Annotated in this window: 94 protein-coding genes, 1 tRNA gene and 1 other RNA gene (2 of these 96 cut by a window edge); 12 read left to right on the top strand and 84 right to left on the bottom strand. The window is 41.2% G+C overall.

Features of this window, described 5'->3' with window-relative positions; translation table 11 throughout:
• The 13 genes from I7804_RS09495 to cls all read right to left on the bottom strand — a co-directional run.
• Positions 1-1076: the start of a carbohydrate-binding domain-containing protein gene (locus I7804_RS09495; RefSeq protein WP_248403122.1), read on the bottom strand. 1528 nt of this gene lie to the left of the window's left edge; the window shows 1076 of its 2604 coding nt (coding positions 1-1076); the start codon lies at positions 1074-1076; the stop codon falls past the left edge of the window.
• 116 nt (positions 1077-1192) lie between these two features.
• Entirely contained in the window at positions 1193-1861 is a 669-nt protein-coding gene (locus I7804_RS09490) for a DUF4956 domain-containing protein (protein ID WP_022752926.1), read from the bottom strand.
• An 80-nt stretch (positions 1862-1941) separates the two neighbouring features.
• On the bottom strand, positions 1942-2616 hold the full coding sequence (locus tag I7804_RS09485) for a polyphosphate polymerase domain-containing protein (protein ID WP_022752925.1): 675 nt from the start codon (positions 2614-2616) through the stop codon (positions 1942-1944).
• Between the two features lie 228 nt (positions 2617-2844).
• Positions 2845-3453 carry a regulatory protein RecX gene (locus I7804_RS09480; RefSeq protein ID WP_248403120.1) on the bottom strand — a complete coding sequence of 203 codons (609 nt, stop codon included), beginning with the start codon at positions 3451-3453 and terminating at the stop codon, positions 2845-2847.
• An 80-nt stretch (positions 3454-3533) separates the two neighbouring features.
• Positions 3534-4622, bottom strand: coding sequence for a recombinase RecA (gene recA, locus I7804_RS09475; protein WP_022752923.1), 1089 nt, complete (start codon positions 4620-4622; stop codon positions 3534-3536).
• 497 nt (positions 4623-5119) lie between these two features.
• Positions 5120-5467, bottom strand: coding sequence for a type II toxin-antitoxin system HicB family antitoxin (locus I7804_RS09470; protein ID WP_248403119.1), 348 nt, complete (start codon positions 5465-5467; stop codon positions 5120-5122).
• Positions 5464-5694 (bottom strand): type II toxin-antitoxin system HicA family toxin, encoded by a 231-nt coding sequence (locus I7804_RS09465; protein WP_248403117.1) that lies wholly within the window; start codon positions 5692-5694, stop codon positions 5464-5466. The genes I7804_RS09470 and I7804_RS09465 overlap by 4 nt, the downstream gene beginning before the upstream one ends.
• 218 nt (positions 5695-5912) lie before the next feature.
• Positions 5913-6332, bottom strand: coding sequence for a hypothetical protein (locus tag I7804_RS09460; protein ID WP_027215457.1), 420 nt, complete (start codon positions 6330-6332; stop codon positions 5913-5915).
• Between the two features lie 96 nt (positions 6333-6428).
• Entirely contained in the window at positions 6429-7913 is a 1485-nt protein-coding gene (locus I7804_RS09455) for a DUF1846 domain-containing protein (RefSeq protein WP_110073762.1), read from the bottom strand.
• Between the two features lie 179 nt (positions 7914-8092).
• A complete protein-coding gene (locus I7804_RS09450) occupies positions 8093-8788 on the bottom strand; it encodes a FadR/GntR family transcriptional regulator (protein ID WP_051216920.1) in 696 nt (231 codons plus the stop codon).
• Between the two features lie 84 nt (positions 8789-8872).
• Positions 8873-9937, bottom strand: a complete 1065-nt coding sequence (locus I7804_RS09445; protein WP_248403115.1) for a DUF4349 domain-containing protein — start codon at positions 9935-9937, stop codon at positions 8873-8875.
• Positions 9938-10503: 566 nt separating this feature from the next.
• Positions 10504-11874: an MATE family efflux transporter gene (locus I7804_RS09440; RefSeq protein ID WP_027206219.1), complete on the bottom strand. Its 1371-nt coding sequence runs from the start codon at positions 11872-11874 to the stop codon at positions 10504-10506.
• 37 nt (positions 11875-11911) lie between these two features.
• Positions 11912-13612, bottom strand: a complete 1701-nt coding sequence (cls, locus tag I7804_RS09435; protein ID WP_248403113.1) for a cardiolipin synthase — start codon at positions 13610-13612, stop codon at positions 11912-11914.
• A 418-nt stretch (positions 13613-14030) separates the two neighbouring features.
• Here cls and trxA point away from each other — a divergent pair, with 418 nt between their 5' ends.
• Together trxA and I7804_RS09425 are read left to right on the top strand one after the other, a co-directional pair.
• Positions 14031-14342 carry a thioredoxin gene (gene trxA, locus I7804_RS09430; RefSeq protein ID WP_022752915.1) on the top strand — a complete coding sequence of 104 codons (312 nt, stop codon included), beginning with the start codon at positions 14031-14033 and terminating at the stop codon, positions 14340-14342.
• Between the two features lie 365 nt (positions 14343-14707).
• Positions 14708-15313, top strand: a complete 606-nt coding sequence (locus tag I7804_RS09425) for a manganese efflux pump MntP family protein (RefSeq protein ID WP_248403111.1) — start codon at positions 14708-14710, stop codon at positions 15311-15313.
• A gap of 45 nt (positions 15314-15358) precedes the next feature.
• Here I7804_RS09425 and I7804_RS09420 read toward each other — a convergent pair whose 3' ends face one another.
• The 9 genes from I7804_RS09420 to argH all read right to left on the bottom strand — a co-directional run bounded on the left by I7804_RS09420 (position 15359) and on the right by argH (position 27299).
• Positions 15359-16249, bottom strand: coding sequence for a YitT family protein (locus tag I7804_RS09420; RefSeq protein WP_248403109.1), 891 nt, complete (start codon positions 16247-16249; stop codon positions 15359-15361).
• 416 nt (positions 16250-16665) lie between these two features.
• Complete coding sequence (locus I7804_RS09415; protein ID WP_248403108.1) at positions 16666-17688, bottom strand: hypothetical protein; 1023 nt, start codon at positions 17686-17688, stop codon at positions 16666-16668.
• Positions 17689-17980: 292 nt separating this feature from the next.
• Positions 17981-19000, bottom strand: coding sequence for a GGGtGRT protein (locus I7804_RS09410; protein ID WP_022752911.1), 1020 nt, complete (start codon positions 18998-19000; stop codon positions 17981-17983).
• Positions 19001-19024: 24 nt separating this feature from the next.
• Complete coding sequence (locus I7804_RS09405; protein ID WP_022757072.1) at positions 19025-19717, bottom strand: iron-sulfur cluster assembly scaffold protein; 693 nt, start codon at positions 19715-19717, stop codon at positions 19025-19027.
• A gap of 215 nt (positions 19718-19932) precedes the next feature.
• Entirely contained in the window at positions 19933-20610 is a 678-nt protein-coding gene (locus tag I7804_RS09400) for a UDP-N-acetylglucosamine pyrophosphorylase (RefSeq protein ID WP_022752909.1), read from the bottom strand.
• Between the two features lie 117 nt (positions 20611-20727).
• A complete protein-coding gene (locus I7804_RS09395) occupies positions 20728-22881 on the bottom strand; it encodes a DNA topoisomerase (RefSeq protein WP_248403107.1) in 2154 nt (717 codons plus the stop codon).
• Between the two features lie 88 nt (positions 22882-22969).
• On the bottom strand, positions 22970-24370 hold the full coding sequence (locus I7804_RS09390; RefSeq protein ID WP_110073769.1) for a hypothetical protein: 1401 nt from the start codon (positions 24368-24370) through the stop codon (positions 22970-22972).
• Between the two features lie 226 nt (positions 24371-24596).
• Entirely contained in the window at positions 24597-25682 is a 1086-nt protein-coding gene (gene asd, locus I7804_RS09385; protein WP_022752906.1) for an aspartate-semialdehyde dehydrogenase, read from the bottom strand.
• Between the two features lie 231 nt (positions 25683-25913).
• On the bottom strand, positions 25914-27299 hold the full coding sequence (gene argH, locus I7804_RS09380; RefSeq protein ID WP_248403105.1) for an argininosuccinate lyase: 1386 nt from the start codon (positions 27297-27299) through the stop codon (positions 25914-25916).
• Positions 27300-27583: 284 nt separating this feature from the next.
• On the opposite strand from argH, the gene I7804_RS09375 reads away from it, so the two are divergent.
• A complete protein-coding gene (locus I7804_RS09375; protein ID WP_248403103.1) occupies positions 27584-28243 on the top strand; it encodes a hypothetical protein in 660 nt (219 codons plus the stop codon).
• The gene (locus tag I7804_RS09370; RefSeq protein ID WP_248403101.1) at positions 28243-29226 is read left to right on the top strand and encodes a hypothetical protein; all 984 of its coding nucleotides are present in this window, start codon (positions 28243-28245) and stop codon (positions 29224-29226) included. Before I7804_RS09375 ends, I7804_RS09370 begins: the two co-directional genes overlap by 1 nt.
• Here the strand turns inward: I7804_RS09370 and I7804_RS09365 are convergent.
• The 6 genes from I7804_RS09365 to I7804_RS09340 form a co-directional block, all read right to left on the bottom strand.
• The gene (locus I7804_RS09365; RefSeq protein WP_248403100.1) at positions 29207-29692 is read right to left on the bottom strand and encodes a hypothetical protein; all 486 of its coding nucleotides are present in this window, start codon (positions 29690-29692) and stop codon (positions 29207-29209) included. The genes I7804_RS09370 and I7804_RS09365 overlap by 20 nt on opposite strands.
• Positions 29693-29790: 98 nt before the next feature.
• A tRNA-Thr gene (locus I7804_RS09360) sits at positions 29791-29863 on the bottom strand.
• Between the two features lie 153 nt (positions 29864-30016).
• Positions 30017-31039, bottom strand: a complete 1023-nt coding sequence (locus I7804_RS09355) for a mechanosensitive ion channel family protein (RefSeq protein WP_248403098.1) — start codon at positions 31037-31039, stop codon at positions 30017-30019.
• 190 nt (positions 31040-31229) lie between these two features.
• On the bottom strand, positions 31230-33833 hold the full coding sequence (gene glgB / locus I7804_RS09350) for a 1,4-alpha-glucan branching enzyme (protein WP_248403096.1): 2604 nt from the start codon (positions 33831-33833) through the stop codon (positions 31230-31232).
• Between the two features lie 151 nt (positions 33834-33984).
• Positions 33985-35484: a L,D-transpeptidase gene (locus tag I7804_RS09345; RefSeq protein ID WP_248403094.1), complete on the bottom strand. Its 1500-nt coding sequence runs from the start codon at positions 35482-35484 to the stop codon at positions 33985-33987.
• 140 nt (positions 35485-35624) lie between these two features.
• The gene (locus I7804_RS09340) at positions 35625-38990 is read right to left on the bottom strand and encodes a DUF5107 domain-containing protein (RefSeq protein ID WP_248403092.1); all 3366 of its coding nucleotides are present in this window, start codon (positions 38988-38990) and stop codon (positions 35625-35627) included.
• A 136-nt stretch (positions 38991-39126) separates the two neighbouring features.
• Between I7804_RS09340 and I7804_RS09335 the strand changes: the two genes are divergently transcribed.
• Positions 39127-40053 (top strand): AraC family transcriptional regulator, encoded by a 927-nt coding sequence (locus tag I7804_RS09335; RefSeq protein WP_248403090.1) that lies wholly within the window; start codon positions 39127-39129, stop codon positions 40051-40053.
• On the opposite strand, the gene pgmB is transcribed toward I7804_RS09335, so the two are convergent.
• Both pgmB and I7804_RS09325 read right to left on the bottom strand, forming a co-directional pair.
• Positions 40013-40645, bottom strand: coding sequence for a beta-phosphoglucomutase (gene pgmB, locus I7804_RS09330; protein WP_027219085.1), 633 nt, complete (start codon positions 40643-40645; stop codon positions 40013-40015). The genes I7804_RS09335 and pgmB overlap by 41 nt on opposite strands.
• Positions 40646-40815: 170 nt before the next feature.
• Entirely contained in the window at positions 40816-42504 is a 1689-nt protein-coding gene (locus tag I7804_RS09325; RefSeq protein WP_248403088.1) for a glycoside hydrolase family 3 protein, read from the bottom strand.
• Between the two features lie 895 nt (positions 42505-43399).
• Here I7804_RS09325 and I7804_RS09320 point away from each other — a divergent pair.
• Entirely contained in the window at positions 43400-44542 is a 1143-nt protein-coding gene (locus I7804_RS09320) for an AraC family transcriptional regulator (protein ID WP_248403086.1), read from the top strand.
• A 228-nt stretch (positions 44543-44770) separates the two neighbouring features.
• On the opposite strand, the gene I7804_RS09315 is transcribed toward I7804_RS09320, so the two are convergent.
• The 11 genes from I7804_RS09315 to I7804_RS09265 form a co-directional block, all read right to left on the bottom strand.
• A complete protein-coding gene (locus tag I7804_RS09315; RefSeq protein WP_248403084.1) occupies positions 44771-46168 on the bottom strand; it encodes an MFS transporter in 1398 nt (465 codons plus the stop codon).
• A 285-nt stretch (positions 46169-46453) separates the two neighbouring features.
• Complete coding sequence (locus tag I7804_RS09310; protein ID WP_248403082.1) at positions 46454-49177, bottom strand: glycoside hydrolase family 2 TIM barrel-domain containing protein; 2724 nt, start codon at positions 49175-49177, stop codon at positions 46454-46456.
• A 30-nt stretch (positions 49178-49207) separates the two neighbouring features.
• Positions 49208-51028: a family 43 glycosylhydrolase gene (locus I7804_RS09305; RefSeq protein ID WP_248403080.1), complete on the bottom strand. Its 1821-nt coding sequence runs from the start codon at positions 51026-51028 to the stop codon at positions 49208-49210.
• A 228-nt stretch (positions 51029-51256) separates the two neighbouring features.
• Positions 51257-52930: a biosynthetic-type acetolactate synthase large subunit gene (gene ilvB, locus I7804_RS09300; protein ID WP_022752888.1), complete on the bottom strand. Its 1674-nt coding sequence runs from the start codon at positions 52928-52930 to the stop codon at positions 51257-51259.
• Between the two features lie 121 nt (positions 52931-53051).
• Positions 53052-54725 carry a dihydroxy-acid dehydratase gene (gene ilvD / locus I7804_RS09295; RefSeq protein ID WP_248403078.1) on the bottom strand — a complete coding sequence of 558 codons (1674 nt, stop codon included), beginning with the start codon at positions 54723-54725 and terminating at the stop codon, positions 53052-53054.
• A gap of 16 nt (positions 54726-54741) precedes the next feature.
• Positions 54742-56337: a glycosyltransferase family 39 protein gene (locus tag I7804_RS09290; protein WP_248403077.1), complete on the bottom strand. Its 1596-nt coding sequence runs from the start codon at positions 56335-56337 to the stop codon at positions 54742-54744.
• Positions 56338-56361: 24 nt separating this feature from the next.
• Positions 56362-57456, bottom strand: a complete 1095-nt coding sequence (gene leuB, locus I7804_RS09285) for a 3-isopropylmalate dehydrogenase (protein WP_022752885.1) — start codon at positions 57454-57456, stop codon at positions 56362-56364.
• Between the two features lie 260 nt (positions 57457-57716).
• A complete protein-coding gene (locus tag I7804_RS09280; protein WP_092042152.1) occupies positions 57717-58967 on the bottom strand; it encodes an RNA-guided endonuclease InsQ/TnpB family protein in 1251 nt (416 codons plus the stop codon).
• Between the two features lie 214 nt (positions 58968-59181).
• Positions 59182-59529, bottom strand: a complete 348-nt coding sequence (gene yajC, locus I7804_RS09275; protein WP_034453778.1) for a preprotein translocase subunit YajC — start codon at positions 59527-59529, stop codon at positions 59182-59184.
• 190 nt (positions 59530-59719) lie between these two features.
• Positions 59720-60901 (bottom strand): tRNA guanosine(34) transglycosylase Tgt, encoded by a 1182-nt coding sequence (gene tgt / locus I7804_RS09270; protein WP_110073783.1) that lies wholly within the window; start codon positions 60899-60901, stop codon positions 59720-59722.
• A gap of 218 nt (positions 60902-61119) precedes the next feature.
• Complete coding sequence (locus I7804_RS09265; protein WP_248403076.1) at positions 61120-62259, bottom strand: M15 family metallopeptidase; 1140 nt, start codon at positions 62257-62259, stop codon at positions 61120-61122.
• A gap of 952 nt (positions 62260-63211) precedes the next feature.
• On the opposite strand from I7804_RS09265, the gene aroC reads away from it, so the two are divergent.
• From aroC to I7804_RS09250, 3 genes are all read left to right on the top strand, one after another.
• Positions 63212-64318 carry a chorismate synthase gene (gene aroC / locus I7804_RS09260; RefSeq protein ID WP_248403074.1) on the top strand — a complete coding sequence of 369 codons (1107 nt, stop codon included), beginning with the start codon at positions 63212-63214 and terminating at the stop codon, positions 64316-64318.
• A 198-nt stretch (positions 64319-64516) separates the two neighbouring features.
• Positions 64517-65917, top strand: a complete 1401-nt coding sequence (locus I7804_RS09255) for an FIST N-terminal domain-containing protein (protein WP_248403072.1) — start codon at positions 64517-64519, stop codon at positions 65915-65917.
• Positions 65893-66285: a GGDEF domain-containing protein gene (locus I7804_RS09250; RefSeq protein ID WP_331477887.1), complete on the top strand. Its 393-nt coding sequence runs from the start codon at positions 65893-65895 to the stop codon at positions 66283-66285. The genes I7804_RS09255 and I7804_RS09250 overlap by 25 nt, the downstream gene beginning before the upstream one ends.
• A gap of 7 nt (positions 66286-66292) precedes the next feature.
• On the opposite strand, the gene I7804_RS09245 is transcribed toward I7804_RS09250, so the two are convergent.
• From I7804_RS09245 to I7804_RS09170, 16 genes are all read right to left on the bottom strand, one after another.
• Positions 66293-67438, bottom strand: coding sequence for a lactonase family protein (locus I7804_RS09245; protein WP_248403070.1), 1146 nt, complete (start codon positions 67436-67438; stop codon positions 66293-66295).
• 70 nt (positions 67439-67508) lie between these two features.
• Positions 67509-68576, bottom strand: coding sequence for a class II aldolase/adducin family protein (locus I7804_RS09240; RefSeq protein WP_248403068.1), 1068 nt, complete (start codon positions 68574-68576; stop codon positions 67509-67511).
• Between the two features lie 110 nt (positions 68577-68686).
• Entirely contained in the window at positions 68687-69352 is a 666-nt protein-coding gene (locus I7804_RS09235; protein WP_248403066.1) for a 5-formyltetrahydrofolate cyclo-ligase, read from the bottom strand.
• A gap of 133 nt (positions 69353-69485) precedes the next feature.
• Positions 69486-71153 carry an NAD(P)/FAD-dependent oxidoreductase gene (locus I7804_RS09230; RefSeq protein ID WP_248403064.1) on the bottom strand — a complete coding sequence of 556 codons (1668 nt, stop codon included), beginning with the start codon at positions 71151-71153 and terminating at the stop codon, positions 69486-69488.
• Between the two features lie 54 nt (positions 71154-71207).
• Positions 71208-72428: an aminoacetone oxidase family FAD-binding enzyme gene (locus I7804_RS09225; RefSeq protein ID WP_248403062.1), complete on the bottom strand. Its 1221-nt coding sequence runs from the start codon at positions 72426-72428 to the stop codon at positions 71208-71210.
• Complete coding sequence (locus I7804_RS09220) at positions 72425-74029, bottom strand: polysaccharide biosynthesis C-terminal domain-containing protein (RefSeq protein WP_248403060.1); 1605 nt, start codon at positions 74027-74029, stop codon at positions 72425-72427. Before I7804_RS09220 ends, I7804_RS09225 begins: the two co-directional genes overlap by 4 nt.
• Positions 74019-74528 carry an rRNA maturation RNase YbeY gene (gene ybeY / locus I7804_RS09215; protein ID WP_022757040.1) on the bottom strand — a complete coding sequence of 170 codons (510 nt, stop codon included), beginning with the start codon at positions 74526-74528 and terminating at the stop codon, positions 74019-74021. The genes I7804_RS09220 and ybeY overlap by 11 nt, the downstream gene beginning before the upstream one ends.
• Entirely contained in the window at positions 74512-75771 is a 1260-nt protein-coding gene (locus I7804_RS09210) for a hypothetical protein (RefSeq protein WP_027204719.1), read from the bottom strand. The genes ybeY and I7804_RS09210 overlap by 17 nt, the downstream gene beginning before the upstream one ends.
• A gap of 191 nt (positions 75772-75962) precedes the next feature.
• On the bottom strand, positions 75963-77018 hold the full coding sequence (locus I7804_RS09205; RefSeq protein WP_092042119.1) for a PhoH family protein: 1056 nt from the start codon (positions 77016-77018) through the stop codon (positions 75963-75965).
• Positions 77015-77494 (bottom strand): 23S rRNA (pseudouridine(1915)-N(3))-methyltransferase RlmH, encoded by a 480-nt coding sequence (rlmH, locus tag I7804_RS09200; RefSeq protein WP_027204717.1) that lies wholly within the window; start codon positions 77492-77494, stop codon positions 77015-77017. Before rlmH ends, I7804_RS09205 begins: the two co-directional genes overlap by 4 nt.
• A gap of 23 nt (positions 77495-77517) precedes the next feature.
• The gene (locus tag I7804_RS09195) at positions 77518-77994 is read right to left on the bottom strand and encodes a hypothetical protein (protein WP_248403058.1); all 477 of its coding nucleotides are present in this window, start codon (positions 77992-77994) and stop codon (positions 77518-77520) included.
• A gap of 302 nt (positions 77995-78296) precedes the next feature.
• A complete protein-coding gene (gene gltA / locus I7804_RS09190) occupies positions 78297-79697 on the bottom strand; it encodes an NADPH-dependent glutamate synthase (RefSeq protein WP_022754862.1) in 1401 nt (466 codons plus the stop codon).
• A gap of 16 nt (positions 79698-79713) precedes the next feature.
• Entirely contained in the window at positions 79714-80589 is an 876-nt protein-coding gene (locus I7804_RS09185) for a sulfide/dihydroorotate dehydrogenase-like FAD/NAD-binding protein (protein ID WP_110073794.1), read from the bottom strand.
• A 168-nt stretch (positions 80590-80757) separates the two neighbouring features.
• Entirely contained in the window at positions 80758-81984 is a 1227-nt protein-coding gene (locus I7804_RS09180) for a chitobiase/beta-hexosaminidase C-terminal domain-containing protein (RefSeq protein WP_248403057.1), read from the bottom strand.
• Positions 81985-82005: 21 nt separating this feature from the next.
• Positions 82006-83676, bottom strand: a complete 1671-nt coding sequence (locus I7804_RS09175) for a formate--tetrahydrofolate ligase (RefSeq protein ID WP_110073796.1) — start codon at positions 83674-83676, stop codon at positions 82006-82008.
• A gap of 275 nt (positions 83677-83951) precedes the next feature.
• Positions 83952-87101, bottom strand: a complete 3150-nt coding sequence (locus I7804_RS09170; protein ID WP_248403056.1) for an FtsK/SpoIIIE family DNA translocase — start codon at positions 87099-87101, stop codon at positions 83952-83954.
• A 174-nt stretch (positions 87102-87275) separates the two neighbouring features.
• Between I7804_RS09170 and I7804_RS09165 the strand changes: the two genes are divergently transcribed.
• Entirely contained in the window at positions 87276-87851 is a 576-nt protein-coding gene (locus tag I7804_RS09165) for a hypothetical protein (RefSeq protein WP_022754857.1), read from the top strand.
• Between the two features lie 557 nt (positions 87852-88408).
• On the opposite strand, the gene proB is transcribed toward I7804_RS09165, so the two are convergent.
• The 14 genes from proB to I7804_RS09095 form a co-directional block, all read right to left on the bottom strand.
• Positions 88409-89209 carry a glutamate 5-kinase gene (proB, locus tag I7804_RS09160; RefSeq protein ID WP_027219099.1) on the bottom strand — a complete coding sequence of 267 codons (801 nt, stop codon included), beginning with the start codon at positions 89207-89209 and terminating at the stop codon, positions 88409-88411.
• Positions 89210-89423: 214 nt separating this feature from the next.
• Positions 89424-90593, bottom strand: a complete 1170-nt coding sequence (locus I7804_RS09155) for an NUDIX domain-containing protein (protein WP_248403054.1) — start codon at positions 90591-90593, stop codon at positions 89424-89426.
• 503 nt (positions 90594-91096) lie between these two features.
• On the bottom strand, positions 91097-91429 hold the full coding sequence (locus I7804_RS09150; RefSeq protein WP_248403053.1) for a helix-turn-helix domain-containing protein: 333 nt from the start codon (positions 91427-91429) through the stop codon (positions 91097-91099).
• A gap of 162 nt (positions 91430-91591) precedes the next feature.
• Positions 91592-91834: a hypothetical protein gene (locus tag I7804_RS09145; RefSeq protein ID WP_248403051.1), complete on the bottom strand. Its 243-nt coding sequence runs from the start codon at positions 91832-91834 to the stop codon at positions 91592-91594.
• A 108-nt stretch (positions 91835-91942) separates the two neighbouring features.
• Positions 91943-93259, bottom strand: coding sequence for a flagellar hook protein FlgE (locus tag I7804_RS09140; RefSeq protein WP_248403049.1), 1317 nt, complete (start codon positions 93257-93259; stop codon positions 91943-91945).
• Positions 93260-93506: 247 nt separating this feature from the next.
• On the bottom strand, positions 93507-94625 hold the full coding sequence (gene glgD / locus I7804_RS09135) for a glucose-1-phosphate adenylyltransferase subunit GlgD (RefSeq protein ID WP_092042101.1): 1119 nt from the start codon (positions 94623-94625) through the stop codon (positions 93507-93509).
• The gene (locus I7804_RS09130) at positions 94618-95769 is read right to left on the bottom strand and encodes a glucose-1-phosphate adenylyltransferase (protein WP_248403047.1); all 1152 of its coding nucleotides are present in this window, start codon (positions 95767-95769) and stop codon (positions 94618-94620) included. The genes glgD and I7804_RS09130 overlap by 8 nt, the downstream gene beginning before the upstream one ends.
• An 87-nt stretch (positions 95770-95856) precedes the next feature.
• Entirely contained in the window at positions 95857-96123 is a 267-nt protein-coding gene (locus I7804_RS09125; protein ID WP_022754849.1) for a hypothetical protein, read from the bottom strand.
• Between the two features lie 121 nt (positions 96124-96244).
• Positions 96245-96490 carry a DUF6171 family protein gene (locus I7804_RS09120; protein ID WP_027215420.1) on the bottom strand — a complete coding sequence of 82 codons (246 nt, stop codon included), beginning with the start codon at positions 96488-96490 and terminating at the stop codon, positions 96245-96247.
• Positions 96487-97974, bottom strand: coding sequence for an alpha-N-arabinofuranosidase (locus I7804_RS09115; RefSeq protein WP_248403045.1), 1488 nt, complete (start codon positions 97972-97974; stop codon positions 96487-96489). Before I7804_RS09115 ends, I7804_RS09120 begins: the two co-directional genes overlap by 4 nt.
• A gap of 846 nt (positions 97975-98820) precedes the next feature.
• A complete protein-coding gene (locus I7804_RS09110) occupies positions 98821-99651 on the bottom strand; it encodes an MYG1 family protein (protein ID WP_110073801.1) in 831 nt (276 codons plus the stop codon).
• A 170-nt stretch (positions 99652-99821) separates the two neighbouring features.
• On the bottom strand, positions 99822-100649 hold the full coding sequence (locus tag I7804_RS09105; RefSeq protein ID WP_248403044.1) for an energy-coupling factor transporter transmembrane component T family protein: 828 nt from the start codon (positions 100647-100649) through the stop codon (positions 99822-99824).
• Positions 100642-102360 (bottom strand): ABC transporter ATP-binding protein, encoded by a 1719-nt coding sequence (locus I7804_RS09100; protein ID WP_248403042.1) that lies wholly within the window; start codon positions 102358-102360, stop codon positions 100642-100644. The genes I7804_RS09105 and I7804_RS09100 overlap by 8 nt, the downstream gene beginning before the upstream one ends.
• A gap of 8 nt (positions 102361-102368) precedes the next feature.
• Complete coding sequence (locus I7804_RS09095; RefSeq protein ID WP_022754843.1) at positions 102369-102923, bottom strand: ECF-type riboflavin transporter substrate-binding protein; 555 nt, start codon at positions 102921-102923, stop codon at positions 102369-102371.
• 217 nt (positions 102924-103140) lie between these two features.
• Here I7804_RS09095 and ssrA point away from each other — a divergent pair.
• Positions 103141-103496, top strand: a transfer-messenger RNA (tmRNA) gene (gene ssrA / locus I7804_RS09090).
• Positions 103497-103646: 150 nt separating this feature from the next.
• Here the strand turns inward: ssrA and I7804_RS09085 are convergent.
• From I7804_RS09085 to I7804_RS09045, 9 genes are all read right to left on the bottom strand, one after another.
• Positions 103647-103994 (bottom strand): hypothetical protein, encoded by a 348-nt coding sequence (locus I7804_RS09085; protein ID WP_022754842.1) that lies wholly within the window; start codon positions 103992-103994, stop codon positions 103647-103649.
• A gap of 17 nt (positions 103995-104011) precedes the next feature.
• Positions 104012-104155, bottom strand: a complete 144-nt coding sequence (locus I7804_RS09080; RefSeq protein ID WP_248403040.1) for a hypothetical protein — start codon at positions 104153-104155, stop codon at positions 104012-104014.
• A 75-nt stretch (positions 104156-104230) separates the two neighbouring features.
• On the bottom strand, positions 104231-104377 hold the full coding sequence (locus I7804_RS09075) for a hypothetical protein (protein ID WP_248403038.1): 147 nt from the start codon (positions 104375-104377) through the stop codon (positions 104231-104233).
• A 186-nt stretch (positions 104378-104563) separates the two neighbouring features.
• A complete protein-coding gene (locus tag I7804_RS09070; protein ID WP_248403037.1) occupies positions 104564-105109 on the bottom strand; it encodes a GNAT family N-acetyltransferase in 546 nt (181 codons plus the stop codon).
• A 199-nt stretch (positions 105110-105308) separates the two neighbouring features.
• Positions 105309-106244: a glycoside hydrolase family 43 protein gene (locus tag I7804_RS09065; protein WP_022754839.1), complete on the bottom strand. Its 936-nt coding sequence runs from the start codon at positions 106242-106244 to the stop codon at positions 105309-105311.
• Between the two features lie 39 nt (positions 106245-106283).
• Positions 106284-107105: a PHP domain-containing protein gene (locus I7804_RS09060; protein ID WP_248403036.1), complete on the bottom strand. Its 822-nt coding sequence runs from the start codon at positions 107103-107105 to the stop codon at positions 106284-106286.
• A 162-nt stretch (positions 107106-107267) separates the two neighbouring features.
• Positions 107268-108866: an alpha-L-arabinofuranosidase C-terminal domain-containing protein gene (locus tag I7804_RS09055; protein ID WP_248403035.1), complete on the bottom strand. Its 1599-nt coding sequence runs from the start codon at positions 108864-108866 to the stop codon at positions 107268-107270.
• Positions 108867-109294: 428 nt separating this feature from the next.
• Positions 109295-109855 carry a chromate transporter gene (locus tag I7804_RS09050; RefSeq protein ID WP_242829866.1) on the bottom strand — a complete coding sequence of 187 codons (561 nt, stop codon included), beginning with the start codon at positions 109853-109855 and terminating at the stop codon, positions 109295-109297.
• Positions 109852-110418, bottom strand: coding sequence for a chromate transporter (locus I7804_RS09045; protein WP_248403033.1), 567 nt, complete (start codon positions 110416-110418; stop codon positions 109852-109854). Before I7804_RS09045 ends, I7804_RS09050 begins: the two co-directional genes overlap by 4 nt.
• A gap of 269 nt (positions 110419-110687) precedes the next feature.
• Between I7804_RS09045 and I7804_RS09040 the strand changes: the two genes are divergently transcribed.
• A complete protein-coding gene (locus I7804_RS09040; RefSeq protein WP_248403031.1) occupies positions 110688-110981 on the top strand; it encodes a hypothetical protein in 294 nt (97 codons plus the stop codon).
• A 165-nt stretch (positions 110982-111146) separates the two neighbouring features.
• Here I7804_RS09040 and I7804_RS09035 read toward each other — a convergent pair whose 3' ends face one another.
• The 4 genes from I7804_RS09035 to I7804_RS09020 all read right to left on the bottom strand — a co-directional run.
• A complete protein-coding gene (locus I7804_RS09035; RefSeq protein WP_248403029.1) occupies positions 111147-112550 on the bottom strand; it encodes an ATP-binding protein in 1404 nt (467 codons plus the stop codon).
• A gap of 352 nt (positions 112551-112902) precedes the next feature.
• The gene (locus I7804_RS09030; protein ID WP_248403027.1) at positions 112903-113841 is read right to left on the bottom strand and encodes a hypothetical protein; all 939 of its coding nucleotides are present in this window, start codon (positions 113839-113841) and stop codon (positions 112903-112905) included.
• A complete protein-coding gene (locus tag I7804_RS09025) occupies positions 113822-114475 on the bottom strand; it encodes a hypothetical protein (protein WP_248403025.1) in 654 nt (217 codons plus the stop codon). Before I7804_RS09025 ends, I7804_RS09030 begins: the two co-directional genes overlap by 20 nt.
• On the bottom strand, positions 114475-115343 hold the 3' portion of the coding sequence (locus I7804_RS09020; protein WP_248403023.1) for a hypothetical protein. Its footprint extends 223 nt past the window's final position; 869 of the gene's 1092 nt are visible here — the last part of the coding sequence; its start codon lies beyond the right edge, outside the window; its stop codon occupies positions 114475-114477. The genes I7804_RS09025 and I7804_RS09020 overlap by 1 nt, the downstream gene beginning before the upstream one ends.

Below are 115343 nucleotides of genomic sequence, written 5' to 3'. Positions count from 1 at the left end.
CCGCCTGCCTGCGGCATCTCACCGCTCATATCAGGTGTTTCTCCGCCTTCCTGTGGCATCTCGTCTTCTGTTACTTCACTATCTGCATCTTCAGTATCTTCATCAGATGACCAACTTCCGGCATCCGGCATCTGCCCATCTGTACTGCCCATACCTTGCATCTGGCCTCTCATGCCGCCCATAGCCATCTCATCAGTATGCGAAGCCCCATTTTCATATCCACCACCTGTTGTGATATCGAAGCTTCCACCAGATATATTAACATCCGTAACTGCAGATATTCCGTCATGATCAGCTACTATCGTGAAATCGCCGCCTGTTATAGTCACATATCCCTTGTCTTCATCCGAAGTGTTATTGGCTTTAATGCCATCATTACCCGATGTCAGATTGAAGGTACCATCACATATACGAACCGAGTCTTTGCCAAGAAGTGCATTGTCATCTGCTGTAACAGTGATCGATCCTCCTGTTATTACCAGATCATCCTTACTCTTTATACCATGTCCGCCTTCTGCTGCTACAGTAAGAGAACCTGATCCATTTATTGTAAGATCACAAGAAGCGAATATCGCCGCATCAACGTCCGCTGCTATTGCAGCTTCTGAGCTAAGATCATACGATGACACTACATTATCTGATCCTTCTTCAAGTGTTATGAATACCTTGTCAGCTGCCGCTACGTATATTCCAGGAAGAGACTCATTGGTTATAGTAGCGCCGTCAAGAACGATCTGAACCTTGGCATCTGATGCATTTACGATCACCTGCTGATTCTCAAGTTCTCCGCTAAGTACATAGGTACCAGCTGTAACTATATACAGATCTCCATCAAGCTCATATGCACCGCCACTTGTATATCCATCAATATCACTAAGATCTATATATACAGCTGTCGCTTCCGTATAGGACGGATCAAGATCTCTATCTGAAAAAATACCCTCTTCATCTGCCGACACATCAGAAGTAACTACACTTACGCCCAGTCTCTCGGCATTCATAAATAAGGCAGTCAGAAGAACAGTCAGGATAGTAATTATGATACAAATCAAATTTGTATGTTTACTAAAAGACATAATTTTCCAGCTCCTATCTGTTTTGATTCTAAACTTATGTTTCAATTAATATCGGCAATAGAGGCATCTCTAAATCGGATATAACAACTCTATTGCCGCTATATTTTGATTTTTTATTACTGATACTCGCCGTTATAGCTTACAAGTACTGCGCTTTCTACATGAGGCTTATCGCTAAGAGCTGTTACAAAAGCTGTATCCTCAGAATTGAGCCTTACCTCATATGTAAGTTCGATATTGCCTTTACGAGCTGTCTTACCCTTTAAGATAAGCTTATCTGCATTAGACTTGATATATTCCATAACATTTTTTTCGGCGATAGCATCATCAAGAGTAACCACTATGATATAAGGTTTTACATAAGTCTTACGATTTACAAAAAGTACAAGGATAAGACCGATGATAAGACTTCCGAATACTGCAAGCGGGATCATTCCTGCTGCAAGTACGATACCTACTGCTATAGACCAGAACAAAAATGCTATATCAAGCGGATCCTTGATCGCAGTCCTGAAACGAACGATAGATAACGCACCGACCATACCTAGTGAAAGAACTACATTAGATGTTACTGCCAGAATTACAAGTGTCGAGATCATTGTAAGTGCTATAAGAGTTACGCCAAAGCTTGGAGAGTACATAACTCCCTGGAATGTCTTTTTGTAGATAAAAAAGATAAATACGCCAATTCCAAATGCCAGAACCAGGGCAATTACCATGTCCAAGATACTAACCGATGTTACATTTTCCAAAAAGCTTGATTTAAAGATATCACTGAATGTCATTTTACTATCTCCTTTGATTCATGAATTATTCGATGTTATTACACACTACAAAAAATATACTTTCAGACTTTCAAGCTGCATTATTCAAAAATCCTGCATATAGCATATTTTGAAAATGCTGTAGCTCTTGTATCTTCAACCTGAACTATCTGCCTTACTATGTCAGGAAGAAAATTGTCCCATTTTACTTCCAGTATTATCACATCAGGTGCAACAGGGATTGTCACACAATCCGGATTTAGAAAATCCGTACAGCGAAGGCCGCTCCTAATATGATGATCAAGTGTCACCCGAACGTTACCTGCCGGATATGTGAATGGATCTCTTGTATAATCAACTATTGTCTTGGGTCTTAATCCGTCATTTTTCATACCGCGATATAGTTCTCTTACAAGCGGATGATCATGATCTTTCATCCATTCAAAATCGTTATTGACAATCCTTTGGCATTCATTGGAAGTAAGTGATGCCGATTGCTTAAATCCGATATCTACGCGTTTGCTTTTTTTCTCAAGATGAATGACTGATGTATTGTTATTGTAGAAACGGATACGATATTTATCTCTGTCTCTAACGCCATCGAGCTTCTCTTTCAAAGCTCTGTCATCATATGAGTCAAAGTACAGACTCCTTATCATATAGCAGCCCGTAGGCCCTACATGTTTGTCCTGTTTTAAAACGGCTCTGAGTCTTTGCCTTAGGACGTAGTAATCAGTCAAGCTGATACTGTGTTTGATTTCATGTCTACCTTGCATATACTCGCTCTCCTTTGAACACGATTATATAGACCTTTCCTAAATCGAACTTAAATCAAATCTTAAACAATAATTATTAATCAGCTATTCACCATAGCGGTACAGCATCATCAAAGCGGGATGTTTACATTACCTGCACCAGCACAAGATTGCAAAAAGCCCCTTGGCTTGATGCCAAGAGGCTCTTTGCAAAAAATTATTTGCAAGTGATAAGTTTACATATCTATCTTAATCCATATCCATGGCTTTATATATCAGTTCTGTGCTGTATCCTTTGCGGTACAAGAAAGCCATGATCTTTTGTTTGTCTTTGTAATCCATCGAAGGAGAATAGTGCTTCTTGGTAAGAAGATGGCGGATCTGGTCAAGTTCTATATCTTCATCATCCGATTCGTATTCTTCTTCCATTACTTCTGTTATCAGATCTTTATTTATACCTTTTTGAATAAGATCCTGCTCTATACGTTTACGGCTTCGGGATTCCTTATAATATCTTGCATAGTCAGAGGCATATCTTCTATCATCCAGATACTTGTAGCTCTTGACATAGTCTATCGCATCATCAATACAGCTTTGTGGATAGCCTCCGTCACCCAGTTTCTCTCTTAGCTTATATTCAGTATAGTCGCGCTTTTGCAAAAGATTCATAGCTCTAAGGATTGCCCTTTTTCCAAGGACTTCCCTTACAATAACGTCATAAGTTATCTGGTCTATCTCCTTATCCTGCTCAAGCTTATACTTACGGATTTCTCCTTTATACAGGAGAAAGGCTTTCTCTCCGTCTATATATATCTGGCTTCTTTTCTTGTCATATTCTTTGATAGAAGTGATGATCATAATAACCTCATGCCTCGAATTTAAAAGTAGCGACCCGGATCTATGTCACGGACCGCCACTGTAAATTTTGAATACTCTGTTTAAGCTTCTGCCTTCTTCTTAGAACTCTTCTTGGCAGTCTCATCAGCTTCAGCTTCTGTAGCCTTAGCAGCCTGTGCCTTAGAGAACTCATCTAAAGGAAGGTTATAGAACTCGCGAACCCTGCCTTCGATCTCAGCCATGATCTCAGGATGCTCTTCAAGGTAAGCCTTGGCATTCTCACGGCCCTGACCTATCTTCTCGCCATTGTACTGATACCATGCACCTGACTTGTTGACAATATCGATATTAGCAGCAAGATCAAGGATATCACCGGACTGAGATATTCCCTTACCAAACATGATATCGAACTCAGCTGTCTTGAATGGCGGAGCGATCTTGTTCTTAACGACCTTGACCTTAGTGTGGTTACCTACAACTTCACCGCCAACTTTGATAGAATCTGTACGGCGTACATCAAGACGTACTGATGAATAGAACTTAAGAGCTCTACCACCTGTAGTAGTCTCAGGATTACCAAACATGATACCAACCTTCTCACGAAGCTGGTTGATGAATACTACTGTACAGTTAGACTTGCTGATAACAGCTGTAAGCTTACGAAGAGCCTGAGACATAAGCCTTGCCTGAAGACCTACATGCGAATCACCCATCTCACCGTCAATCTCCGCCTTAGGTACAAGTGCTGCAACAGAGTCAACTACTACAATATCAATAGCTCCGGAACGAACCATAGTCTCTGTGATCTCAAGAGCCTGCTCACCACTGTCAGGCTGAGAGATATAAAGATTGTCTATATCTACTCCGATATTCCTTGCATATACAGGATCAAGAGCGTGCTCGGCATCGATGAAGCCTGCAATACCGCCTCTCTTCTGAATCTCTGCGATCATATGAAGTGTAACTGTTGTCTTACCTGAAGATTCCGGTCCGTATATCTCAACGATACGTCCTTTAGGAATTCCTCCAAGTCCAAGTGCAATATCAAGACTAAGGGAACCTGTAGGTGTTGTCTCAACACTCATCTGATTAGTAGGGTCACCCAGTTTCATAACTGCGCCTTTACCATATTGCTTTTCAATCTGTCCAAGGGCAGCCTCAAGTGCTTTTTGTTTTTCTTCTCTTTCCATGTTTTCCTTTCCTGCGCAGATGCGCACGACCCCTCGTAAAAAGAGATCTCTCCTCTCCGGCAGATATTTTAATATTTTGAAAAAATATAGGATGTACTTCTATGTACAGGATCAAAAAACGCATCCTATACATATTTAGAATTGCATGACTGTAATTCTATGTACTAATGATATAACTAATGAAATCCAGTGATAATGCGATAAAATCATCTCCTGCCACATTGATCACATGATTTATTTTAGGGTATATCCTGCCGGTTGTCAATAATTTTAGCATTTCTTATGCTAGATTTTTAATCTTAAATGCTGAAATGTCTGGCAGATATGCCTCAGATATTTTCAGAACTTTAAGAACATTAAAATGTTAGCATGAAAGAGACTTGTTTGCAACTTCTAAAAAGCGGCAATCAAATATCGTTTTTGCGCTATCTGATTGCCGCTTTTATTTATATTAATCATCATACTTTTGATGTTTTATTATAACATCGCCAAATCGTTTAGCCTTCAAGAACTTTCAGCTCATCATCAATAGCTCTTGAAACAAACTGATTTATAGTGATTCCTTCATTAGCAGCATACAATGCAATTTTCTTATGCTGCTCTGGTTTAATTCTTACATTGAAAGTCCCTTTATATTCACGTTCAGGTTCTTTTCCAATCTTTTGACAGTAATCAAGATAATTATCTATACAGTCATGCATGGACTGAGTAAGCTCTTTTACTGACTCTCCATGAAAATTTAAAGAGTCATTTATTCCAAGAACGTGTCCAATAAAAATCTGATCTTCCTGATCAAATTCTACCTTTGCGTGATATCCATTATATTCCATCAACGAACTTATCATCCAATCTCACCTACTTCCTTTAAAAACGCTATAATCATCTTTACATGATACCTGTATAGCTCATTGCCTGGGTGTGGTCCATCAAATTGAATGATGCGTTTGGTTTCAATATGATAGTAACCTATTCCAGATCCTCTTCCACCCTCAAACTTTTCACAACCGCACTGTTTCATGAGTGTATCAAGTTCCCTGATTGTAAAACTTGTTGGTGCAGGTTTTGATAACAATTTTTCTAGTAATTAGGATTTTTTTGGCACAGCAATTCCTCTTGCAACTATTTTATAGTTACAATATAGCATTTTGCAGTACACCTGTCAATTGGATTAGCTGTATAAGTTTTAGCATATCTTAATCAAAAAGAAACTTCATCCGACATAGCTTCCACTACATCAAACAAAGTTTCATTATCCTATTACTATCACCAGTTTATAATATTGCAAAAGCTTTACACCTGGAACATCAAAAGGGACAGCTTACCAATTATAAGTTCTCTTATCACCAGCCCCTTATCCATCTTATCCTGTGAAGATAACTTCACAAGCTTATCTATAGGATATATTTTTTCAGTATACTTATCTTCTACGCCGTCCACATGAGGGCTTGCAAGAACTGAGCAGCGAAGTCTTAGTCGAAGCTGTCTGCATACTCTATAATCAAAGCCTTCATCTGTCATAAAATAAAAATGGCTTTCAAGCGTAGCACTCTTATCAATATCCTTAGCTATATACTTTTCAATGATGGTTTTAAGCTTAAATGGCACAAAATTCGAAGACATAAGCTCATCATAGCTATATCTAGCTCCAATATAATATTTTTCAAAATCCTGCATTATATACTTAAAATCTTCTTCATTATGTACCAGCATATTCCAACCTCAACTAAATCTAAATCATGCAAATTCCTGGGGCTGGCAGTTTATAAACTGCCAGTCCCAGGAATCCCCCAAGACTAGCTATTTCATTTATTTATGATAGAGCTTCTGGCTCTCGTAATGCGCTTCGCATGTAAGGTTCACACCAAGCTTCTTGAATACAGTCTCATCAACCTGTGACAGGATAACTGAGCTGTGTGCTTCGCATCCCTTAAGATCCGGGATATGCTCAAGAGCTTTTCTTGCATTCTCATTATTAACAGCTGTCACTGACAGCGCGATAAGGATCTCATTAAGGTGAAGAAGTGAAGAATGATCTCCAAGGCAGTCACTCTTGAGCTTCATGATAGGCTCGATGAAATCCGGAGGGATCAGTTCTACACTGTCTTCTATTCCTGCCAGCTCTTTAAGTGCATTGATAAGAAGAGCTGAAGATGCTCCAAGTAGAACAGATGTCTTACCTGTAAGGATCTTGCCATCAGGAAGTTCCATAGCTGCTGCCGGGCCGCCGGTCTGCTCTGCTTTAAGATTAGCTGCTGCAACAACAGGTCTGTCAGCAGGTGAGATTCCTGCCTTATTCATAAGAAGCTCTATGATGCGGACAGGTTCCATTCCGGCATTACCTTTACGATATTCGCAAAGAGCCTGATAGTATCTTCTGATGATCTCCTGATTAGCAGCTGCTGATACAGCCTCATCATCAAAGATGCAATTGCCGGCCATGTTAACTCCCATGTCTGTAGGAGACTTGTATGGTGAGCTTCCGGAGATCTTCTCAAACATAGCATTAAGTACAGGGAATACCTCTATGTCACGATTGTAGTTAACTGTAGTCTCACCATAAGCTTCAAGATGGAAAGGATCTATCATGTTAACATCATCAAGGTCAGCTGTTGCTGCCTCATATGCAAGGTTTACAGGGTGATTAAGAGCAAGGTTCCAGATAGGGAATGTCTCGAACTTGGCATATCCGGCCTTCACACCTCTCTTATTCTCATGATAGAGCTGTGACAGGCATGTAGCCATCTTGCCGCTTCCTGGTCCCGGAGCTGTGATGACAACAAGTGGATGAGTTGTTTCGATATAATCGTTTCTACCAAAACCTTCGTCACTAACGATAAGTGATATATCAGAAGGATAATTCTCAATAGGATAGTGTCTGTATACTTTAAGACCAAGTGCTTTGAGTTTTTTCTCATAAGCTATGGCAGAAGGCTGCTCTGCAAATCTTGTAAGAACAACAGATCCAACATACAGACCTTCCTCGCGGAATGCATCAGCAAGTCTTAAAAGGTCCATATCATAAGTGATACCAAGATCGCCTCTTACTTTGTTCTTCTCGATATCTGCAGCGTTGATAGCAATAACGATCTCAGCCTGATCCTTAAGTTCTTTTAACATAGTGATCTTACTGTCAGGATGGAAGCCGGGAAGTACTCTGGAAGCGTGGAAATCATCAAAAAGCTTACCACCAAATTCCATATAAAGCTTGCCGCCAAACTCGCTTATACGCTTGCGAATCTGCTCACTCTGCATTTTAAGATACTTGTCATTGTCAAAACCTATCTTGTTCATATAAGAATCTCCTACCTGTTTAGTTGTACCAATACCTACGGAATAACTTTTTATACACATATGATGTGTTATGAAAAAAAGAAGTCAGCTATTACATAACTATGCAATACAAGAACACATTTTAACGCTAAAATAAAAGGCATTTCAAGTACTTTTTTACGTCACTTTATGCATGATCGTCACAGATCTTTATAGATACTGTAATCTCCGCTAATAGTCTCAGTTGTGGATTTTGATAGCTGTTTAAAGACTCCCTCAAAATCCCTTTGTCTGATATGAAAATAGACCTGGGCAAGGCTCTTATAAAGCTGTGATATGCCAAAATTATTAACATACCTTTGCCAAAGCTTAATCGTAGATGTTTTAAAACCAAGTGTAGTCATGGGGATTATTGAATTGCCGCTTAGAACTGCCAGCTTGTGATAATACTCGTAGGTACATAAAGCCGCTTCCTCTGCAGAACCTGAATCCAGCACTTTATCAAGCATATGGCCAAGGTCTGCTATCTCTTGGTCACTGGCAGTCTCGATGACACGCTTACAGGCAAGTAGTTCCATAGCCCATCTGAATTCAAGAAGCGATCGGATCTCTTGGGGCTGAAGTTCGAGCTGCACATTCATAAGAGCCTCAAGGGTATAGATATTGCCATTATGTCTAAAATCATTGACAAAGACTCCCTGCCGCGGCACTACGACAAGAAGTCCTCTTCTTTCAAGTTCTTTTATTATATCCGAACAAAGCTTTCTACTGATGCCCATACTTTGAGCCAGCTCCCTTTCCGGAGGGAGCTGGTCATCAGGCTTGAGCTGGCCTGTTAATATCATTTCGGTAATGCGAGCTGTAACAATGTCACGGGACGATCTTTTCTCTTCCATCTGTCGCCTTTCCTCTGTATCAATCTGCATTCCAAATCATGAATATCTTTCTACTAAGAACAACTAAATCGCTTATTCTTATCTTTATTTCTTATCCTTCTGACCATCGCTGTCATTCTGGTAATTGTCACCTTCCTGACTATTAACCGCGTCAATAGGATCGATTATATCTTTGCGACTAAAAACTCCCGATCTCTTCTTGGACTTATTCTCTTCTGATGACTTCATACTTTTTTTAGCGATAAGTACTATAACAATGATTATAGCTGCAAGAAGTATAAGCTGTGGGATGTTGACAACGATGATTATGAACAGCTCAACAAGGAAGTTACCTGTCCCCTTAAGGCTTGACATAAATCCATCGCCTATCCTCTGGAATACAGTCTTCTTCTCAGTAATAGTGAGATTATCAGGCTCAACTTCTTTAATGCTTATATTGATAGTGCTGTAATCGATCTTGTTATCATATACGCGAAGCTGTGATTTGATGGAATCAATCTGGTACTGAACATCTGTTAGCTCAGTCTGGATAGTGATGATATCTTCCATGTTCTCAGCCTTCTCCATAAGCTTTTCAAGAGCTTCTTTTTCTGCCTCAAGAGCATCCTGATGAGCTACGATATCAGTATATGTAAGAGTTACATCTTCTACGTTCTTGCTCTTATATGTGATATTGGTCTTAGAATCAACATCTGTTAGGAATCCTTCAAGCTTCTGCTCAGGTATACGGATTACATAGTCTGCAGTATGAAGATCCACATATCTGTCACTATAGTAATAACTGCCACTTACAGATATACTGCTGCTCTCAACGTATCCACCAAGCTCCAGAGTCCTTGCTTCTATCCAGGATATAGTCTCATCAAAGCTTAATGTCTCAGAATTGATATTGACTGTAGTGATAAGCTTCCTGTCAGTAGCCTGCGATGACTCATCTACTTCTACATCAGTCTCCGTTTCTACATCGCCTTCAGCATAGTCTTCTGACATTGCAACTTCATCATTAGCATTCTCCATCGCATAGTTGGCATCGCCCCCTGCGGACTTTGCATTATAGGACGAGCTGTCTGATGTACCTCCACATCCTGATAGAATCATAGAAAAAGATAAAATTAGTGCTCCTAAAAAACCTGTTCTTATTTTCCTCATAATAATCCTCCTCACCCCCATGTTGGGGAATTGTACTTTTTTGTTTCATCGCCTGCACTACTGACGCATTCATAACAGATCATTAAAACGTCAGCAAACTGCGAATATGTTATTCCGGCTTTTTGCCCTTCTAAACTATAAGACGGATCATTAGAAGCACACGTCACATCTTTTTTTCGAGATCTTTTTTCGAGATCTTCTTCGAAATTATTTTACCTTTTATTTCATTTATTCAAACTTCGCACTTGCCAAACATACACCACCCTCTGAGGCAGAGACAATGCAGCCCGTTTATAATACATTTTCGTATCTTTTGAAGGTGTTATTAAATTCAGGAGCAAGATATCTGGATCTTTATATTCTTCTTAGGGTCCACCTGTCTGAGCGAAGCGAGTTTGGACCCTAGAATATAAAGATCCAGATATCTTGCCCTGAATTATAACACATTCAAGATACGAAAATGTATTATAAACGGGCTGCATTGGCTCTGCCTCAGAGGGTGGCGTATGTTTGGCAAGTGCGAAGTTTGAGTCATTTATTTTTACGCTTTATATCATTATATCAGTTTATTTGGCCTTGATAACGTCTTTTTTCCAAAGTCCTGTCAGATATAGGACAAAGAGGATAACTGCCGAGCTTGCATTGGATACAACTACAGAGTACCATACAGACTCAACGCCCATGTCAAACACATGTTGACAGATGAAAAGTGTTGCAAATCTAAATATCCACAACCTTGATGCATCTACTATCATAGTCACAAGAGTATGACCACTTCCCTGGAAAAGTCCCATAGTCACATTATAAAAAGCATTGGTAAAACACCAGAAAGCCATCAGACACAAAAAGTCTGTAGCAAGAGCTACAACCTGATCATCTGATGTAAGAGTTCTGACCATAAACTCAGCTATAGGGCGTCTTGACAGGATAAGTCCTGCAATAAGCAGATATACAAAAGCCATCTTAAGAGCTATCCTAAAGCCTCTGTCAGCCCTCTTTTTGTCACCTGCTCCTATATTGAGACCTACTATGGTACTGATAGCTGAGCCTATTCCGTTATTAGGAAGAGTTATGATGGAGTTGATCTTATTGCCTATACCATAAGCCGTCGTTGCGATCATGCCATAAGCCTGTACACTTCTACTCATAAGAAGGAAGCCAAACTGCATAGTACTGTGGCCTATCGCTGTAGGAAGACCTATTCTTACTATGCTAAGGAGCTTTTCTTTTTGGAATCTAAATCCCTTGAAATGAAGAGTTATGACCTGACCTTCTCTTGTAAGAGTATATAGAGCTATAAGTGCTCCCGGAAGCTTTGCAAACAATGTGGCAAAAGCTGCTCCTGCTATTCCAAAATGAAGTACTACCATAAGAAGCGGATCCATTATAAGATTGACCACCGCTCCTATGAGATTCAAAAGCATAGGGCGCACAGAATCGCCCTGGGCCTGATGCACCGACGAATAGATATTGATCATGTACAAAAGAGGCATATCCAGAATGACGATCCTGATATAAATAAGTGAATAGTCATACTGAAGTCCTGTAGCACCAAGCCACCCCACAAGAGGCGGAGATATGATAAAACATAATATCGCGCATATTACAGAGAAAATAAGTGTCGAGATGCAGACATGATCCGCCATATTCGAAGCTTCCCTGTCATTGTGCGCACCAAGGTACTGAGCTATAAGTATAGAACCTGCCACGGTGATACCGGATCCAAAATTCTGTAATATAGACTGAAAAGGCGATACAAGCGTGATCGCAGACTGGTACTCTGTTCCCAGAACTCCCAGCCAGTATGTATCTGTCAGATTATAAAGAGACTGAATAAAACTATTGATCATTACAGGCACTGCCAGCATCAGCACAGCCTGATATATATTACCGTTTAAAACTATATTTCTTTTGTCTTCACTTAACTTTTTTGCCAAAACTATCTTTCCCTACCTAAGCCTGTATTTTCCATTATCACACAAGCGGTGCGACGATCCTCAGCGCACACTGACTTATACGAAGCGGCACACTTCTGTGCGAATGATACTTGTCTGTAACTTCGGTGCTGACTTTAAACATCTCCTTAAAGTCCTCTTCTATATCTTTTATAGCTTTACAATTGTATAGATATACGCCATCTTCAAAGTGCAGATACAAGGATCTAAAGTCAAGATTAAGCGTCCCGACAGTCGCGCACTGTCCATCAGCTATGCACATCTTGGCATGACAGAATCCCGGCGTGTATTCGAAGATCCTGACACCATTTCTTGCAAGCTCATTGTAATAAGACCTTGTGATCGCGTATACAACTTTTTTATCAGGAATGCCTGGGGTTATGATCCTGACATCAACGCCCCTCTTAACCGCAATCTCGAATTCGCGGCACAGCTCATCAGTTATGACAAGGTACGGGGTCACAAACCAGCAATACTTCCTTGCAGTTTGGAGCATCCCCATGTAGACATTCTCTCCAAGAAGCTCCTCATCCAGCGGCGTATCTGCAAAAGGCTGCACGAAGCAATCCTTCTCCATAGCTGTGTAAGACACCCTTGGAAAAAAGATTGAAAGATCATTGTCATCAATATCGTTGGCCTTAACTGCATTCCACATCTCAAGGAAAAGAGCTGTAAGCGTCACCACCCCGTCTCCTGTGAGTCTGACACCTGTGTCCTTCCAGAATCCATGCGGTTCGATCCTATGTGTATAAAGATCTGCAATATTATATCCGCCAGTATATCCAACTCTTCCATCTATGACGGTTATCTTCCTGTGATCACGATTGTTCATAATGACCTGGAAAAAAGGACTTACATGATTGAACACTCGGCACTTGATGCCAAGATCTTCCATCCTCTTTATAAATCCGCTATTAATAAAGCCTCCGCTTCCTATATCATCATAGATAACGCGAACTTCAAGACCCTCAGCAGCTTTTCTTGCCAAGACTTCCTTGATCGGCTCAAAGGTGTCTGTATCCTGAATCGCATAATACTCCATAAAGATAAAGCTTCTGGCCTTCTCCAGTTCTCTTACCTGATCTTCAATTCCCTTCCTCGCATCATCAAAATAGACTAAGTCAGTATTCTTATATACCGGGAAGTGACCATAGTCTTCCACATATTTGACTCTTGAAGCTATATTAGGATCACTTATTTCAAGAGAATTAAGAATACTCCTTCTAGGCTTGAGATAAGGAAGGATCTTGGAGTCAATCTCTTCAAAACGCTTTCTGGCCTTAGCTGTTACGCCTGGTCGCCCCATAAGAAGATACAGAAGTATGCCAAACACAGGAACGAACATTATGAATATCATCCAGGGCATCTTGTTGGCAGAATTGGTATGTCTCCCGTATATAGTCAGAACGATTATGATCGAGAGAACGCCAAATCCAATCTGAAAATAGATACTGTAATTACTAAATTCATACAGCATAAGTCCCAGTACCACAATCTGAAGCAGGGTAAAAATAGCAATTGCGGCTATTCTGTTCACACTGTTCTGGGCGTTTCTGTTTGCCTTTCCTTTGGGATTGATCTTTACCTTTAAAGACTCATCCAGTGACTTTTTATGAGCCTTGTTTTTATTATTTATATCGCTTTTATTATTGGTATCATTTTTATTATTTAGATTATCTTGATTCTTTATTATTGGTTCTTTTTCCTTATCTTTATACATAGCCCTCCTTACATATAACTTCACTTACCACTCTTCTTGACCTTTTGAGAAGTCTTGTTCATCTAAAATGAAATAAGTGCATGGCATAATAGTAAGTACAATAGTCTTACTATGATATTCATGGCGTTACAGGATAATAATAGACAGCATGATGAATTTTTAGCTCTTACGCTAAACGTTTGAAAAATGTTTCATTTTCAAACCCCAAATCACAAATCCAAGATATGTAATATACTAATTATATCACGCTAGCATTATAACACAGTACTTTATTAAATATTGCTATTTTTCATCAAGAGAGTTATTAAAATTGTGTAAAATTTAATTTTGCTGTATCTTTTTTCCGTTTTTTTCAGTTTATAATATGATTGTGTGAAACCAATAATATTATTTTTTCTATTCAAAAAGGAGAATTTTTATGGCAATAATACAGCTTACATCTGATAACTTCGAAGCAGAAGTACTTAATTCTGACAAGCCTGTTCTTGTAGACTTCTACGCAGACTGGTGCGGACCTTGCAAGATGATGGCTCCTGTTGTAGATCAGATTGCAGAAGAGAACGACGATATCAAGGTTGGTAAGATCAATGTTGATGATGAGCAGGATCTTGCTGCTAAGTACGGCGTAATGTCTATCCCTACAATCGGATTCTTCAAAGGTGGCGACATCGTAGACAAGAGTGTTGGTGCTAAACCAAAGTCAGAGCTCCTCAAGATGATCGGCAAGTAATCTATCGAAATAACACTTGTCATAACCTAATAACTATGTTAAAGTAAACAAGACTTAGATGAAAATTTAAGTCTTGTTTTTATTTGCTCCATGAGGGAGTAGCAAGCGTGATTTTGATACGTAATAAGTCAACATACTGGTTTTGGCAAGAACCTGGCTTATTTTAAATTGCGAGACTCATGTAAAACTTTCATATAAACTATGGGGGTTTTACATGTGTCTCGTTTTTTATGTGCATCAAAGTTACATCAGCACACATTGCAGCAATGTAATAAGGACATGTAGATGTATCATCACTATCAGATATGTATGAACGCATTTATATGTTCCAACATCAAAAATCAAATAACAGGCAGGTACAGACTATGATAATCGAATTCTTAATCCTTAGTATAGGCCTTGGCATCGGTCTTGCTATGGACGCTTTTTCTGTGAGCATTGCAAACGGGCTTAAAGAGCCATGCATGTCAAGTTCAAGGCATGCCAAGATGGCCGGCATATATGCCTTCTTCCAGTTCGCAATGCCAATGATCGGATGGCTGTGTGTACACACAATCCAGGAAGCCTTCGTATCATTCCAGAAATTCATCCCGTGGATTGCTCTTCTACTCCTTCTATACATCGGAATCCAGATGATAGTAGATGGAATCAAAGGCGAAGATAATGCCAAAGAGCAAAAGGAAGAAGCCATTGCAAAAGGGGAAAAGAAAATAAGCACTAAGACACTGATAATCCAGGGAATCGCAACCTCTATAGATGCTCTCTCTGTTGGATTTGCAATAGCAAACTATAGCACTATAAGAGCATTTGCAAGTTCACTTGTCATAGCAGTTGTAACCTTCATAATCTGCATGATAGGTGTAAAGCTTGGAAAGATCTTCGGATGCAAGCTCCACAAATATGCCAACTTCCTTGGAGGCGGAATACTTATTGCAATCGGATTGGAAATATTCATAAAATCATTTATTTGATAAAAAACACCACATTCCCGTGATGATTGGGAGTGTGGTGTTTTTTTAATCATTAGGATGAAGATGGAACTTACCGCTAAGCTGTTCTGTCTTAATAACATTAAGGAAAGCATCGGGATCTATGTCAAGTATCTCTGACACTACTGTTCTAAGCTCGTCACTTGATACAACCGAATAGACTATCGTCCTGTCCGCATTCTGATAGGATCCGTAAGCTTCAATATCTGTAGCACCGTGGCCTGTAAGCTCATAGATCATATCAGCGATCTCTTTGGGCTTCTGGGTGACGATAAGGAGCGTATTCTTCTTATACCTTTTGTATAAGATATGTATTACCTGTGTAGATGAGAACTGGAAGATGATCGAATACAGCGCTTTGTCCCATCCAAAGATATAACCATCTATTGTAAGGATTATTGCATTAAAGAACAGAATATAGTTAAAAGAATCAATACCGAATCTTTCAGATATCGCTATAGCTATAAAATCTGTTCCACCTGTTGTCGCATCAGCCTTAAGACACAAGGTGATTGCAAATCCGTTGATGAGTCCTCCAAAGATACTGATAAGAAGCACATCATAGGTTATGGCATAGACAGGTATTATATCAGTTAAGAACGTCACTAAAAGTATTGTAATACATGAATAGAGAGTGAACTTCTTGCCTATAAATTTAAAAGCTATCACTATCGGTACTGAGTTCATGAGGAAATAAATAACGCCGTATGGAACTGTTATTCCAAGGAACTTATGGAAGATAGCCTGTAGAAGGAGTGTAAGTCCTGCAAAACCTCCCGGAAGAAGATCTCCTGTATAAACGAATGTACGAAGGTTGACTGACATAAGTATTCCGGCGCAGATACATAGAATTATCCTCCATATATCACTACGCTTAAACTGAAGAACTTCTCTTGATGCTAATTTTTTACGCAACATAGTATGTATACCTCTTAAATGATAATCTTGGCTGACCGGATAATAAATGCCATGTATACCAGCATTAATAATACTAATTGCTACAATATATAACATGTTCTCATATCTATATCGGTCAAATGCCAGATTTATTCTACACCTACATTGTTTTTAATGTATATAGGTAAATGCAATATTTATGTATGTTTTTGTGTATACAAATATGCATTAAGTTTTCATGAAATCAGCTTCTTCCTGTAGGATTTTCAATTATGTCATAATTAACCTCATGTTGCGAGTGAAACGAGTGACTAATGGTTCAAATTGATGGAGCTCGCGTCATCAATTTGGGTTTGAAAGTGGAACACTTTCAAACTTGCACTTTTCTTCCTAACTCAAACGTCCAAGTGAAAAGTTTGAGTTCCTAAAAAAACAGTTCAATCGTTGTCAACAGCCATAACTATACAAAGGATATACTGATCAAATACTACAAAATACAAATGCTCAACTTCGTCATATAAGAGTTCCTCTCCCAAAATCTTTCCGGCATATTGACTTAAGGGTTCAGCATTTTCATACATTCCAACCGGCTCTCCAAGATTTTGTAAAAGGTAATAATACAGCCCCTCAGCATGTTCCTGAACATCTCTTTTTTTCTTTCTTGCCTTTGGCGACTCATAGCTGATCATCTCAGGAAAGCCACCATTTACAGGACGGATATTAAAATTCACCTCTCTTAGCTGTCTTGCCAGATCTTCATCCCACTCGTCGAAACGTGAACAAAGATAAGTAAAGAATGACTCCTGAAGAGTTCTGCCATTCTGCCTGTATAACAAGGCTGTAGCCTTATGATGATCAGGTCTGAATCCTATAAAAGCACAGTCAGTTACATAAGTTATGTTAAAATCATAAGTTTTTGCAGGATCGAGCTGTTTTACAAGACAATCTATAGCACTGTCAGGACTTAGTTTGCTCTCATCTATTGGTGCTCCCTGAGCCTGATTTCCTGCAAGCCTTTTAAGGGAATTGACCATTCTTGCATAATTATCAAAATAATATGGGATTTTGACCTTCCTACCTCCATACCTGATGGTAATACAATCGGTGGTCTTAAAACCGCCTTTTGATAAATATGTTATTACATCGGCATACCAGGCAGTAATCTCATTGGCATATACTGTTTCAGGCGCTCCTAAAGTCCTTTGGATGATAAAATACCTATCCCTTTCATTAACAGTCACTGCCACTCTCTTATCGGAAAGAGATTGATACAAACAATATGCAATAAACGCCAAAAAGGCGATGCTGATTCCTGTAAATATCGCATATTCCATAGCTGATTCCAATACTAGGTATTTTAAAATAAAACCGTATCCTCCAATAGAAAAGCCTCCGATGATCATCATTCCTACAATATCAAAAATCTTAAATCCAGCTGATTCTCTTACCTGATAAGTCAATGCGTATCTCCTCCAAACAAATATAATAATAAACCATTTACTGCAACAGTAATACTTATCTATGTCCTCTGAGTCTTTTAGTTTTCCCCAGTCGCAACAAAGCCATAATTATTATACAAGTAAATCAAATTTCTTAATTACCAGATACGACAGAATGCATCTTTGATACGACGAAATGCACATCAAACCGTAAATTGCATTTTGAAATGTTTAAAGCCTGGTTATTTAGCAAAAAAAGCCGCCACACCAAAACAGTGTGACGGCCTTCATTACTTACACTTATGTTTGATAATTAGAACTTACCAGCCTTTGCAGCCTCTTCGATAGATACAGCTGTAGAAACAGTCATACCAACCATAGGGTTGTTACCAGCGCCGATAAGACCCATCATCTCAACGTGAGCAGGAACTGAAGATGAACCTGCGAACTGAGCGTCTGAGTGCATACGACCCATAGTATCTGTCATACCATAGGAAGCAGGACCTGCAGCCATGTTATCTGGGTGAAGTGTACGACCTGTACCACCACCTGAAGCAACTGAGAAGTACTTCTTACCAGCTTCAATACGCTCTTTCTTGTATGTACCTGCAACTGGGTGCTGGAATCTTGTAGGGTTAGTTGAGTTACCTGTGATAGATACGTCAACGTTCTCCTTCCACATGATAGCAACGCCTTCCTGTACGTCGTTAGCGCCGTAGCAGTTAACCTTTGCACGAGGAGAGTTAGCATCCTTAGAGTAGCACTTTCTGAATACTTCCTTAACCTCACCTGTGTAGTAATCGTACTCAGTCTCTACATATGTGAAACCGTTGATACGAGAAATGATCTGTGCAGCGTCTTTTCCAAGACCGTTAAGGATAACGCGAAGAGGCTTTTTACGAACCTTGTTAGCCTTCTCAGCGATACCGATAGCACCCTCAGCTGCTGCGAATGACTCGTGACCAGCAAGGAATGCGAAGCACTCTGTGTCCTCTTCAAGGAGCATCTTACCAAGGTTACCATGGCCAAGACCTACCTTACGACGATCAGCAACTGATCCAGGGATACAGAAAGCCTGAAGACCGATACCGATTGCTGCAGCAGCATCAGCAGCCTTACGGCAGTTCTTCTTGATAGCGATAGCAGCACCTACTGTGTAAGCCCACTTAGCGTTCTCAAAACAAATTGGCTGAATGCCTTCGATGAGCTTGTAAACATCGATACCAGCATTCATGCAAATATCTCTACATTCTTCTATTGAAGAGATTCCATACTCCTTAAGGCAAGCCAGGATCTGGGGCTCTCTTCTTTCATATGATTCAAATAAAGCCATTATTATATTCCTCCTTACCTATAATTACTCGTGTCTAGGATCAATGCAACGAACTGCATCAGCAACACGTCCATACTGTCCTTTAGCCTTCTCAAGAGCTGTGTTGGCATCATCACCAGCTTTGATGAAGTCCATCATCTTACCAAAGTTAACATACTTGTATCCGATGATCTCATCGTTCTCATCAAGAGCGATATCTGTAATGTAACCATCTGTGAGCTCAAGGTAACGAGGTCCCTTCTCAAGAGTACCGTATGTTGTACCAACCATTGAACGGTTACCCTTACCAAGGTCTTCAAGACCTGCACCGATCTGAAGTCCGTCTTCAGAGAATGCAGACTGTGATCTACCATAAACGATCTGAAGGAAGAGCTCTCTCATAGCTGTATTAATAGCATCACAAACAAGGTCTGTGTTAAGAGCTTCAAGAACTGTAAGGCCAGGAAGAATTTCTGAAGCCATAGCTGCAGAATGTGTCATACCTGAACATCCGATAGTCTCTACAAGTGCCTCCTGAATGATACCTTCCTTAACGTTAAGGGAAAGCTTACAGCAGCCCTGCTGAGGAGCACACCAGCCGATACCATGTGTATAGCCTGAGATGTCCTTTATTTCTTTTGACTTAACCCACTTAGCCTCTTCCGGAATGGGAGCTGCGCCATGGTGTACCCCTTGAGTTACAGGGCACATGTTTTTTACCTCTGTTGAGTAAATCATGTAAAATCTCCTTTCGTATTGTAAAGTAACTTTCATTACTTACTACCGAATAAAAAAATAGATTGGTGTCTGCCAAGCACCAATCCTATTTTTGCATATAATCTCTTTAATTTCAATGGGGAATGATATTTTTTTAACAGCTTTTTATACATTACAAATATAAGCTATGCATAAATACTGCCTAATATCTCATATCGTCACCAAGGCAGATAGTATTAGTCATGCTTGGGCACGATGTTGTCCTGATTCTTGTAGATATGATGATCCGGAATGCATCCACGCACGCAGCTTGTAGGATAGATATTGGACCATCTTCCGATGCAGGTACCTGGGTTAAGTACGCTGTTACAGCCAACTTCTACATGATCGCCTAGCATAGCACCAAACTTCTTAAGACCTGTCTCGCACTTATCATCAGATGCTGTATCCTTGACTACAACAAGCTTCTTGTCACTCTTAACATTGGATGTGATAGAACCTGCGCCCATATGTGCGTAGTTTCCAAGGACAGAGTCTCCAACATAGTTGTAATGAGGAACCTGAACCTTGTTAAAAAGGACTACGTTCTTAAGCTCAGTAGAGTTGCCTACTACAGCTCCCTTGCCCACGATAGCATTACCTCTAATGAAAGCGCACTGGCGGACTTCAGCATCTTCATCGATGATACAATAGTCTCCAAGATATGCTGAGTCAAATACTGTAGCACTCTTAGCTACCCATACATGCTCTCCTCTTTGCTCGAACTTGTCCTTAGGAAGCTTTGGACCAAGCTCAGCTATGAAGTCCTTGATCTTAGAGAGAACTTCCCAAGGATATGTAGCTCCCTCAAAAAGATCTGCTGCTATAGTTTCATTTAAATCGTACATATTTTTAATAGTATATGCTTCTAACATAATAGTTCCTCCTGCATTGATAAAAACAAATTTATTATTTTATATTCAATATTAAGTATTCAATGCCTTTTCTAATTTTTTATTGCTGTTTAATGTTATTGCTTTTTTAGAACCATTTCAACTGTTTTTCCCAGATGATGTCTTAGCTTTATCACCAGATCCTTTAGCACCTGATGCTTTCGAACCCGATGACTTCTTAGCTTCAGGATAGTACTGATCTATCGTCCTGAACCTTTGCATCAGCTGGTTCTTGTAATTGTTCTCTTTGACCTGATTGGTTCTTCTTGATACGAAGTCGTCCAGCTTGTCCATGTATTCTTTTTCAGAAATAGCACCTTCTGCAACTCCTGTAAGTCCTTTCTCCCAGGACGCGGTAAGTGCAGGATTGAGCATAGGCTTCATTGATATAGCTACTGTCTCATATACCATCTCGCCCAGCTGCGTAGGTGTTATGATCTGCGTCTTCTTGTTAAGATTCAGATACTTGATGGCAAAAAGCTTGGTAAGGATACCGGCACGTGTTGCTGATGTTCCGATTCCGCTTCCCTTGATCTGGGATCTTAATTCTTCATCTTCTATAAACTGTCCTGCATTCTCCATTGTAAGGATCATGGTTCCTGAATTATAGCGCTTAGGCGGAGCTGTCTCACCTTCCTTTACAGACATTCCGGATACAGGGATCTTACTTCCCTTTCTGATCTTCTGAAGTTCTTCAAAGAAAGCTTCATCCGTCATCTGCTCTTCATTTTCAGCACTGTTTTCACCCTCACTGTCTTTTTCTTTTTTCTTAAAGAAAGAATAATCCATCACATGAAGATAGCCCTTTGAAGATAGAACCTTGAAGTTACTGTAGAAGTGCTCTTTGTATGGAACGCTCTCACCTCCGGGCAATTCCTTGGACTGACTGAGCTGAAGTTCAAGATCAAGCGCAACCTTCTGATACTGAGCAGCCGGGAAGAATATAGCAAGGAATCTTCTTACAATGATCTCGTATACCTTTTGTGTAGTAGCAGAGCATCCGGAAAGTGCAGATAAGCCCTGGCCTGTAGGTATGATAGCATAGTGATCGGTTATCGCCTTATCATCGCAGTACCTGGTCTTGGCTATACCTTTATATGACTCGTGCTGCAGGATCGACTTAGCATACACACCTGCCTGAGGATAATTGGTAAGACCTGATATATTCTTATCTATTACCTTACAGATAGCAGATGATAATACTCTGGCATCTGTTCTTGGATAAGTTGTAAGCTTCTTCTCATATAGTTCCTGAGCTACAGCAAGTGTCTCATCAGGATTGATCTTGAAGAATCTGGAACAGTCATTCTGAAGTTCCGCAAGGTTATAAAGAAGCGGTGCATTCTTGGTTTCTTTCTTTTTCTCAGCTTTTGCTACAGTAAGTTCAAGAGGATCGGCAGATTGTTTGCACAGTTCTATGAGAGCATCAGCATCTTCTTTTTTCTTAAAGCCCTTTTCAGAATAAAGAGCCGGGGACTGATCATACTTACTCTCAGGCTGAACTTTCCACTCAGCATCCGGATTCCTGTCACCTATAGCAAGGGCAGCATTGACTTTATAGAAAGATGTCTTGACGAAGTTCCTGATCTCACGCTCTCTGTCAACAACTATGCCCAGAACACAGGTCATAACTCGTCCTACAGATACAACTCCCTTATCAGCGCCCAGATATGTCTTGATATTATAGCCATATCTAAGTGTCAGAGCTCTTGAGAAGTTGATACCCATAAGATAATCTTCCTTGGCGCGAAGATAAGCTGCCGATCCAAGATTATCATATGCTGAGTCATCCTTGGCTTCTCTGATACCTCTGATGATCTCCTCTTCTGTCTGAGAGTCGATCCAGACACGCTTCCTGGTCTTATCCTTTACACCGGCCTGGCGGTCAACAAGTCTGTATATATACTCACCCTCTCGTCCCGAGTCAGTGCAGATGTATATAGTATCAACATCAGCACGGTTAAGTATGCCGCTTACAATATTGAACTGCTTGCGTACGCTTGGTATAACTTCGTATTTGAATTCTTCCGGAATGAAAGGAAGTGTATCCATCTGCCACTTCTTGTACTTCTCATCATAGACTTCCGGATAACTCATTGTGACAAGATGTCCTACGCACCAGGTTATGATAGAATTGTCTGATTCCCAGTATCCGTCTGCTTTTCTGTATTTTTCGTTATCAGCGTGCTCAAGAGCAGCTCCAAAAGCCTGAGCTACACTTGGTTTCTCCGCTATATAAACGCTTTTTGACATTAGACCTCCTAAAAAAGCGGTTTTTTCGTTTAAAAAAGGTCATGCCGCCGGGCATGACCTTTACATTGCAGGTTAGGCAAATCCCTTATCAGGCATTTTTCTTAGCCTTAGTCTCTTCTTCGACATCTTTTTTCTTAGAAGCTGCTTCTTCTGCACGTTTTTTATCTCTTTCAGCTTTTCTCTTCTTAGCAAGTTTTTCTCTTTCTTCGTGCTTTTGTCTTGCCTCTTTTTCAATCTTATTTCTTTCTTTGGAAAGCTCTCTTTCTGCTGATTTCTTTTCCTTTTCAGCAAGCTTCTTGGCTTTCTTAGCTTCCTTTCTTTCAGGAGCTGTTCTCTTCTTTTCTTCTCTCTGAGCTGCCTTCTGTGCTCTGCGAGCTTCAAGCTCTTCTTTCTTCTGAGCAGGAGTCTTAGGTGTATATCTCTCGATAGCTGTCTCTTCTACGATGTAGTTCTTGAGCGTAGATACATTGTCATATGCGCCATCGAAACGGATCATTTTGTTATTGTTGTCATTGAAATATGTAAGTGCAATAGAGTTTGCATTCTTGCCTGATATCTCGTAGTCAACCATATCCTTCTCATCTACAACTTCACCAAAGCTGAAGATCTTGTGGATACCAAAGCGGTTCTTGTTAACAATAAGACGAAGGCTAAGTCTCTCCTGTAAGAGATAAGCTGCAAGTACAGCAAGTACAGAGATAAGGAACGGGATACCTACTGTATGTGAGAATGCCTCATTCAGGTCATTATGAATTCTGTCATAGTACAGACCGTCAAGGCAGAATGCTGCATAGAGTACTACTACCTTACAGATTGTAAAGAGTCTGTAGTTCTTAGCAGAAAGCTTAACTTCAAAACGGGACTCTGTCTCGTTCTCAACGTGATCTGAATATGGATCCTTAACTGTCTCGATCACAGCTTCAGGGTGCTTCTTGTAATCTCTTGCTACAAGATAAAGGAATGCAGCTACCCATACAACATTGGCAAGTACAAGACCTGCAATAGCCTTAGGGCTGAAGTGTCCTGCAAATCCATACCATACGAAAGCTACAAATATTGTCATAGGAAGGAGCTGGATAACTCCGCATACAGCGCGAAGAACTACGCTGTTCTCAAAATATGGAATAAAGTTCATAGCAACATATGAACCGTCAACCTTAGTATAGTACCAAGGATTGATAAGTCTCCAGAAAAGGAGCCAGATGATACCGCACAGGATCAGCATCCATACGTTAGAAGCTGTAGAATACTCTGCTCCATTAGCTGCATGCCACCAGATATAATGGATCATCGGCACTGATGCTGTGATAAGTGAAAGGTTAAAAGAAATTGCATTCGCAAGGCCATGAACCTTGAGAAGTTTAGTACATAACAATCTGCCTATTATGGTAATAAGTCCGATAAGGGCTATATCCCAAACACTGAAAGTATTACCTGAAAAAGGCAATTCTGCAACCAAGGCTGCAATTAGGATCTGTAAAGTAATCATTATAAGATTCCTCCCAATAGAATAAGCGTCAGTGAAGTCATCTATCCCTAGTCGCCCCCTCATCCCAAGGCATCAGGAAAGTGTCAACACCAACGCTTATTATAAAACAAATCTCAGTAGAATTCTATAATAGTTTTTATAATAAATTAAGAATTCTTCTTTTATCTATATCAGAGGCTTTCAGACTACAATCAGCCGCAAAATCCCGCGATAGAAACTCTTTCAATTACTTGGCCTGAATATATCCAAGAGCCTTCATAAGCTCAGCGCACTCTACAGCGCCGCCTGCTGCTCCTCTGAGAGTGTTATGTGAAAGACCTACGAACTTCCAGTCATATACGCTGTCCTTACGAAGTCTTCCGATAGACACACCCATACCGCCTTCATAATTAACATCAAGCGCAACCTGAGGACGATTGTCATCTTCAAGGTACTGGATGAACTGCTTAGGAGCAGATGGAAGGCCAAGTTCCTGAGGCTTACCTGTAAATGAAACAAGCTTCTCAATAAGTTCTTCCTTAGTAGCTTCCTTCTTGAATCTTACAAAAGCAGCTGCTGTGTGACCATAAAGAACAGGAACACGGATGCACTGTGTTGTGATAACAGGGCTCTCAGCAGGAACTATCACACCATTTTCGATATGACCGAAGATTCTAAGAGGCTCAAGCTCTGACTTCTCTTCTTCTCCTGAGATGAATGGAATGATGTTGCCAACCATTTCAGGCCACTCTTTGAAGTTCTTACCTGCACCTGAGATAGCCTGGTATGTTGTAGCTACAACTTCATAAGGGCCATACTCTTTCCATGCAGCAAGAGCAGGTGTATAGCTCTGGATAGAACAGTTGGGCTTAACTGCGATGAAGCCTCTTGTAGTACCAAGACGCTTTTTCTGATATTCGATGACATCGCTGTGCTGAGGGTTGATCTCAGGTACGATCATAGGAACATCAGGTGTCCAGCGGTGAGCTGAATTGTTAGAGATAACAGGAGTCTCAGTTTTAGCATACTCCTCTTCTATAGCCTTGATCTCATCCTTGCTCATGTTAACAGCTGACAGAACGAAATCAACATCAGATGCAACGCCCTTAACGTCTGTTACATCCTTAATTACAAGATTCTTAACTGCTTCCGGCATCGGATCATCCATCTTCCATCTGTCTCCGACGCTCTCTTCATAAGTCTTACCTGCACTTCTGGGGCTGGCTGCAACTGTAGTAACTTCAAACCATGGATGATCTGAAAGAATAGAGATGAATCTCTGACCTACCATACCTGTTGCACCAAGGACTGCCACTTTCAACTTTTCACTCATAATAATGCTCCTCTTCCAATGCTTTTACGCGTCCCGTACTTTAGCGCGTTAATTTGCTGTTTATTATAATCTTATTTTTTTCTCTGTGAAAAGAGATAAAATATACATTTTTTACCATATAGTCAAAAACTTTTATATATCTTTGCATAAAAACAGTGTTCTTACATATAGTTCTTGTATATATTTTTCTTGTATATATTTCTCTTATATATTTTTAGCCACAAACTTATTTCAAATCTTATAGTCTTCAATGAACTTCTCATTGACTGCAATGACTTTCTCCATAGCACTTATACCGGGAGCTCCGATGGTAAGTCTCTTTTCAACACAGGTCTTAAGAGATATTGCTTCGTATATATCATTATCGAAATGTTCATCAAAAGACTTAAGCGTATCTATATCAAGATCATCAATAGCACATCCCTTATCTATACAGTGAAGTACGATCCTACCTATAACAGAATGTGCATCCCTGAAAGGAACACCCTTAACAACCAGATAATCTGCTGCATCAGTTGCATTTGTAAATCCGTTCATCGCACTCTTTTGCATGACCTCTTTGTTGAACTTAAGGGTTCTAAGCATATCTGTAAAAAGAATCAGGCAGTTTAAGGCATTGTCCATCGCATCAAATGCTACCTCTTTGTCTTCCTGCATATCCTTGTTGTATGCAAGAGGTATACCCTTCATGGTAGTAAGAAGACTCATGAGATCTCCGTAGATCCTGCCTGTCTTACCGCGTACAAGCTCAGCTATATCAGGGTTCTTCTTTTGAGGCATGATACTGCTGCCTGTAGAGTAGGCATCATCTATAGTCACGAACTGATACTCATTAGAGTTCCAGATGATAACTTCCTCTGAGAATCTTGAAAGGTGCATCTGCATGATAGCAAGCGCAGACATATACTCAAGAAGATAATCTCTGTCTGCTACAGAGTCCATACTGTTAAGAGTAGGGCCATCAAAGTCAAGGAGCTTTGCTGTATACTCTCTGTCCAGATCATAAGTAGTACCTGCAAGAGCGCCTGATCCTAAAGGACAATAATTCATTCTCTTATAGATATCCTTCATACGGAGGGCATCACGCTTGAACATCTCAAAATACGCACCAAGATGATGGGCAAGTGTAAGAGGCTGCGCCTTCTGAAGGTGTGTAAAGCCTGGCATGTAGGTATCAATATGCTCTTTTTGAAGATCAAGAAGAGTTTTGAGCATATCGATAATAAGTTCCTGCGTCTCTTTAACCTTATCTCTTGTATAAAGTCTCATATCAAGCGCAACCTGGTCGTTACGGCTACGCCCTGTATGCATCTTCTTGCCGGCATCGCCTATCCTGTCTATGAGATTAGCTTCTATAAAGCTGTGTACATCTTCATATTCAGTAGTTATAGAAAGCTTACCGCTCTCAACATCTGCCATGATAGAGTCAAGCCCCTTGAAGATAGCCTCTTTATCTTCATCTGTGATGATTCCCTGTTTGGCAAGCATTGTTACATGAGCTCTGGAGCCTCGTACATCTGCCTCCAAGAGCCTTTTATCAAAAGATATAGATGCATTAAAATCCCAGGCAAGCTGGTCTGTTTTACCTTGAAAACGGCCACCCCAAAGTTGTGCCATATGAATTCCTCCTGTATATTTATACATGTTATGAATGCTACTTTACCACATTAACTATAGCAATGCAAGTTCTAAAATGTATATTTCTGAATGTATTATGCATTTTTATTCGTGCAATATTCATTTTATCTTATAAAGCCATTATATTATTAAGTATAATAAAATAATAGCAGGGTCAAACTGAATTGTCCCTATTATGACTATTATCCTTTATATACTTTTGATAAAATATGTTAGGTATACAATTATCGTTTTTTCAAAATCCAAAACCATACGAGGCAGCAATGATAAAAGGAAAAAGTTCTGAATCCATCTTCTTAAATGAAAATATGATGGCGGTCGCATGCTTGTTAGCTGTACTTACAAGCATAGCTTCTTTTGCTTTGTTATGTCTTCAGGGCGGAAGTTATCTGACTATATTTGAGATTACGATAAAGCTCGTAACGACCATTGCCATGTTCTTTGCGTTCCGTCATTACAACTGGGACGTTGCCAAAGGGCTTATGGGCGGCGTTCTCTTTTGCTTTATGTATCAGGAAGCTTATCTTGTTCTGGGGAAGCTTTGGAGTGAGCAGGATTTTGACGTATACCTGGTTGTTGGTGTTCAGGGAAGCCTGTATCTGGCAGCCGCCGGTATGTCTTTTCTCATGACTATTATAATCACTATCAATCATTTTCTAATCAATTATGCACTTCATGGTAATCCGGAGAATGTTATATTCAACCGAATGGCTATCATTTTTAAAATTATTATTTACATCATCCTCATAGTAACCAACAGCATGCTGGGCTTTTCTGCTTTGATTTTGTGGGCCAATGCACTTTTGTATATATCTGACATGTCTATACTATTCATGCTGATCTGCATAGAATCGCAGTTTGATTCATTTAAGCTCCTGCATCATGAACTTCTAAAAGAAAAACGTGAAAGGAAAAACCGCTAATGACTCTGCGTAAACGTATATCCGGGATCTGGCTTATGACAATGGCGCTTTTATCTCTATGCGCCTTTACCTGCTTTTTTGTAGCACAGATGTGGCTTAACCTTTTATTTATGGTCTACTTTTCACTTGCTCTTGTTCAGGTCATCACCCTTATAATATATCTGTGGGGACCAGAAAAACTTTCGTTCAAGCCCTTTAAAGCTATATACCGCTTTTTTTACCTGTCATCTATTCTTGTAATTCCATCATTCGCTTTTATATTTATGGGGCTTATATCCCAATATCATATTAATATTCCTGAAAGTATAGATGCTTCCAGCATGCCTGTCGATAAGATCATCCCAGGGAATGAGACAACAATATACAACACAGGCAAGGTCTATATCTTCTTCCCTGAATATTCCAATGTAGAACTTGTATGCAAAGATCGTCCTTCCAAGTCTGATGATTCCATCACATGGTGCAGCGGGGCTGCCTTTCAGCATACGGTAAGTCTTGACTTTAGTCAGGAGAATGTTGAAGGGGACCATGCTGTAAACGGAGCCTACTATACAAGTCCCTATAATAAAGATGCTTTTGCTGCTTTTACATTTGCAGATGGCGAGTTTTCTTTTGAATTCAATGATCCGGAAGGCGCAATAAAAAAAGCCGCCGATGCAGGCGGCAATGGCTTCATGCAATTTGGCCTTATCAAAGATCACGAAGTTGTCATGAACTTCGACAGGCCACGAGCAAGATGCTATAGAACTCTGGCTGAACTTAATGGTAATCTGTGCATAATCGATTCTGTCAATATGATGCACTTCACCCAGTTTATGGAAGAACTCCAAAGACTTGGTGTCACCAACGCTCTGTACATGGACATGGGCGCCGGCTGGAACTATTCCTGGTACCAAAACGCAGCCGGCCAAGTAATAACCCTATTCGGTCTTCCGGTACCCTGGTCACATAACTGGGTCGTTTTCAGGCAAACTTCTCCTTAATTCCTAATACGATAAATCTAATAAGCAAGACATGCTCGACTATCGCATCAATAACAATAATCGCAGCCAAGACTACAGCCACTGTATTGTTGATCTCTGCCAATAGCCCAAATGCCGCAGCAAAGACAAACATAAAAATCAGTGCAGTAACCAGTCTTTTGATAATACCCTGCTCTTCTACAAGGACAGTCTCTCCCATAACGTATGCTCTGCCGGTGCGAAGGCAAAAGCCAACTCCGCCAACAACAACCGTAACAAAAAAGACACTATAGACAATAACCGCGATCATCGGAACGCTAATTCCTGTCAAAAGCTTCTCCGTAAGGCCTCCTGCCTGGGCTTTTTCAAGCATCCCCTCTAAACTCTCTCCCATGCCATCCTTCATAATAAGGACTGTTGCTGCAATAGCCAGAACTATAGCAACTATCCTGACTATCATTTTGTGTGTTTTGTCAATTTTAAACATTTTCCTCTCCCTCCAAAAAACAAATACACAAACGAGTAATTACCAAATACTCATTCCAAAAAATGCCGGTTACATCATAAAGATGTACCCGGCACCCGAGCTGGAAAAGGGACTCGAACCCTCGACCTACTGATTACGAATCAGTTGCGCTACCAACTGCGCCATTCCAGCATCTTATATATGTCGATGCGCCTTTATTTGCGCACCGACAAAGTTCATTATACTAGCAACAATCCCCTTTTTCAAGCCTAGATTGTACTTAATGCATGAGCTTTTTTGCAAACTTTTTGCAATCGTACTTAAATTCAACAAACTACGATATACTCAGCCCTGCTTCATATGCACATCAACCTGATTAAATGGAATCTCAATTCCGGCTTCATCAAGTGCATTCTTGACTCTCTCATTGAGATCCCACTTGGATGCAAGGAATTCATAAGACTTAACCCAGCATCTAAGCTGCATCTCAATATAGCTATCCTTGAAGTCATTGACTACAACCAGCATCTCGCGGTCCTTGAGTGCGTACTTGCTTGAATTCATAGCGCCTTCAAGTACGCTTCTAACCTTATTAGTACTCTCACTGTAAGGAACTCCTACGAATACCTGAAGGAGCCTTACTTTATTGCCTGTCGAGTTGGTAAGTGATGTATTGGACAGATCGCCGTTAGGAATCACGATCACTCTGTTATCAGGTGTTATAAGTTTGGTTGTAAAGAGGGATATCTCCTTAACAGTTCCTTCATGCCCATGTGAATCTTCTATGATATAGTCTCCAAGCTTGAAGGGCTTTACAAGCAGTATCATCACACCACCTGCAAGATTGGAAAGTGTACCCTGAACAGCAAGACCTATAGCAACACCGGCAGAACCAAGAAGAGCAACTATACTTGCAGAATTAAATCCAAGTGAAGCTGCCACAAGGACTATGCTCAGGAACTTAAGTCCCACTTCGATGAACTTACATACAAAGTGGATGATGCTCTCATCCGACCTTGCCTTCTCCATAGACTTACGGATTGCCTTGACTATCAGGTTAGACAACTTCCAGCATATAAGAAGGAATACCAGTGCTATAAGAACTTTAATTCCAAAGTTAAGTGCCTTATCAGGAAGCTCAGTCATGAATTTCTCCAAAGCCGAAGGATCAACCTCTGTTCCGGAGATCTTGGTAAGTGTCTCAGCCGCTGCTTCTGTAGAAGGAAGTACATCTATGGTCTCCTGCAGAGCTGTTGAAGCAGTAGCAGCTGAATTCGCTGCCGCATCTGAATTTACAGTCGCAGCAGAAGCTGCACTACCTGAAAGTGCAGCTCCTGCGAAAGTGTTTATCAAAAAATTGTAAAGCATATAAAACTAATTCCTTTTACTTCCGTTAAAAACTATTCGAGCTATTTACTTCTGATCACTCTATCTGCATATAACTATATCTATTAGATTCGATGTATAGAGCTTTGATTATATCACGTACCTATTTGTGATACAAACCGATCTATTATCATCTCGTTATTTATTATTTCATTATTTCAAATAGACCTATTCAGTTTTTATCACCTGTGTCTTTCTTCTTGCTACCCTTTGAAGATGATGTCTTCTTGGAAGTGCTCTTCTTTGCTGCAGGCTTCTTTACATCTTTTCCTTCAGGGAACTTGGTGATAGTGCTCTTCTTAGTTACCTTCTTAACAGCTTTCTTTGGAGCCTTCTTATCAGAAGTTCCCTTATTGGAGCCATCTTCATTGGTACCTGTCTCAGCGAGCTTCTCTATAGCAGCATCAGATACTATAGCAAAGATCCTTTCCTCTTCGATCTTGTCATACTTTTCTTCTATTGCCTTCTGCTGCTGGGCAAGTTCCTTCTCGTATTTGGCCTTAAGCTCAGCAAGCATCCTTGCCTCTTCCTTCTCATGCTTACTAAGAAGAAGTGAGCGGCTCTTCTCCTGCTCTGCTATCTTCTTCTCATGAGCCTCTTCTCTGATCTTACGGATCTTCTTCTCCTTATCTGTATAAGGAATGTAAGAAAATACTGCAAGTGAAAGAGGTGCAAGCTTAACAGGCACGCTATACTTGCGGCCATCAGCTTCTATAAGCTCAGCCTCGATCTTCCTGTCATTGACTACGCCGCTTCCGCCAAAATCCTTGGCATCTGTATTAAGAATTTCTTCATAGCGTCCATCGTGGTTGACGCCTACTCTGAACTCTCTCTCAACACCAGCCATGTTCATGACTACAAGAAGCTCTTCCTCGTCCTTGCTGCTCTTTCTGACAAAAGCAAGCATGCACAGATCTGCTGCCATCGAGTTGATCCATTCAAAGCCATCAGTCACATCATCAAGCTCATAAAGTGCCGGATGATCGAAATACATCATATTGAGCTTGTATATGAAGTTCTCCATCTGAAGGCCGCGCTCCATAGATACAGCATTTCTGCCATGATAGAGCATCTTCTTGCCGGGATGAACCATCATATAAGCAAGTATCAGTCTGACATTGGACTCCTTCTGGTCATCATCACCAGGCATCATCTCTTTAAGGAAAGGATATCCGCCGACATCTTCATGTGACAGAGCCAGTATGAACTTCTCTGTATATGAATACATCATAGAGAATGTAAGCTCATTGTGATGCTGACCCCTGAAGATAGGATCATACTTCATATACTCAAGACAGTCATGTGACCATCCATTGTTCCACTTGTAGTCAAATCCCAGTCCGCCCTCTTCAACAGTATCTGTAAGATGCGGCCAGCATGCTGTCTCCTTGGTGATAAGAAGGATTCCCTGATCCAGCTGATTGACCTTTTGTGTGAGTTCTCTCATAAACTCTACAGCTTCAAGGTTCTCATATCCGCCGTAGATATTAGGAGTCCACTCGCCGGGCTTTCTGTCATAATCCAGATACAATACTTTTGATATATCTGTGATACGTAAACCATCAATATGGAATTCTTTTAATAAGTATAAAGCATTAGCATACAGGAAATTGGTTACCTGCTTGCGTCCGTAGTCGAATATCAGACGATGAGTTCCAGGCTGGGTTCCCTTGCCGGGATCCTCATACTCGTAGAGAGCATGGCCATCGAAGTAGGACAGTCCATAATCTCTTTTGGGAAAATAAGTAGCTGTCCAGTCAAGGATAACACGTATACCTTCCTTGTGGCAGGCATCTATAAATCCCATGAAATCCTCTGCTGTTCCGTACTCACCTTTTATCGCATAGAAACTGTTAACATCGAATTTGTGAATTTCATCATGCTCACATACAGGAAGAAGCTCTATAGCATTAAAACCATTGGCCTTAACATAATGGATCACACGAGCTGCCAAAGCTGCATATGTAACATCTTCATTATCTTCAAATGCAGTCTGTGCAAATCCGTCAAGAGATAGCTCTACTATAGAAAGGGCGCTGCCTGTTTTGTCATAAGTCTTCCTCTGAGTCATCCATGCCTTGTCATCCCACTTATATGAAGGAGCCGCAGCAACTACAGACACCTCAGCTTTATAATCTTTGGTTCTTGTAGCATACGGATCGGGACGAAGGAATATCTCTCCGCCTCTTGTCTTACACTCAAACTGATACTCATGACCTTCAGTTACATCAGGAATAAAAAGTTCATAGATACCGCTCTCATCTACTCTCCTCATCTGATGTATACGGCCATCCCAGTTATTAAAGTCTCCTATTACCGATACTCTGGCAGCATCGGGCGCCCACACTGCAAAGTTTACACCCTCTACTCCATCTCTTTTCATCATATGAGCACCAAGCTTGTCATAGATCGTATCATGCATACCGCTTGAAAACTTGATACAATCCTCCCTTGTTATAAGAGGCTCATACACATATGGATCATGAGATACAGTCTCCTTACCGGTCTGATCTACCAATACGTAATGATAGGAGAATCCTGCCTTGTATGGCAGCAAAGCTGCATAGAATCCCGCATCATCCTCAAGATCCATCTTGTAAGTCTTGCCATCAGATGATACTACTTTGACCTCTGCATAATCAGGACGAAATGTCTGAATCAGAACAGAATTCCCAACCTTATGTGCTCCAAGAATACGATGCGGATCGTGTCCGTCCGAATAAATTATCTCCTCAATTTCCGGCCAATTCATCAACTTATAAAGTCTGTTGTTCACGTGGTTTTCCTCCGTTTCAACTTCTTTTTTATTGTGGTGCTGAAAAAACTAAAGAACATAAATAATACAGAACGCTTTAAAGATTCAGTAATATATTATCACATAACTTGCACACTTACATCGAAAAAAACAAGAATCATTAATGTAATGATCAGTATATCACAACCGGAGTACCTATTTCGACATAACCATAAAGTTCTTCTGCCTTATCTGTAGGAAGATTGATGCAGCCATGAGAACCTTCGTTTTGGTATATATCTCCTCCGAACTCATCCCGCCAGGACGCATCGTGCATTCCAACGCCCTTGTAAACAGGCATCCAGAATTTGACAAAAGACACATAGCCTCTGCCTCTTAGATATCTGTTTCTAGCCTTGCCATATACATAGAATACACCTGTGGGAGTATCTCTTCCTCTTGCCACATTGCCTGTAACAATATCGCAGCTAAGCATCAGGATCCCATCTTTATAATAATACAGATGCTGATCCTCTATACTGATCTCCACATAGGTATTGCCTATATCATCAGAGCCTTTACTTGCAGCCACCTGTTTATAGGTAGGTTCGTGAGTCTCTTTGATCCCTTTTATGATAGAACTTATCAGATATTCAAACTCATTATTACTATCTATCTTATTGCCATAAGTTCCGCCGTCAATTGTTATAGTCTTACCTCTACTGGTGTAAAAAGACCTGCTGCCGCCCACAGTACTATACTGACCGCATAGTTCCTGCACACCTTCATATAGCGCAGATTCGCTTACGATGATGTTGCCCGCATTATCTACTGCAAATCCATTCTCTATATAATATTCTTTGGGAAAAGATGTTTCCTTGCCGCCAACAATAAAGTTGCCACTCCCCGGCTGATTCTTCTTGGGCTTTTGAGACTTTAGATCCGGCGCCATATCTTCTGTAACTATGGCACTGCTCATAAAAGATCCGCTAAGCTCTATTTCATCATCTCCAAATTTATATACTATTCCTATATCCTGGATCTTACTTATCTTTTCAAAAGTCTTCCTGACAGACTTCATTTCATCAGTAAGCTCAAGCTCTTTGTAACATGAATCCAGCAAGCCAAGATCAAGATTGCTGCTTCCGCTTCTTAATGCTATTTCGACCTGCTTGAGTATCTCGTCATATACAGGTACGTCTCCTGTAGTATCAATAAGCTGATAACCTTCATCAACTATGTTTACTATTTCTATAGTTCTGTCCTCTTCTTTAAGATCGAACATAGACCAGGAGGATACTATGTTCCGGAGCTTCTCTTTGTCATATGTTATATCAGCGGCCATAGTAAGCTCCTTGCCATTAACAAGATGATAGATCCAGCTGATCACATTCTGATTGTCAAAAGCCGCCTGCAGGGACTTGGTATAATCTGCTTTAATATTAACATCAGAAGCTCTGACTATGTACTCCTGACCCTCTAAATCTGTAACCGTGATGTCACAGGGTTCATACTCGTTGTTTAGAAGCTCTGCTGCCTTACTAACAGACAGGCCTGTAATATAATGTCCCTGAGCCCATGTCCCAAAAACAAAACGGTCGTGATAATAGACTGCCAGAGCCATATAAACGGCTGCAGCCACTATCACGATCCCTATTAAAATACCACTTGACCATTTAATTATAGTTTTCATATACTCATGATACCACAATTAAAAAGTTTTTATTATCTATTTTTCGATTATTTACCGATATTTAGTTATGCCGTTTTCATCTCAGCTCAAAATCTTTACTAACCGAGAAAGCCATATGTAAAATGCTGCAGCTCTATCACTTAGCACATCTCAAGATACAAGGATGCAAGCTGATGGTTTACGTCAAGTTGCAGAGCTTTATTAAACCATTTTGCAGCTTCCGGAATGTGTCCAAGACCCATGTTGCCAAGGCCCATGAGGTAGTAACAATGGACTTTGTTCTTTAGATCCATATCTGCATCAAACACAGACATATCCGGCATTGATACTGCGAAGTAATCCATTACGAACTTATCGCCCTCGTGATGTTCACCGTAATCAAGGAGTTTATAGAATCTGGTATTAGCATTGCCAATGTCATCAAGTTCTCCATAAGCAAGTCCCTGATAGAGTATCATATCTGCCGGCTGGTCATAGTAGTACATCATGCCGGCAGGCTCGCTTTCGCCAAGTGTAGCTTTTCTAAAGCATTCGGCAGCTTTCTCAATCTCACCCATAGCTTTATAACATTTTCCAAGAAGGTAATATAGATTATTGTCTTTGGTTCCTTCGAGTCTTCCTTCGCCAAGGTTGTCAGGATATGAGAGTGCCTTGTTAATAAGGCTTGCAGCTTCTTCCGGCTTATCATCACGCAACTTACCTCTTGCCATCATATATAGTGATAATTTGTACTGGGTTGTTATCTTGCCTTCGGCGCCTTCCCAGGTCTGGAAATCATGCCGCATTATCATGTCGTAGGCCTTTTCATACTGCCTGCACATATTAAGAAGGGTCACATACTCGGTATATAAATCGTCTCTTTTTTCTATAAGAGATATATTATCTTCAAATAGCTCGAGGCGCTTTGCAGCGTCTACTCCAAGTCTTTGATATAACTGATCAAGCTCTAAGAAAACTCTTGCATCGCTCTTATTAAGTTCAAAAGCTCTCTCCATGCACTCTCTGGCCTTATCCTTGTCGCCTTTTTTGTTGTAATAAGCTATAGACAGGTTCCTATAGAGCGTTGGGAAGCTGTCATCAAGATTTCCTGACTTCTCCCACAGATCCACTGCTTTGTTATATCCAAGCTTGTCATAATACAGGCATCCCAGATAATAGTAAGCTTTTGAGCCTTGAGGATACAGTTCTATACACCTTTCCAATACCAGGATATCTTCAAGTTTGTTAGGGAAGCAGTATTTGAAGGATGCTTCCTGCGCAAGGAGCAGTTCCTTATGTGCCTCATCATGTCCGGCAAGTTTATCAAGATAGTATGCTCTGTAATAGTGCTTCAAAGGGCTATCCTGCTTGCATAATGAAAGGACCCTTGCGGCATATTCATAAAGACCATATTCGGCAAAATCTCGGGCTGTCTGGAGGAAGTTCTCTATATCCCCTGTGACTACTTCTTTATATTCTTCTTTATGATCTTTTATATATTCTTCTACATGCTCTTCTTTATAATTCTTGCACTTCTCCTTCTTATCTGTTTCTAAAACATTCTCATCTGCTGCCGCCGCTTCCCGAAGCTCAGTCGCCATCTTCAGGAATCTGGAAACAAAGTCAAAGGCATCAACCTTAAGGTTTTCATCTATATACTCAATAGATTCTTTATTTCTATTTAGTATACTAAGAAGCGTAGCTTTAAGGCCTCTTGCCTTTATATTATGAGCATTCTTAACAAGCCCTTTTTCGATCAGGTCAAGCGCCCTGTCGTACTCACCTCTTCTGCAATCAATGACTGCAAGATAGTAATAAGCCATCTCCTGCTGGGCACTGGTCCAGGTTGCCTTATAGAAGGCATCGTAAGCTTCATTCTCTTTTCCTTGGTAAAAGAGTGACAGACCGAGGTTGTAATATGCTTCGCTATCATAAGGATTGGGATTTAATAAAGTCAGTCTGTCAATTGCCTTCCTGAAGTGCTTCTCAGACTTGGCAAATTCACCTCTTCTTAATAAAAGAAGTCCATATGCATTGTTGATACGTATATCTCCTTCATCCCTTTTAAGTCCCTCAAGATAGTATCCATCAGGAAGCCAGGTCGCATGACGGTACTGCTCGATATGTCTTCCCGTAAGGTACAATTCCTCATTAGTCATGATATCCTCAGGCTTTTTGGCAGGTCTTGCAGGCTCGGCCAGTTTAGGTATCCCATAGTCTTTCTCCTGATAAGAGACAAGTTCTTTGCCTTCATTATAGACAGTTATCTTAACCTTATATCTGTCAGCATTTTTAGCAGGTATATTTTTGGTATATACATTTTCAGGAGATATTGAGGTCTTTTCATCCAGTATGATTTTATTATTATTGGTAATAATAACTCTTGCATCTTCAAGTTCACTGCTTGCATAGACGATAGCTTCTATATTATCATCAGATACTTCCAGATTAACTGCCGCATCTATACTTGCATTCTTGATATATCCCGCTTTCTTGTATGGTATGAAGTACTGCCTGAACTTCTTCTCCTCATAGGGCATAAGCCAGGCAAAATCAGGCTGGTTGTCACAGTATACACCTGTCATCAGTTCTATATAAGGGCCGTCTGCATCAGTAAGGTTCCTGTCCCAGGCCTTGCCAAAGTCTCCGCACCCCCATGTCCACTGCTTCTTGCCGGGAGATATGTGATGATCAGCTACATGCAAAAGTCCTGCCTCCCTGCCATAATCATAGCCGCCTACAAAGTCAAAATCAGAACGCTCTGCCATATAGGAAGTCGGCACAGGTATATTCTTATATCTTGAGATATCAACGCCCTGGCTGTAATCATGCTTATAATATACGCCGGTAGCAATTGGGAATCTTGATACAGCTCTTTTGCCATGGTCATAGACAGAGTGTACATCAGGCGGGAACACTGACTGGGTGTTGTCATTGACAGACACAGCAGGGTTGGCCCACCACAGGAAAGTCTGCGGAAGTGGCGTTCTGTTATAGAGCTGGCCTTCAATCTCAATATATGCCTTGTCAGGATATAGTGTTATAGCTGTAATGACCCTTGTGCCATACATCCTGTCTACATCTCCAAGAAGAAGCGATTTAGAGCCGTCAGCGTTGTCCCTTATCTTGTGCTCGACCTTCATATATGTTGTGGGTCTGTGATGCTGAGGCCAGTTGAACTCTATGCCGCCTGATATCCAGGGGCCTGTAAGTCCCACAAGCGCAGGCTTTATCACATGATTGTAATATACGAAGTCATAGCCATTGGTCTTGTCATAGGCTCTTTGGATTCTGCCGCCAAGCTGCGGCATGACCATGACTTTAAGATATTTATTTTCAAGGAAAACAACGTTCCAGATCTTATTTTTCTTTTCTCTTTTGATCTCAGATGTTGCAGGATAGGGATAGATCTTGCCGCTGCTGCCCTGATACACTCTCTTTTCAAGAAACATTGGATTGATGTCAGGCTCTCCAATGTCATACGTTGGAATCTCAACCTTCTCTTCCCAAATATTTACTGTATCCATGATGCCTCCTTTTTTAGTCGCGACATGCGGTTAAGTTTAAGTTCTTAATAAATCATACTTACCATATAGATATTTAACAATTAAGAATATTGCCTTATAATGTAAAAAAATTGCTCTATATAAAAGGAGAGCTTCGATGTATTCTACAGAACAAAATATCACGAAGGATTCTCAATACTTTTTGTATACTCCGACAGCCTTGGCGCGCAAATTATTCCTGTATCCTACTGTAATAGGGCGTTTTGAATATATGCCTTCATATACCCTTACAAGAAGCCGTTACGACAGCTATCTTATTATTCTTATAGAAAGCGGCTCTATGGAAATATTGCTCGAGGAAAGGTACCAGACTGCTAGAAAAGGAGATGTAGTTATCATAGACTGTTATAAGCCTCATGCTTATAAGAGCGGTTCCGGATGCAAGGCATTGTGGATGCATTTTGACGGCGCTATGGCAGGAAGTTATTTTGAATACTTGCTCATGGGAAGGGCTAATGAAGAGCTCGAAGATAGAATATTGGTAAGTGATTCATCAAGTGCTATATCTGTCCCAGGCTCAGCTATCATTTCTATGCCAAATTGCAGCATGATACGCAGAGAGCTATTAAAGCTGTATGATTCTTTTGAAAAGCATGAGTTAGTAAGCGAAGCATCCATGAGTCTTATAATAAACAACATCCTTCTTGAACTGATGTCTTTTCATGATCATACGGTTACTTCCGTTCAGGATGGCATCAAGAAAGTCACTGCGTATCTTTCAGATAACTTTTCAAAAGATATATCTCTTGATCAGATGGCAGAGATTGCGGGTTTTTCTCCATACTATTTTGCCAGAAAATTCAAAAAAGAAACCGGTGTAAGTCCGCACCAGTTTCTCATATCAACACGCATCTTAGCTGCCAAATATAATCTTCTTAATACAAGCATGACAATATCAGAGATTGCCTATGCCTGCGGATTTGAGGATGAGAGTGCCTTCTGCTACTGCTTCAGGCAAAGAGAAGGCATTACTCCCAATCAGTTCAGGAAAGGCTCAGGATATCAGAAAACTTTTGAATCTTGATGTCTGTCTTGTCATAGCCTGCTGCATCGCCGATGCCTACAGATGTCATGCCACCAGCTTCTGCAGCATCGATTCCTGAATATGCATCCTCAACTACGTAGCAGTCTTTGGGGCTTTCACCGATATACTCGGCAGCCTTTAAGAAGACCTCCGGATCAGGTTTTGACTTTGTGATATTGGTGCCGTCAGAGATTGCATCAAATGCGTCCATAAGTCCTACTCTTTCAAGTATGAATTTGGTATTCTTACTTGATGATCCTATGGCAAGCTTATATCCCCTATGCCTTAACTCTTTGAGAGTATTCCTTACGTCTGTGCTTACATCATCAGGTGTCATGGTCTCAAGAAGTTTTCTATAGTTATCATTTTTTTCAGCCGCAAGTAGGTCTTTTTCCCTCTGTCCAAGTTTATGGCCTTTATAATTCTCAAGTATGATCTCAAGAGAATCCATGCGGCTTACTCCGCGAAGTCTGTTATTAATAGTCTCGTCAAAATATATATCCATCCTGTCAGCCATCTTCTTCCATGCCTGATAATGGAACTTATCTGTAAAGACGATCACGCCGTCTAGGTCAAAAATAAAAGCTTTCAAAATATACTACTCCTATATCCAAATCGTTTATGCTTTGGATTCTTTTGTATCTTAAATTCTTTTGTACTTTAAATTCTTTTGTGTTTCAAATTTTTCTATACTTTAAATTCTTCTGTTCTTTAAATTCTTTTGTGTTTTAAATTCTTCTGTTCTTTAAGTTCTTTTACACCTTAAAATCTTAGATCCTGCCTTCCGCAGAAAGGATCTATAGGTGACACGCCCTTAAAAGGTGACCTTCCCATGATCTTGTCTATGACAGCCGACATAACATACTCAGAATTGCAATATCCGTTTATGAATGTCTTGACCATAGGCGCATCCAGAAGGTGATAAGGATTGCCAACACTTATGAACATGACAGGCATCTCATACACCATCCAGGGCATGTTGGTTCCAAGTCCGAACATTGTATGCCAGTTGATCCTGGCTACAGTATGGTTGGACGCTGTCTCGATGTTAGCCACGTACATCACAAGGTCATACCTTTCTTTGAGCTTAGCTACAGAATCGACCATTACTTCAAAGCCTTCTTTGACATAAACTGTCACATCGAAGCCTTCCTTAGTGAGCTTATCTACAAAAAAGCTCTGAACCCTGTCATTGGACTCATACTCACCAAGGATCTGAAGAAGGATCCTCTTGTGCTTAACAGGGCTTATAGGAAGAAGATTCTGAGTATCCTTAACAAGTGTTACACCCTTATCCGCACATTCTCTTGCCCAGCTGTCATGTTCTTTGCAGTTAAGGACTTTAAGAGCATCCTCGTCAGGTACAAGAGTGCCTTTTTTCTTCTTAGTGTTAAGTCCAAGGGCAGCCTTGGTTGCCAGTATCCTCTTGACTGCTTCTTCGAGTCTTGCATCCGACAATATACCTTTTTCATAGCCCCTATGCATGTATTCATAGTCTTCATCTATATTTCTATTAAAAAGAAATACGTCACAGCCGCTTTCTATAGTCATAGGAACGGCAGTCTCTCTGTCACAGGCACAGCAAAAGCCAACCATAGGTGTAGCATCAGTAGTTATGAGGCCGTTAAATCCAAGCTTGTCTCTAAGAAGCTTCTTGAGAAGATTTGGAGACAGTGTTGCAGGAATCACTTTATCAACCTCTTTGCCCTCATAGAAGTCTTCATATGAGGGAAGTGCTATGTGACCTGCCATGATGCTAAGAGTCCCGGCTTCTATCATAGCCTCGTAGATCCTGCCGTAGCTTTCGTCCCACTTGGATACAGACAGAGAATTGACACTTGTAAGAAGGTGCTGATCCCTTTCATCTATTCCGTCTCCCGGGAAGTGCTTGACCGCTGTTGCAACGCCTTCCTCTTTTGCCGCCTTTATATAAGCAGTTCCCATATCGATAACCCTTTGAACATCATCTCCAAAAGTCCTGACATTCATGATCGGATTGTGATAGTTCCTGTCGATATCAACTACTGGTGCAAAAGCCCAGTTAACTCCAACTGCTGCTCCTTCCTTGCAGGAAATCTTGCCAAGCCTGTAGGCACTGTCCGTATCATTAGTAGCTGCAACCAGCATCTGCCTTCCGTAATATGTACCTTCTACAGCTGATCCATTGCCGCCGTATTCAAGATTCGAAGCCGTAAGAAGCGGGATCTTGCTCGCCTCCTGCAATATCTTGTGGGCATCTCTTATCTCTTGTCCGGGGCCTTCTCTATAGAGCATTCCGCCGATATGGTACTTGTCTATGAAGTTTTCCAGTTCTTGCTTGTCCTTGGTGAAGATTATCGGGCAAAAGAGCTGTCCGATCTTCTCATCAAGGGTCATGTTGTCATATGTCTCTTCAACCCATCTTATCTTCTCATCGTCAAGAAAAAACGGGTTTGCCTTAAAATCAATCATGTCGCTCCTTAAAAATTCGATTCATTAAACACACGTTGTATTAGGGGATGTTGGTTTGTTTGCCGACTATAGTTGCCCACTTGTCCGGACCGGCATCCTCAAAAGTCTTTACTGGGGCAGGCAGTATATAAATCATTGCCACGCTTTAATCGTTTTTAGACTTCATGGCATGATATCTGAAGCTTTTTATTCTGGGGTCCAAACTCGCTTCGCTCAGACATGTGGACCCCGGGCAGAATAAAAACCTCCAGCTATCACGCTCATGAATTCTACAAAACGATTAAAAAGCGTGGCAATGATTTATATACTGCCTGCCCCAGTAAAGACTTTTGAGGATGCCGGTCCGGACAAGTGGGGGTAGTTATTTATAGATTTTATGTAAAAAGAGGGTGTAACTACATAGGGAATCTTAAGCATAATCCGACATTTTTTAAGATTGATTTTTAGGGTTGTTTATTGTATAAATATCTGATAGCACGCACTTTTTCCTTTTGCTTTGTCATAAGGTGTATTAGATAAGGGATTTTTTAACTTTGATTTGCAATAGTTTACATTGTTTGAAGTTATTTTAAGGTTGAATATTTAAGATAAACTAAACTTCACATTTAGCCAGAGCAGTATCGACAAAGGATTTGCAGGGACGGGCAGTATATAGATCATTGGCATGCTTTTAATCGTTTTATTAACTTCATGAGCATGATAGATGGAGATTTTCATTCTGCCCGGGGTCCACATGTCTGAGCGTAGCGAGTTTGGACCCCAGAATGAAAAGATCCAGATATCGTGCCATGAAGTATAAAACGATTAACAGCATGTCAATGATCTATATACTGCCCGTCCCTGCAAATCCTTTGGCGATACTGCTCAGGCCAAGCGGAAAGTCTAAGAGGTTGAGATGAATAAGTATATTAGTTATGGTGAGTTTCAAAACCACATGAGAAGGTATTATAATCAGTCCGGCAATAAGGTTCAGTTTATTGAGATGATCAATTATCTTGAAGTTAACGGTATGCTCCTTGATGAGCGCCCTGAGCTTGTAATGCCCTACTGGAACAGCGAGTCAACAACCGAAGAGTTCAACAAAGTCATAGACTCTCTGATACTGACAGTTACACCTATGGAGAGCGCGACAAGCACTGTTGAAGAGGGATCCATCATCCCCAAGAGCCGTGATGTGTTCATAATACGCCATCCAAGATATACAAGACGTGATCCCCATCGTCACAACTATTTTGAGATCAATTATGTTGTAGAAGGCAGCTGCAACTTCCATTTCAACGGAGAAGATCTGATTTTAAAAAGCGGCGAGATATGCGTGATAGCTCCCGGCTCTTTGCACGATATCACTATTGATGATGAGTCAACGGTCTATACACTTATGATCAGGAAGAGCACTTTTAACGCCAACTTCTTTTCACTACTGTCCAATAAAGACCTTTTGGGGCACTTTTTCAGAACCATCCTGCAGGATGATTCTCATGAGAACTACCTTTTATTTTTTACCAGGGAAAATAAAAAGCTTAAGAGCTATATGCGTAATGCCCTCTTAGAGTGCCACGAAGGCGATACATATAGTAACAGCTGTTGTATCAACTGGGTCAACCTTATTTTTTCAGAGCTTCTGAGAAACTACAGCAGTACTATACAGTTCTATAATTACCAGATGGGTACTGACTTCTCGCTCATACTTCAGTATATACAGCACAATTATCAGACTCTGACGCTTTCGTCCCTCGCCGAGTTCTTCCACTACAGCGAGCCTCATCTTAGCACTTTGATAAAGCACAACACCGGCAGAAGCTTCACAGATCTTATCAAGGAGCTGCGAATAAATGATGCGATCAACCTTCTTGTTAATACCAATATGAAAGTCAGCCAGATTGCAGATCAGGTCGGCTACAATTCGGCAGATCACTTCTCAAGAGTATTCCGCGGGATCTACAAGGAATCGCCTTTAGAATACCGCAAGAAGCACTCGCAGGAAGAACAGTTCAAACCATTCCAAAAAGAAGAACAGCCAAGGCGGCCCTCGCTTTGATCCCTGATAATCATTGTCAGGATTTTATGAGTCAGTACACTAATATCGACTAGCTTATCATAGATAATCGCTGTCGGATGCACTAAAAAAAGAGGCATATTCCTTGATGTGAGTATGCCTCTTTTTTTACTATAATACGAGATAGTTATCACAAGTTTCTTTTGACATCATATGATATCCTGAACATATCTTAAGCCTCTGAACAAGGCACAGATCTCTTAACTAAGTTCAGGCCACATCTTCCATCTTGCTCTTCATATCTTCGATCTCCTTGGCATATTTGTGCACAGGATTGAACATAACGCTCAGGATCAGGATGATACCTGTAAGACATGGTGCGCCGAACTTCAGGAAGTTAAGTGCAAACAATGTTGACTCAGGCTCCTGACCTATTGCATTGGCTACATATCCTGAAAGTGACAGTACCAGAAGCACTCCGGAGTTAGTAAATGTATTGCCGCACTTCTGGGCAAATCCCTTTATTGAAGAGATAACGCCGTTGGCAGAGATGCCCTCTTTGAGCTGAATATAGTCGATCGCGTCATTTACAAGTACATTTACAAGCGCATTCTGCATTGATGATGTGCATGCTGAGATGAATGTAAGAACGCATAGGAATGTGAAGTTTGTTTTACCAAAGAAGAAAAGAATGATATAGCAGATCATAGATAAGATCTGAGATACCATAAGTGCTCTCTGACCAGTCTTAAATACCTTAAGGAAAATAGGCATCAGGACAACCATTGATACAAGTGCTCCGATAGAGATAACGCCCATGTATACTGAGATAAGGTCTGGTCTCATGTAGTAATACATCATGTAATAAACTGAAGTTGAGAACATAAGTCCATATCCCATTGAAGCCATGATCCATGCGATGATGTTAGGGAAAAGCTCTACATGCTTAAGCACAAGTTTAAGGTTCTTAAGAGTCTCGCCCTGATTAACAGGCTGGAGGTATCTCTCCTTGGATGTTGCAAAAAGTCCCCAGAATGAAACAGCTGAGAGGATGCCGCATACGATCATAAGCGGTATGTATCCGTTACTAAATCCAAGATTTGTAAAAAATCCTGTGAGCTGTGGTGTGAATGTATTACCGATTGTAAATGCTGCTGCGCAGGTACCGGCGCCCATTGTGATGATCATATTTCTCTTCTGGTTGCTCTTAACAGCTGCCGGAAGGATAGCCATCTGAGGCATTGTATACATAGTAACTGTCATGCCGTATCCTATGTATGTCACAAGCACCCATATAAACTTACCTGTTGCAGAGAATCCGGGATTGACCCAGATAAGTACTGAGAACAGTGTTAAAAGAATTGGTGCAAAGATAAAATAAGGTTTGTATCTTCCAAGTTTGGTATGCGTCCTGTCTGCAAGTACTCCCATGATCGGGTCATTGATAGCATCCCAAAGCGTTGCTATGAACATGATAAGTGAAGCCGCTCCTGCTGCCAGCCCCATATGATCTGTCATATACTGGGAAAAATAACTCGAAATAACTGCCGCAATGACCATCGCACCGCCATTGACTGATGTTGCATGGAACCATGAAAAGGCTTTGCTTACATGTTCTTCTTTCTTAGCACTTTGTGCTCCCTGATCTTTAGACATTGTAACCTCCATAAACGTTTTCTCCTTTTTTGTACCCTGTATACCCCGTGTGTTTAATGTGATTACATTTTATAGTTATCAAAACATCGAATCCATGTAATATAATTGTCCAAATCCGACATTTTTTACGATGAGCAAGAATGAGTAAGTTTGAAAGTATTCCACTTTCAAACCCAAATTGGTGTCGCGAGCTCCACCAATTTGAACCATTAGTCACTCGTTTCACTCGCGACATGAGGTTAAAAATGAAGCGGGCCAGCCATTGCAGCCGAGCCTGCAATGGCTAGCCCATATAAATTATATTATCTCGTACTCTGTTACTAGTTCGTCCGTTTTCAGGGTTACAATTCCCTTATTATTATCCAGGCGGCGTACTATCAGCTGACATCTGCCGTTAAAGGTTCTTGTGTCTGAAGTCTTATAATTTGTGACATCTCTTGGATCTGCTGAGCCAAAGCCCATTAGCTCCAGATTGTCTGACAAGCTGACATGGATATCTGTGTCTGACTCTGTGTTGACATTGCCTTCGTCGTCGCAAAGGGATATATTCAGATATACTATTTCCATATTTTCATATGAATCAGAATTGTCACATGACGCTTCTTTCTCCATAGCTTTATCAATGGTTTTGATATTTATAGAGCCATTGCCTATAGCATTATTACAGCTTTCCTTATAGTCATTTTGTTCCCTGACCACTTCAATCTTAGAAAACTCTCCTGCGGTTACCAGAGACACTCTGCCTATCTCTTTGCCGTTTTCGTATGAGACAGCTTCCAGTTCACCTTCTTCATAAGTTATATCAAAAAGTGTTCTGTATCCTTCCTTTTTGCCTGAAGCTTTTCTGCCAAGGCTCTTGCCGTTAAGAATAAGCTCAGCTTCATCTCCGGCCGAGTATACTTCTACTATAACGCCGCTTCCTCTAGGTATATCCCATGTCCATGATGATATGGCATCGCTCATGACCCATGGCGTTGTTATGACTTTTTCACCGTAATGATGAGGATCCTGCACTGCTATATAAGGCGCTTTTCTAAGCCCGAAGACTATCTGCCTATAATAAGAAACGGGTCTTCTAAAGCCTGTGATATCAAAATCTCCGACATATGATAATCTGCATGGATATGAAGCGCCAAAGCCTCCCTCGCCAAACTTATAGGCAGGTATACCTATTCCGGCTTCTCCAATATAATCCCAGCCTGTCCAGGTGAAGTCGCCTATCACTGTACTGTACTTTTCTATTTCAGCCCAGTTCCTTGCTATCTGCGGCGGATAAGTCTCTGATCCTACTATTATCCTGTCGGGATTGTTTACATAATCTTTTTCATATCTTGCAGTCATGTAGTTGTACCCTGCTATATCAAGGAAAGTGCAGGCGTTATCAAGTCTTTGGGATACAGCCTTGTGATTGACGATCTCATCCATGTGAGCATCCATAACTGTCATGAAGTCATTGACATTACCATCAGCATTGCCATCTGCATTATTATCTGCATTTCCATCTGCTTTGCTATCAGTATTTTCTTGTGTCCCTGATTCATTCTCTATTTCAACATCTCTTTTAGCTTCTGTTTCAGCTTCTATTTCAACTTCTGCTTCAGCTTCTATTCCTTCTACATCTTTTGCAGATTTTTGCTCCTTTTTATCACATGCAGCGCTCATTATATCCTGCATTATCTCGCCAACTTTGTCTCCTGCAGCGAATACGCCGTTGATACCGGCTGTTGTATACCTGCTATCATCAAGTTCTTTGACATATGCATTCATCTCTATTCCGATACGGGTACCTATATCCGTACCTATCTCAGGTATCTCATTACCAATTGAATACATGATCACAGACGGATGATTATAGTCCTTCATGATCATGGACTTAAGGTCCTTCTTCCAATCAGTCTCAAAGCTCATACTGTAGTCATAGTCTGTTTTGTTACGAGTCCACATATCTACAAACTCGTCCATAACATATACGCCCAGCTTGTCACAGGCTCTAAGAAGCGCAGGCGCAGCAGGGTTATGAGCTATTCTAAGAGCATTGAATCCCGCTTCTTTCATCTTGCGAACCTGCCTGTACATCACACTGTCATAGGTTGCAGCTCCAATAAGCCCGCTGTCATGGTGGACGCAGGCACCTCTGAGCTTTACAGTCTTGCCATTAACTCTAAGGCCGTGTACTTTGTCCAAAGACATAGTCCTTATTCCGAATGACTCTTCGCTAGAATCCATTATTATATCTTTTTCTGTAGCACAAAAGTCATCTGAAGTAATCACCGATACGCATTTATATAGATCCGGAGTATCTTCAGACCATGGGCTTGGATCAGTAACAGTGATTCTCTGCATGATCTCTCTACTTTCAAGAGGCATCAAGTGCGCAGGCACTTTGACAGAAGCGGCTTCTTTTCCTGAAGGATCTATAATCCTTGTCTCAAGACTAGCCGTAAGCCTGGAATTATCTTTATTATCAATTCTTGTTTTCACAAGGATCTCTGCACTGTCATCATCAAGAGTAAGCGTATTTATACGAACGCCATAAGGAGCAATATGAGCCTTTTCTCCTATTAGCATATATACATCTTTGTATATTCCGCCGCCGCTGTACCATCTGGAGTTTGGCATAGCCCCATTTCTAACAATCACTCTTATCTCATTTTCCGCATCCAGCCTTAAAGCTCCCGTAATATTAACATCTACTACGCTATATCCGTAGTTACAGCTTCCCACAAGCTGCTCATTCACATAGATAGACGACTTTTCATATATTCCTTCAAATCTGACTATTACATCTTTGCCTGCATACGCAGATGATGGAACGTAGAATCTTTTTACATATGTATAGAGCGCGCCCTTAGCATATCCGGTATTAGTCCCGTTAGGGCAGTCCTCATACGGCGTCTCAAGCGCCATTGCATCGTGTGGAAGCGTTACATCTACAGCGTTTTCCGGTATCCCCCATACTAAGGCAAAAGAATCTCCGCCGCTCCAGAATTTCCAGTTATCATTCCATTTCCTGATCTTCATATATGTCCTCTTTCTTACCACCTATTTTGGTCATCTTATCTTAATCACATCACCATGTGTGATACCTGTTTCGTTAAAACTATCAACTCGTACATAAATAGGAGAATCCTTTACGATGGCCCCTATATTCTGGGAATTCCTCCCAAGTACCAGATAACTGTGATAGAGCTTTGTCGGTGCATAGCCCCATACAATATTGTGGCCTGCAGCGTTATCTTTGCTCCAGGACACCTGCATATCTATGTCAGTCTTCATCACAGCCTTAACACCGGCAGCTTTGGCTGGCATCCGGCCATTGCCCTTTCCAAATACCCTGATACCGGACACACAGATATTCTGATCAAAAGGCACCTCTATTACAGTGAGCCTTATGAACCTTGCCTTTATACCTTCCGGTCTATATACAAAATCATTGCACAGATTAGTATCTGCCTTTGATTTATCTTCTATTACAAAAAAATCTCCGCCGTCCAAAGACCCTTCAAGTATCCACCTTGTGCGGCGCTTTTCCCTGTCTATGTATCTGATCTCATGTGCAACAAGACACTGTGCGCCTTCCGGAATCTTAGCCTTAATCCCGTCATCTGCAAAGTTTATCTGAATGCAGTTAACATCCATCGCTTCTCCAAGATCTATCACAGCCCACTCGCCCGTTTTGGAATCCGCCTTCCACCAGTTTTTTACATCCTCATTTGTAAGCTTATCTGCTCCAACACCTGAAGAAACAAAAGCTTTTTTGCCATATGAAAGAAGCATATATTCGGGCTCTTCAAAAGCTTCCTTGTCCATATCAGACGGCCAGTCTCCATAAAATTGATCGCAGTAAAGCTCGCCATCTGCGTCAAAGCCTGCCTTCCACAAACCAAGTCTTCTCTCCATATCATTATTAACAGAAATGGACATCGACGCCGCATGCCAGTACCTGCCATCTTCATCAGCTATAGTAGATCCATGACCTGCGCCATTAATAAAACCTCCCGGCTTATAACTAAACGGATTATTGCGTGCAAATTCAAAAGGTCCAAGCGGATTATCCCCTACTAAAACACCATCTCCATATACATTGGTCTGAGTCTGCGGAAAAGCATACTGAAGATAATACTTCCCATCATGCTTGGTCATATAAGCTCCCTCAATATATGGATCATCTCCTGCAAAGCCTCGTGCCAGCTTCCTCACAGCATCCTCAGTAGTAAGCCCTTCCTTCTGCCTAAGTTCCATAGGCATCTTCATAAGATCCTGAAAAATAGCTTCCGCAGCCTTCTCAAAATCCATCCCAGCCTTAGGACTCACATGATCCATACCAATACGCTCATAGCCCCTTGACTTATTGTCCATTTCGAACATAACCTTCTTGTCACAGACAGGCTTCATAGTCCTTGGATCAAGTTCAACTCCCCATATAGGCGTAATATTAGAACACCCCCAATACAGGTACATCCTCCCATCATCATCCAGAAACAAATCCGGATCCCAGAAAGGAAAGCTCCCTTCAATCTCTTCAAAACCTTCATTAACAGGATCTTTGGACCTATAGAAGTTACATACCTCGTTCCTTTTCGATGCGCAGAAATACAGATAATCTCCCACCGCCCTAACATCAGGAGCATAGTCAAAAACAGGAATAGGAGCATCAAGCTCATGATATTCCCAGTCAAGCATATTGCTGCTAACATAAAAACCCGCAGTCATAGACGGAAAAAGATAATACCTCCCCTTAAAATATTCCAGCGTAGGATCCGCCGCCTCCCTGTATACCGAAAGCTTATCATCTCCAAGCCCAGGCATGTTGGGCTTTTGAAAGCTGTATTTATACGGCAAATTAAGCGGATTACAATATACTCTGCTCATATAGACCTTCCTCTTTATAAAATAGATACTACATATTTTCAGATAATGATACATTTTACACTCATTATATTCATCTCTATTATTGCCATAAAGATATATACATAAGAAGAATACGACATATTTTCAGATTGCTCCATTTTACTTTCACCCATAAAAAAAGCCCCGGCAATCAACTTGCCAAGGCTTCATCCCACTAAAAACTTCCCGCTTACAAGCGGGAAGTTTTATTTACTCTTCTATATCGCTAGCATCGAATACTTCCGTAAGCGGCTTGCCTGCAGGTACCATCGGATATACCTTATCATCTTTCTCGATAACCGCATCGATAACGACAGGACCACCAGCATTTATAGCTTCCTTAAGCGCAGCTGCAACCTCAGACTTCTTGGTCACACGGATAGCCTTGCATCCAAGACCCTCAGCAACCTTGCAGTAGTCAACCTTGTCAGTAAGAACAGTTTGAGAATAACGCTGACCATAGAACAGATTCTGCCACTGACGTACCATACCAAGAACCTCATTATCAATGATGATCTCGATGATAGGAATATTGTATCTGCTGGCAGTTGCAAGCTCGTTCATGTTCATTCTAAAGCATCCGTCACCTGCAATATTGACACAGATCTTGTCAGGATTGCCCATCTTGGCACCTATTACTGCGCCAAGACCATATCCCATAGTTCCAAGACCGCCACTTGAAAGGAAAGTTCTTGGATTTTTGTACTTATAGTACTGGGCAGCCCACATCTGATGTTGACCTACATCTGTTGTGATGATAGCACCACCCTTGGTTATCTTATCAAGCTCTTCCATGATATAAGGACATGTAAGCTTACTCTTGTCATAAGAAAGCGGGAACTCCTCTTCCATCTCCTTGATCTCGGAGAGCCACTCGTCATGCTTGCCCGGTTTCAAAACTTCAAGAAGATCAGTAAGGATCTCTTTAAGATCACCAACTATAGAAGCATCTGTCTTGATATTCTTATTGATCTCAGCAGCATCTATATCGAACTGTACGATCTTAGCACCCTTGGCAAATGCCTTAGGATTGCCTATTACTCTGTCTGAGAATCTGGCACCGCAGGTCAGCAGAAGGTCACACTTGCTGACACCATAGTTTGAAGTCTTGGTTCCATGCATACCGATCATTCCAGTATAGAGCTCATCTGTACCATCGAAGGCACCTTTACCCATAAGAGTATCGCATACAGGAGCCTGAATCCTCTTTGCAAGCTCTCTGACTTCCTCATGAGCGCCTGATATGATTGCTCCGCCGCCGACATAGATAAATGGACGTTTGGATTTAGCTATCATTGCAGCGACTTTCTCTATGTCTTCCTTGGAATATTCCTTCTTAGTCTTGGGTTCAGAGATCTGAGCCGGTGTATAATCACATTTGGCAGCAGTAACATCCTTCGTAATGTCAACTACTACAGGTCCTGGACGGCCTGATCTTGCAATCTCAAATGCTCTTCTTAATGTATCAGCAAGCTTCTTAACATCCTTGACGATGAATCCGTGCTTGGTAATAGGCATTGTGATACCGTTGATGTCAACCTCCTGGAAGGAATCCTTACCAAGTGCGGGAAGATTAACATTGCAGGTGATAGCAACCATCGGTACGCTATCCATATATGCTGTTGCTATTCCTGTTACCAGATTGGTAGATCCGGGGCCTGATGTAGCCATGCAGACTCCAACCTTGCCGGTGGATCTTGCATATCCGTCAGCTGCATGAGCAGCACCCTGCTCATGGCTTGTAAGGATATGGCAAAACTCATCCGAATGCTTATATAATTCGTCATAAATATTAAGAATCGTTCCGCCCGGGTATCCAAATACAGTATCTACCCCCTGCTCCTTAAGACATTTAAGAACGATTTCTGCACCATTTAAGACCATTGTACTGTACTCCTTATAACAAGTATTAATTCTGTGATATAAACGTAAAAAAACTTTATGCGCCCTATACAGGATGTATTAAGCACATTCTTAGAAGTCCATGGATGGACTTCTATGTGCCCTATTCAACATCCGGAACTTTAAGGATAGCGCCTGTATTACCGCTTGTAACGAGCTTCTGATAGCGGGCAAGATAGCCATCTGTGATCTTAGGCTGTCTTGGCTTCCATGCTGCCTTTCTCTTAGCAAGCTCTTCATCAGATACTTTCATGTTAAGAGAATTGTTATTGATATCGATTGAGATGATATCGCCTTCCTGTACCAGAGCTATAGGTCCGCCTACTGCAGCTTCCGGAGATACATGTCCTATAGAAGCTCCTCTGCTTGCTCCTGAGAATCTGCCATCTGTAATAAGGGCAACTGTAGATCCAAGTCCCATACCGGCAATTGCAGATGTAGGATTGAGCATCTCTCTCATACCAGGTCCGCCCTTAGGTCCTTCATATCTTATAACAACTACGTCTCCGTCTACGATCTTGCCGCCAAGGATAGCTGCAATAGCATCTTCTTCACAGTCGAATACTCTCGCAGGACCTTCATGAACCATCATTTCGGGAGCTACTGCAGACCTCTTTACAATACCTGTATCAGGTGCAAGATTACCCTTAAGTACTGCAATACCGCCGTTTGGAAGATATGGATTATCAATAGGTCTTATAACCTCAGGATTGAGATTCTCAACGCCTTCAAGGTTCTCTCCTACAGTCTTGCCTGTACATGTAAGAAGATCTGTATGGATGAGATTCTTCTTGGTAAGTTCCTTCATTACAGCATATACACCGCCTGCCTCGTTAAGGTCTTCCATATATGTAGGACCTGCAGGTGCGAGGTGGCACAGATTAGGTGTTCTGTCAGAGATCTCGTTGGCATATTCCATATTGATATCAACACCTGCTTCATGAGCGATAGCAGGGATATGAAGCATTGTATTAGTAGAGCAGCCAAGTGCCATATCCATGGCAAGAGCATTCTCAAAGGCTTCTTTGGTCATGATATCTCTTGGCTTTATATCCTTTTCCAAGAGTTCCATGATCTTGTAGCCAGCCTTCTTGGCAAGACGGATTCTTGCAGAGTATACTGCCGGGATCGTACCATTGCCTCTAAGACCCATACCGATAGCTTCTGTCAGGCAGTTCATTGAATTGGCTGTGTACATACCAGAGCAGCTTCCGCAAGTAGGGCATACCTTCTCTTCGTACTCAAGAAGCTTATCATCACTGATCTTGCCGGCAGTAACCTCGCCAACAGCTTCGAACATAGATGAAAGAGATCTCTTACGACCATCAACATGTCCTGCAAGCATAGGTCCGCCTGAAACGAATATAGTAGGTATATTGCAACGTGCCGCAGCCATCAGTAGTCCCGGTACATTCTTATCACAGTTAGGTATCATGACCATGGCATCGAAGCCATGAGCCTTGCACAGACACTCTGTAGAGTCTGCTATAAGATCTCTTGTAACAAGAGAATACTTCATTCCGATATGTCCCATCGCAATTCCGTCGCACACTGCGATAGCAGGAACTACTACAGGCATTCCGCCGGCTTCAGCTACGCCGAGCTTGACAGCTTCAGCGATTCTCTGCAGTTCCATATGACCCGGAATGATATCACTTTGAGAGCTCACAATTCCGATAAGAGGCTTTCTTTTCTCTTCTTCTGTAAAACCAAGTGCATTAAACAAACTTCTGTGAGGTGCCTGCTGCAGTCCTCTTAAAACTCTGTCACTGTTCATAGTCTTTTCTCCTGTTTTAATTAGTTAATATTATGTAACTGCCGTTTTCGTAAGATCTGTGCATTCTTTTGATATAATCTTTGTTTGCAAAGTCTTCGTCTTCGTACATTTCTTTTTTGATCATAAGATAATCCGCATCCTCTATCCTGTCCGAAGCTTCTACGTCATACAAAAATTCCATTATGTATTCCTGCACCATACCTGTAACTGCCGGATGCTTATATTCCGAAGGATCTACCATGATAAGAGCCTGATATGTCTCATCTATCTCTCTGTCATATGGGGCAAAAAAGGTATCGCCAAACACTCCAATGAAGAAGTATACAACAGATATAGCTATAGGCAGAGCATAGAATATATGCTTTAGGTCAAATCTCTGCAGTGTCAGTATCAGATTGCCCATCACAACGCTGACAGCAATAGCCATGATAACACCCATGAACATATATGATTCATAGGATGGAACTCTCTTAAAAAAGACAAGTATAAGAGGCATCCAGAATAGCTGTCCCAGGATTATAAGTCTGATGCAGGTTCTGCTCTCCTCAAAATACAGGACGCAACCGGTGATCATTACAAATATGGATACGAAGCACATGACCATAAGTGCATGCTCAAATCCCGGTGCAAAACTTTTAGAAAAATCGAATATAAAGTGATACCACCTTACAAGATATGTATTACCTTCCGGTGTTATCATTCCAAATGACTCTCTGACAAGCTTAAGTCCCTCTATGAAGGCTCTGACAGGATCTTTGGATATTATTCCGGCTCTTGACAGTCCTTCAAACTCTTTATCTGAAGATAGGATATACGCTCCGCTTCCAAGTATATTAATTGTATAAAAAATACCGGCAATGATAAAAGCTGCTATCTCACAGCTAAGGATATTAAAAAACTGTGAAAAGTAAATATTGTTCTCAACTTTTCCGCTTACCTTCCTGGTTCTGAGCCCGTTGATAAGAAGATACAACAGAACCGCAAAACACATAGGAATGATCCAGTTAATGTTCCAAAGGCATACCAGCAAAGCTGCAACAAATGTGATCACAAGGAAATAATACTGGATATTGCTAAAGTTCTCCGTAAGTGAAAGCCTTCCAAGCATATATATCGATAATAGGAATAATGTTACCGAAAGTGTATACCCTCTTCCCTGAATATTCAGGATATTGACCAGTTCAAAACCACTGTAAGTCACAATAGTCGCAAATGGGATCCAATGTGTAAAATACCTTTTTGAAAGTCTGTACAAAAGGATAAGATTGGAAGAAGCTGCAATGCAGGATATTCCTCTCATGACCATATACTTAGGTATCCCGAACATATTTAGAAGTGATGCCAGGAAGTTATATCCTATGTGGTTACCTTCTGCCGACCAGTTGCTAAGCGTAAATAAAGGTCCTTTACTGATAAAATAAAAATAATCGTGAAGCTCCTCATACGAAGGAGTTATATAGAACATTCTCCAAATGTAGTACAAAGTCATGGCAAGTACCGCAAGTACTACTGCCATATCCTGAGGATCTTCTGAAATATGAAGGCGAGGCGGTCTGTAATGGATCTTGAAGATCACCAGCCCCTTATCAGATTTCTTTTCCTTTTTAATCATCCCGTAATATCACTAAACCCGCTACTACTTTATCTCACTTGCAATAAGGCTTCCCATACCTGAACATGAACAGATCATATCTTCAGGAGTCTGTGCATCCTTAATATCTCCTGTCCTATACCCTTTTTTAAGGATTACTTTAACTGCATTTTCTATAGCGTCAGCTTCCTTATCAAGACTGAAGGTATAACGCAGCATCATAGCCGCTGACAGGATCGTAGCTATCGGATTAGCTATATCCTTTCCCGCAATATCAGGTGCAGATCCGCCGCTCGGCTCATAAAGTCCGAAACTCGTCTCATTAAGTGACGCTGAAGGAAGCATTCCGATAGAACCTGTTATCATACTAGCTTCGTCTGAAAGGATATCTCCGAACATGTTCTCTGTAAGTACCACATCGAACTGAGCAGGATCCTTAACCAGCTGCATAGCGCAGTTGTCAACCAGCATAAATGAAAGTTCTACATCAGGATAATCCTTTGAAACTTTGGTAACTACCTTTCTCCAAAGTCTTGAAGAATCAAGTACATTGGCCTTATCGACACAAGTTACTTTCTTCCTTCTCTTTCTTGCAACATCAAATGCCCTGATAGCAATTCGTTCAATTTCTTTTTCTGAATAAACAAGAGTATCTGTGGCAACTTCCTGACCGTCAATCTCCTCAGTCTTCCTCTCTCCAAAATAAAGACCGCCTGTAAGCTCACGCATGATCATAAGATCAAAGCCCTTCTCGCTTATCTGAGTCTTAAGAGGACATGCCTCCTTAAGTTCAGGATACAGATATGCAGGTCTTAAGTTTGCAAAAAGTGAAAGTGCCTTGCGAATACCAAGAAGTCCGGCTTCAGGCCTCTTCTCCGGTGGAAGTTTATACCATGGTGATGTAGATGTATTGCCGCCTATAGAACCCATAAGAACCGCATCGGAAGATTTGGCTATATCAATGGTCTCCTGGGTAAGCGGAACCCCGTACTTATCAATAGAACATCCTCCCATAAGTACGTCTGTAAAAATAATCTCGTGTCCATATACTTTGGCTACGCTCTCAAGAACTTTTTTTGCCTCAGCAACAATTTCCGGCCCTATCCCATCGCCGGGAATGCTTGTAATGTTCAGCTTCAATGTTATCTCCCCTTTCCGCTTTCGCAAAAGTTAAGTATCATCTTAGCTTAAAAAAATTCAAAGTACAAGGTGCAAAATTAATGTATCGAACAATACGATATTAATATCACACCTATAAACACGATTAAAAATCACCTATTAAATTGTATCACATACCATCTGTTTCTGATGTGAACTACCCATCACCTAAAGGTAATGGGCTTCTAAGAGCCTGACGGCTCTATTTAAGAAGTTTGATATTTAAGTTTCCACCTGACAGGTCAGGCAATCCTTATTCTTACAGGCGTGTCCACATCGCCTCTACCGTATAGGATGCTAAGATCCACAACGCTACTTTTACGCATTATATTTAATGCTCCGTTAACATCGGCATTAAAATTAAAGCCATTGGCAGTTTTATACATTCCACGATGTATCCTACTACCACTGAACTGATACTCTTTTGGATTATCATTATTGTAAACAGGAATATTGTCTTTATCCCAAAATGAGGCCTTTGATGTATAGCTTTCCTCCTGTTCAACATAGATAATGCCATTAAGTTCACAAAGGTATGACAGTTTATCTCTTAATAAGCCATAAGGGATATTAACAAAATTCTGATTATTCTGTTTGCCGATATGAGAATTCCTCTGAAACGTAACATTATATCCGGCTACAAGGGTTCCGATATCGTTAGCAATACAATAATCTACTATCTTACGTGCGGCTTTGCTCATATAGTCATTTACTTTATTGTTACGATCACGAGCAATGGCTTTCTGACGATTTGTAGTCTTTTTGCCAAAATGTTGCTTGTCCTTAATGGACTGCAGGCGGGTATTCTCTTTATTAAACCACTGATTTATGGATTTAAGTCTTCTTCCGTCAATAATGAATGATCTGCCATTGCTTGACACTGCAGTTACAAGATTATTTATACCAAAATCGAGAGCCAGTGCATTGTTTTTGTTAAGATTTCTTTGAACACACTCAGCTTCGTAAGTGTATTGGATTTCAAAGAACCTAGCGTGAGCTTTTGGTATGATACGTATCTCTTTAACCTTTTTGTCAACTAGGATTGGCGGGATTGTGATTTCAACCGGCTTGTGGGTTTTCTTAAAGCTGTTTGAAAACGGAAGTATTAACTTACTCCCATTAAGTCTTACAAAACCTATAACAAGTGTGGTATGTCCGTCTTTTGGAAGATAATGTGGCAGTTTGCAATCCTTAAAGGCATACTTACCCTGTTTTGCAAGTTTAATTAAGCTAAAGAATGATTTGAAGCTGCCATCTACTTCTTTAAGGATCTGCTGTGCCATATTAGAATTTAATGCCTTGTAATTAGGACTACTTTTAAGAAGTGTATAATTCTTCTCATACTTCAGGAATTTACCTTCAGTAAAGTAATACTGCCTAACATTATAGATGGCTTCATTTGCAAGATTTTTAGCTGAATGGCACAGTTCTTTTAAGGTTTTGTAATCGCCTTTCGACAGATGCTTTACCTGCTGTTTAACAGTAAGATACATACAAATTTCTCCTTTCGTAGACTCAGAAATGGAATTTCCTGTATGTATATTATATCATATTTTTACTAAAAATACATGTTTACAGTAAAATATAATACACACTCTAAAACTGACGCCATTCATCCCACGGTCTAAAGACCATGGGTTTTCTGGCTGAGACATTATAAAAAAAGGATGACAGGAAAGCCGCAACTTTCTTACCATCCTTTAAAAATCAATCCTTTTTCTTCTTGTCAGCCTTGGTCTCTACAGGCTTAACAGCATCTTCAGGCTTCTCGATCTCTACGATTGCTTCCTTAACCATAGGGATACGGCAGTTCTTGTTGTTACCGAACTCGATGATAACCATGTTGTCATGAATATCGATTACAGTTCCGATGAAACCGCCTGTTGTACGAACGCTATCGCCAACTGCAAGTGCTGCCATCATAGCTGCCTTCTCTTTTTCCTGCTTACGCTGTGGTCTGATCATAATGAAATACATGAATGCGAACATCACAACCAGAATGATCAGATAATAGCTCATGCCTACAGGTGTAGCATCTGCAGCAGTAGCAGCCATTTTAAATAAATCTGAATACATTTAATTGTCCTCCGGAATCCTCTTTAATTCTTTTAAAAAGCTTTCGAAAAAGCTACCTTTAAATGATACACAATATAAAGTTTACTTACAAGTGCGTTTTTCATAAAAAATTCTTGTCAATAATCGGCATATTTTACTGAAAAACATTCTGAATGTATCAGCACTTCCATCAGCCTTTACGCCAGTTCTTGGCTATGTCGCCTCCGGGAGCTGTAGAGAGCTCTTCATATTCTCTGAATCCGTCAAGGGTCTTCTTCTTATAAGCAGCAAAATTTCCATTATCAAGAGCATCTCTTATCTCTTCCATCATATTGTTGTAGAAATACAGGTTATGAAGGACACAAAGTCTCATACCAAGCATCTCTCCGGCTTTTAACAGATGACGGATATAACCTCTTGAATAGCGCTTACATGCAGGGCACTGACATCCCTCTTCAATAGGATGAGAATCAAGCTCAAATCTGGCATTAAGGAGATTGAGCTTACCCTTCTTGGTATATACATGACCATGACGGCCATTTCTACTAGGATATACACAGTCAAAGAAGTCTATACCTCTTTCTACGCCTTCAAGAATATTGGCAGGTGTACCAACACCCATAAGGTATGTAGGCTTGTCCTGAGGAAGATAAGGAACTACCTGCTCAAGGACATGATACATCTCTTCATGAGTCTCACCTACTGCAAGGCCTCCAACTGCATAACCGTCAAGATCCATCTCTCTGATGCGCTTGGCATGTTCTATTCTGATATCATCAAATATCGCGCCCTGATTGATACCAAATAGCATCTGGTGAGGGTTCACTGTATCAGGAAGTGAATTAAGTCTGTCCATCTCCTTCTTACAGCGCTCAAGCCATCTTGTGGTCCTGTCTACAGACATCTGAACATATTCATGATCAGCTCTTGCAGATGGGCACTCATCAAAAGCCATGGCAATAGTACTTCCAAGATGAGACTGGATCCTCATACTCTCTTCTGGTCCCATGAAAAGCTTGTGACCATCTATATGAGAATGGAAGTATACGCCTTCCTCTTTGATACGCCTTGTCTTAGCAAGTGAAAATACCTGAAATCCGCCTGAATCAGTAAGGATAGGCTTATTGCATGACATAAACTTGTGAAGACCGCCCATACGATATACATTGTCATCGCCAGGGCGAAGGTGAAGATGATATGTATTACATAAAACAACCTGATTCTTAATACCTTCAAGATCTTCTGTAGAAACAGCGCCCTTGATGGCTGCAACTGTTGCTACGTTCATGAATACAGGTGTCTGGATAGTTCCATGAACAGTCTGAAATTCGCCTCTTTTAGCACGGCCTTCTGTTTTTAATAACTTGTACATAGTACCTCTTTTCATAACATAATCTGAGAAAATATAAGGATCACACATGATCTTGTACAATATAAATCCTATAAATTCTTGAATATGAATTAAAGGAATTTATGCATTATGGATTTTATATAATTCAGTTCAGATCCTTATACTCAAAAATATAGGGACATGTCGCACATGCCCCTATACATAATATACCATTACATTTTATTGGACAAGTAAATATATCAGTACAGATACTCGTCCCAGAACTCTTCAAGGCAGATGCCCTCTTCATACATTACAGTTGCAGCCGAAACTCCAACATATCTTATATGCCAGGGTTCATATTCAATACCTGTAATCTCTTCTTTGCCCTTAAGATAGCGAACTACAAAGCCGTACTTGTACGAGTTTTGCGCAAGCCACTTACCGGCAGGCGTATCACCAAATCCTTCATCCAATGAGCTGTATCCGTCAGTGATGATATCAAGAGCAAGCCCTATCTCATGTTCTGAAGATCCCGGAATAGTTACTGCCTGAGAAGCAAGTGTATATGACTGCATATAGTCATAGCCTTGCTCTAAATAGTAATCAACCTTCCTTGCAAAGAGCATCTCCTGACGATTGTTGGATCTATACGGTGAACATACTACAAGTGACACTCCGTCTGACGCAGCTGCTGCCACCATCTGTCTAAGAGGCGATAATATTCTCTCATCGCATAGCTTGCCACCGCTGGATATCTGCGCAGTGGCAAAAGTATAATTATCAGGAATCGGATGCTGCTTATTAACAAGCATAAGATTCCAGTAATCTGCAGAAAACTGTGTGTTTCCTGCCACAGAATCGTCATTATCTTCCTGCTCTATATCCTTACTACCTGTTTCATCTTCTGCATTAAGTATCTCCGAGATGCTGATCTGATCGCTTTCGAGGACTTCTCCCAAGAGTTCTCCATTGCCATCATATACAGGATCTTTATCTGCGTCTTCTTTAGTATAACTACTGCCTGTAGGAACCGTCTGATCATCGATAGAAATTGTCTCAATATCTGCAACATCTTTAGCATCTACTTCAGCTGAAACATAAGTCGTACCGGCAACATCCTCACTGCGAATACTATCTGATACAAAACTTACATCCATTGGTAAAACGGGATACGAAAAACTACTCGATGATACGAAGAATAAAAGAACACAAGCAATACTAAGAAGACGTTTTCTATTATCATATAGAGCACTACCAAGTGCCGTCACAAACACAACTACTGCGACAGCGATCACACCGAAGAAATAGAACTTCCTATTCTTTTTTACGAACTTCCCTATTCGCCGAACAGCTTTCTCCCGAAACGTCGGCTCAAATGAAACATTTTTGTTATTCATTGCACCTAAGCTCTGGCTCCCCCTGTATTTTCGGTATATCATAATGGTATTATACTACATTTTGAGAACTTTTGAACACTTTTTACAAAAAAGCTTCAATTTTCATGCCCGTAATTATAAAATATACCAAAAGAATAGTTTTTATACCTATCGCTTTCACGCTTAGGTTGTAGAGGGGGCGGCATGGTATCCTCGAAGGTTAGCAGAAGTGGGTAGACGATGGGCGGGCAGAATATAGATCTTTGTCACGCTGTTAATTGGTTTATAAATTCATGGCATGATATCTGTCCCTTTTTATTCTGGGGTCCAAACTCGCTTCGCTCAGACATGTGGACCCCATGCAGAATAAAAAGCTCCATCTATCATACTCATGAATTTTATAAACCAATTAAAAAGCGTGACAATGATTTATATTCTGCTCACCCATCGTCTACCCACTCCCGCCAACCTTCGAGGATACCATGCCGCCCAAGCCAGGAATATACGCTGCGTATGTAATTGCTTATGGATGCATTTCTATGTGCCAGTGCCTTATTCTCTGACTTTAAAGTGTTGAATTTATGCAGTAATAATGTATAATAAATTAAGTTTTCTGTGTTTTATAACTACTACTTTACACTTGGTCGGTGTAGTATCTTCAAAGGCTTTGCAAGGGGATGTGACTTGCGGCGGACAGAATATAAATCATTACCACGCTTTTAATTGTTTTATATAATTCATGAGCGTGATAGATGGAGATTTTTATTCTGCCAGGGGTCCATATGTCTGAGCGAAGCGAGTTTGGACCCCAGAATAAAAAGCTCCAGATATCATGCCATGAATTAATAAAACAATTAGCAGCGTGGTAATGATTTATATTCTGTCCGCCGCAAGTTACATCCCACTTGCAAAGCCTTTGAAGATACTACACCGACCGGGCACGACATATTTATATATGCAAAGGGGGCTATTCATGTCTGGATCAACATTTGGTAATCATCTTAAAATTACAACCTGGGGGGAGTCGCACGGGGCTGCTCTTGGCGTTGTTATTGATGGATTCCCGGCAGGGATGGAGCTGTCAGAATCTGATATACAGAAGTATCTGGACAGGAGGAAGCCCGGAACATCATCTGTCACAACACCTCGCAAAGAGGATGACAAGGTTGAGATCTTATCAGGAGTATTCGAAAGTAAGACAACAGGCACTCCCATCTCCCTTCTTGTAAGAAATACATCTCAGAAATCCGGAGACTACAGCCAGATAGCATCCTACTATAGACCGGGACATGCCGATTACGGTTTTGATGCCAAGTACGGATTTAGAGATTACAGGGGCGGTGGTCGTTCATCAGGAAGAGAGACAATAGGCCGCGTAGCTGCAGGTGCACTGTGCGCTAAACTCCTTGGCCAGATGGGCATTACTATCACCGCATACACCAAATCCATAGGTCCTGTAAGCATCGATCCGAATAGGTTCGATGCATCTGTTATCAAAGAAAATCCTGTATGTATGCCTGATGCAGACGCTGCTGCCAAGGCTTTTGATTATATTCAGGAATGCAGAAATGAACTGGACTCTGTAGGCGGAGTTATAGAATGCCGCATAGAAGGCGTGCCTGCAGGAATAGGCGAGCCTGTTTTTGATAAGCTTGATGCTTCCATGGCCAAGGCTTTGATGTCAATCGGTGCTGTTAAAGCTGTCGAAGTCGGTGATGGCGTTATGGTATCTACTTACAAAGGTTCTGAAGACAATGACGGATTCACATATAAAGACGGCAAGATAATAACTGCCACTAACCACTCAGGTGGTATCATGGGCGGCATCAGTTCAGGATCTGACATAATCCTTCGCTGTCATGTAAAACCCACCCCTTCCATCTCCAAAGAGCAGTCTACAGTAAAACAGGACGGAAGCCCTATAGATATAGTCATAGGCGGCCGACACGATCCTGTAGTTGTACCAAGAGCTGTTGTCGTAGTAGAATGCATGGCCGCAGTCACACTCCTTGATGCCATGATATCCAATATGTCAGCAAGGGCAAGCTATATCACAGACTTCTATAATAGCCGCGCATAATAATACTTTTAAACCAAGACCTCCTGTCCTCATTTTATAAATAGGGCAGGAGTTTTTTTCTATCATTAATTAAAACTTAAATATCAACTACTTAAGTCCGATAAACATAATGGCGTATCGTTTTATAGGCTCATTCATGACAACACACTTTTTTATCAATAAATTCGGGCATCCATAATTTGAAAGGATCATAGCCGTATGAAGCAATATACTTATGTGATAAATGATGACATTTCTTTAGAAGATGTAGCCAGGCAGATCAGCGACAAGATCCATAGAAATCCGCATATCACTTCTGTGCTTCAGGTTATAGAGTCTTCCGGCACAGAAGAAATCATCAGATATGGATATGAAAAAGCCTCAAAGTGGTTTCCGGATATGATCATATACGGGATGACTTCTCAAAGGGCTATAGTTGATGGCATGCATGATGTCACTATCGATTATAACGGCAAGGGCGTTTGCTCTTTACTTCTCTTTGAAAACAGCACTGTTGTTGCCAAGGGATACGATTGCCACATACAGACTCCCCTTGAATGCGGGCAGGACTATCTTAATCTTCTCAATAAACGAAAAGATATTAAAGGCATCCTGCTCATGTCGTCTGACATCACACTTTTTTCTGAGGATTTTGCCAGAACCATCCTAGAAGAATACCCTGATGTCCCCATCTTTGGCGCTATGGCCGGTACCAGGGACATTACCAACGACAGATCCATGGTTTATTTTGATAAAGAAATATATAACAAAGGGATCGTAGCAGTTGCCTTCTGTGGGGACGATCTGCATATAGAAGCCAAAAAGAGTCTTGGCTGGCGCCCTCTTGGCAAGGAATTTGTTATCACAAAAAGCTCAAATGATGGCCTGGTACAAGAGATCGATGATAAGCCTGCAATAGATGTATACAAGGAATATCTTGGAGTATCTGAGAATAGATTTTTCTATGATAATACAGCTGCATTTCCTATTCTTTTTTTGCAGAATGATGAACTTGTAGGAAGAGTTGCCCTGTATTGCTCGGATGGCGCTATAAAGTATACTATGCCCATCCCGGAAGGAACCAAAGCCAGTTTTGCTTATGCCAGAAAGAAATACCTTCTTTCTGAATCCCTGCAAAATGCCAATGACCTTATCAGCTTTAATCCACAGGCAATCCTTATATATTCCTGTGTTACCAGAAGGAATTTTATGGGAGACCTGCTTGCAGACAGAGAATTCCTATATTATAAAAATGTATGCTCAAACAGCGCTTTCACAGGTGGCTACGGAGAATTCCTCTTTAGTGACAAAGGGGCAGGTCTGTTGAATGGATCCCTTATAGCTATTGGCTTTAGAGAGGGAGACGCTACTCTTTCTTATATAGAGCCTTATGTAGACGAAGATCTTATCCAAAACGAAGAATTGCTCCCTCTTATGGAGAGGATGATCAACCTTCTTGAGAAGACTACTGATGACCTTAGAGAGAATGTTCTGCAGTTATATCATTCCGCAAACCACGACGAACTTACAGGAATCTACAACAGAGCATCTTTTAACTACTATTACAATGAAATATTTGAAAAAATAATGGTCCTATATCTGCAGGACTCTTTCTTATAGACATCGATCACTTCAAGCATATCAATGATACCTACGGACATGAAGCAGGCGATATTGTTCTAAAAAAACTTGTTGCCTATGTCAATTCCGTATTGCCTGAAAGAGCTGTTTTCTGTAGATGGGGAGGCGAAGAATTCGTCTGCATAATAGACAATATTAACAAAGAAGAAGCCATATCTATCGCTGAGACTATAAGGCAAAAGGTAGAAACATCAGACTTTTCGCCTGTTCCGAAAGTAACAATAAGTCTCGGAGTCACTGTTATAAGTGACACCGAGACCAGTCATAAAGATATCTTTAAAAAAGTTGACGATGCATTATATGAAGCCAAAGAATCCGGAAGAAACAAAATTACATTCCGTACATAGAAATTCATCAATCCTCTAATTTATGGAATACGATGCAGTTAGGCTGATCAACTACGACTTCTGGTCCGTTCATTACAATGGTTCCCTGTGCCATGTTGACATTAAAGAAAGTCATTGTATTGGACTCATGGTTAAGAGATACAAGGTGCTTGTTATCAGGGAAGAGTGCTGCATCCTTAGGATACTCTCCTGAGATAGGAAGACCCAGGATCTTCTTGAGCTTACCTGTTCTCTTGTCTGCTCTGTAGATATCTACAAAGTTCTCTCCAAGGTTAGAAGATACAAGGTAGTTATAATCAAGCGAGAACATAAGAGCACTGCTTGCGATACCCTGTGCATCAGGATCGTCTATAGTTGACATAGACTGGATTCTTTCAAAATCAGGTATATCATGATCATCTACTTTGTAATGATATACATCGATTGAATTCTTCTGCTCTGTAAGAACGTAGATGAACTCACCATTTTCTGAGAACTTGATATGTCTTGGAGCTGACTCCTGATCACAGTGGATCACGTCGGCATTCTCAAGACGACCTGTCACATGATTTAATTTATAAACATTGATCCTGTCCATTCCAAGATCACATGCACACAGGAACTTGTTGTCCTTGGTCATACGTACGCACTGTACATGTGGACGATGGTTACGTCCTGCTGCAGAGCCAAGGCCCTTCTGATAGATCTCTTCTGTTATCTCACCGATACTTCCATCTTCGTTAAGACGCAGTACTGTGATCTTACCATCATGGTATCCTGCACAGAAAAGGAACTTGTCTTCATAATCTGTAGAAAGGTAACAACCTCTCATTCCATTGATAGAAGCTTCATTGATAAGACTAAGTGATCCATCTTTCCCTATATCATAAGCTTCTACACCAAAGTCAGTGATAGAATAAAGGTGCTTTTTATTCTTGGATTCAGTAACATACGAAGAATTAGTGATCTTGATCTTACTCTTCTCAGTCATACGGCCGTTCTTGACATCTACATCATAGACACGAATACCGAACTTGTCACCGGTTCCATTTGTATAGCTTGATACATAAGCTACGTATTTGTCTTCTTTAACAGCTTCTTTTTCGGGAGCCTTGCTTGTTGATTCTACTGAAGCAGCATCAGCCACTACTTCATTTGTAATAGTTTCTGTCATATTGAAGTCCTCCATAGACATGGATATAAAATCTAAGAACATTTTAACACAGTTAGATGTGCCTCAACAATCACCTTTTTGCCAGCTTGGAATAGGAGTTTCTATAATGTCTGTTCATTTTAAGGCAATCTCTGTAGGAAAGGAAATTGGCGCTTCCATATCTGGATGCCGCTATCTGCGCTATACAAGCCTTGTCCAGTACTAGTGCCGTAGCATATGCATCATCCTTTGTCTGTCCCAGACAAAAAGCTCCATCATCCAGTGAAAAAACAGCGTTGACATTCTTCTTGACGATAATACGATTTCCATCATGTCCATGATGATTGATCGGTATCCTTACACTTGTACCTACAAGCTGGGCGAAATCATCAAGCAGAGGCTTCATATGTGTGGCACGCCTTGATACGATCTTGCAAGCCTGTGACTTGTTGTGAACTATATATCTCACATCAGGTCTTTTGGCGTATATCTCTTCATGCATCCGCTTGATCCTGTAAGGAGTATCCGGCTTATCATATATGATGCTGCCGCTATTGATATGTGAGCTGAAGCCTTCAATAAACTCGCTTTCAATATCCATATGGCAATACCCGTGCAAAAAGAGCTTTGAAGCTTCCTCCATCTCCATTGCACATTCCAGAGCTTCATCGCTTATCGTGCCCATGCAGATAGTTCCGTGATTGGACATGACTATTCCATTATCTGATTTATATTTCTGGATAGTCTTCTTAACGTTATCTGCAAGCTTTCTGGTTCCGGGGAGTGCATATGGAGCGCATGGTATCCTTACGTCATCGCCGTCAACCATAGCCCGGATCTCCTTAACACCAAGAGATCCTGCCACAGTAGCAAAAACCTGATGGGTATGGATTATAAATCTGATATCGCTTCGTGCATTATAACAGGCAACATGTACCAGAAGCTCGCTTGAAGGTTTGCATTTGCCTTCCCATGAGAGATCTCCAAGATTGACTTCCGCGATCATCTCAGGTGTAAGGTCTTCATACTGTATACCGCTTGGAGTTATAAGTATACGGTCTTTATCAAGTCTGCATGATATATTCCCCCAGGTTCTTACAAGAAGTCCCTGATCATGAAGCTGTTTTCCAATATTAATAATTTCCTGTCGTGGATCCATTTATAATTCCTGCTTTCCAAAATCTTAATATTTGTCTAACTACAGCCTTCCACTTGGACGGACCAGCCTTTACAGGGGAGGCTGTATATAAATCATTGACACACTGTTAATCATTTTATGAATTCATGCCCTATTATCCTAGCCTGAGTATATATCGCATCAGGCTTTATATCATGACTTTCCATCGGGAAAATATCTTCTGATATCTGCTCCTCAAAAGCCAAGGCTATAAGATATGCTCCGGGAATCCTTGGAATATAGCGGTCGTAAAAGCCGCCCCTGTAGCCGATCCTGTTGCAGTCTCTATCAAAAGCAACACCCGGAAGAATCATAAGAGTATCTGTATGCAGCATATCTGTATGATTAGTATCTTCATGATAAGGGGGCTCATGTATATCATCTGCATGATTTAAGTCCAAATCATGCATAGCCTCCCCAGTCACATATCTATCCGTAGTTACAGGCTCAGGAATTCCGTGATAGCCTTCTGTCAGGTCTTTCATGCCTCTTACTTCATAGAATTCCATAATTCCATTTTTAGGGTCCGTCACCTTAGGGCAATATACTCTCTTGCCTTTATATAGTAATCTTTCTATAAGAGTATGCGTATCTACTTCTGAAAGATACGAACAATATACCAATACGCTATCTGCGTCGTTTAGCTCTTTAGATTCAAGGAGCTTGTCTATTATCATCCGGCTGTAACGCTCTCTGTCTATCTCGGGTATAGCATCTCTTCTTGCAAGAGCCGCTTTTCTATAATCCTGCTTGTCCAAAACAACTACTCCAAATCTCTAGTGTGATGATTCGTTCATAAAACATAGAACTATTACTTATATCATCAGATCTATACAAATGGCTATATGCAATACATCCTCATGCACAATGTCCATTGTATATCCTGCCATGTTACATACCAGGACATCGCTCTGAGCAGATCTTTGCAGCAACTTTCATACCATCCATAGCTGCTGACATGATACCGCCTGCATATCCTGCACCTTCTCCGCAAGGATATAAGCCTTTAGTATTAATAGCCTGAAGATCCTCTCCTCTTGTGATTCTTACAGGAGATGATGTCCTGCTCTCAACGCCTTCCATAAGAGTATCATCAGCATCAAATCCTTCTATCATCCTGCCAAAAGCGCTCATACCCTCATCTATAGCCTCTTTAAAATCATCAGGAAGAAGGTCATGAACACTTGCAAATACGTAGTCGCCCTTTATGCATGGAGTGTTCCAGTCTTTTCTTTCATCAGTATTACCTTTTACTGTTCCTTTTTTTCTATAGTCAACAAGGTATTCTACCGGAACTTTGCCCTTTCCAAGTTCAAAGGCTCTCTTCTCAAGCTCTCTTTGGAACTTCACTCCGCATAGAGGTCCTTCCCCTCCAAAGTCTTCAGGCTTAACGGTTACTATGATCGCACTATTGGCATTTTTGGAATCACGGGCATAGTAGCTCATTCCGTTAACGCACAGGTATCCCTCTTCAGATGAAGCATTGACTACATGTCCTCCCGGACACATGCAAAAAGAATATACGCCCCTACCCTTGGAAGTATTATGTACAACTTTATAAGGAGAAGCAGGAAGTGTGGGACTTTCATATACTCCGTACTGAGATCTGTTGATATTCTTTTGAGGATGTTCTACGCGAAGGCCTACTGCAAATGCCTTAGGCTCCATATATACACCTTCACTATTTAGAACTTCAAAGGTATCTCTTGCGCTATGGCCTATAGCCATGACAACAGTATCTGTCTCGATCACAGATTCATTTCCTGCTCTATCAGTGACTTTCACGCCTGTCACATGTGCATCTGTCATAATAAGACCGGACATTTTGGTTTCGAATAAAACCTGTCCGCCCATACTTTTAATGTCTTCTCTTATGTTCTTAACTACATCAACCAGCTTATCCGTGCCTATATGGGGCTTTGCTTCATAATATATCTCTTTTGGAGCGCCATGATCTATGAATATCTTAAGTGCACGCCTTCCTATTCCGTCTTTGTCACGGACCATGGTATTGAGCTTGCCGTCTGAGAATGCTCCCGCGCCGCCTTCACCAAACTGGACATTGGATGTCGTATCAAGGACTCCTGTCTTCCAGAAGTTCTCAACGTCCTTCTGCCTGTCTTCTACTGCTCTTCCCCTTTCTATAAGTATAGGTTTAAAGCCAAGACATGCCAGTTCATACGCTGCAAAAAGACCGCAAGGACCTGCGCCAACTACAACAGGAGGCTTAGTCATCTTATTAGTCCCAAGTTCAGGAAGTTTATAAACAATGGGTTCAAAAAGCTGTGCGTTTTTATTACGGGCTTTTTGAAGTGCCTTTTTCTCATTTATGTTAAGTGATATATCAATTGTATATATATCAAATATGTCAGGCTTCTTACGAGCATCAATCGAGTGCCTGAATACGCTCAGATCTGCTATAGCTTTAGCATCTATCTTCAGCGCTTTGGCTGCAACCGGAATAAGGCTCCTTGAAAGAGCCTCTGGTTCCATGACACCATTTGTATATTGCGATGCTTCTGAGCCGTTTTTAACTTTAATATTACTGATTCTGATCATATATTTCCTTAAATTACTGTATTCTTGTATATATGCTTATAAGATAGTGATTTACTATCGGCCCGCAGCAGCCATCCCTGCGATATACCCGCTTGTAAATGCCCACTGAAGATTATACCCTCCGCATCTTCCGTCAACATCTGCAAGTTCGCCGACAACATACACTCCGGGTGTATGAACTGATTCAAGATCATCTGTCAGATCATTAAGATCAACTCCGCCTTTAGTAACCTGAGATGATACATAGTCAGAAGTAGCGACTATATTTATTCTAACATTTCTATAGTTATCAATAACTCTTTCAAGATCGTCTATGCTATTAGCATCTATAACGGTATCTTCTTTTATGCCTAGTCTTGACAGTATCATAAGGCCTATAAGATGATTACTGATTCCATCAAGTACCTGGATATATGTCTTACCTCTTGATACTTCTATGATATCTTTTTTCATATTGGCAAAATCATCGTCAGAATATGTCGGGAAGAAATCCAAAAACGCAGTAACAGTCCCCTTGTTATCAGCCATGTACTGTGCCACGCGCCCACTTAGCTGAAGGACAGGGATTCCTGATATTCCTTTGGATGTAATCTGCACTTCGCCGTATTCATACAAGTCTTCGATTTCTTTAATTCTAATACCGGCCATCATTCTGACTCCGTACTTGGACGGCAGGTCTTTGTCATCAGACAAAAGCGCCACAAGAGCCGGATATGTCTTCGTAACATTCATTCCAAGGCTCTTCGCTATATAATAACTATCACCTGTAGACATGGTTGATTTTGGGCCTGACAAGCCTCCTGTTGCTATTATAACTTTGTCAGCTTTATATAAGCCACCTGTTGTCTTAACTTCAAAGCCTCCATCATCAACAGGCGTTATCTTTTTAAGCTGCTGACCGGTTATATATTCGACGCCAAGTCTTACTACCTCATCTATCATTGCATTCTGGACTGTGACTGCCTGGCCGGATATAGGATATATATATCCTTCTTCGCTTTGAATCACAACTCCCAGAGACTTCATGAATTCCAAAGTCTTCGCTACTCCGAATCTTTGAAGCCATCCCTCCATTTTGCCCTGTGCACTAAGATTATAGCATGAAGCACTCATGGCTTCATTGGTTATATTACAGCGCCCATTGCCAGTCATGGAGATCTTCTTGCCTGCTATATCATTTTTTTCCAAAAGGATAACATGGGCGCCTTGTCTTGCTGCTGTGATCGCAGCACACATACCCGACGCCCCTGCTCCTGCTATAAGTATTGTTATCATATAAAGTGAAAACCTCTGGCTATTACTAGAACAAATCCGCCGCCCGGAATCCTCTCAACTTCGTACTCGTATATACCTCTAAGGATCAGCAGGAAGAGTAGGTACAGGAATCCTCCCGCAAGACATCCTACCAGTATCGTAAGGATCTCTCCTATTACATTTATAAGAATCATATTGAGAAAGAAAACTATAAGAGCCGCTACAGCACTGCAGATTAGCGGAACTACAAAGTTTGAGATCCAGCTATGCCTGTAATGAAGCATTCGCATGATCTCCCAAAAGCCCATGCCTCCCATCACAAGGAACATTACAAAATCTGCATAGGATACAGCTGTCATCTCTTTGTTCATAACATAGGTCATAATAGCAAATGTACCCGCATGCGCTATCACTGCTACTATTATGTTAAGGATCAGAGCTCTGACCTTACGAAGTCTTAAGAGTATGGTACTCATAAGGATACCAACAGGCGTGGCGAATACCATAAGTGATGCATGTCCCATCATAGCTACGGCAGAGTCAGACGGTGTCACATACACAGCCCTTTGTATAGTATCTGACAAAACTGCCATGAACATAGAAACAGGGAACAGGATGATCACTAAATATCTGGAGAACTCTGAAAGTGTATCAAGGGCTCCATGTTTATCAGAATGAACCACCATAGAACAAAGCTCATATACCTTTCGAAGCTGGGTAATTGTAACAATGCATACAGCTATCACTATAACAGGCAGTACTCCGCCAAACCAGGTGCCCCACTGAGCTGTCGTATGCTTCAAAGATCCCACATACATAGCTTCATCTATGATATCGAGCGCAAATGGAAAAGCAAATACAATCGAATATGCTACTATATTTCTTCCATAGGAAGGCCCGATTCCAAGATATCTTGGCTCACCGGATCTTACGATATCATCCATCTTGCCGCTTTTAATCTTCCAGATGATAAGAAGATATATAAGCGTGATAAGAGAAGCTGCGCATCCTCCGGCAAGCGCTCCGCATGCTCCATAACCGGATGCCAGATCATTTCTTTCAAGAAGCGCATTGGCTTTAAGACCGTACCTATAAGAAAAGCTTGCAAAGGTAGGTGTTAATACCATAAAAGAAATCGCAAATATAAGATCAGAGATAAGAGATAAGAGATTTTCTCCAAATCCCTCAAGCATGCCCCTTATAGCTCCCTGACAGCTTATAAATATAATGGCTACCGAAGTTGCGATAAAAGCAAGGAAACCGATCCTGGATCCAAAAAGCTTCTCTGATACAGAAAAAGAAAAGATAAGAATTATACCGCTTACTATCACTCCTGCTGCAAAGCCTATCGTTCTTGCTTTTCTGGCTACGTCCATTGCGTTTATGAACTGTTTCTTTTTTTCATACAGTTTGATAACTGCACTTATGGCGCGCTCTATAGCAAAAACAAATACTCCATAGCAGACCATGAACAGGTTCATAGGCGAAGCAAGAATGCCAAGTCCTTCATTTTTGATGACCTTAAGAAGGAAGATTCTGGTGACCATCAAAATGCAGATCATGACAAAAACTGCTACAGAAAAAGTATCCGGTTTAATCCTGTCTTTACTTTTAATTGCCATCTCTTGTTATCCCAAGCCTTTCAAGTACGTCGTTTTGTTTTTGTTCCATAACTTTAGCTTCATCCTCTTCCATGTGGTCGTAGCCACACAGATGAAACATGGAATGAGCCGTCAGAAAAGCAAATTCTCTTTTCTCACTATGTCCGTATTCTAGTGCCTGTGAGCGAACTCTCTTCTCATTGATAACTATATCTCCTAGATAGATGCTGCCATTATCAGGGTCTATCATATCGCATCTGTCAGGCCCGTTTAGAACTGAGAAGTCTCCGGGAGTCTCATATTCTATATTGGGAAAAGAAAGAACGTCTGTCTCTCTGTCTATATCCCTGAACTGTCTGTTCATCTCATGTATGCCCTCATCATCCGTGATAAGCATATTGATCTGAGCTTCCTCCGGGAAATTCTCACTTTTAAGTACTTCTTCACATACGCTGCGTGCGATCTGTTCTATATCGAAATCAAATTTGGCATCGACTTCGTTTTCAACGCAGAAAATCATAATACAATTTCTCCTTTTTTAAGAGCTTACTGACTCTGTTAAGCTCAGCGATCGAAAGATCCGAGTGATTAAAGTTGCCTCCCACATGTCTTCTTTCGATCATCTCTTCTATCATTCTATCACTATCAATTTTGGCTGTTTTATCTTTTTCAAAAATAGTCATCAGTTTATTGACGAGATCCTCGCACAAATTGATGATCGTCGCTTCCTTAGATACAGGCGCCGTCTTGCCGCTCTTAATATACTCTTCCAAAAGAGCAACTGCAGACTCCGGGAACTGATAACGGTGGAAATAAGGCTTAGCTGCCTCAAGATCATCCGGTCTTCCATCGAGTATTCCAACTCTGTGATAATACGCACATGCCTTGGTCGCTCTTCTGTCAGCTCCTATATCAGCAGCGATCCTGTCTGCAAGATATGCTGTATGAACTGCTTTATAATATTCCCTTTTGTCCTTGTTCTTGATCTTGACAAGTAGTTCAAATTCAGGGTCATTGATCTCCATATACATGTCATTGCTGCCCCTTATGACAAGGAGACTAAAGGCATTAAGAAGTACCAAAAGAAGCAATGTCGTGATCACCACATTAACAATCGGAACTGTAAGCATGGCTATTGTAAAAGTCTGATTGAGAAAAAGCACATGATAAGCCACAAGCAGTACGAATAAAAGCATGATGGATATAAGTATCGGGAGCCCGAACTGAAGCTTCTCACCAACATGCTGAAACAATACTATAGCAACTGTTCCGGCGATCAGATATATAAAAAACGGCTGAACATACGATCCATTGCACAAAAGAAGTGTCACATTAAGTAGAGCACATCCGCTGCAAAGGCCTATCATAGCATTGGAAAAAAGCGATAACAGAACAAATATGCTAAGGTATGGCCATATCAGGTTGTTGACCAAAGGAAACAAGAGCGATGCAACAAATGATACCATGTATATGATGAAAAACCTGTTAATATGCTTCTCATTACCATATGAAAGCGTATTCCTTATAAGACCGTCTTCCCATAAGAATACTATAAGACCGCTTTCTATGATCACAGTGATAACATTCCTTATGATCTCTACATCACTAAGGCCTCTTGCCTTGCTCGCAACAAACATAAGTACAGCAGACACAAGACACATAGCACATATACTTGCTGCTTTTTTTAATCCGGTCAATAGTTTACTCTCACTACGAATATCCACATCGGGAATATTTCCAAAAGCTGCTGTCTTGATATCCATAATAAAACTCTCCCCTGTTTTTAGTCGGTACCTGCCTATCGTCTGTAATAGACCTCTCCCTATAACTATGGATCTTACTATAGTTTTTCTATTAAAATGTTTCTTTGACTATTTTTGCTGTATCTTTAACTATTTTTTCTTTTACTGGTTCTTTTCCTTAACTACTTCTCTTCTTTAACTGCTTATTTTTCTCAGCTGCTTCTTTTCCTGGCCTCGCGCTTTATAGCTGACTTTCTCTGAGAACGCGCTGTTTCTTTTTTCTCATAATCTTCATATGCCTTAACGATCTTCTGTACAAGCGGATGGCGGACTACGTCTTTGCTCGTAAGATTGCATACGGCGATATCATCTATATCCTTAAGAACCTTCTGAGCTACATCAAGTCCTGATACAGTGCCGGGTGCAAGGTCCTTCTGAGTAGCATCACCAGTTACGATAACCTTAGAACCAAAACCTATTCTTGTAAGGAACATCTTCATCTGAGCCGGAGTTGTATTCTGGGCTTCATCAAGGATGATATATGCATTATCAAGGGTTCTTCCTCTCATATAAGCAAGAGGAGCCACCTCTATAAGTCCCTTCTCCATATTAGCAAGGAATCTCTCTGTTCCCATTATCTGATAGAGCGCATCATATAAAGGTCTAAGATATGGATCGACCTTGCTCTGAAGATCACCCGGAAGGAAACCAAGCTTTTCTCCTGCCTCTATAGCAGGTCTTGTAAGGATGATCCTGGATACTTCCTCTTTCTGAAAAGCTGTTATAGCCATCGCCATGGCAAGGTATGTCTTTCCGGTTCCTGCAGGTCCAAGACCGAATGTGATCATATGAGATCTGATAGAATCAACATATTTCTTCTGTCCAAGTGTCTTGGGCTTAATAGGCTTGCCTGTCGTAGTATGGCATATAAGATCCGAGTCAATATCCAGAAGGATACTGTCATTGTCTATTTCTGTATCTTTGTCACTTCCCATGTCGTCACTGTCCTCTTTTAATGTTATAGCGTAGTCAACGCTCTGTTCTTCGATGTTGCTGCCCGCTGACGAGAGCTTGGCAAGCTGTCTTATGATATCAGCCGCCTTCTGGGCATCTTCCTGTCTTCCGACTATACGAAGCTGACCTTGTCTGTCTGTTATCTCTACGCCGAAGTTATTCTCAATCTTCTTCATATAGCTGTCATTACGGCCGAATATATTCCGCATCTCATCGACCGTAAGATCTATTCTGATCTCTGTTATGTATTTCATTTATGGTACGGCTCCCCGCTTAGAATTTTATATGATCTGTATATCTGTTCCAGTAGTACAACTCTCATCATCTGATGAGGAAAAGTCATATCCGAAAAACTGATCTGTCCGTCTGCTCTTTCTAAAACTGCATCAGACAGTCCCAGCGATCCACCTATCACGAACTGGATATGACTGCATCCGGATATCGCATATGAATCTATCCATTTTGCAAATCCGGGAGAATCAACCTTTTTTCCTTTGATAGCCAGAGCTATGACCTTGGCCTTAGGATCGACATGCTTTAAAAGCTTCTCCCCTTCCTTGTCCTTGATCATCTGCTCTATAGCTTCAGGAGCATTGTCAGGTGTCTTCTCATCTGCAACCTCGATGATCTCAGGTTTGCAGTATCTGGTAAGACGCTTAGTATATTCTGCTATAGCGTCATTCCAATATTTTTCTTTTATCTTGCCTACACATAGTATACTTATTTTAATAATTTCACACTTTCCGTATCCTTTTAAGAAAAGATCTCACTATAATATTTTTCTATAAATCTATCCAGCATATCTTCATCCAGATTCAGGAATTTAGAAGTTATGCGTTCTTTCATATATGCTGTCCTTTTATAAAATATGACACCGTCTCCGGACATATCATCGTCTGGGTCTTCTGCTTCAAGAGCGTCGCAGATAGTATCTGCTGTAAGATTATCTACGCACCATTCATGAATCTTGTCAGCCAGAGTGCTCTCCTTGACAGCTTCCTCGTTGAACCTTTTGTAATTCCTCATGGCCAGAGCACCCATGACTATAAAAAGCACAAATAATGAGCCCATTATACCTGTTGTCATATATTTATTAAACATAGGCATTGCAAGGGGATTTTTGATAAGCATGTATATATCAGCAATAAGTCCTAAAGTACCGACACTTATAAGTACGACAGCTGAGGAATGATTATCCTCTGCCATATCTTCATTAGATCTGTATCCCATTATAATAATCCTCCAATAATACGCATACATCCTAGTGTACTGACTCGTTCATATTTAATCATATATGAACGAGTCAGCGCACTAAATATAATATTTTGAAAATGCGTAAGATTTTCTTATCTATCGTCCCCTTTATATAATACCCCAAGACTATCTTGAAAGCTGTGTCGCGATTAGTCACAGAACGTGTAAAATCATAGACCAAAGGTATTTATAACTCCCTATATAATACCACAAAAGGGCATACAGGTTGAACCCGTACGCCCTTATTATGTAAATTTTTCTTTAATAAAAGTTAAAAATTAATCAAGAGATCTGAGGTACTCATCGATACCTGCTGCAGCAGCTTTGCCGGCTCCCATTGCAAGGATAACTGTAGCTGCACCTGTTACAGCATCTCCACCTGCAAATACACCCTTCTTGGATGTCTGACCGTTATCTTCCTGTGCAATGATACATTTACGCTTGTTGATCTCAAGTCCTTCTGTTGTAGAACTGATAAGCGGATTAGGACTTGTTCCAAGTGACATGATCACAGCATCACATTCGATCTCGAACTCAGAACCCGGGATTTCAATAGGGCTTCTTCTACCTGATTCATCAGGTTCGCCAAGTTTCATCTTAATGCATCTGCAACCTCTTACCCATCCTTCTTCATCTGTAAGGATCTCTACAGGATTGTTAAGAAGGTCAAATACTACACCTTCCTGCTTAGCATGCTCAACTTCCTCTTTACGTGCAGGAAGCTCTTCTTCAGAACGACGATATACAACATGTACCTCTGAACCAAGACGAAGTGCTGTTCTGGCAGCATCCATAGCAACGTTACCACCACCAACTACTACAGTCTTCTTAGGATGCATGATAGGTGTTGTAGAATCCTTGCTGAATGCCTTCATGAGGTTTGAACGTGTAAGGAACTCATTGGCTGAGAATACGCCAAGTGCCTGCTCACCCGGGATATGCATGAACTTAGGAAGTCCTGCACCTGATCCTACGAATACAGCATCAAATCCTTCATTTTTCATAAGAGAATCAATTGTTACACTCTTACCGATGACAACATCCTTCTCGATCTTAACACCGAGCTTTTCTACGTTCTCGATCTCTTTCTTAACAACTTTCTCTTTAGGAAGACGGAATTCAGGAATACCGTATACAAGAACACCGCCTGCTTCATGAAGTGCCTCAAATATAGTTACATCATATCCAAGCTTAGCAAGATCTCCTGCACATGTAAGGCCGGAAGGACCTGATCCAATAACAGCGACCTTGTGATTCTTCTTCTCTTTAGCACCCTCTGGTACGATGCCCATCTCTCTGGCTGTATCAGCAACATATCTTTCGAGCTTACCGATAGATACAGGCTCACCCTTGAAGCCTCTGATACACTTACCTTCACACTGTGACTCCTGAGGGCATACACGTCCGCATACAGCAGGAAGTGCAGAAGACTCGCTGATGATCTGATATGCAGCTTCTACATTGCCCTCTTTAACTTCTTGAATGAAAGCAGGGATATTGATGGCAACAGGGCATCCCTTCTGACACTGAGGATTCTTACAGTTAAGACAGCGTGTTGCTTCAGCCTCAGCCTCTTCCTTGTTATAACCAAGACATACTTCTTCAAAATTCGTAGCACGAACCTTAGGGTCCTGCTCACGAACAGGAACTCTCTTTAAAACATCAACTTCTATAGCCATTTGTTAATCTCCTATTTTATTCACAAACTCCGCAGTGACCCTTATGTGTCTCGCCTTCTTCTTCAGCAAGCTTAAGTCTTGTTTCCTCGTTCTTATAAAGCTTCATTCTGTTCATAGCCTGATCGAAGTCAACAAGGTGACCATCAAATTCAGGACCATCAACACAAGCGAACTTGACCTGATCTCCAACTGTAAGACGGCATGCACCGCACATACCTGTTCCATCTACCATGATAGTATTCATGGATACGATAGTAGGTATTCCGAGCTCCTTAGTGAGCTTACATACGAATTTCATCATGATCATAGGTCCGATGGCGATACACAGATCATACTTGTGACCTTCATTAACAAGATCCTCAAGACACTTTGTAACCATACCGCTTCTGCCATATGAACCATCATCTGTTGTTACATAGAGATTACATACAGTCTTGAAACGATCTTCAAGGATTACAAGATCCTTGTTCTTGGCACCTATGATAACATCAGCTGTAACTCCATGTTCCTTGAGCCACTTAGCCTGAGGGTAAACAGGAGCTGTTCCAACACCACCTGCTATGAATACGATCTTCTTGTTCTTAAGTTCTTCAGGGTCTTCCTTTGTAAGATCTGAAGGATTACCAAGAGGTCCTACTACGTCAGCAAAGCTGTCTCCTGCTTTCATCTTAGCAATCTGATTGGTCTCAGCACCGATTGACTGAACTACAATCTCAACAGTTCCCTTTTCTCTGTCATAATCGCAGATTGTAAGAGGAATACGCTCACCCTCTTTATCTACGCGCACGATCAGGAACTGTCCTGGAAGACATCCTGCTGCTACACGTGGAGCCTCGACAACCATCTGATATATATGGGCTGCCAGCTCATTTCTTTCCAAAATCTTGAACATAGTCCTGTTTCTCCTTACTTAAATAATTTCAACTTTTCAGTATCATAAAACAAATTGTAAAACATTGCAACACTTAAACGTGGTAAAGTGGCAACGTTAGAAACTAAATTCATTTGTTTAAAATAGGTCTTAGGCCGGATCTGTCCATAAATAGCGGACTTCCGGGCCTTAGCTAAGCTGTTTAAGGAAATAATTTCCTGCTCCGTCCGTGCCAAGACGGTATACAGCTCCGTCGTGCACATTTACCGCGTATAAAAGTCCTGTAGCTGTGGCGCTGCCATCTGTAGACATATGATACTCTGTAAAAACATAATAGTCGCCACTGGATATAACTTCTGTGGAAGTAACAGAATATGTATTATATCCGTCCATTCCAGCAACCGCTCCGCTTCCGTCAAGAAGGTAGCCTTTTTGAACAAGCGAAGTGATCAGTAGTGATGCTGCAGATTCTTCTGAGACATTGACCGTATAATGAAGTGAATATGTACGCTCTACTATCTCACTTGCAGCTCCTGTCTCATTGTCGATGGCAACAAATTTATATACTGATTCTCCGTAAGGCATGCTTACAGGTCCTGTATATAAAGTTGATGATGCAGTCGGATCGCTTCCATCTGTTGTGTAATATACATTAGTTACTTCTGAAGTAACTACCGCTATCTGGGTATCAACGTTATAATTGCCACTATCCTCTATTATAGTCGGTGCATCAGGTATTGGCATAGCGATCTCATATGTAACTGTTGCAACTTCAGACTTGACTCCGTCACTATCTACAAGGACAGCCTTGAGGGTGTATATACCATTTTTATCAAATACTATAGGATCTACACCATTGAAGATAGAATCCGCAAGTGTAGGTGTAACCCCGTTGATAGTATAGTATATAGAGCCTTCTCCGGCTTCGATATAAACTTCAATTTCCTCATCATAAGTTCCGGAAGCCACTGAAAATGTCGGAGCTTCGGGACCTTCCCCAGTAAGCGCAGCTTCCTGTGATGAACCTTCCAGGGAAGAATCGCTTGCTGACACAGTACTCTTAACTGACGGATTATCTGTTTTAACATCAGATGATCTGTCGTTGATAAGATAATAAACTATACTTCCAAGAAGTGCTATCAGAACGATACATAATATACATATCGTCACTTTATAGCTGCCGAATATATGACCTTCTTCATTGGAATCAAAATCATCTTCCTCGTCATAATCATCATATTCGTCATCAGACGTATCATCGCCGTCATCAAGACTGCTGGCCAGAACAGACAATGATTCATCTATTCTGTTCTCTACAAGCGGATCAAACTCCGGTACAATTTTAATTTCTTCACCACATGATGGACAATATACCGCATCATCCGGTATAAAAGCTCCGCATTTAGGACACTTCATAACTAACCTCATTGCAAAAAATCAGAAAAGACCTGTGATCTTGCCATTATCATCGACATCTATATCGAAGGCTGCCGGTCGCTTAGGAAGACCAGGCATTGTCATAATGGAACCGGTCATAGCTACTACAAAGCCTGCTCCGGCTGATACATAAGCTTCTCTTACAGTGATCTTGAAATCCTTAGGTCTTCCAAGAGCTTTCTGATCATCAGAAAGTGAATACTGAGTCTTGGCCATACAAACAGGGAGATTGCCAAAACCAAGCTCTGTGATCTTCTGTAGCTGCCTTGCAGCTGCAGGTGTATATGTTACGCCATCTGCTCCGTAGATCTTGGTAGCAATGGTATCTATCTTATCTGTAAGCGACATATCAAGCGGATAGATAGGCTCATAACTGCTCTTTTTATTATTAAGAGTATTCATGACCATACGGGCCAGCTCTTCGCCGCCTTCACCACCTTTTGCCCAAACTTCAGAAAGAGCAAAGTCGCAGTCACGTTCATGGCAAAAATCTCTTACATAAGCTATCTCAGCTTCTGTATCAGATGTGAAAGAGTTAAGAGTTACAACAACAGGAACGCCGAACTGCTGCAGGTTCTCTATGTGCTTCTCAAGGTTCACGATACCTTTTTTAAGCGCTTCAAGATTCTCCGTAGCAAGCTGATCCTTAGCTACTCCGCCATTATATTTCAAAGCTCTGATAGTTGCAACGAGTACAACTGCATCAGGCTTAAGGCCTGCCTGACGGCACTTGATATCAAGGAACTTCTCAGCTCCAAGATCTGCACCAAAGCCTGCTTCTGTAATTGCAACATCTGCAAGGCGAAGAGCCGCATTGGTAGCACGTACTGAGTTACATCCGTGAGCGATATTGGCAAAAGGACCACCATGGATGATAACAGGTGTATGCTCAAGTGTCTGTACAAGGTTAGGCTTTATGGCATCCTTTAAAAGTGCAGCCATAGAACCAACTGCGTTAAGATCCCTAGCTGTAACCGGCTTTCCATCATATGTATAAGCCACAATGATACGACCAAGTCTATCTTTAAGATCACTTATATCATTAGCAAGACAGAATGCTGCCATGACTTCAGTAGCAACTGTGATAGCAAAATGGTCTTCTCTTACAAAACCGTCAGCCTTAGCACCAAGACCTACAACAACATTACGAAGGGTTCTGTCGTTAAGATCAAGACATCTCTTCCATACGATCTGTCTTGTGTCTATTCCAAGTTCATTGCCCTGCTGAATATGATTATCAAGAAGGGCAGCAAGGAGATTGTTAGCAGATGTAATTGCATGAAAATCTCCTGTGAAGTGAAGATTGATATCTTCCATGGGAACGCACTGTGCATATCCGCCGCCTGCTGCTCCGCCTTTGATTCCGAAACACGGTCCAAGTGATGGCTCACGAAGAGCTGCAACTGTCTTTACTCCGATCCTGTTAAGAGCGTCAGCAAGTCCTATGCTGGTTGTGGTCTTACCCTCTCCGGCAGGTGTAGGATTGATAGCAGTAACAAGTACCAGCTTGCCGGCAGGCTTGTTCTTAAGACTCTGAAGAAATTCCTCAGTGATCTTGGCCTTATATTTGCCATAAGGTTCAATATCATCTTCTGTCATTCCTACTTTTGCTGCAATTTCCTTGATTGGCAGTTTAACCGCCTCCTGTGCGATCTCGATGTCTGTTTTCATAAATCTCCTCCTTCATATAGCTTTTGACTTAAATTTTAAGTCCCGGCTGTCTATAAATATATGTCATATCCTTCAGGTAATCAATCACATATTTCATTTCCTGATCATTTATTTTTTTGCGATCAGTTTTCTCTAACCATTAAGTCTAGTATTATTATGGTAAAAAAACTCTGACCATCAGGAACTTTTCATGATAAAAATCTCTGACCATCAATTTCTTTTCATTACCAGATTTTTCTAAACATCAGGCCCTGTTTATGACTATATATTCCCGCTTATTTTGATCCGTTTAGAAGAGACTCGAATTCATCCTTGGACATAAGTACCTTCCTTGGCTTAGTACCCTCTTCCTCACCGACTACGCCAGCTTCGCAGAGCTGATCCATAATACGTGCAGCACGGTTAAAGCCTATTTTAAACACTCTTTGGAGATTACCAATAGAAGCTTTTTCCTTATCAATGATAAACCTACCGGCATCTGCAAAATACTCATCTCTGTCAGGACCGCCTGATGCAGAGCCGTCCGCAGATGATGAACCGGACTGTCCTTCCATCTTCTGAACAGCTTCCTGTATCTCTGTATCATAAGTATCATCCTGCGAATCAGCTTTGATGTAATCTGTAACCTGGCTGATCTCAGAATCAGAAACAAATGCGCCCTGAAGTCTTACCGGTTTGCTGACACTCTGCGGATAAAAGAGCATATCACCCTTACCAAGCAGCTTCTCTGCACCGACCATATCAAGGATAGTACGGCTGTCTGTACCACTGGAAACAGCAAATGCGATCCTGCTGGGCATGTTGGCCTTGATAAGTCCGGTGATGACATCAACAGAAGGACGCTGAGTTGCGATAACAAGGTGTATTCCGCAGGCTCTTGCAAGCTGAGCCAGACGACAGATTGCTTCTTCTACTTCATTGGCAGATACCATCATAAGGTCTGCAAGCTCATCTACTATGATGACGATCTTAGGAAGCTTCTTAAGGCTTTCATTCTCTGCCATATGAGCTTCTACATATTCGTTGTAGCCTTTAAGATCTCTAACCTCTGCCTCTGCAAAATACTTATATCTTCTGGTCATCTCTGCAACAGCCCAGTTAAGAGCCGCAGCAGCTTTCTTGGGATCTGTGACAACAGGTATGAGAAGATGAGGAATACCATTGTACACAGACAGCTCTACGACCTTAGGATCGATCATGATAAGTCTTACATCTTCAGGCTTAGCCTTATAGATTATAGACAGTATCATCGTATTGATACATACAGACTTACCTGATCCCGTCGCGCCGGCTATAAGCACATGAGGCATCTTGGCTATATCAGTAACTATCGTCTTGCCACCTATATCCTTGCCGACTGCAAAGGAAAGATCTGCCTTGGATTCCTTGAACTCTCTTGATTCAAGAAGCTCTCTTAGAGACACTGTGACATTTTCCTTATTAGGAACTTCGATACCTACAGCTGCCTTGCCGGGGATAGGGGCTTCTATCCTTATATCAGTTGCTGCAAGGTTGAGCTTGATATCATCCTGCAGATTGACGATCTTGGATACCTTGACTCCAACTTCAGGCTGAAGCTCATATCTTGTAACAGTAGGTCCCTGGCTTATATCTGTGATAGTAACGTTAACTCCGAAGGTCTTAAGTGTCTTTTCAAGCTTGGCTGCTGTCTGTTTTAATACCTTGGCAGAATCTGCATTCTTATTGCCCATTCCGGGTTTAAGAAGGCTGGTAGGCGGGAACTTGTACTTCTTTGGCGGCTTAGCTGCACTTGCTGTGGCAGTCTGTGCTGTCTTACTGCCAAGACTTGTGTCTGATCCTGTTCCTTCAAAAGCAGGTCTTGCCATCTCATTTCGGCTTCCGGATGCTGCTGAAGGAGCCGCTCCATTAGAATAGCTTATCTCTCCCGGCATATATGAAGGTTCTTTTGCCATAGAATCAATCTTCTGAGTAGATCTGGATGCAGATACATGATCCTGGGCATGGATTCCATAACCTTCTTCTGATATTCCGTTACCATAATCCCTGCCGCCTGCATGGATCAATATATCATCCTGAGAAGATTCAGAACTATCATCTTCCGGAAGGTGCGCCTTGAGCTTGCCGGTAAATCTGTGCTGTCCATCAGGTTCAACCACAGTCTGCATCTGCTCAAACTTAAGGTCAGTACCTGCATAGATCTCATTTCTGGTCTGGGACGAAGGTGCATCACTTCCGCTACTCTCTATACCGACATCACCTGCATCCAGCGTGCTGTCAGCCTTAACATTCTCATTAAAGCCTGCTTTATAAGTCTGAGTATCCTCTGATCTATTATCACTGGCGCTGACTCTATACCCGGCATCTGCCTGTTCTTCATAAGAGGTATTGAATGTAATCTCATGTATATCATCATGTACTTCCGAATTGTCCGGAACATAGAAGGAAGTATGGATCCTTGGTTCAGGTTTTGGCTCTTCCATGATCTCTTCTTCCTGATCGTATTCAGGCTCATCAAGATAGCCATCATCATCAGACATTGTACCTGAATCTTCAAAATCACCGCTCGCCCTCAGGTCAGTATTGGTATCTACTCCTGATACATAGTGATCCATCCTGAGAATCTTCTCATCCTCTTTTTGCTGAAGGAGGAGCTCTTTTTCCCTTCTCTGAGCTTCTCTTCTTTCTTCTAAACGCATCCTTCTTACGCGGACCTGCTCAGAATAGGCAGCCGCATCCTCATAAGCCCTTTCTTTGAGCATATGAGTTCCCTTCCTTACGCCCCTTATAAGGGACTTCTCTGTAAGAACCACAAGGCAGATAGATGCTGCAACTATAAGGATCAGCACAGTTCCTATAAGTGAAAAAGTGTGATCGAGAAGATAAGCGATAGAGCCGAACAACACTCCGCCGCCGTTGTGTCCTATAGCAGCACTTTGATATATATCCGAGATAACGAATTCCAAGGCAGATGTCCTGCCCGAAACCAGTTCAAAAACTATGCCCATGATAAAAGTAAGACCTATACAGGACAGAATCTTGCGAACTGCCGGAATGCTCCCATGGTTGGATATATAGAACACTACCATTCCACCTACTATAAGTGGCATAACAAAAGCAAGAAGGCCAAAAAGTCCGAACATTATCTCACTCAAAAAACCGCCAAAAGCACCCAGAAGCCCAAAGTTGCACAGGAAAAGAGCAATTGCCGCAGCTATAAGGACAATTGCCGTTATCTCACTTTTTAATGCATATCCAAGATCATCCTGCTCGTCATACATCCTGGCATCTATGTAGTTATCTCGGGAAACTCTTTTGGAAGTAGATCTGTTACTGCCACCTTTTAAACTCTTGGTTCCTTGGGACTTACTTCTTGATGAAGTCCTCTGCTTACTACTGCCTTCCCTTGATTTAGTCTTTCTAACACTGGAATTTGAAGCTGACATATTCTCCCTGACCCCTTAAAAAAATTTTGGGATAAACGCAGGATAAGTAATGACCACTCCTGCTTAGTTTTCTTTTAAGTATACCATTTTAGAATCGTTTATGCTATACTTTATGCGGCGACGTATTTGACGCACTATTATGGTTGAAGCATTTAGAAAGCAGGAGTAATACTAATGGAATTTAAACAGGTTATGGACTCAGGGTCCTTCAAACAGGTAGGTAATGATACTTCTTCATTCAAGATCAAGGAAGTAGCTGAAAAGTGCAGACTGGTTCAGACAGACAATGGTCTCAAGGTAGATTTCAACTATACAGGACCTAATGCCAGCAGCTATCTTCAGTATGTTGAGAAGCACAGAGAGGAGCTCACAGAATATCTTCTGAATCCCGATGTTGCTGATTATTATGAGTGGCTTGAGATGAGCCATCAGACACCTATCACTCTTAAAAAGCACGAAAAAGAAGCTCTTATCATCTATGTTAACTTCAGTCCTGAGACTAAGGTTATGGAGACCGGTATCTCTGATGATAATATCACTATGAAGCTTGGTGCTCCTCTTATCAGTCTTGAAATCGACAAGATGACTAGAGATGAATTCAAGCTTAGCATTTATAATATGCTTCTTCTTGCAGATGAGATCGCTGTAGGAATGGGCAATGAGAATCTTCGCAAGATGGCCAATATCGAGATGGTCAAGACATACCTTGCAGAGATCTATGACAAGTACACAGAGCGTCCTACAATGTGATCGTTCATGGTACTGCCAACCAAAAAACAAAACAAGTAGCCGGAAAGTGGAACTATTGTTCAGCTTTCCGGCTTTTTTGTATGCTTGCGATACGGATCTGGCGACGCGGTAGGCTGCGCCCGGCGGTGTGGTATCTTCAAAGGATTTGCGATGGGGATATGGCTCTGGGCAGGCAGAATAATAATCATTGCCGCGCTTTAATTGTTTTATAAATTCAGGGCATGATATCTGGATATTTATATTCAAGGGTCCGAAACTCGCTTCGCTCAGACATGCGGACCCTGAGATGAATATAAATCTCCATCTATCATGCTCCTGAATTTTTATAAAACAATTAAAAAGCGCGGCAATGATTATTATTCTGCCTGCCCAGAGCCATATCTTCCCTCGCAAATCCTTTGAAGATACCACACCGCCTGAAGGAGAATTGTTTCAATTATACTTTTATCCAATATAAAAAGAAGCTTGTTGCTTTATATAGTTCTTCTATCAAAATATAGCAACAAGCTTCTTCTCTACTCAGTATTTCCATTAATGCGACTAATACGCTACTTGACTTAGTTCTTTTTTCCAACGAAGAGTGTTCCAACAACCTTCTTGTCGAGGATGTCGTATATTTGTTCTGGTCTTTGGCCGTTGATTACCAGGACGTCGATACCTCGGCTGGTAGCCAGCTGGGCTGCATCCATTTTGGTGATCATGCCGCCTGTGCCTCTGTTGGAACCTGAGTCGCCGGCTTTGTTGCGGAGTTCATCGTCTATGTTCTCTACTCTGCTGATGAGCTTAGCGTTGGGGTTGGTCTTTGGGTTGGAGTCGTAGAGGCCGTCTATGTCTGAAAGGATTATGAGCTTTGCAGCTTCGCAGAATACTGCAACTACAGCAGAGAGCATATCATTATCAGAGAAGAGTTTCTTATCAGACTCGATCTCGGCATGGCTTATGGAGTCATTTTCATTAATGATGGGGATTATGTGATTTTCCAAAAGCGCGTTTAGTGTATTAGTAAGATTCTCTCTTCTTTCGGGATTTTGTACGTCTTCATTACTAAGAAGTATCTGGCCTACAAGTCTTCCGTACTCTCCAAAGAGTTTGTCATACAGATGCATGAGTTCCAGCTGTCCGACTGCTGCCGCTGCCTGTTTTAGACCCAGATCCTTGGGTTTTTGTGCAAGGCGCATTTTGCCGGCACCTACTGCTATAGCTCCTGAGCTTACAAGGACAAGATCATATCCCATGTTCTCTACTGCAGAGAGTGCTCTGCACAGGTGATCCAGTTGTCTTATGTTAATATCGCCTTTATCGTTGGTGATGGTGGATGTTCCAACTTTTACTACTATTCTCTTTTTTGAAAGCGCCATGATGACTGTTCATCTCCTTTATTCTGTACTTCAAGCTTATTACCAATTATAGTTACAATACCCATCTACTGCAATGTGGTAAATTAATCAAGTCGTTTTACCCTACCGCAAAAAACATCAGTAATATATTTATTTTCTTCTAATTCTAAATTCTCACTTGTACAGTGTAGTATCACCAAAGGTATTGCATCGTACAAGTGGGAATTTTGAGTTTCTAAAAAGTAATAGCACTTTTATATTCCTTAAGTGCTGCGTATTCGCGCTTGTATAGGCCGTACACTGCTATATCTTTATAGTGGTAATCTTCATATTTTCCAAATATATCAAGCGCTTCCCCAATTGGCACCCAGGCATTGGTGTATCCTGCAAGCTTCTCAGCTTCTGTAAGATGCTGAACTTTTGTATCTTCCACAAGTTCGCATATATAATAGTGGTTTATGTGCCTCCAGACATCAAAGAGCTCTTCAATATCAAGATATTCTTTTACAGCCCTTGTCTTGCAACCTGTCTCTTCCAGCATCTCGCGTTCGCAGCAATCAGCGTAGTTCTCATGCCCTTCTACTCCACCGCCGGGGATTATGTACAATCCGCTCCCTGGCTCGTGACACAGAAGGATTTTTCCGTCTTGCACAAGTATTCCTCTGCAGGCGTGGCGGAGCTTCTCTATGCGTCCTACAAAGTCATCGTTTAAAAGCTGCATCTGTTTTACAGGTGTATTACCAAATTCTTTTATCTGCTGATACACCTTATCCGGGACTTCGCTTACAAACTGTCGCATCAAATCTGCTGTGTAAAATTTATGACCGGATACATCAATAGGATCAGGGAGGTTGTACTGCACATCTATGAGATGCCTTTTCATCTTTGCTATGCAAGTAGCTTTCACATAGTCTTTGCAATCTATTTCATGTGAGTTTTCAAGAAGCTCCATGATCTCATCTGCATCATCAATGTTCTGATACAGCCATCTGTCTATCCTCATATATTCAGGGGAATATCCTTCCTTGAATTCCTCTAAGCTTAGAGGCGGCATCATCTTTTTTTGCAGAGTACGCCATATTGACAGGTCGTTCCAATAATCCGTGAGACAGTGAACGACTATCCCGGTGTAGAACGCCTTTAGATTTTGGTCTTCTTCAGTTACTACATATCTATACCAAAAAGCCTTGATATTTAAGATCCAGTTGTCGTAGTTCTGCGTATCTCCCCAGGGCCCGCAGTTTTCGAAAAGGTGCGAATGGACCTTCTTACTAAGATAGTCATCGTCAAAATGGACCGAATCCGGGGCTACTGAACCAAGAATGAACTCTTCCTTACCCTCATCAATCCCCAATCTGTCTATAAGTTTGTACGCAATCTCCATGTGCGTGATCTGTCCAGCCATGTGCCGTCCTCCCAAAATTTTAATTATTCACTCAAACTTCCCGCTTGGACGGCACGGTATCACCAAAGGATTTGCAGTGACTGGTAGTATATAGATCATTGCCATGCTGTTAATCGTTTTAAACTTCATGGCACGATAGCTGGCGCTTTTCATTCTGGGGTCCAAACTCGCTTCGCTCATACATGTGGACCCCGGGCAGAATGAAAAACTCCATCTATCATGCTCATGAAGTTAATAAAACGATTAAAAAGCATGGCAATGATCTATATACTACCAGTCACTTCAAATACTTTGGCGATACCGCGCCGTCCAAGCGGGAAGTTTGAGTTATTTAAAAACAATTCCTCGCCCTGTCCCTCAGGACTGTTTTTCGAGATGCAAAATATTCCTTGTAACTTCTTCCCTAGCGACCATTATATCACAAGCACTTCTCTTTAATAAAAAGGCAACCAAGATATTCTCTCGATTGCCTAAAAACGGTACATATTAAATTGTAATGCTATTTATTTTGCCATTGCATTTGTCACAAAAGGAAACTTAATAATAAGCTCCTTATCCTTCTCAATCATGCTAAGAAGTCTGCTTGCAGCTCCTGATGGATGATTTGTTCCTGCTTCCCATGCTTCAACTGTCTTGTCTGAAACGCCCATATAACTTGCAAATATCTTCTGTGACATTCCAGTTGAATTTCTTATTTTTTTTACTTCATCTGCTTCATATACTTTAACAGGCTCAACTGTTATCTTATGCCTTTTAAGTACCTTCTTAGCACTCTTGGCATCTTCCAATGCTTCATTAAGACCTGTCATAATGCTTTCATATACGCTATTACTCATATTATTCACCTCCAAGGCTCTTCTTAAGTGCTTCAATGACTTTCATCAAATCCTAAGTTGTCCCAGTTGCAGGAAAACTCCGGTGTCTGTATAAATGTTCTTGTAATAGTTCCTCCTGTTACCTTTAATATGCTCCCTATTCAATAGGGTGTCAATTCAATTTTAAGCGACTTCACCTTTATATAACAAGTCGCTAAGCTCTTCACGGACAGAAGCATATAGGTGAAAATATGCCAGTGAGCATGTCATCTCTGCAAGTTTATTTCTCAGGCTACATGTAGCTGCCTTAGTAACAGGATCAACCATAAGTACACATACCATTCCCAATCGCTTATGGGTATCCTTTAAGATTGGACTTCCATAAACATAAAGAACTTCTTTTTCTTCATCTGTTAACCTTGACATCTTAGTTCATCACTTTCTTTTTTATAATAAAAAGCACATCAGCAAGATCAAAATCTGTCTGGTGTGCTTTACAAATATCATAATAAAGATGATCATATATTATTGTTTCTAAGTTGACTTAAGGTTTCTAAGCTCACTTAGCATGGTATCTGATGTTGTGATGACACGGCTGTTGGCCTGGAAGGCACGCTGAGCTGTTATCATCCTTGTGAACTCGTCTGACAGGTCTACGTTACTTGCTTCAAGAACGCCTGTAGATATAGAGCCGCCGCTTTCTGTAACGGGAGCTATATCAGGATCTCCGGAAGCATTGGATGCTGAGTAGAGATTGTCTCCTTCATTGACAAGACCTGTTGCATTCATGAAGGTAGCTGTAGCCATCTGAGCCAGAAGTCTTGTATCGCCATTGGTATACTTAGCATATATCCTGCCGTCTCTTTGAATAGCGATTCCGGACATCTTGCCATCTTCCTGACCTTCGCCATTGCCTTCCGCATCACCTCTTGATGTCCTGAATGTTGTGGTTCCGCTTGTATTGTAATTGGTAGTTCTGCTTATATCTACCGTAATACCTACGCCGCCAACATTAATATTGGCAGTTTCTGCACTTGTCAGCTTGCCATCTGCAGGGCTGTAGGTAAGTTCTATCTCCTGCTCTTCGAAGTCAACTTTTTTACCAGCAGAATCTGTAACTCCAGTGAGCTTCATAAGATAAGTTGTATCATCATCGTCGCCTGCATCTGTCAAGGAGAAGTTGATATTATAAGACTCGAAGCCTTCCTCTCCCGGGACGAGGGCTGCGGCTGATACGCCGTGACCTTCATTGGTATGAACAGAGGGGTCCATCTTGTCTACATTACCTGTAACAGTTATATATGTGGTGGGCTCGCCGGGTGAATCCTCGACATCAGGACCCATGAGCATGATCCTGTCAAGAGCGCCGTCTGTATTGACTGTAGCTCCGTCAGCAGATTCCCAGCCAAGGACATAATAGCCCAGAGATGATGTTACAAGATAACCTTCATCATCCTCAGGATTGCCTATCTCATTGATCTCACCATCAACGAAGAAGTCACCATCTCTTGTATAGTACTGATTGGTACCATCAGTTACTACAAAGAATGCATCTCCATTGATCATCATGTTAAAAGGGGCTGAAGTTGTAAGAGCAGAACCCTGCTTGGTAATATTGGTGTCTACAGCGGCTACTCTACCGCCAAGACCTATCTGAATAGGATTGATAGAGCCGGTCGCTTCTGAAGGACCGGATGCTCTTTGCTTACTCTGATAGAGAATATCAGAAAAATTGGTAGCCTTCGACTTGTAGCCGTTGGTATTGACATTGGCAATATTATTGCCGATAACGTCCATCTGTGTCTGGTGGATATTAAGTCCTGAGACCGCCGAGTATAAAGATCTAAGCATAAAAACCTCTTTTCCTGGTATCACATACGCCGCTTCCTGCGGCGGGTTCTTCCCTGAACGTGTTGCGAATAGCCATTTGGATATCAGTGCGGTCATCCATGAATGCACCTATATATTTCAGTCTTTATATCGGCTCCTCTGCACAAAAAATTTACTTGTCGCTTCACTTTAGTAATAATGTCGCAACCTCCTTGCAGATGTGCGTATGCAACTTAAAAACGGGAGGCTGCAACACCTCCCGTAAAACTCAGATTATATCCATCCTTCGGATGTAGCCGGGTTCATCTTCGGGGCAGACTATGTTCTGCTTAGCAGTGATCCTCGCCCACTTGTCGACTACCATGTTCTCGATACGAACACCTTCCTCGATGATCACATGGCCCATTATGATGCAGTTCCTGACGATAGCACCCTTCTTTATCTCAACGCCTCTTCCGATTACGGAGTTCTCTACATTGCCCTCGATGACGCAGCCGTTAGCAACCATCGTCTTTTTGACAGAAGCAGATGAAGTGTACTGAACAGGGCACGAGTCAGTAGTATGAGTGTATATAGGCCAGTCATTAGAGAAAAGACTCTCAGCATAGTCCAGATTCAGAAGTTCCATATTAGCTTCATAGTATGCTCTGAAATCCGTGATCGCTGCAAAATATCCCTTATGCTGTACGCCTCTTATATCAAGATTCTCACTCTCAGCATGTATGATATTGGTAAGCCTTGATATAGCGGACAGCTTTTTGGCCTTCTTAAGAAGCTCTATGAACAGATCCTTGTGCATTACATAGGTATCCATGAAGATATTGCGATCAGCCACTGTACCTGTGTTTATACGCATGGACTTAAAGCCCTTCTGCCTGTTGAGCTCAAGTGTATAGCAGTTACGATACGAAGTATCTGCATTATTGACCTTGTGATATAAAAGAGTTATATCAGCCTTGGAATTTATATGCTCATCAAGAAGCTTATCATAGTCCTGCTTGAAGACCATATAGCTGGGAGTTATGATGACATACTTCTGATGACAGCGCTCTATTGAAGGAAGATTCTCAAGATAAGCCTTAACATCTGTATTGTAGATATCGCTCAGCGCACTTTCATGGCTGAACATCATCTGCAGAAGTCCCCTCTTGGAGTTGATATTGTAGATACGTCCCGTTCCAACATGCTCTGCAAGTGATCTGGGATTTTCATTATTAACAAAAAGCTGTATACGCTCTATCCCACTGTTGGACAGATTGGATACCGGGAAGTCTACTATACGATATCTTCCGAGAAAAGAGAATGCGCTTATAGGCCTAAAATCCTGCAATCCCTCTACTCTCATATATGTTCCGGCAGGTGCGATTATTCCGAATGCATTAGCCATAATATTTGCCTCCTTCCTCGATATCATGAGCTACAAGCAAGATATTATCACTCTTAGCGCTGCCTACAACTGCGCCGTCTCCTATAGTTACACCATCAGCCACAAGAGCTCTTGTAACCTTAGCTCCCTCTCCGACTACTGCACCTGTCATAAGAACACTATCCTTGACTTTGGCATCCTTACCTACAATACTACTTGTAAAAAGAACTGAATGCTCAACCTTACCATGAACCTGAACACCCTGAGTGATATAAGCACACTTAACCTCTGCATCCTCGCCTATAAACTGAGGAAGTTCAGTTGCATCTTCTGTATAGATCTTCCAGGAATTATCACCAAGATTAAGTTCACTACCCTCTTCAAGAAGGTCCATATTAGCTTCCCATAAGGAATCAATAGTTCCTACATCCTTCCAGTAGCCCTTGAATTTATAAGCATACAGAGCCTTACCATCATTAAGCATAGTAGGGATTATGTCCTTACCAAAGTCATGATTGGAAGTCTTGCTGTTCATATCAGCAACAAGCATCTTACGAAGCTGCTTCCAGGAAAAGATATATATACCCATAGAAGCAAGATTGCTCTTAGGATGAGCAGGCTTTTCTTCGAATTCTACGATACGGCCGTCGTTGGCAGTATTCATGATACCGAATCTGCTGGCTTCTTTCTTGGGAACCTCGATAACTGCGATCGTAGCATCTGCCTTGTTAGCAATATGATCGTCCAGCATCTTGTCATAATTCATCTTGTAAATGTGATCACCTGAAAGGATAAGAAGATATTCAGGTTCATAAGAATCTATGAAATCGATATTCTGAGAGATAGCATCCGCAGTCCCTCTGTAAACATTAAGGCCACTATCAGCCTTCTCACGAGGCGGCAGGATAAAGACACCACTGTCTTTGCTGTCCAGACCCCAGATCCTTCCGGCGCCTGCATAACTGTTAAGAAGAATTGATTCATACTGAGTCAGAACTCCAACGATGTCTATTCCACTGTTAGCACAGTTACTAAGCGGAAAATCAATGATCTTGTATTTTCCACCAAAAGCAACTGCCGGTTTTGCAACTTTGTTGGTAAGGTCTTTAAGACGACTACCTCTACCTCCAGCAAGTACCATTGCCAGCATATTATTCTTTGCCATAAGTACCTCCCCTTTGTTATTAATTTACAATTGAATGGTGAATTACATCCGGATCAGACAAAATCCAAAGTCACTATAGAAAAGGTATTATAAACTTTTGTCTCCCCCGGACAGAAAAGCTTTCATCGGATTGACGGATTGCGCCATCTTCATAATGGTGTCTTTCTGACTAGCCATATACTGCTGCAAAGCTTCAATCTCCTGTTTGGTAAAACCGCTGTTTCTAGTGATCCTGCACTCGGGAAGCTCTCCCTCAGCTCTTCGGCCTTCATCCTCAAAGGTTACATAGACAACCTTCATACCGCTTTTATTCTTAAGCGCACCTGATACAGACATTTTGAGTTCGTCAGACATAGGCAATCTCCGCAGGTATCGGATCACAGATCAAAATAACAACGACTATACAACTATATTTTAAGCTAATCCTATAGGCGCTTCAAGTACTAAATAGACGCAGAACAGCTAAAACAAAACTTCACCACCTCTTCAAAGGGCAGGTCGCATCTTTTTTTAGAGCTCTTATCTCTACATAGCAGCCGCATTTAAGACATGTAGCCTCAAGAAGGCTATCGCACTCACGGCAGATAGCAAGTCTTTTATCATATACAGCATCAGATGCCTTGTCCTTAGCAGCAAGAAGCTCACGTGTTCTTAACACGTGAGCATAGACATCCTCCTTGCCGGCAATCTCGTACAGGAAGCATCTCTTACATTTATTCATTTAAGAACTACCTCAAACGCACATACACTGTTCTTTGGAAGAGATGCTTTAAAGCTGCATCCATCTTCTGCTACATCTGCATCAATAGATCTTATGCCTACAACATCAGGCTTTTCGAATGAATTATAATCTCCCATATCGCCTGTTACACATCTTCCGGATACAGAGCTTGCTTTAAGTCCTGACAGGATAACATCAACATCTGCCATCTCACTTTCTGACAGATTGACAACTGTTACAAGAGCCTTACCATCTTTGCAACTAGCAGAAACATTGAGACGAGGAACCTTGAGCTCTTCCTGATCATTTAATATATCTGCATCCACATAACTTTCGAGATGATTAGCATTCATATGTTTTTTATACAGATCATATACATGATAAGTTGGTGTCAAAACCATCTTGTCACCATCTGTAAGGATCATAGCCTGAAGTACATTGATCATCTGTGCGATATTGGTCATCACAACAGTATCGCAGTGATTATTGAATATATTAAGATTGATACCTGCAAGCACAGCATCCCTGATAGAGTTCTGCTGATATAAAAATCCCGGATTGGTTCCGTCTTCTACATCAAACCAGGTTCCCCATTCATCAATGATAAGACCTATCTTATGATCCTTAGTCTCATACTGTTTGATGATATTACTATGATTATTTATCATATTTTCTATATTAAGAGTATTGTGAAGAAGACGATAATACTCATCCTTGGTGAATCCTGTAGCCTTGCCCTTATTGTTCCAATCATAGGTCACCGTATAATAATGGAATGTGATCGCATCGATCATATGACCAGCACGTTCACATACAGTCTTGGTCCAGTTGAAGTCTGGTCCGTTACTACCGGAAGCAATCTTATAGATAGGATGCTCATTGTCATAATTCCTCATATAGGTAGCAAACTTCCTGGCTTCATCAGAATAGTACTCGGCAGACATATTGCCGCCGCATCCCCAGGCTTCATTGCCAATACCCCAGTATCTGACATTCCAGGGTTCTTCACGTCCGTTCTCACGCCTTAGATTGGCCATAGGAGATATTCCGCCCATGTTGCAGTATTCTATCCAGTCAGAAAGCTCCTGTACAGTGCCGCTTCCTACATTGCCTGACAGATATACATCGCAGCCAAGCTGACTTGCAAACTCCATGAATTCATGTGTTCCAAAAGAGTTGTCCTCTGTTACACCGCCCCAGTTGGTATTAACGATAGTCTTCCTATCCTTCTTGGGACCGATTCCGTCCTTCCAGTGATAAGTATCAGCAAAACATCCACCGGGCCAACGCACCAGCGGCACCTCGATATTCTTAAGCGCTCCAAGTACATCGCTTCTAATACCATTGACATTAGGTATATTATCTTCATCCTTAACATATATACCTTCATATACGCAGCGTCCGAGGTGCTCTGTGAACTGCCCGTATATATTCTTGTTGATTGTTCCCTTGCTTACCTTGCCATTAACAATGATGTGATTCATATCTTCTCCCTCTTATATAGAACTCAAACTCCACGCATTGAACAGTCGCATGGGTAGCTTCGGATGTTTTTGGAAGCATACAGCCCCCGATGGACAGAATATAATCTTTGCCATGCTGTTAATCGTTTTATACTTCATGGCACGATAGCTGGATCTTTTCATTCCGGGGTTCAAACTCGCTTCGCTCAAACATGTGAACCCCTAGCAGAATGAAAATCTCCATCTATCATGCTCATGAAGATAATAAAACGATTAAAAGCATGGCAAAGATTATATTCTGTCCATCGGGGGCTATATACTCCCAAAAACATCCGAAGCTACCAAAACCACAAAGCAAGAAACTTGAGTATAGATTTGATACCTCAATTAATCTTACTAGCTGATAAAATAAAAAACAATCAGAATTTTACTTATTTATCAAATATTTTACCTTTTTATTTAGAGCGGCATAAAAACTACATTTCTTCAACACTTTTTTACAACGCTTTTTTAACAACGCTTCTTTACCACACCTTTTCGCCACGCTTTCTCCATCCTATAAACAAAAGGCCCACTTGGGCGGCGTTGCCTCGCTAGATGATTTGCGGGGACGGGCAGTGTATAGATCATTGTCATGCTTTTTAATCGTTTTATCAACTTCATGAGCATGATAGATGGAGATTTTCATTCTGCCAGGGGTTCACCTGTCTGAGCGAAGCGAGTTTGAACCCCGGAATGAAAAGATCCAGCTATCGTGCCATGAAGTTTAAAACGATTAACAGCATGACAATGATCTATATACTGCCCGTCCCTGCAAATCATTTAGCGAGGCAACGTCGTCCAAGTGGGCCGCTATGCTCTAGCGACTCACGCCTCGACTGCAAGCTTGGCTATGGCTCTGGCGTCATCTATGGTCTTGCAGGCACACAGGAATCCGGAGTTGTGACAGAATGTTATGCCGCTAACACCCGTAACTTCCTGAAGGAAGTCAGCCGGCTTACCTCTCCAGCTCTCAGGGAATGGTTTCTTCTCTCTCTCTTCTCCATCAACCCTAACAGTCTGAACATTGTAACCACCACGTTCAGATTCATAGATCACATACAGAATATCTGTTCCCTTGACAGCATCCTGCCACGGGATAGTCTTGGAAAGCTCAAGAACAGGCCCTGTGCAGGCGTCCACTTCTTCCTTGACCATATAATAAGCCTTACGATTAGCATTGATCTGCCTAAACTTATTAACAAGGATCTCCTTGGCAACAGCAACAGCTCTCCAGAAAGCCTCGTCCCTGTCCTGATTCCCGATCCAGTCAGGATTGAAGTCACTTATGATATCGCATATCATCCAAAATGAACCTGTGTTGTCAGACTTATCGATCGGCTGGATGAAAGTCTCATCGAACTCCTTGGCATCTTCCTCGGACATTACCAGTGTTCCAAACTCCTCGAACAGAAGTCCGAAAGCCGCATAAGGGATTCCATTCTCCCTTACCTTCCTGTCTTTTTGATGATGATCGAACCTTCCAAGTCCTATATCATAAACAAGTCCGTCGAAATCTTCCGGAACCTGCATAAGTCTCTTAACCTTAAGCTCGGGATTTAGAATCTGCAGAAAAGCTGTAGAAAATACATCATCCGAATGAAACACACCGCCATGTGTAATTGCTTCTTTAATTTCATAAATATAACTGTTATCCATAGAACCTTCCTTCTTCAATCAATCATGATTTCTTGAACGTATAAATCAGAAACACATATTTACTGCATGTTTCATAATTCAACGATTCTGTAAATAATAGAGCCTTCACCAAAGTCGATCTCAACCTACTCTACTACTGTATTTTTGAATCTGTGATTCAAAATATATGATCATTTAAACGGATTATAAAAGCGTCCGCCGTTATGAATGTTGAGCATGATAGAGATCACCAGAAGACCTGCGCACACTATCATACTTACATAATCGGCTAATTTGAATTTTTTGCCCATATACCAGGTGCGCTTTTTGTTTTTGCCAAAGCCGCGAAGTTCCATAGCATTGGTGATACCCTCGATCCTGTCGATACTGGTAAGGACCAGCGGTATGAGGATTGCAGATGCTGACTGAAGTCTCTTAATTATAGAAGCCTTCTTGCTCATCTCAACGCCCCTTGCCTGGCTTGCCTTGCTGATCTCATCGTACTGGCGCTGAATATCAGGAATATAGCGAAGCGCCAGCGACACCGAATACGATATAGAATAGCTGACCCCTATCCTGTTAAGAGAAGCAGCGAATTCGCTAGGGTTAGTGGTGCATACAAACAGAAGTATGATCGGTATCGTAGCCGTATACTTAAGCCAATAGTTAAGATGATAGAACAGCTGCTCTGCAGTAAGTCCGAAATGTCCGCTCATCCCAAACAGATATGTAGTCGTACCGTAGATCTCCGTGCCATGATGCGGGGAGAAGAGGTACACAAGTATGGTATTAAGTACCAGAAATACCATAGTAAATCCCAGCATAAATGACACATCCTTAAGATGGATATGCCCTATATAAAAGAGCACTACCCCACCTATAGAAAGAAGGGCCAGAAATCTCGTATCATATGTTCCCATTGCCGCAAAGCTCCACAAAAGCAGGCATATAAGCTTGGTCGCGCCCGTGAGATTGTGGATCCTTGATGGCCTGTCAATATAATTAAATAAATTAGTCATGAGATCTTACTTCATTCCTCTCATAATCGATAAATCTCTGGACAAAAGACGTACCATCTTCTATCCCGCATTTTAAGGCAAGATTGTAAAGAGATGTCTCCTTAAGGCTCGCCTTGTCTACTATCTCTCTATCCGTAAGGATCTTTGCCGGTCTGTCATCAGCAATTATCCTTCCGTGTGAAAAGACAACCGCCCTGTCTGCATACTCAAGCATCAGATGCATATCATGAGTTATCATCACGATAGTGATACCGGAGTCTCTAAGCTTTTTCAAAAACTCCATGATATCCGTATAATGCCTATAATCCTGACCTGCTGTGGGCTCATCAAGGATTATCATCTCAGGCCCCATAGACAGGATAGCTGCTATAGTAACACGCTTCTTCTGGCCGAAGCTAAGAGCCGAAACAGGCCAATTACGCATCTTCCAAAGGCCGCAGACTTTAAGCGCCTCTTCCACTTTCTTTTGTATCTCATCCTCCGGAACCTTGCGGTTTCTAAGACCGAAAGCAACTTCATCATAGATCATGACCTGTGAGATCATCTGGTTAGGATTCTGAAGTACATATCCGACATGATCAGCTCTTTCCTTGATACTCTTTGGAAGGAAGTCCTGCCCATCAAAAGTGATACTGCCTGATGCAGGCTTTTCAAATCCGCATACAACCTTGGAAAAGGTGGTCTTGCCTGCGCCGTTGGTTCCGACTATGGCAAGCATCTCGCCCTTATATATATCAAGACTGATATTATCAAGTACAGTCTTTTTGTTCTTCTCATAAGAAAAAGTAATATCCTTGACTGACATAAGGACATCTCTATCCCTGTTATCCACAGCAAGAGGCGTGTCCTTGTACCACCTTCTTACAAGCTCTGTATCCTTAGCATCTATCACCATTGATTCAAGATTCCAGGGATGCTTGTCTTCAGATGATGATACTCCGGCGTATTCCAAAGCAGTCACATACAAAGGCTCTCTGACACCGCAATCTCTTAAAAAGTGACCTGCCAGGAGCTTATCAGGCGTTGTATCTGTTACTATGCGGCCTTCATTCATGAGTACTACGCGGTCAACATAGCGGTGGAGCACATCTTCTACTCTATGCTCTACTATTATCACAGCCGCACCTGTCTTTTTCTGAATCTCATCTATAAGTTCTATGGCCTGCTTGCCTGTAGCAGGATCCAGATTGGCAAGAGGCTCGTCAAAAAGAAGGACATCAACATCATCTACCATGACTCCTGCAAGGGATACACGCTGCTTCTGTCCTCCGGAAACTTCCGACGGTGCATGCGACATAAAGTCGCCGATATTGACCATATCAGCGACTTTCTGTACACGATCCTTCATCTCTTTTTGCGGAATACAGTCATTTTCAAGCGCAAATGCTATATCCTCTGCCACAGTCATACCTACAAACTGGGAATCGCTGTCCTGAAGGACAGTTCCTACAGTGCGCGCTATCTTGAAAAGGCTGAGCTTTCGGATCTCCTTACCATTTATGGTAGCGCTTCCTGTCATATCCCCTTTGTATGAAAATGGTATAAGTCCGTTGATGCAGTGTACAAGCGTACTCTTGCCACATCCTGACGGACCTGCTATCAGTACTTTTTCACCCTTGGATACGGCAAAGTCTATATCATAAAGAGTAGGCTTTGCCTGAGCTTTGTACTGAAATCCAAAATTTTTAAACTCTATAATTGTTTCTGACATATAAAAGATTAATCTTCTTCCTTAAGACTACCCTTCTTAGGAATTGCAGTTGAATATGCAATGCAAAGAAGTGTTCCTACAATAGCAGTTGTAATGATATTGATGATCGCACCTGTTACGCCCTGAAGGAATACCTTATTGGCAGGCTCAGCATATATGAGTATATCAAGAGTAGGAGCTATAACTATCCATGCTATGATATGTGATACAGCCTGGCTTACATTAAAGAGTACGACACCCTTAATATTGAACTCACCTTCATCGAGTTTGAGAAAAAATGAGATAACACCCATAATAAGGCCAAAGAAACCTGAAGCTATAACCCAGCTCCACCAAACGCCCCAGCCGTAGCTAAAGTCGATGAAAAAGTGACCTATAAGTCCTGCAAGAACACCTGCTATAGGTCCGAACACTCCTGCAATGAAAGCAAGAACGCCGTACTGAACTGAAATATTAGTATTCGGAACAGGACTTGGAATTGCTACAAATCTGCCCAATACAAAGAATAATGCTGCGCCGATCGCTGTTGCAACGATGGTCTTAACTGATAATAATCTGTTCATGGTAGATCCTCCCTATCTTCATATGATAATTTTGATATATATTCGAAACTATAATATCATATTTTTTGAACATTTGCTCTATATAAGCATATGATGACCAGATATAGTTTTTACCACCTTTGGCGATTTTTGGCAACTATTTCGTAGAGCACTGTTGAAATTTGCTCTGCAATCCGATATAATACTAGAGCACATCTGTATTTTATAAATTGAATAAGGGCTAGTAAAGGTTTCGACAGGGGTTTTGAAACTGGAGAAGCTATCCGCGGGATGGTGCGTTAAACCTCAAACTTAAAAGTAAACGCTAACAACGATTACGAATTAGCAGCAGCCTAAGTGCTGCAGCCGTCAGCCCAGATGCACCTGCTCATCTGGAATCTGGCGCCATTCTGGCAGGAAACGACACATTCAAAGCTTTGAGATTGTGGGCGTAACATGAAGCTACCGATTCAGATTGCTCGTAAACTGATGGTCTGATGAGGAAAATGGGGCAACCCGAAACAGTTTACTATGATAGTAGAAGGACAGCGGACGAGCTTTTGGACACGGGTTCGACTCCCGTCTAGTCCACTTATATTGTAACTGCAGCAGTACCTGACGCGTCTCTTATCAAATAGAACTACGTCGGGTCTTTTTTTATTTAGTCTGCTCTCCTATATGACGACAGCATCACTAAAAAAGACGCCAAAGCCTTAAAAATCAGGTTTTTGGCGTCTTTATTTTTTATTTCTCTTCGTATATCTCTACACGTTTGAACTTATCTGAACTTTTATCACTTCCTTTTACAGTGATCTTATCTCCAGGCTCTTTGTCTTCTATATCGATCGTGAAATCCATTCCGTTATCTGCCTCGAAGCTGATCTCTTCATCATCGATCTCCCATTCGATCTCCAGATTACTGCCATAGCCGTCATTGAGATAACCTGAGCCGTCCTCACTTAAAACAAGGATCATTCCGTCATCATTAATATATGCTCCGCTCCAGGCCTTCTCAGGTGATGTCTTGCTACATGCTACAAGACTTGTAACTGTCATGATAGTGCAGATCAAAGCTGCTGCTTTCTTTTTCATTTAATAATCCCCCTAAATCAGTCTTCTTCATATATCTCTGTTCTATCGAAGTCCTCGTCTCTCCATGACTGGCCTTCTTTGCCGGATACACAGATTGTATCATCAGGCTCTGCATCGTCAATGTCGATGATAAGCTTTTCGAATCTGTCACATTTGATCACGATCTCGTCATCATCAATTTTCCATTTAATCTTGTAATTATCAGGGGTACCGCCATTGATGTATCCTCCTCCATCCTAACATAGGATAAGGAGGCTTCCGTCCTTACCAATATACACTCCTGCCCATTCTTTCTCAGAAGATGTCTCCTTGTCCTTGCCACAAGCGGCAAGACTCAGCACAGCCATAAGGCTGCAAAGTGCTACTACTGCCTTCTTTTTCATATATTTCCTCCCAAACATAACTTTAAATAAAGCCCTGATCATATAGAGAATGCCTACACGATCAAGGCTTACAGAACTTTATTATACCCCGTAGATTGTCCTCTGACAATTCGTTAATTTCTAAATAACTGACTTCGCACTTGCCAAACATACGCCACCCTTTGAGGCAGCGCCGATGCTGATAGTTTATAATGCAAGACTCATCTCATGCCACTCTTCGCCGGCCCAGACAGATCCTGATATTCCCTTGTCTACGAAGCCGAACTTTAGGTACATGCCAACTTTGCTGTCAAGGCAGGTAAGGACGAGGCTCTTACGGCCTCTTGCTTTCTCACGGATTCCATACTGCCTAACAAGCTCTCGTCCAAGACCCTTCATCTGATAGTCAGGCAATACGTCAAGGCCGCAGATCATGACATTGGCTCCACCCGGGTCGTGGTTTGATGCATCTGTGAAGAATTCATCCTTAAACTCAGTCTCATTAGTAGCGATTCCGTTTAAGAATCCCGCAATCCTGCCAGTAGTCTTGTCTACTGCTACAAGGAAGAAATCAGATGCTACTCCTATCCTCGAAGTCATATTCTCGGGCGAACACGCTTCGTGAGGTGGGAAGCAGGTGTGCTCTATGGTTATAGCCTGATCTATCTCATCTTTGTGAATGATCCTAAATTCGAAGTTTTCAAGAAAAGCTATATTGTTTACGGCTTCATTCTGACTTTTTTCCAAATCCATCTTAAAATCCTTTCATCAACTAATACCTATCACATCGGCCAACAGATCCATTATATCGGCTCACAGCTAACAAGTCCTATACTTTTTATATATAATCATAATAAGAAATATATATATCATAGTCGAGCTTTTATGACGTTGTAGACATATTCATAGATGAATATTCTGATCAGACATGAATTAATCAGCACACTACCTATCACACTTCCTCAACGCCGTCGCACATAGGAACAGTGCTGATAGAACCGTCTTCATTATAACTAAACTCGGCTACGCACACGCTTCTATGGAAGAGGCTTCCTCCCGGAAGATCTCCTGTGTGGTAAAAGAGATATGAATGTCCTTTAAAATCGCAGATGCCGGGATGGTTAGTGAAGATGCCTCCCTCTTCTTCTGCCATGAGGACACCGCCATATACCCATGGTCCTGTGGGAGATGTTGATGTAGAGTAGGCAAGGTGCTCGTTTCTATTCTTGCCTTCTGCAAATGCAGCATAGACCATGTAGTAGAGGCCATCTTTTTTATAAAACCAAGGTCCCTCGCCGTAGGATGTTCCTGTCATGTGGCTTCCTTTGGAAAAAGACTCCTGAGTCATAGGAACCTTCACAACTCCCACGGATTCATCGTATGATACCATGTCTTCATTAAGAAGAACGTAGCGAAGTTCAGGATTACCAAAATACAGATATGCCTGGCCATCATCATCGATGAATACTGTAGGATCGATGTCATTCCAGTCGCCTTCGTCTACAAGAGGATGTCCAAGATCCTTGAAAGGACCAACAGGGCTATCTGATACGCCGACAGCTATTGCCATGCCGCTGTCTTTTTTCTTAACCGGGCAATAGAGGTAAAACTTGCCATTTCTCTCGATGCACTGCGGAGCCCAGGCTCTTGCATCTGCCCACTCGATATCATCAAGTGAGAAAATCTTGCCGTGGTCTTCCCAGTCAACCATATTGGTTGTGGAGAAGCATCTCCAGTCATTCATTGTATAGAAATCGTTAACGAGTTCGTCTTCGTCATGAGTTGTATATAGATAAAGCTTATCTCCATACACCATAGGTGCAGGATCTGCTGTATATATAGATGAAACAATAGGATTAGTGCTTTTTCTTTTAAGTGTCGTCTCCATAGATGAATAATTTCTCCTTATTGATTGTGTACTCGAACTTCATGTCTGCTTATAGTTTGGAAAAAGGTCGCCCAGCTCTACGCTGCTTCCATGATTAGCCTCGTCAAACAGTGTCATAGGAAGTGTATTGGCGGTATCAGCTGTCATGATCTTACGCTCGTTAGGGATAAGTGGCATGAAGCCTGTTCCTGACTTTATCGCATCTACATAGTCATAGATGCTCTCGATAGGTTTTTCAAAGAGCATGCCGGCGCAGCTGCCTTCTAAGACGTTGACGTCATGGAGGTCTGTGCCGGATGTCATGGTGATGCCTCTGTCCTTGCAGAAGTTATAGGCAAGGATGTCCTGATACTCGGGATTGCCGTAGTTGCAGGCTTCCATGGCATCGCACTGGTATGGGTGCAGGTATATGTCAGAGAGGTAACCTCTTTCTCTGAAGGGGTGAGCCTGAACTATAAGGCCACCGGCTTCATGGATGAGCTTCATATACTCAAGGTGATCAGCATCTCTTATCTCGGGATGAGCTTTGAGCCAGTCCTTATCAGGGCCATAGATGAGGTATTCATCTCCGTGCTGATTCTCCTCCCAGCCAAAGAATACCTTGAAGCCCTGCTTGTCGCCTTCTTCTTTGGCAGCTTCGTAGCCTTTGCAGAACTCATCTATATATTCTGACCAGGGAAGGTGTCTTGAAGGTCTTGTATTACCACGGAAGAAATGATCTGTGATGATCATACCGTCATAACCAAGTTCCTTGAACTTCTTTATATAATCCCTTCCATCAGTCTTGCCGCATGCACTGGACTGAGCTGTATGCATATGAACTTCGTATTTATACTTGTACTTTTCAGATTCAAAACTCATCGCTGCTACCTCAAATATATCTTTTTCTAAATAACCAAGCTACTTCCAAACTTTATAATCATATGACTACCAGATTGTTACGTTTCTTCGAAACTCTCACATCTACGTTCCACTCCGGTCATAATATCCTATTTGTATAAAAAGTATGTAAATACAAATACATTATTTTTCCAGAATAATAACGTTCCAAGAAAGTGGCTTAACATAGGTCTTGACCTTGCCATCTTCAAAGGTCACATCGCTGACAGTTACAGGCTTTATGATATCAGGATCTTCAAAAGAGTTCCTTGCATCTATATCTTCTGTATACATAGCTTTGTGACATACTTTATCATAGCCTTCAAAACCAGATGCGTCTATAGTCAGAGGGTACTCGTCGCTATCGCTTTTATTGATAACGAATATAGCTACGCGCTCCTTGTCCTCGTCCCAGGCTGATGCAGCATCGATGTAAGGCACGCCTTCCTTGGTAGGATACTGGGAGTTGTCATCGATCGCATATCCGGGGATATCGAAAGTCTCACTCTCAACAGCAGTATTAAGGGCTGTTCCCTTAGCATACTCGATAAGGTCTGTGAATGGATAGAATGATGCAGACTTCCATACATGATCATGGTTTGAAGCGCACAGAGCACCAAGGCCTCCTGTCATACAACCGATCTTGACTCTGTCAGCATGACGCAGAAGCGCCAGCTGGATAGATGCCATAGAGAGGGCATGTACCATCTCGCTGCCAGGGAAGATCCTGTCTTCCATATTGTCAGGGTCGTGCATTATGTATTTTCTCTCAGGATTGAATACATAGTGACTTCTGTACATGTTGTGAGGTCCGTAGCCGGGATTAAGCGGCGACAGAGGGCGAACCATAGATCCGTATTCGTCAAAAGAGATCATGACCTTCTTAGGAGATCTCATCTTGGCTGCAACAAGGTCGCACAGAGCTACCTCTGTATTGATAAAATCTTCATAATAGAGCGATCCGCCAAGAAGAGCCTTAAGGTCTCCGGGAGGTGCTATGTGATAGTGATGAATTGACAGATAATCGACAGATTCATAGCACTGCTCCAAAACCTCCTCATCCCATCTTGGGAAGTGGTCCATGAAGGGTGCGGATGAACCGCATACAGCCGTCTCTATAGAAGGGTCGATCCACTTGACAACCTTGGACACTTCATTGGTGCGATTGCCATATCCTCTTGGATCTTTCTCCCATGACCCAAGCTGCCAAGGGCCGTCCATCTCATTGCCAAGATACCAGGTCTTGACGCCGTAGGGCTTATCATGCCCGTTCTTTCTTCTAAGCTCTGCCCAGTAGCTTGTGTCCTTGTGATTGGTGTACTCTACTATCGCCATGGCATCGCGGATATCACCTGTGCCAAGATTGACAGTATACATAGGCTCAGTTCCAACCTTTTCGGCCCAGCTAAGGTACTCATCGTGACCTACCTGATTGGTATAATACTGATACCATGCTGGATCCAGAACTGTCCTTCTCTCTTCTTTAGGTCCTATGGAATTCTTCCAGTCCCAGCCTGATACGAAGTTGCCACCGGGAAGTCTTATAGCAGGCATTCCGGTCTTTTTAAGAGCTTCGATGATATCTGTTCTAAGCCCCTCTTCATCTGCTGTAGGATGCTTGGGATTATACATAGTACCATTGACCATAGTGCCGATCGGTTCTAGGAACGTACTAAAAAGTCTCCTGCTGATATCACCTGTTTTGAACTGCGGATGGATCGTTATCTTAGCGTCTTTACTCATAATGTCAGTCCCCCATTTACAATTTGTGCCATCCCATAAGATATATGCCTATACGGGAATTGCCACTTACAATTGTACAATGGGGGACTTATTCAGACTAAAAAACTATTGCTATATTTTTATCATTAGTTGTCATTATTGCCACTTGGACGGGCCGGCATCCCCAAAGTCTTTACTGGGGCAGGCAGTATATATATCATTGCCAAGCTGTTAATAGTTTTATAATTCAAGGCATGATAGCTGGAGCTTTCCATTCTGGGGTCCAAACTCGCTTCGCGATAGCCTCGTGGACCCCGGGCAGAATGAAAATCTCCATCTATCACGCTCATGAATTTAATAAAACTATTAAAAGCATGGCAATGATATATATACTGCCTGCTCCAGTAAAGACTTTGGGGATGCCGGCCTGTCTAAGTAGGAAGTTTGAGTTAATATACTATAATCCCCATCACCGCTGCGATGCATATAAGTCCTATAGGCGATATACCTGATCTTAATACCTTCCTGGAGCCAAAATATACAACTGCCAAAGCAGCGCAAAATAAAGCCGCCTTAATATCGGGAGTTACAGACATCCCCTTGATGATGGTGTTCTGCAGTATCATGCTGATGCCCATAGCCAGGATGATACCCATAATGCAGGGTTTTAAACCTCTAAGCACTGCCTGAACATAGGGACTATCCAAAATGCTCTTAAGTAAGATGATAATAAGTATGATGATCACAAAGGCAGGAAGAGCTACAGTAAAGGTCGCAAGAAGCGCTCCCGGGATTCCTGCTGTCACTGCGCCTACGTATGTAGCCATATTGATCATAAGAGGTCCCGGCGTACTCTCGCTCACAGCTATCATGTATGATAGCTTCTCTTCATCAAGCCATCCGTAGTGTAGCACCACATCTCTTATAAGAGGGATCGCTGCATATGCTCCGCCAAAAGAAAACAATCCCACTTTTAGAAATCCAAAGAAAAGATCTATATATATCATCATCTGCTGCCCTTCCTGGTAGTCATATTCCTGATACTGTATATAAGCAGACTGCAAAGACCTGCCACCAACATCAGCGTAATGGATGATATCTTGATAGCGCAGATATTCACAGCCATCATGATGACAAAAACTGTTATCAATACAGCAATCTGAAAAGGCCTTTTTGGCATCTTTTTGATCATCTTAAGAGCCGCATCCAGTATAAGCAGCCCAACAGCTATCTTGATCCCCTTAAATGCGCTCGCTATCCATGCTATCTCAAGGAAGCTGTCCAGGAACATGGAGATCACATATATGATGATAAAAGATGGAAGGATCACTCCTACAGTAGCTGCAATAGCCCCCATCAGCCCGCGCTTCTTATATCCTACATATGTCGCGCAGTTTATAGCTATAGGCCCCGGCGTTGATTCTGCGATGACTGTTATATCCATCATCTCATCATGGGTGATCCACTTCTTCTTATCAACGCAGATATCCTGTATCAGCGAGATCATGGCATACCCTCCGCCAAAGGTAAAAAGACCTATCCTAGTAAATGTCAAAAAAAGCTCAATAACCAAAACATCCTCCGAAAAACAAAAATATCAATAGCCAGATCCCCTCCCTGGTGTTCCCTCTTTATTTACAGTAACGAATGCATTCATAGCCTGCTATTTACATATAAACTCCCATCACACACATAGCACTTGCTGCACATCCACTTTGTGATTTAATTCTAGCACATACTTATGAAACTTGTTAGTATACTGATAGCCATAAGTATCGATTTGTATACCAACCTGGAAGTGGCAGCCAGACCGCAATGCTCTCTTTTATGAACGGTCAGAAAATGAAACGCTCATTCTTTGGTGCACTAACAGGCAGAGCGATCGGCTTTTCATTCAGATACTATGTAACAGGACTAAACGGCAATTCTGATGTCAAAATGCTCGCATTAGACGGCGTATACCCAAGCGAAGAAAATATCGCCAATGGAACCTACCCCCTTGCAGATAGCTTTTTCGCCGTCTACAACTCATCTAACACCAACCCGAATATACCAATCCTGATAGATTTCATACTTTCAGAAGAGGGTCAGGCAATCGTAAAACAAAGTGGCTACACACCCCTTGTAAGCAACTAATGGTAACATAACAACAGCCTCCCCTTCACGGTCAAACAGGTCAGTCTGTAATTCAGAATCGAAAATAGTTTTAATATCAATGGTGCTGATGCGACAACCCCTTTTTTGTTCCGATAACAACGAAAAAGTGCCGATGACATCGGCACTTTTTAATGTTCAATTTAATCACTTATCATCAGGCACTTTGAGATGTGTGACATCTACCGGTGCAACAATATTACTTTTTGTATCAGGTTCCATGAAACCGATGGCGTAAAGCGGATATGTAGTGAATCCTTCGCCTTGACCTATATTGGTATCAGAGAACTTTATAGCCGGATGTGCACCATATTTCTTTGGATGACTGATCACATACTTCATACTTGTTGCTCTATTGTTGGTAGCCTTACATTCAACTATTACGGCTTTGCCCTCATCTTCATATAAAAAGTCAAGTTCCGGAGATCCACTCGGAGCATGAAAATAGTATAATTTCATACCATTAGTCGCAAAGGCAGAAGCAACCATATTTTCAGCTATAGCGCCCTTATAGGAACTAATATCTCCTGAAAGGATTTTGGCTGGGACATCATCGCCAAGCTGCGATACAAGTAGTCCGGTATCACAATAGAAAGCTTTAAATTCTGTGGGAATTTTTACACCTTCTAATGGGAATGATATCTCCTTTGTGTTAAAAGACTTATAAATCAGGCCAACATCAATAAGATATTGAAGTCCATCAGCTTTTTCAGGAGATTTCCCTTTTACATTTACAAGGCTGTACTGGAATTTTTTATATTCTTTTGAAAGCTGTGAAGTCATGGAATCAAGGCAGGCCTCTGCCCGGAGCTTGAGCACTTCATTTACTTTATCGTTCCCTTCGCTATCTTTATACCTTCCAAAATCATCCCTTATTGATTTCAAGATAGATTTTTGTACACTTCTGACAGCGTTAAGATCATGAGTCGCAAAGAATTTATTCACAGCCTCTGGCATACCACCAACTATCAGATACTGAAGATATAAAGTTCTCATGCTTTCATGAATTGTCTTTTCTATTGTTTCTTGATTACATATACAATCCTTAACATAATCCAATACTTTCTCATCAATTCCAGTGTTTTTCAAAAATTCACGAAACGAAAGAGGATACATGGATATTTGTTCTTCATAACCAACAGGAATTCCTCTTATATATGGCTCGCGAAAGCCTTTAACACCCAAAAAGCTTCCGGTAGCTATGACATCGTATCGCCCATCAATATCCCAATACTTTAAAGAACTTCTTGCATTAGGACAGTCTTGAATCTCATCAAGAATGATAAGTGTTTTATGCGGAATAAATCTGGCTTTTGTTTCCACTGCAGAAATTGACATAACCATTTTATCTACGTCAAAATCCCCCTCAAAAGCACTATGTATAGTTTTATTCGCCCTAAGATCAATATATATACAACTTTCGAAGAATTCCTTTCCGAATTCTCTAACAATATATGTTTTTCCAATCTGCCTTAACCCTCTTATCACAAGTGGGTGATGATCTCGATTTTTCCAGTCAATAAGTTTATCCCAAATATCTCTTTTTAACATAGGAAACCTCCTGTTTGCATTATTATATGACAATTATCGGCTATTTTCAACGGATTCAGTAGTGACGATGGTCATTTTTCAAAGGATTTCCAGGCTGCATTTAGGCATTTTTCAAAGGATTTCCTAGCTATATTCGGACATTTTTAAAAGGTTTTCATGACTGTTTAGGCATTTTTAAAAGGATTCCGATGTCAGTTTAGGCATTTAAAAGGATTCCGATGTCAGCTTGTACAAGATCATCGATATGTATCAGGAATCAACGATTTCATAAAAAACACTTCACGAAAAACTCCCGATGTAGTGATACCTCACTATTCCGGGAGCTTCATTTTTAACTAATTCTTATGGTTCATTACTGCTCTTCCCCAATCACAGCATTAGGATTACGCCTGTGAATCTCCGAAAGGATCGTATTAACAGCTTCGTTAACACCTTTGAAGAGCGCATTCATCATGGCAATCTTATGCTTCCTACCATCTCTTGTTACGACTGTGACAAATACACTATGTACGCCCTTATAAGAAGCATCAGACCTATATGCCCTCGCAACCTCCTCATAAGGAATAAATGCCAGATCTATATCCGCATAGACGATACGCCTTGGTGTAAGGTAAGTATTTGCAACCTTAATAACCATCGTAGCGGGATCCAAAAGCTCATTGTCTATCATCTGTAACTGAGTATCAGAAATACCATGCAGTGTCTTATTGAAGCTTACAAATCCCTTAATTCCCATTAAGAGGAACAGAAATGCAAATAAGGCAAGTACTAAGCCAACATATACACATATCATAGCCATTCTCACAGGATACATGTACTGTATGCAAACGCCCTTATAGTAGTCGTCAAAAGACTCTTTCGTCCAAGGTTCTACATTATCAGGAAGCTTATCATTAAAGTGCTCTATGATAGTCTCCTTATCACTGTCACTTATCTTAAGAACAGATCCAACTACGTGAAACTCACCATCTTCAGCAATTCCATCCATCATATCGTCATACCAGTCTTTGCCGGCTCGCATAATGTAGAATCTGTCGCCATCATTTATTTCATAGTACGTCACATCATCCGAATATCGGCATATCTTTACAGGGCGCTCTACGATATCAACATATGACGCCTCTCCAACCTTAATTGTCTCATCCTCATAATTTTCAGCCAGCGAGGTAGCATTCTCAAAACCCTGTGTTTTTAAATGATGCATCAGGACAAAAGAAAATATCGTGAGTACCAGGAATATACATCCAATAATATTGAATCTAATGATCAGTTTATACTTCTTCTTTATCATGATTTACCTCCTGTTGAACGTTCAGCTCTCCCTCCTTGGAACTTTCACCTTCCTTCTTTCCATATGCATACCCAAGTATAAGACAGACTCTTGCAAATTCTCTGTAAATAAGCATTATCCCACCAAACACACAGAGGGTAGCAGAACTAATTACCACATTCCCAAATATAACCTTTAAAAATACTAAAGTAATAAGAGATACATTAAGTAAAGTCAAAGATCCCTTCCAACCAAATTCATTCTCGCTGTACAACTGACATATTGCATTATTCTCAGCTATTATTCCCGCTGCAAAAAACATAGCATATGCAGTATATAAAAACATACCACTGTTATGATACTTACCATGTATACAAACAGAAAAAACAATTTCAAGAATACAGATTCCCGCGTAAATCACTAAATGCTTACTCGGATTCTCTTTTTCTGAAACACAGGTTCGAACTACGAAGCTTGAAAAAAGTAATATTACAAGTATCTTGAAACAATCTAAAAAGTAACCATACATACCGTCTATTTTGCCTGTGAGACTTCCATATATATACAAATAGAAACTCAATGGTATATAAAAAGCATATATAACTGGTATACACTTCAAAAAACTATCTATAATCCTATTTCTACTTAAACTCATTACTTTATGTTGTTCTCCTCTTTTAACGTACTCAGATCATAATATACAAAGTCGATGTAAGTGTTACCCAAATAATCGATAACTCCGTATTTGCCATCTACACCAACTATAAAGAGAACATCGCTGCCTTTGACTCGTTTCATATAATCATATGTATCTGTTAGCTTGTTACCATCTTTATCACAGATAAAAAATGTAACATCATCATCTTTGATAATAAAAAAGCATGGATACTCAGCCTCTTCGTCCAGGTGACAACAATCTATATCTTTATAAGAATCTCCCAGAACATCATTTCCTTCATAGTCTAAAAGCCTGTAATTAGCATCAATATCTCTTGCAATAAATCTATCAGTAACACTCTCAACAATAATATAATCATACACAAGGGGCTCGATGATTGCATTCCCATTGTTATCATATACTCCGTAATAACCATCAGGGCGATAGTCTTTATCTTCTGAAGAGATTATTTCTGCAACGAAAAAATCATCATAAATACTTATGGTGTACTTGGCTGTCAATAAAGTAACACCGTTGTTGTAAAAATATATCTCACTATTCCCACTCCATTCCTCGATACAGGCATAATAGTCATATATTTCTATATTTCTGTAACTCGTCTTAAAAAGTTCATTATAATTAAGGTCTAATAAGCCATAATCTATGTAATCAGGATATCTTGTATATTCTTCAGTTATAATGACCCCTTTATCCATATGGCTAAAATCACAATTATCATATCTGGCAGTTGTCAGCCAGTTACCGTATTTATCAGCAAAGCCATACATACCCGTTTGAGCGTCAAAGAGGAACAAATTACCATCATCCAGACAAAATGAATTATTAGTAAGCTCAACATCCTCAG

This window comes from Butyrivibrio fibrisolvens, assembly GCF_023206215.1.
GTDB classification, from domain to species: Bacteria; Bacillota; Clostridia; order Lachnospirales; family Lachnospiraceae; genus Butyrivibrio; species Butyrivibrio fibrisolvens_C.
This window is presented reverse-complemented; position numbering and strand designations above follow the sequence as displayed.

Bases quoted from the DNA above. Each gene is read 5' to 3' on its own strand.
- I7804_RS09490 (WP_022752926.1), bottom strand. From the start codon at position 1,861: ATGACATTCAGTGATATCTTTAAATCAAGCTTTTTGGAAAATGTAACA.
- I7804_RS09485 (WP_022752925.1), bottom strand. From the start codon at position 2,616: ATGCAAGGTAGACATGAAATCAAACACAGTATCAGCTTGACTGATTAC.
- I7804_RS09480 (WP_248403120.1), bottom strand. From the start codon at position 3,453: ATGATCATCACTTCTATCAAAGAATATGACAAGAAAAGAAGCCAGATA.
- recA (WP_022752923.1), bottom strand. From the start codon at position 4,622: ATGGAAAGAGAAGAAAAACAAAAAGCACTTGAGGCTGCCCTTGGACAG.
- I7804_RS09470 (WP_248403119.1), bottom strand. From the start codon at position 5,467: ATGATAAGTTCGTTGATGGAATATAATGGATATCACGCAAAGGTAGAA.
- I7804_RS09460 (WP_027215457.1), bottom strand. From the start codon at position 6,332: ATGCTGGTACATAATGAAGAAGATTTTAAGTATATAATGCAGGATTTT.
- I7804_RS09455 (WP_110073762.1), bottom strand. From the start codon at position 7,913: ATGAACAAGATAGGTTTTGACAATGACAAGTATCTTAAAATGCAGAGT.
- I7804_RS09450 (WP_051216920.1), bottom strand. From the start codon at position 8,788: ATGGAAGAGAAAAGATCGTCCCGTGACATTGTTACAGCTCGCATTACC.
- I7804_RS09445 (WP_248403115.1), bottom strand. From the start codon at position 9,937: ATGAGGAAAATAAGAACAGGTTTTTTAGGAGCACTAATTTTATCTTTT.
- cls (WP_248403113.1), bottom strand. From the start codon at position 13,612: ATGTATAAAGATAAGGAAAAAGAACCAATAATAAAGAATCAAGATAAT.
- trxA (WP_022752915.1), top strand. From the start codon at position 14,031: ATGGCAATAATACAGCTTACATCTGATAACTTCGAAGCAGAAGTACTT.
- I7804_RS09425 (WP_248403111.1), top strand. From the start codon at position 14,708: ATGATAATCGAATTCTTAATCCTTAGTATAGGCCTTGGCATCGGTCTT.
- I7804_RS09420 (WP_248403109.1), bottom strand. From the start codon at position 16,249: ATGTTGCGTAAAAAATTAGCATCAAGAGAAGTTCTTCAGTTTAAGCGT.
- I7804_RS09410 (WP_022752911.1), bottom strand. From the start codon at position 19,000: ATGGCTTTATTTGAATCATATGAAAGAAGAGAGCCCCAGATCCTGGCT.
- I7804_RS09405 (WP_022757072.1), bottom strand. From the start codon at position 19,717: ATGATTTACTCAACAGAGGTAAAAAACATGTGCCCTGTAACTCAAGGG.
- I7804_RS09400 (WP_022752909.1), bottom strand. From the start codon at position 20,610: ATGTTAGAAGCATATACTATTAAAAATATGTACGATTTAAATGAAACT.
- I7804_RS09395 (WP_248403107.1), bottom strand. From the start codon at position 22,881: ATGTCAAAAAGCGTTTATATAGCGGAGAAACCAAGTGTAGCTCAGGCT.
- I7804_RS09390 (WP_110073769.1), bottom strand. From the start codon at position 24,370: ATGATTACTTTACAGATCCTAATTGCAGCCTTGGTTGCAGAATTGCCT.
- asd (WP_022752906.1), bottom strand. From the start codon at position 25,682: ATGAGTGAAAAGTTGAAAGTGGCAGTCCTTGGTGCAACAGGTATGGTA.
- argH (WP_248403105.1), bottom strand. From the start codon at position 27,299: ATGGCACAACTTTGGGGTGGCCGTTTTCAAGGTAAAACAGACCAGCTT.
- I7804_RS09375 (WP_248403103.1), top strand. From the start codon at position 27,584: ATGATAAAAGGAAAAAGTTCTGAATCCATCTTCTTAAATGAAAATATG.
- I7804_RS09370 (WP_248403101.1), top strand. From the start codon at position 28,243: ATGACTCTGCGTAAACGTATATCCGGGATCTGGCTTATGACAATGGCG.
- I7804_RS09365 (WP_248403100.1), bottom strand. From the start codon at position 29,692: ATGTTTAAAATTGACAAAACACACAAAATGATAGTCAGGATAGTTGCT.
- I7804_RS09355 (WP_248403098.1), bottom strand. From the start codon at position 31,039: ATGCTTTACAATTTTTTGATAAACACTTTCGCAGGAGCTGCACTTTCA.
- I7804_RS09345 (WP_248403094.1), bottom strand. From the start codon at position 35,484: ATGAAAACTATAATTAAATGGTCAAGTGGTATTTTAATAGGGATCGTG.
- I7804_RS09340 (WP_248403092.1), bottom strand. From the start codon at position 38,990: ATGGATACAGTAAATATTTGGGAAGAGAAGGTTGAGATTCCAACGTAT.
- I7804_RS09335 (WP_248403090.1), top strand. From the start codon at position 39,127: ATGTATTCTACAGAACAAAATATCACGAAGGATTCTCAATACTTTTTG.
- I7804_RS09325 (WP_248403088.1), bottom strand. From the start codon at position 42,504: ATGATTGATTTTAAGGCAAACCCGTTTTTTCTTGACGATGAGAAGATA.
- I7804_RS09320 (WP_248403086.1), top strand. From the start codon at position 43,400: ATGAATAAGTATATTAGTTATGGTGAGTTTCAAAACCACATGAGAAGG.
- I7804_RS09315 (WP_248403084.1), bottom strand. From the start codon at position 46,168: ATGGAGGTTACAATGTCTAAAGATCAGGGAGCACAAAGTGCTAAGAAA.
- I7804_RS09310 (WP_248403082.1), bottom strand. From the start codon at position 49,177: ATGAAGATCAGGAAATGGAATGATAACTGGAAATTCTGGAGCGGCGGA.
- I7804_RS09305 (WP_248403080.1), bottom strand. From the start codon at position 51,028: ATGAGCAGAGTATATTGTAATCCGCTTAATTTGCCGTATAAATACAGC.
- ilvB (WP_022752888.1), bottom strand. From the start codon at position 52,930: ATGGTCTTAAATGGTGCAGAAATCGTTCTTAAATGTCTTAAGGAGCAG.
- ilvD (WP_248403078.1), bottom strand. From the start codon at position 54,725: ATGAACAGTGACAGAGTTTTAAGAGGACTGCAGCAGGCACCTCACAGA.
- I7804_RS09290 (WP_248403077.1), bottom strand. From the start codon at position 56,337: ATGATTAAAAAGGAAAAGAAATCTGATAAGGGGCTGGTGATCTTCAAG.
- I7804_RS09280 (WP_092042152.1), bottom strand. From the start codon at position 58,967: ATGTATCTTACTGTTAAACAGCAGGTAAAGCATCTGTCGAAAGGCGAT.
- yajC (WP_034453778.1), bottom strand. From the start codon at position 59,529: ATGGCTGCTACTGCTGCAGATGCTACACCTGTAGGCATGAGCTATTAT.
- tgt (WP_110073783.1), bottom strand. From the start codon at position 60,901: ATGTACAAGTTATTAAAAACAGAAGGCCGTGCTAAAAGAGGCGAATTT.
- I7804_RS09265 (WP_248403076.1), bottom strand. From the start codon at position 62,259: ATGAATAACAAAAATGTTTCATTTGAGCCGACGTTTCGGGAGAAAGCT.
- aroC (WP_248403074.1), top strand. From the start codon at position 63,212: ATGTCTGGATCAACATTTGGTAATCATCTTAAAATTACAACCTGGGGG.
- I7804_RS09255 (WP_248403072.1), top strand. From the start codon at position 64,517: ATGAAGCAATATACTTATGTGATAAATGATGACATTTCTTTAGAAGAT.
- I7804_RS09245 (WP_248403070.1), bottom strand. From the start codon at position 67,438: ATGACAGAAACTATTACAAATGAAGTAGTGGCTGATGCTGCTTCAGTA.
- I7804_RS09240 (WP_248403068.1), bottom strand. From the start codon at position 68,576: ATGGATCCACGACAGGAAATTATTAATATTGGAAAACAGCTTCATGAT.
- I7804_RS09230 (WP_248403064.1), bottom strand. From the start codon at position 71,153: ATGATCAGAATCAGTAATATTAAAGTTAAAAACGGCTCAGAAGCATCG.
- I7804_RS09225 (WP_248403062.1), bottom strand. From the start codon at position 72,428: ATGATAACAATACTTATAGCAGGAGCAGGGGCGTCGGGTATGTGTGCT.
- I7804_RS09220 (WP_248403060.1), bottom strand. From the start codon at position 74,029: ATGGCAATTAAAAGTAAAGACAGGATTAAACCGGATACTTTTTCTGTA.
- ybeY (WP_022757040.1), bottom strand. From the start codon at position 74,528: ATGATTTTCTGCGTTGAAAACGAAGTCGATGCCAAATTTGATTTCGAT.
- I7804_RS09210 (WP_027204719.1), bottom strand. From the start codon at position 75,771: ATGGATATCAAGACAGCAGCTTTTGGAAATATTCCCGATGTGGATATT.
- I7804_RS09205 (WP_092042119.1), bottom strand. From the start codon at position 77,018: ATGAAATACATAACAGAGATCAGAATAGATCTTACGGTCGATGAGATG.
- I7804_RS09195 (WP_248403058.1), bottom strand. From the start codon at position 77,994: ATGGGATACAGATCTAATGAAGATATGGCAGAGGATAATCATTCCTCA.
- gltA (WP_022754862.1), bottom strand. From the start codon at position 79,697: ATGGCTATAGAAGTTGATGTTTTAAAGAGAGTTCCTGTTCGTGAGCAG.
- I7804_RS09185 (WP_110073794.1), bottom strand. From the start codon at position 80,589: ATGTTCAAGATTTTGGAAAGAAATGAGCTGGCAGCCCATATATATCAG.
- I7804_RS09180 (WP_248403057.1), bottom strand. From the start codon at position 81,984: ATGAAGTGTCCTAAATGCGGAGCTTTTATACCGGATGATGCGGTATAT.
- I7804_RS09175 (WP_110073796.1), bottom strand. From the start codon at position 83,676: ATGAAAACAGACATCGAGATCGCACAGGAGGCGGTTAAACTGCCAATC.
- I7804_RS09170 (WP_248403056.1), bottom strand. From the start codon at position 87,101: ATGTCAGCTTCAAATTCCAGTGTTAGAAAGACTAAATCAAGGGAAGGC.
- I7804_RS09165 (WP_022754857.1), top strand. From the start codon at position 87,276: ATGGAATTTAAACAGGTTATGGACTCAGGGTCCTTCAAACAGGTAGGT.
- proB (WP_027219099.1), bottom strand. From the start codon at position 89,209: ATGGCGCTTTCAAAAAAGAGAATAGTAGTAAAAGTTGGAACATCCACC.
- I7804_RS09155 (WP_248403054.1), bottom strand. From the start codon at position 90,593: ATGGCTGGACAGATCACGCACATGGAGATTGCGTACAAACTTATAGAC.
- I7804_RS09150 (WP_248403053.1), bottom strand. From the start codon at position 91,429: ATGAGTAATAGCGTATATGAAAGCATTATGACAGGTCTTAATGAAGCA.
- I7804_RS09145 (WP_248403051.1), bottom strand. From the start codon at position 91,834: ATGTCAAGGTTAACAGATGAAGAAAAAGAAGTTCTTTATGTTTATGGA.
- I7804_RS09140 (WP_248403049.1), bottom strand. From the start codon at position 93,259: ATGCTTAGATCTTTATACTCGGCGGTCTCAGGACTTAATATCCACCAG.
- glgD (WP_092042101.1), bottom strand. From the start codon at position 94,625: ATGGCTAATGCATTCGGAATAATCGCACCTGCCGGAACATATATGAGA.
- I7804_RS09130 (WP_248403047.1), bottom strand. From the start codon at position 95,769: ATGGCAAAGAATAATATGCTGGCAATGGTACTTGCTGGAGGTAGAGGT.
- I7804_RS09125 (WP_022754849.1), bottom strand. From the start codon at position 96,123: ATGTCTGACGAACTCAAAATGTCTGTATCAGGTGCGCTTAAGAATAAA.
- I7804_RS09120 (WP_027215420.1), bottom strand. From the start codon at position 96,490: ATGAATAAATGTAAGAGATGCTTCCTGTACGAGATTGCCGGCAAGGAG.
- I7804_RS09115 (WP_248403045.1), bottom strand. From the start codon at position 97,974: ATGAATCACATCATTGTTAATGGCAAGGTAAGCAAGGGAACAATCAAC.
- I7804_RS09110 (WP_110073801.1), bottom strand. From the start codon at position 99,651: ATGGATAACAGTTATATTTATGAAATTAAAGAAGCAATTACACATGGC.
- I7804_RS09105 (WP_248403044.1), bottom strand. From the start codon at position 100,649: ATGACTAATTTATTTAATTATATTGACAGGCCATCAAGGATCCACAAT.
- I7804_RS09100 (WP_248403042.1), bottom strand. From the start codon at position 102,360: ATGTCAGAAACAATTATAGAGTTTAAAAATTTTGGATTTCAGTACAAA.
- I7804_RS09095 (WP_022754843.1), bottom strand. From the start codon at position 102,923: ATGAACAGATTATTATCAGTTAAGACCATCGTTGCAACAGCGATCGGC.
- I7804_RS09085 (WP_022754842.1), bottom strand. From the start codon at position 103,994: ATGAAAAAGAAAGCAGCAGCTTTGATCTGCACTATCATGACAGTTACA.
- I7804_RS09075 (WP_248403038.1), bottom strand. From the start codon at position 104,377: ATGAAAAAGAAGGCAGTAGTAGCACTTTGCAGCCTTATGGCTGTGCTG.
- I7804_RS09070 (WP_248403037.1), bottom strand. From the start codon at position 105,109: ATGGATTTGGAAAAAAGTCAGAATGAAGCCGTAAACAATATAGCTTTT.
- I7804_RS09065 (WP_022754839.1), bottom strand. From the start codon at position 106,244: ATGGAGACGACACTTAAAAGAAAAAGCACTAATCCTATTGTTTCATCT.
- I7804_RS09060 (WP_248403036.1), bottom strand. From the start codon at position 107,105: ATGAGTTTTGAATCTGAAAAGTACAAGTATAAATACGAAGTTCATATG.
- I7804_RS09055 (WP_248403035.1), bottom strand. From the start codon at position 108,866: ATGAGTAAAGACGCTAAGATAACGATCCATCCGCAGTTCAAAACAGGT.
- I7804_RS09050 (WP_242829866.1), bottom strand. From the start codon at position 109,855: ATGATGATATATATAGATCTTTTCTTTGGATTTCTAAAAGTGGGATTG.
- I7804_RS09040 (WP_248403031.1), top strand. From the start codon at position 110,688: ATGAAACGCTCATTCTTTGGTGCACTAACAGGCAGAGCGATCGGCTTT.
- I7804_RS09035 (WP_248403029.1), bottom strand. From the start codon at position 112,550: ATGTTAAAAAGAGATATTTGGGATAAACTTATTGACTGGAAAAATCGA.
- I7804_RS09030 (WP_248403027.1), bottom strand. From the start codon at position 113,841: ATGATAAAGAAGAAGTATAAACTGATCATTAGATTCAATATTATTGGA.
- I7804_RS09025 (WP_248403025.1), bottom strand. From the start codon at position 114,475: ATGAGTTTAAGTAGAAATAGGATTATAGATAGTTTTTTGAAGTGTATA.